The 115,343-nt window shown below is 37.6% G+C and carries 99 protein-coding genes and 1 riboswitch (1 of these 100 running past the window's edge); of the genes, 11 read left to right on the top strand and 88 right to left on the bottom strand.

Going from position 1 to position 115,343, the window contains the following annotated elements; all coding sequences use genetic code 11:
• From AA0017_RS00495 to clpP, 3 genes are all read left to right on the top strand, one after another.
• On the top strand, positions 1-847 hold the 3' end of the coding sequence (locus AA0017_RS00495) for a cache domain-containing sensor histidine kinase (RefSeq protein ID WP_413378483.1). The gene continues 968 nt to the left of window position 1, outside the view; the window shows 847 of its 1,815 coding nt (coding positions 969-1,815); the start codon falls outside the window, past its left edge; the stop codon is at positions 845-847.
• Entirely contained in the window at positions 822-2,378 is a 1,557-nt protein-coding gene (locus tag AA0017_RS00490; protein WP_413378481.1) for a response regulator transcription factor, read from the top strand. The genes AA0017_RS00495 and AA0017_RS00490 overlap by 26 nt, the downstream gene beginning before the upstream one ends.
• Before the next feature lie 989 nt (positions 2,379-3,367).
• Positions 3,368-3,949: an ATP-dependent Clp endopeptidase proteolytic subunit ClpP gene (clpP, locus tag AA0017_RS00485; protein ID WP_003321879.1), complete on the top strand. Its 582-nt coding sequence runs from the start codon at positions 3,368-3,370 to the stop codon at positions 3,947-3,949.
• Between the two features lie 591 nt (positions 3,950-4,540).
• On the opposite strand, the gene AA0017_RS00480 is transcribed toward clpP, so the two are convergent.
• The 43 genes from AA0017_RS00480 to cspD form a co-directional block, all read right to left on the bottom strand.
• A complete protein-coding gene (locus AA0017_RS00480) occupies positions 4,541-4,795 on the bottom strand; it encodes an HPr family phosphocarrier protein (protein WP_413378478.1) in 255 nt (84 codons plus the stop codon).
• A 94-nt stretch (positions 4,796-4,889) separates the two neighbouring features.
• Positions 4,890-5,849: a DNA-binding protein WhiA gene (gene whiA / locus AA0017_RS00475; protein ID WP_413378476.1), complete on the bottom strand. Its 960-nt coding sequence runs from the start codon at positions 5,847-5,849 to the stop codon at positions 4,890-4,892.
• Between the two features lie 96 nt (positions 5,850-5,945).
• Positions 5,946-6,899 carry a gluconeogenesis factor YvcK family protein gene (locus tag AA0017_RS00470; RefSeq protein ID WP_413378474.1) on the bottom strand — a complete coding sequence of 318 codons (954 nt, stop codon included), beginning with the start codon at positions 6,897-6,899 and terminating at the stop codon, positions 5,946-5,948.
• Positions 6,896-7,792 carry an RNase adapter RapZ gene (gene rapZ, locus AA0017_RS00465; protein WP_413378472.1) on the bottom strand — a complete coding sequence of 299 codons (897 nt, stop codon included), beginning with the start codon at positions 7,790-7,792 and terminating at the stop codon, positions 6,896-6,898. The genes AA0017_RS00470 and rapZ overlap by 4 nt, the downstream gene beginning before the upstream one ends.
• A gap of 194 nt (positions 7,793-7,986) precedes the next feature.
• On the bottom strand, positions 7,987-8,454 hold the full coding sequence (locus AA0017_RS00460; protein WP_413378470.1) for an 8-oxo-dGTP diphosphatase: 468 nt from the start codon (positions 8,452-8,454) through the stop codon (positions 7,987-7,989).
• Positions 8,455-9,167: 713 nt separating this feature from the next.
• Positions 9,168-10,328, bottom strand: coding sequence for an IS256 family transposase (locus tag AA0017_RS00455; protein ID WP_413374833.1), 1,161 nt, complete (start codon positions 10,326-10,328; stop codon positions 9,168-9,170).
• Between the two features lie 608 nt (positions 10,329-10,936).
• Positions 10,937-11,878, bottom strand: a complete 942-nt coding sequence (gene trxB, locus AA0017_RS00450; RefSeq protein WP_413378468.1) for a thioredoxin-disulfide reductase — start codon at positions 11,876-11,878, stop codon at positions 10,937-10,939.
• A 103-nt stretch (positions 11,879-11,981) separates the two neighbouring features.
• Positions 11,982-13,043: a tetratricopeptide repeat protein gene (locus AA0017_RS00445; protein WP_413378466.1), complete on the bottom strand. Its 1,062-nt coding sequence runs from the start codon at positions 13,041-13,043 to the stop codon at positions 11,982-11,984.
• 255 nt (positions 13,044-13,298) lie between these two features.
• Positions 13,299-13,952: a bifunctional phosphoribosyl-AMP cyclohydrolase/phosphoribosyl-ATP diphosphatase HisIE gene (hisIE, locus tag AA0017_RS00440; RefSeq protein WP_413378465.1), complete on the bottom strand. Its 654-nt coding sequence runs from the start codon at positions 13,950-13,952 to the stop codon at positions 13,299-13,301.
• On the bottom strand, positions 13,949-14,707 hold the full coding sequence (gene hisF / locus AA0017_RS00435; protein WP_413378463.1) for an imidazole glycerol phosphate synthase subunit HisF: 759 nt from the start codon (positions 14,705-14,707) through the stop codon (positions 13,949-13,951). Before hisF ends, hisIE begins: the two co-directional genes overlap by 4 nt.
• A 3-nt stretch (positions 14,708-14,710) precedes the next feature.
• Entirely contained in the window at positions 14,711-15,448 is a 738-nt protein-coding gene (gene hisA / locus AA0017_RS00430; protein WP_413378461.1) for a 1-(5-phosphoribosyl)-5-[(5-phosphoribosylamino)methylideneamino]imidazole-4-carboxamide isomerase, read from the bottom strand.
• Positions 15,441-16,082, bottom strand: a complete 642-nt coding sequence (gene hisH / locus AA0017_RS00425; RefSeq protein ID WP_413378459.1) for an imidazole glycerol phosphate synthase subunit HisH — start codon at positions 16,080-16,082, stop codon at positions 15,441-15,443. Before hisH ends, hisA begins: the two co-directional genes overlap by 8 nt.
• Complete coding sequence (gene hisB, locus AA0017_RS00420; RefSeq protein WP_413378457.1) at positions 16,083-16,673, bottom strand: imidazoleglycerol-phosphate dehydratase HisB; 591 nt, start codon at positions 16,671-16,673, stop codon at positions 16,083-16,085.
• On the bottom strand, positions 16,673-17,944 hold the full coding sequence (gene hisD / locus AA0017_RS00415) for a histidinol dehydrogenase (protein ID WP_413378455.1): 1,272 nt from the start codon (positions 17,942-17,944) through the stop codon (positions 16,673-16,675). Before hisD ends, hisB begins: the two co-directional genes overlap by 1 nt.
• Positions 17,941-18,579 carry an ATP phosphoribosyltransferase gene (hisG, locus tag AA0017_RS00410; protein WP_413378453.1) on the bottom strand — a complete coding sequence of 213 codons (639 nt, stop codon included), beginning with the start codon at positions 18,577-18,579 and terminating at the stop codon, positions 17,941-17,943. The genes hisD and hisG overlap by 4 nt, the downstream gene beginning before the upstream one ends.
• Positions 18,576-19,763, bottom strand: a complete 1,188-nt coding sequence (locus tag AA0017_RS00405; RefSeq protein ID WP_413378451.1) for an ATP phosphoribosyltransferase regulatory subunit — start codon at positions 19,761-19,763, stop codon at positions 18,576-18,578. Before AA0017_RS00405 ends, hisG begins: the two co-directional genes overlap by 4 nt.
• Before the next feature lie 318 nt (positions 19,764-20,081).
• A complete protein-coding gene (locus AA0017_RS00400; protein ID WP_413378449.1) occupies positions 20,082-20,612 on the bottom strand; it encodes an acyltransferase in 531 nt (176 codons plus the stop codon).
• Entirely contained in the window at positions 20,609-21,256 is a 648-nt protein-coding gene (gene ppaX, locus AA0017_RS00395; protein ID WP_413378447.1) for a pyrophosphatase PpaX, read from the bottom strand. The genes AA0017_RS00400 and ppaX overlap by 4 nt, the downstream gene beginning before the upstream one ends.
• Positions 21,246-22,208: a nucleoside recognition domain-containing protein gene (locus AA0017_RS00390; protein ID WP_413378445.1), complete on the bottom strand. Its 963-nt coding sequence runs from the start codon at positions 22,206-22,208 to the stop codon at positions 21,246-21,248. Before AA0017_RS00390 ends, ppaX begins: the two co-directional genes overlap by 11 nt.
• Positions 22,209-22,256: 48 nt before the next feature.
• Entirely contained in the window at positions 22,257-23,120 is an 864-nt protein-coding gene (gene lgt, locus AA0017_RS00385) for a prolipoprotein diacylglyceryl transferase (protein WP_413378443.1), read from the bottom strand.
• Positions 23,121-23,183: 63 nt separating this feature from the next.
• Positions 23,184-24,119, bottom strand: a complete 936-nt coding sequence (hprK, locus tag AA0017_RS00380; protein ID WP_413378441.1) for an HPr(Ser) kinase/phosphatase — start codon at positions 24,117-24,119, stop codon at positions 23,184-23,186.
• 455 nt (positions 24,120-24,574) lie between these two features.
• Positions 24,575-25,435, bottom strand: coding sequence for an N-acetylmuramoyl-L-alanine amidase (locus AA0017_RS00375; protein WP_413378440.1), 861 nt, complete (start codon positions 25,433-25,435; stop codon positions 24,575-24,577).
• Positions 25,436-25,735: 300 nt separating this feature from the next.
• Positions 25,736-26,080, bottom strand: a complete 345-nt coding sequence (locus AA0017_RS00370; RefSeq protein ID WP_413378438.1) for a phage holin family protein — start codon at positions 26,078-26,080, stop codon at positions 25,736-25,738.
• A gap of 1 nt (position 26,081) precedes the next feature.
• Positions 26,082-26,276, bottom strand: coding sequence for a PspC domain-containing protein (locus tag AA0017_RS00365; RefSeq protein ID WP_003323110.1), 195 nt, complete (start codon positions 26,274-26,276; stop codon positions 26,082-26,084).
• 69 nt (positions 26,277-26,345) lie between these two features.
• A complete protein-coding gene (locus AA0017_RS00360; protein WP_413378436.1) occupies positions 26,346-27,467 on the bottom strand; it encodes a DUF4097 family beta strand repeat-containing protein in 1,122 nt (373 codons plus the stop codon).
• 90 nt (positions 27,468-27,557) lie between these two features.
• Positions 27,558-30,425: an excinuclease ABC subunit UvrA gene (uvrA, locus tag AA0017_RS00355; protein WP_413378434.1), complete on the bottom strand. Its 2,868-nt coding sequence runs from the start codon at positions 30,423-30,425 to the stop codon at positions 27,558-27,560.
• 6 nt (positions 30,426-30,431) lie between these two features.
• Positions 30,432-32,411, bottom strand: coding sequence for an excinuclease ABC subunit UvrB (gene uvrB, locus AA0017_RS00350; protein WP_413378432.1), 1,980 nt, complete (start codon positions 32,409-32,411; stop codon positions 30,432-30,434).
• 187 nt (positions 32,412-32,598) lie between these two features.
• A complete protein-coding gene (locus AA0017_RS00345) occupies positions 32,599-32,820 on the bottom strand; it encodes a DUF2198 family protein (protein ID WP_413378430.1) in 222 nt (73 codons plus the stop codon).
• Positions 32,821-32,876: 56 nt separating this feature from the next.
• Positions 32,877-34,064: a PDZ domain-containing protein gene (locus AA0017_RS00340; protein WP_413378428.1), complete on the bottom strand. Its 1,188-nt coding sequence runs from the start codon at positions 34,062-34,064 to the stop codon at positions 32,877-32,879.
• A gap of 481 nt (positions 34,065-34,545) precedes the next feature.
• A complete protein-coding gene (locus AA0017_RS00335; RefSeq protein ID WP_413378426.1) occupies positions 34,546-36,009 on the bottom strand; it encodes a S41 family peptidase in 1,464 nt (487 codons plus the stop codon).
• Between the two features lie 295 nt (positions 36,010-36,304).
• Positions 36,305-37,726: a murein hydrolase activator EnvC family protein gene (locus AA0017_RS00330; RefSeq protein ID WP_413378424.1), complete on the bottom strand. Its 1,422-nt coding sequence runs from the start codon at positions 37,724-37,726 to the stop codon at positions 36,305-36,307.
• A gap of 66 nt (positions 37,727-37,792) precedes the next feature.
• Positions 37,793-38,683 (bottom strand): permease-like cell division protein FtsX, encoded by an 891-nt coding sequence (ftsX, locus tag AA0017_RS00325; RefSeq protein WP_413378422.1) that lies wholly within the window; start codon positions 38,681-38,683, stop codon positions 37,793-37,795.
• Positions 38,673-39,359: a cell division ATP-binding protein FtsE gene (gene ftsE, locus AA0017_RS00320; RefSeq protein WP_413382793.1), complete on the bottom strand. Its 687-nt coding sequence runs from the start codon at positions 39,357-39,359 to the stop codon at positions 38,673-38,675. Before ftsE ends, ftsX begins: the two co-directional genes overlap by 11 nt.
• A 753-nt stretch (positions 39,360-40,112) precedes the next feature.
• Positions 40,113-40,475 carry a c-type cytochrome gene (locus AA0017_RS00315; protein ID WP_413378421.1) on the bottom strand — a complete coding sequence of 121 codons (363 nt, stop codon included), beginning with the start codon at positions 40,473-40,475 and terminating at the stop codon, positions 40,113-40,115.
• A gap of 52 nt (positions 40,476-40,527) precedes the next feature.
• Complete coding sequence (locus tag AA0017_RS00310; RefSeq protein WP_413378419.1) at positions 40,528-41,400, bottom strand: YitT family protein; 873 nt, start codon at positions 41,398-41,400, stop codon at positions 40,528-40,530.
• A gap of 1,398 nt (positions 41,401-42,798) precedes the next feature.
• Positions 42,799-43,903, bottom strand: a protein-coding gene (gene prfB, locus AA0017_RS00305; RefSeq protein WP_413378417.1) for a peptide chain release factor 2 whose coding sequence is annotated in 2 segments (ribosomal slippage) — positions 42,799-43,830 and positions 43,832-43,903 — 1,104 coding nt in all. Because the reading frame shifts where the segments join, the coding sequence is not laid out codon by codon here.
• 92 nt (positions 43,904-43,995) lie between these two features.
• Positions 43,996-46,515: a preprotein translocase subunit SecA gene (secA, locus tag AA0017_RS00300; protein WP_413378415.1), complete on the bottom strand. Its 2,520-nt coding sequence runs from the start codon at positions 46,513-46,515 to the stop codon at positions 43,996-43,998.
• A gap of 1,182 nt (positions 46,516-47,697) precedes the next feature.
• Positions 47,698-48,252 (bottom strand): ribosome hibernation-promoting factor, HPF/YfiA family, encoded by a 555-nt coding sequence (gene hpf, locus AA0017_RS00295; RefSeq protein WP_413378413.1) that lies wholly within the window; start codon positions 48,250-48,252, stop codon positions 47,698-47,700.
• A 376-nt stretch (positions 48,253-48,628) separates the two neighbouring features.
• Entirely contained in the window at positions 48,629-49,594 is a 966-nt protein-coding gene (locus AA0017_RS00290; protein ID WP_413378411.1) for a biotin-dependent carboxyltransferase family protein, read from the bottom strand.
• A complete protein-coding gene (locus AA0017_RS00285) occupies positions 49,594-50,355 on the bottom strand; it encodes a LamB/YcsF family protein (protein WP_413378409.1) in 762 nt (253 codons plus the stop codon). Before AA0017_RS00285 ends, AA0017_RS00290 begins: the two co-directional genes overlap by 1 nt.
• The gene (gene pxpB, locus AA0017_RS00280; protein ID WP_413378407.1) at positions 50,349-51,104 is read right to left on the bottom strand and encodes a 5-oxoprolinase subunit PxpB; all 756 of its coding nucleotides are present in this window, start codon (positions 51,102-51,104) and stop codon (positions 50,349-50,351) included. Before pxpB ends, AA0017_RS00285 begins: the two co-directional genes overlap by 7 nt.
• Before the next feature lie 18 nt (positions 51,105-51,122).
• The gene (gene rbsK / locus AA0017_RS00275; protein WP_413378405.1) at positions 51,123-52,034 is read right to left on the bottom strand and encodes a ribokinase; all 912 of its coding nucleotides are present in this window, start codon (positions 52,032-52,034) and stop codon (positions 51,123-51,125) included.
• A gap of 247 nt (positions 52,035-52,281) precedes the next feature.
• Positions 52,282-52,479, bottom strand: a complete 198-nt coding sequence (gene cspD / locus AA0017_RS00270; protein ID WP_034634086.1) for a cold-shock protein CspD — start codon at positions 52,477-52,479, stop codon at positions 52,282-52,284.
• A gap of 560 nt (positions 52,480-53,039) precedes the next feature.
• Here cspD and AA0017_RS00265 point away from each other — a divergent pair.
• Entirely contained in the window at positions 53,040-53,984 is a 945-nt protein-coding gene (locus tag AA0017_RS00265; RefSeq protein ID WP_413378402.1) for a DUF6612 family protein, read from the top strand.
• A gap of 195 nt (positions 53,985-54,179) precedes the next feature.
• On the opposite strand, the gene AA0017_RS00260 is transcribed toward AA0017_RS00265, so the two are convergent.
• The 22 genes from AA0017_RS00260 to AA0017_RS00155 all read right to left on the bottom strand — a co-directional run bounded on the left by AA0017_RS00260 (position 54,180) and on the right by AA0017_RS00155 (position 74,615).
• Positions 54,180-54,539, bottom strand: coding sequence for a hypothetical protein (locus AA0017_RS00260; protein ID WP_413378400.1), 360 nt, complete (start codon positions 54,537-54,539; stop codon positions 54,180-54,182).
• On the bottom strand, positions 54,539-54,943 hold the full coding sequence (fliS, locus tag AA0017_RS00255) for a flagellar export chaperone FliS (protein WP_413378398.1): 405 nt from the start codon (positions 54,941-54,943) through the stop codon (positions 54,539-54,541). The genes AA0017_RS00260 and fliS overlap by 1 nt, the downstream gene beginning before the upstream one ends.
• 81 nt (positions 54,944-55,024) lie before the next feature.
• Entirely contained in the window at positions 55,025-56,548 is a 1,524-nt protein-coding gene (locus AA0017_RS00250) for a flagellar hook-associated protein 2 (RefSeq protein WP_413378396.1), read from the bottom strand.
• Between the two features lie 135 nt (positions 56,549-56,683).
• Entirely contained in the window at positions 56,684-57,058 is a 375-nt protein-coding gene (locus tag AA0017_RS00245; RefSeq protein WP_413378393.1) for a flagellar protein FlaG, read from the bottom strand.
• A gap of 119 nt (positions 57,059-57,177) precedes the next feature.
• The gene (locus AA0017_RS00240; protein ID WP_413378391.1) at positions 57,178-57,489 is read right to left on the bottom strand and encodes a YjfB family protein; all 312 of its coding nucleotides are present in this window, start codon (positions 57,487-57,489) and stop codon (positions 57,178-57,180) included.
• Positions 57,490-57,531: 42 nt separating this feature from the next.
• Positions 57,532-57,903: a PilZ domain-containing protein gene (locus tag AA0017_RS00235; protein WP_413378389.1), complete on the bottom strand. Its 372-nt coding sequence runs from the start codon at positions 57,901-57,903 to the stop codon at positions 57,532-57,534.
• A 34-nt stretch (positions 57,904-57,937) separates the two neighbouring features.
• The gene (locus AA0017_RS00230) at positions 57,938-60,022 is read right to left on the bottom strand and encodes an EAL domain-containing protein (RefSeq protein ID WP_413378387.1); all 2,085 of its coding nucleotides are present in this window, start codon (positions 60,020-60,022) and stop codon (positions 57,938-57,940) included.
• Between the two features lie 122 nt (positions 60,023-60,144).
• Positions 60,145-60,228: riboswitch (cyclic di-GMP riboswitch) on the bottom strand.
• Between the two features lie 335 nt (positions 60,229-60,563).
• Positions 60,564-60,803 carry a hypothetical protein gene (locus AA0017_RS00225; RefSeq protein ID WP_413378385.1) on the bottom strand — a complete coding sequence of 80 codons (240 nt, stop codon included), beginning with the start codon at positions 60,801-60,803 and terminating at the stop codon, positions 60,564-60,566.
• Between the two features lie 264 nt (positions 60,804-61,067).
• Positions 61,068-62,132, bottom strand: coding sequence for a hypothetical protein (locus AA0017_RS00220; protein ID WP_413378383.1), 1,065 nt, complete (start codon positions 62,130-62,132; stop codon positions 61,068-61,070).
• Between the two features lie 79 nt (positions 62,133-62,211).
• The gene (locus tag AA0017_RS00215; RefSeq protein ID WP_413378381.1) at positions 62,212-63,849 is read right to left on the bottom strand and encodes a flagellin; all 1,638 of its coding nucleotides are present in this window, start codon (positions 63,847-63,849) and stop codon (positions 62,212-62,214) included.
• Positions 63,850-64,228: 379 nt separating this feature from the next.
• Positions 64,229-64,849 carry a response regulator transcription factor gene (locus AA0017_RS00210; RefSeq protein ID WP_413378379.1) on the bottom strand — a complete coding sequence of 207 codons (621 nt, stop codon included), beginning with the start codon at positions 64,847-64,849 and terminating at the stop codon, positions 64,229-64,231.
• Positions 64,850-65,613: 764 nt separating this feature from the next.
• Positions 65,614-65,838, bottom strand: a complete 225-nt coding sequence (csrA, locus tag AA0017_RS00205; protein WP_413378377.1) for a carbon storage regulator CsrA — start codon at positions 65,836-65,838, stop codon at positions 65,614-65,616.
• Between the two features lies 1 nt (position 65,839).
• Complete coding sequence (fliW, locus tag AA0017_RS00200; protein ID WP_413378375.1) at positions 65,840-66,286, bottom strand: flagellar assembly protein FliW; 447 nt, start codon at positions 66,284-66,286, stop codon at positions 65,840-65,842.
• Between the two features lie 285 nt (positions 66,287-66,571).
• On the bottom strand, positions 66,572-67,156 hold the full coding sequence (locus AA0017_RS00195; RefSeq protein WP_413378373.1) for a DUF6470 family protein: 585 nt from the start codon (positions 67,154-67,156) through the stop codon (positions 66,572-66,574).
• A 46-nt stretch (positions 67,157-67,202) separates the two neighbouring features.
• Positions 67,203-68,381 (bottom strand): flagellar hook-associated protein FlgL, encoded by a 1,179-nt coding sequence (gene flgL, locus AA0017_RS00190; RefSeq protein ID WP_413378371.1) that lies wholly within the window; start codon positions 68,379-68,381, stop codon positions 67,203-67,205.
• A 12-nt stretch (positions 68,382-68,393) separates the two neighbouring features.
• On the bottom strand, positions 68,394-70,061 hold the full coding sequence (flgK, locus tag AA0017_RS00185) for a flagellar hook-associated protein FlgK (protein ID WP_413378370.1): 1,668 nt from the start codon (positions 70,059-70,061) through the stop codon (positions 68,394-68,396).
• Between the two features lie 20 nt (positions 70,062-70,081).
• The gene (locus AA0017_RS00180; RefSeq protein WP_413378368.1) at positions 70,082-70,576 is read right to left on the bottom strand and encodes a flagellar protein FlgN; all 495 of its coding nucleotides are present in this window, start codon (positions 70,574-70,576) and stop codon (positions 70,082-70,084) included.
• 15 nt (positions 70,577-70,591) lie between these two features.
• The gene (gene flgM, locus AA0017_RS00175; RefSeq protein ID WP_413378366.1) at positions 70,592-70,858 is read right to left on the bottom strand and encodes a flagellar biosynthesis anti-sigma factor FlgM; all 267 of its coding nucleotides are present in this window, start codon (positions 70,856-70,858) and stop codon (positions 70,592-70,594) included.
• Between the two features lie 72 nt (positions 70,859-70,930).
• On the bottom strand, positions 70,931-71,356 hold the full coding sequence (locus tag AA0017_RS00170) for a TIGR03826 family flagellar region protein (RefSeq protein WP_413378364.1): 426 nt from the start codon (positions 71,354-71,356) through the stop codon (positions 70,931-70,933).
• An 82-nt stretch (positions 71,357-71,438) separates the two neighbouring features.
• On the bottom strand, positions 71,439-72,149 hold the full coding sequence (locus AA0017_RS00165) for a ComF family protein (RefSeq protein WP_413378362.1): 711 nt from the start codon (positions 72,147-72,149) through the stop codon (positions 71,439-71,441).
• Positions 72,146-73,642, bottom strand: a complete 1,497-nt coding sequence (locus tag AA0017_RS00160; protein ID WP_413378360.1) for a DEAD/DEAH box helicase — start codon at positions 73,640-73,642, stop codon at positions 72,146-72,148. Before AA0017_RS00160 ends, AA0017_RS00165 begins: the two co-directional genes overlap by 4 nt.
• A gap of 118 nt (positions 73,643-73,760) precedes the next feature.
• Positions 73,761-74,615, bottom strand: a complete 855-nt coding sequence (locus AA0017_RS00155) for a DegV family protein (protein ID WP_413378358.1) — start codon at positions 74,613-74,615, stop codon at positions 73,761-73,763.
• A 438-nt stretch (positions 74,616-75,053) separates the two neighbouring features.
• Here AA0017_RS00155 and AA0017_RS00150 point away from each other — a divergent pair, with 438 nt between their 5' ends.
• On the top strand, positions 75,054-75,971 hold the full coding sequence (locus tag AA0017_RS00150) for a nuclease-related domain-containing protein (RefSeq protein WP_413378356.1): 918 nt from the start codon (positions 75,054-75,056) through the stop codon (positions 75,969-75,971).
• Positions 75,972-77,557: 1,586 nt separating this feature from the next.
• Here AA0017_RS00150 and AA0017_RS00145 read toward each other — a convergent pair.
• Together AA0017_RS00145 and AA0017_RS00140 are read right to left on the bottom strand one after the other, a co-directional pair.
• Positions 77,558-78,265 carry a response regulator gene (locus tag AA0017_RS00145; RefSeq protein WP_413378354.1) on the bottom strand — a complete coding sequence of 236 codons (708 nt, stop codon included), beginning with the start codon at positions 78,263-78,265 and terminating at the stop codon, positions 77,558-77,560.
• Positions 78,266-78,384: 119 nt separating this feature from the next.
• Entirely contained in the window at positions 78,385-79,521 is a 1,137-nt protein-coding gene (locus tag AA0017_RS00140) for a sensor histidine kinase (protein WP_413378352.1), read from the bottom strand.
• Positions 79,522-80,028: 507 nt separating this feature from the next.
• On the opposite strand from AA0017_RS00140, the gene AA0017_RS00135 reads away from it, so the two are divergent.
• Positions 80,029-80,667: a YigZ family protein gene (locus tag AA0017_RS00135; protein ID WP_413378350.1), complete on the top strand. Its 639-nt coding sequence runs from the start codon at positions 80,029-80,031 to the stop codon at positions 80,665-80,667.
• A gap of 387 nt (positions 80,668-81,054) precedes the next feature.
• Here the strand turns inward: AA0017_RS00135 and opp4A are convergent, their stop codons facing one another.
• From opp4A to AA0017_RS00105, 6 genes are read right to left on the bottom strand one after another with little or no spacing between them, the layout of a single operon-like run.
• Positions 81,055-82,899: an oligopeptide ABC transporter substrate-binding protein gene (gene opp4A, locus AA0017_RS00130; protein WP_413378348.1), complete on the bottom strand. Its 1,845-nt coding sequence runs from the start codon at positions 82,897-82,899 to the stop codon at positions 81,055-81,057.
• A 17-nt stretch (positions 82,900-82,916) separates the two neighbouring features.
• Positions 82,917-83,816: an ABC transporter permease gene (locus AA0017_RS00125; protein WP_413378347.1), complete on the bottom strand. Its 900-nt coding sequence runs from the start codon at positions 83,814-83,816 to the stop codon at positions 82,917-82,919.
• 17 nt (positions 83,817-83,833) lie between these two features.
• Complete coding sequence (gene opp4B, locus AA0017_RS00120) at positions 83,834-84,796, bottom strand: oligopeptide ABC transporter permease (protein ID WP_413378345.1); 963 nt, start codon at positions 84,794-84,796, stop codon at positions 83,834-83,836.
• Between the two features lie 3 nt (positions 84,797-84,799).
• Complete coding sequence (locus tag AA0017_RS00115) at positions 84,800-85,732, bottom strand: ABC transporter ATP-binding protein (protein ID WP_413378343.1); 933 nt, start codon at positions 85,730-85,732, stop codon at positions 84,800-84,802.
• On the bottom strand, positions 85,719-86,738 hold the full coding sequence (locus AA0017_RS00110; protein ID WP_413378341.1) for an ABC transporter ATP-binding protein: 1,020 nt from the start codon (positions 86,736-86,738) through the stop codon (positions 85,719-85,721). Before AA0017_RS00110 ends, AA0017_RS00115 begins: the two co-directional genes overlap by 14 nt.
• Before the next feature lie 12 nt (positions 86,739-86,750).
• Complete coding sequence (locus AA0017_RS00105) at positions 86,751-87,239, bottom strand: Lrp/AsnC family transcriptional regulator (RefSeq protein ID WP_413378339.1); 489 nt, start codon at positions 87,237-87,239, stop codon at positions 86,751-86,753.
• A gap of 837 nt (positions 87,240-88,076) precedes the next feature.
• Between AA0017_RS00105 and AA0017_RS00100 the strand changes: the two genes are divergently transcribed.
• A complete protein-coding gene (locus AA0017_RS00100; RefSeq protein ID WP_413378337.1) occupies positions 88,077-89,111 on the top strand; it encodes an LCP family protein in 1,035 nt (344 codons plus the stop codon).
• Between the two features lie 300 nt (positions 89,112-89,411).
• On the top strand, positions 89,412-90,884 hold the full coding sequence (locus AA0017_RS00095) for an SH3 domain-containing protein (RefSeq protein ID WP_413378335.1): 1,473 nt from the start codon (positions 89,412-89,414) through the stop codon (positions 90,882-90,884).
• A 421-nt stretch (positions 90,885-91,305) separates the two neighbouring features.
• Here AA0017_RS00095 and AA0017_RS00090 read toward each other — a convergent pair whose 3' ends face one another.
• The 11 genes from AA0017_RS00090 to AA0017_RS00040 all read right to left on the bottom strand — a co-directional run bounded on the left by AA0017_RS00090 (position 91,306) and on the right by AA0017_RS00040 (position 106,965).
• Entirely contained in the window at positions 91,306-92,697 is a 1,392-nt protein-coding gene (locus tag AA0017_RS00090) for a sugar transferase (RefSeq protein WP_413378333.1), read from the bottom strand.
• 153 nt (positions 92,698-92,850) lie between these two features.
• Positions 92,851-93,246, bottom strand: coding sequence for a glycerol-3-phosphate cytidylyltransferase (tagD, locus tag AA0017_RS00085; protein ID WP_413378331.1), 396 nt, complete (start codon positions 93,244-93,246; stop codon positions 92,851-92,853).
• A 153-nt stretch (positions 93,247-93,399) separates the two neighbouring features.
• The gene (locus tag AA0017_RS00080) at positions 93,400-94,155 is read right to left on the bottom strand and encodes a CDP-alcohol phosphatidyltransferase family protein (RefSeq protein WP_413378329.1); all 756 of its coding nucleotides are present in this window, start codon (positions 94,153-94,155) and stop codon (positions 93,400-93,402) included.
• 37 nt (positions 94,156-94,192) lie between these two features.
• Entirely contained in the window at positions 94,193-95,452 is a 1,260-nt protein-coding gene (locus tag AA0017_RS00075; RefSeq protein WP_413378327.1) for a CDP-glycerol glycerophosphotransferase family protein, read from the bottom strand.
• Between the two features lie 6 nt (positions 95,453-95,458).
• Positions 95,459-96,862, bottom strand: a complete 1,404-nt coding sequence (locus AA0017_RS00070) for a CDP-glycerol glycerophosphotransferase family protein (RefSeq protein WP_413378325.1) — start codon at positions 96,860-96,862, stop codon at positions 95,459-95,461.
• A 294-nt stretch (positions 96,863-97,156) separates the two neighbouring features.
• Complete coding sequence (locus tag AA0017_RS00065; RefSeq protein ID WP_413378323.1) at positions 97,157-100,282, bottom strand: CDP-glycerol glycerophosphotransferase family protein; 3,126 nt, start codon at positions 100,280-100,282, stop codon at positions 97,157-97,159.
• Between the two features lie 9 nt (positions 100,283-100,291).
• Positions 100,292-103,051 (bottom strand): CDP-glycerol glycerophosphotransferase family protein, encoded by a 2,760-nt coding sequence (locus tag AA0017_RS00060; RefSeq protein WP_413378321.1) that lies wholly within the window; start codon positions 103,049-103,051, stop codon positions 100,292-100,294.
• A gap of 339 nt (positions 103,052-103,390) precedes the next feature.
• Entirely contained in the window at positions 103,391-104,275 is an 885-nt protein-coding gene (galU, locus tag AA0017_RS00055; RefSeq protein WP_413378319.1) for a UTP--glucose-1-phosphate uridylyltransferase GalU, read from the bottom strand.
• 127 nt (positions 104,276-104,402) lie between these two features.
• A complete protein-coding gene (locus tag AA0017_RS00050) occupies positions 104,403-105,122 on the bottom strand; it encodes an ABC transporter ATP-binding protein (protein WP_413378318.1) in 720 nt (239 codons plus the stop codon).
• A 1-nt stretch (position 105,123) separates the two neighbouring features.
• Positions 105,124-105,897: an ABC transporter permease gene (locus AA0017_RS00045; RefSeq protein WP_413378316.1), complete on the bottom strand. Its 774-nt coding sequence runs from the start codon at positions 105,895-105,897 to the stop codon at positions 105,124-105,126.
• Between the two features lie 33 nt (positions 105,898-105,930).
• Entirely contained in the window at positions 105,931-106,965 is a 1,035-nt protein-coding gene (locus AA0017_RS00040; RefSeq protein WP_413378314.1) for a glycosyltransferase, read from the bottom strand.
• A gap of 272 nt (positions 106,966-107,237) precedes the next feature.
• Between AA0017_RS00040 and AA0017_RS00035 the strand changes: the two genes are divergently transcribed.
• Positions 107,238-108,104, top strand: coding sequence for an MATH domain-containing protein (locus AA0017_RS00035; RefSeq protein WP_413378312.1), 867 nt, complete (start codon positions 107,238-107,240; stop codon positions 108,102-108,104).
• 77 nt (positions 108,105-108,181) lie between these two features.
• Here the strand turns inward: AA0017_RS00035 and AA0017_RS00030 are convergent, their stop codons facing one another.
• Positions 108,182-110,743: an SH3 domain-containing protein gene (locus AA0017_RS00030; RefSeq protein WP_413378310.1), complete on the bottom strand. Its 2,562-nt coding sequence runs from the start codon at positions 110,741-110,743 to the stop codon at positions 108,182-108,184.
• 657 nt (positions 110,744-111,400) lie between these two features.
• On the opposite strand from AA0017_RS00030, the gene AA0017_RS00025 reads away from it, so the two are divergent.
• Positions 111,401-112,387, top strand: a complete 987-nt coding sequence (locus AA0017_RS00025; RefSeq protein ID WP_413378308.1) for a YqiA/YcfP family alpha/beta fold hydrolase — start codon at positions 111,401-111,403, stop codon at positions 112,385-112,387.
• A 22-nt stretch (positions 112,388-112,409) separates the two neighbouring features.
• Entirely contained in the window at positions 112,410-112,925 is a 516-nt protein-coding gene (locus AA0017_RS00020) for a hypothetical protein (RefSeq protein WP_413378306.1), read from the top strand.
• A 37-nt stretch (positions 112,926-112,962) separates the two neighbouring features.
• Here AA0017_RS00020 and tnpC read toward each other — a convergent pair whose 3' ends face one another.
• The 3 genes from tnpC to tnpA are packed head-to-tail and all read right to left on the bottom strand — an operon-like array spanning position 112,963 to position 115,261.
• The gene (gene tnpC, locus AA0017_RS00015; protein ID WP_413382470.1) at positions 112,963-114,543 is read right to left on the bottom strand and encodes an IS66 family transposase; all 1,581 of its coding nucleotides are present in this window, start codon (positions 114,541-114,543) and stop codon (positions 112,963-112,965) included.
• A 47-nt stretch (positions 114,544-114,590) separates the two neighbouring features.
• Positions 114,591-114,947, bottom strand: a complete 357-nt coding sequence (gene tnpB / locus AA0017_RS00010; RefSeq protein ID WP_413378286.1) for an IS66 family insertion sequence element accessory protein TnpB — start codon at positions 114,945-114,947, stop codon at positions 114,591-114,593.
• Positions 114,944-115,261: an IS66 family insertion sequence element accessory protein TnpA gene (tnpA, locus tag AA0017_RS00005; RefSeq protein ID WP_413378284.1), complete on the bottom strand. Its 318-nt coding sequence runs from the start codon at positions 115,259-115,261 to the stop codon at positions 114,944-114,946. Before tnpA ends, tnpB begins: the two co-directional genes overlap by 4 nt.
• Positions 115,262-115,343: the final 82 nt, after the last annotated feature.

Here is a 115,343-nt window from a genome sequence, read left to right as displayed (position 1 = left end):
TACAAACCCTTTAACCGTCCTAGTCAAAAATATAAATGAAGTCAAAAAAGGCAATATGAAAGTCCAATTCCACTCGCTTGGTAATGATGAAATCGGTGAACTTGGAGATAGTTTTAAATCAATGGTGAAAAAGATGGATCAGCTCATTAACCGTGAATATAAATTAGAAATCGAAAATAAAACGAATCAACTGAAAGTTTTACAGTCGCAAATTAATCCGCACTTCCTTTATAATGCCCTACAATCAATCGGGACACTGGCGTTAAAAAGTGATGCTCCTAAGGTTTATACACTCATTACCGATTTATCGAAAATCATGCGCTACAGCATTAATACATCTGAATCAATGGTGACCTTATCACAAGAGCTCGATTATCTTTCTTCTTATCTGCTTTTACAAAAACAACGCTTTGAAGATAAATTAGATTACTCGATTATTATTAAAAATGACGTCAAAGAGGTATATGTCCCGAAAATGATTTTACAACCACTCGTGGAAAACTACTTTAACCATGGCTTTGATAGCCACGAAGTCGTTGGAATCGTTTCTGTTACTTGTAATAAGCACAAAGATAAAATCGTGATCGAAATTCAAGATAATGGTCTTGGAGTTTCCGAAGAAAGATTAGAAATGATTAACACACAGCTGGCGACTAATCAAAATATGGTTAGCAATAGTGGAACAGGCATTGGCTTACAAAATGTGTATCGCCGTTTAAAGCTCTATTATGGCGAGCATACCGAGATGTCTTTAGAAAACATTCAAACTGGTGGATTTAACGTTCGAATCACATTACCAATCAAGATGGAGGGTGAGATTCTTGAAGGCGATCATAGTAGACGATGAGAGGCATGTTCGAGAAGGTTTGTTACTCCTAGCCAATTGGTCACGTTTTAAGATTGATACGATCTTACAAGCAGAAAATGGAGACGAAGCTCGTCAAATCATTACCACAGAAAAACCAGATATTATCTTTACGGATATGAGAATGCCAAAAACAAATGGTGTTGAGCTTCTTAAGTGGCTTAATCAATCTCATTTAAATGCGAAAACAATCGTAATAAGTGGTTATGATGACTTTGAATATATGAAAAATGCGATTAAATTTGGGAGCTTTGACTATTTATTAAAACCGATCGACCCAACTGAATTAAACGAGGTCTTGGCTCGAGCAGTCGATGAAGTTTTACAGCAGAAAAAGGCAAAAGAATTAGAGCAAGAAAAAGAAAAAGTCGTCAGCGAAATTCATCCTATTTATTGTGACAAATGGTTAACAAAGCTTGTAACGACAACAGAATGGACTCAAAGTGAACTCGATTTTTTTCAACGAGAATTTCAGCTCGACATCGAGTCCCAGCCATTAACCGTCGCGATTTTTTCGATGACGATGTTAAAATCTTTTATTTTTGAAGGGCATGGAGAGCTTGCGGTTACTGAACTTCTAGCAATCGCAAAACCGATTATGGACCGAGAACAAGCTGGGTACGTTTTTTCCCATTTAGAAAATGAGGAAGAACTTGTGTTTATTAGTCATTCTTCTCGGCAGCTAGAGTCCGCACTGACTCAAGTGAAAAGAGCGTTATGGAGTCGTTATCAAATAAAGCCACATTATGTAATTGGCCCAGCTCATACTCACCCAAAGGAAAGCTACCTTAAAGCCTCGACCAAATTAGCTTCCGATAATTTGATTAATAAAGAAATGGACTCACCGACAGCTCCTCATAAAAGAAAATGGCTTTTATTAGATTATAAAGATGAATTGAAGTGGACAATCGAAAGTGGGCATAAACAACAACTCGACCTTTTGCTTCATTCCATTTTTGAATCGATTGAAAAAAATCACAATATTACCTTACGTTTTCTGAAAAACTGGGAAAACCACTTTGATATTTTACGCTCTCACTGGCTACAAAAAGAAGAACTGCCCACACAACGTCAACTTTATTGGACCGGGGATGGGCGATTTTCCTTTCATCACTTTAAGCGCGAAAAAAGAGAGGACTTTTTCCAACTACTTGATTTAGTCGCAACACTTGGCGAGCAAGCACAAACGAATATGGGAAAGGTTGCTTCTTATATTGAGAGTCACTACCATTATGAAATTAGTTTGCAAGAAATCTCAGAGCATTTTTACCTAAGTAGAGAATACATTTCACGGAAGTTCAAACAGGAATTTAACCAAACGATTACCGATTATTTAATGAATTTCCGTATAAAAAAAGCGAAAGAGCTCTTAGCAAATCCAAACCTTAAAGTGTACGAAGTAGCCGAAGCAGTAGGTTATCAACATGATAAATACTTCGCAAAGGTCTTTAAACGTATCGTCGGTGTCACACCAAGTGATTACCGCCAAACCTATTATCAGAAACGAAGCTAAGGGTCCTATCGGTGATACGAGCCGCTATGGTTCCTTTGAGGCTTTGATTCAGGTGCTTTTGGAATCATTGGAGCTCTTTGGTTCCCTTTGCAGCTCTGATTCGCTTGCTTTTGGCTTCATTGAGGTCCTTTGATTCCCTTTGCGGCTCTGATTCGATTGCTTTGGGCTTCATTGACGCTCTTTGGTTCCCTTTGTGGATTCGATTCAATTGCTTTTGGCTTCATTGAGGTCCTTTGATTCCCTTTGCGGCTTTGATTCGATTGCTTTTGGCTTCATTGAGGTCCTTTGATTCCCTTTGCGGCTCTGATTCGCTCGCTTTTGGCATCATTGACGCTCTTGGATTCCCTTTGTGGCTTTGATTCGATTGCTTTTGGCTTCATTGAGGTCCTTTGATTCCCTTTGCGGCTCTTTTTCAATCGCTTTGGGCTTCATTGACGCTCTTGGATTCCCTTTGCGGCTCTGATTCGCTCACTTTTGGAATCAGTGACGCCCTTTGGTTCCCTTTGCGGCTCTGATTCGATCGCTTTTGGCATCATTGACCCCCTTTGATTCCCTTTGCGGCTTTGATTCGATTCCTTTTGGCATCAGTGACGCCCTTTGGTTCCCTTTGCAGCTCTGATTCGATCGCTTCGGGCTTCATTGGCGGCCTTTGATTCCCTTTGCGGCTTTTATTCGATCGCTTCGGGACTCATTGGCGGCCTTTGATTCCCTTTGCGGCTCGGCCAAAGCTCTCTTCTCTTTTGGCTTCATTCGGCTTCTATGATTCCTATTTCCCTTAGTTTTCTATCAAAAATGAAATTATGCTCGCTTTTTGGTTTCATTTTTTCTAAATTCGGCTATGCTGTAAGAAGGGATTTTAAAGAGTAATCATGAATAGTTATGATAAGGAGAGGTAAAACATTTGACCTTCTTTGACCTTTTAGGTATGATGTACATAAATCACCTCTACCAAATGAAACAGTTATTCAAATTTAAAGGAGGCTTTTCTTATGAATTTAATTCCTACAGTTATCGAACAAACAAATCGTGGTGAACGTGCCTATGACATTTATTCACGCCTTTTAAAAGATCGTATTATTATGTTAGGTTCCGCGATTGATGACAATGTCGCAAACTCAATCGTAGCACAGTTGCTATTCTTAAACGCTGAGGATCCAGACAAGGATATCTCACTTTATATTAATAGCCCTGGTGGTTCTATCACAGCTGGTATGGCCATTTACGATACAATGAATTTTATTAAACCAAAAGTTTCAACGATTTGTATCGGTATGGCTGCCTCAATGGGTGCATTCCTTCTTTCAGCAGGTGAAAAAGGCAAACGTTATGCTCTTCCAAACAGTGAAGTGATGATTCACCAACCATTAGGTGGAACACGTGGTCAAGCAACTGACATTGAAATCCATACTCGTCGTATTTTAGAAATGCGTCAAACATTAAACGAAATCTTAGCTGAACGAACTGGCCAGCCTTTAGAAGTAATCGAGCGTGATACAGATCGTGATAACTTCATGACAGCTGAAAAAGCAAAAGAATACGGCCTCATCGACGATATTATTAAATCAAGCTAATTGCTAGATAAAACTCTAGTTAATAAAAAACTTGTTTGATAAACAGCTACCAAACACTATCGTAAATGAACACCTTTTATTTAATAAAACGATTACTCACTCTTAAAGTGCGTAGTCGTTTTTTCATTTCTTGAAGATTCGTTTGCTTTCATTAGCTTTATTTGCTGCACATATCAAGATATCAAGCGTAGTCAAATAGGGATTGGCGGCGTTTCTCGGTCTTATTTACACATCACCCTCGGCCAAATGCGGATGGATGGCGTTTCTCACTCTAAATTACACACCACCCCCGACTTCCATCAGTGATTCGCAAATTATCCACAATAAAAACTCCTTTTTATAAAATTCTGCTCTTATTTGACTAAAACTTATACACAATCACTATAATATTCTGATAATTCTTATAATTATCCACATGTTTATGCACATTACCCCCAGTTTTTGTTTAAAATAGCTATGCGTCTTTATACTTATCCACACTCATAATAAAAAACACAGTCTACTGAATCAAGTCAGTAGCTGTGCTTTTTAAAACATAAGGTTCATACAAGTTGTCCAAATCTCTTAAAAATAAAATGATAAAATTAAATGCTATTCGCTTTCAACAAAATCGACTAAAGCTTCTAACGCTTCTTGTTCGTCATGTCCTTCACAAATTAAAGTCATTTCTGTTTTATGTCCAAGAGCTAAACTCATCAACCCCATAATACTTTTGGCATTAACCTTTTTATGTTCTTTTTCGATAAAAACATCAGCTGCAAAACGGTTAGCCTCCTGTACAAAGCGGGCCGCTGGACGGGCTTGTAATCCTGATTTCAATTGAACGATCACATTTTTTTGTACCATTCAACATCTCCTCCTTTATTAAAATAAAAATTAGGTGTTAACGGGCAGCTATTGTTTCCTCACTGCCCAGTCATACGAGTTAATAAAAAACGATTTATATTTTTTTAAATTCTACCTTATTTCCATTACGGATTTTATCAGCAATATCATCAATTTTTCTTAATCGATGGTTGACTCCTGACTTGCTGACCGTGCCACCATCAACCATTTCACCTAGTTCTTTCAGTGTAACATCTTGATGATTCATCCGTAAGATCGCCATTTCCCTTAATTTAGGTGGCAGATTTTCTAATCCATATTCTCGGTCAACTAAACGAATGTTTTCCACTTGACGAAGAGCTGCACCTACTGTTTTATTGAGGTTGGCAGTTTCACAGTTCACTAAGCGATTAACTGAGTTTCTCATATCCTTCATAATGCGGACATCCTCGAAATAAAGGAGCGCTTGATGGGCACCAATTATATTCAAAAACTCGGTAATTTTTTCACTTTCTTTCATATACGTAATGAACCCCTTCTTACGTTCCAATGTTTTGGCATTTAGATGATATTCGTTCATTAATTCACATAACGAATCATTATGTTCTTGATGAAACGAAAAGATTTCTAAATGATAAGAAGATGTTTCTGGGTGATTAATCGACCCACCCGCTAGAAAAGCTCCACGTAAATAAGCTCTTTTACAACATTCTTTTTTCAAAAGCTTTGAAGAAACCGCTCGATTAAAGGTCATTCCCTCACCAATAATATCAAGTACTTCTAATAATGCACGTGCCTGTTTAGATATCCGAACGAGGTAGACGTTGTTTTTCTTTAACCTCATTTTTTTTCGGACGAGTAGTTCTAAATATATATCAGGGTTTTGCCTTTTGATTAGTGTATAAATTCTTCTCGCAATTGCTGCATTTTCCGTTGTAATATCTAAACTAAATTGTTGATTACTAAAGGAAAGTGTACCATTCATACGAATTAAGGCAGCAAGTTCTGCTTGCACACAGCAATCATCACTTTCTAATTGGGTTAATTCTTTTTTTGTTGTGGCTGCGAAGGACATTATAATCACTCCTTTCAGCCGTGTAGACAATCGATATTCCTTTGCATGCAAGCAACGTTCTGCTTACAAAATTAAATGGAAGCACCCCACACGGATTTAATTATTTTCTCTTATTATATTTAACAACGCCTTTGATACTTTGACAGCATCATGGCGTAACACATCCTCATTCTCGATCACAAAATGATCACGAATCACTTTCACACCGCTTTGTTTTAATTTAAGCTCATCTACTTCAACAGGTGCTGCGTCTTCTAAAGCATACTTCTTTTTAACGCTTTCAGAAACAGGCGTACCATGGACAAGGATATGATCGACAACATTTTCACCACAATGACTTAAAATTCCCACTAGATGATCAGCCGCTGTGTAATGGTCTGTCTCCCCTTTTTGGGTCATAACATTTGAAATGTATACTTTTGGAGCGTTCGATTTCACAATCGTTTCAACAATACCTGGTACGAGTAAATTAGGCAAAACGCTCGTATAAAGACTACCTGGCCCTAAAACAATTAAATCTGCTCGTTTTAATTCTCGTAAACATTCAGATAATGCATATATTTTTTCAGGTGTGAGAAACACTCGCTTAATTCTTTTTCCAGATTTCGGAATGGTTGATTCTCCCGTTACAATTGAACCATCCTCCATTTCAGCATGGAGCACGACACTACGATTAGCAGCTGGTAATACTTTTCCTCTTACATTTAGTACTTTACTAATTTCTGAGATTCCATTGGCAAAATCACCTGTAATAGATGTCATACCAGCCAATAACAAGTTTCCTAAGGAATGACCAGAAAGTCCTTTTCCATTTTCAAAGCGATGTTGAAATAACTGTTCCACAAGCGGTTCTACTTCTGCTAGTGCTACAAGGACATTTCGAATATCACCAGGAGGAGGGACATCTAATTCTTTCCTTAAACGACCTGAACTTCCACCATCGTCAGCAACTGTCACGATCGCTGTAATATCGACTGGGAAAGTCTTTAAACCACGAAGCAAAACAGATAAACCAGTTCCACCACCAATGACCACTATTTTCTTATTCACTTAAGACGTCCCTTCCCCTTCTCGATATCTCGATGGCTAATTCGTGTGTCATATTCCTTGCTAAAATGTTTGCCAAAATACTCCGCTAATGTAACCGAACGGTGCTTCCCTCCTGTACAGCCAATTCCAATGACGACCTGACTTTTACCTTCTCTTTTATATTGAGGCAACATAAAATCAAGCAAGTCCTTTAATTTCTCAATTAATTGCTGGGTTTCACTCCACTTTAACACGTAGGATGAAACCTCTTCCTCTAAACCGGTTTTAGGTCTCATATGGTCTATATAATGAGGATTTGGTAAAAACCTGACATCGAATGTTAAATCAGAGTCAATCGGAATCCCATACTTAAATCCAAATGATACTACATTTACGACAAATGAAGAAGAATGCTCGGAAGAAAAGCTTTCAATGATTTTTTCACGAAGCTCAACTGGTTTTAAATCCGTCGTATCAATAATCTGCTGGGCTCGACCTTTCATTTCCTCTAATAGCTCTCGTTCCTCAGTAATTCCATTAAGTGGAAGTCCACCCTTAGAAAGTGGATGCGAACGTCTTGTTTCCTTATAACGTTGGACAAGCTTAGCATCCTTAGCATCTAAAAAGAGGATTTTCACATGTAAATTAACACTTGCTGATTGACTAATCGTATCAATTGTTTCAAATAATTGTTCAAAAAAAGCTTGGCTCCGTAAATCAATCACCAAAGCTACTTTCTCCATCTTTCCGTTTGCCCCTTCAATTAAATCAACAAACTTTGGTAACAAGGCAGGTGGAAGATTATCCACACAGAAATAGCCTAAGTCCTCAAAACTTTGAACAGCAACAGTTTTCCCCGCACCTGACATCCCTGTGATAATGACAATTTCGATCTCTTTTTTTTCAACCGTCATTTTAGCCCACCTTCTCTTTATCTTAGATTTTTTTCTAAAAATTTCGGAAAATAGGCAAAGCTGTTCTCTTTTTAACCTATTCTTCTTTCTGATATAAAAGTCTATAAAATGGCTCACCCTAAGAAAATCGTCTGGAAAACTCGATGAGCCCATGTTCCGAAAAGAATCGGTAAGACGACTTATTCTGATTTATTTTAGTTCGGATCAAGTCGATAAGATAGCAATTTAAAATCAGGTGTATAATGGAAGGTTGCATAAAGTACACCCTCTTTATTTAAAACATGGTCAATCACATATTGATCACCTGCTGCCATCGGTAAATCCTTAATAGTATTCTTCTGTGTCCATTGCAATTTCCCTTCTGGAGATTGCTTTAGCTGTTGTCCGTGATAACTAGAAGCAACGAAAGTAAACATCATCCATTCTGAAGTGATTCGATCGTTCTCAACTATCACCATGGAACTAACGGCCTTTAATTCCGCAGCTTCTACATGTAAGCCGGTTTCTTCACGGTATTCTCGCACGGCTGATTCTTTAATCGTTTCTCCAGCTTCCATCTTACCTCCTGGAGCTACCCACCAACCTCGCCTCGGCTTTTGTAGCAATAATACTTCTTCTTCGTTGACTAAGACGCAATTCGTTACCCTTTGCAATTGCTTCACCTCACGTTTCCATACTCTTTCATTATACATTCATTTTCAGTTCGTCACAATTGTTAGAGACCGATTCTCATTCGCCAAAAAATGTATAAATGTTAAAACCATGTAGGTATGGAATGGAAGGACCCATTTTATAAAGTTGTTTCTATAAAATTATCGCCGTTTGACTTGCTTGTGACACGGTTTTCCGCTCTTTTGGGACATGTGTGTGGAGCTTTTTTTACACTTTGTGCGTCGCTTCCGTTCATTTGCGACACTGATCCGGAGCTTTCTTACACACTTCACGTCGCTTCCGTTCATTTGCGACACGGTACCAGAGTTTTTTACACACTTCACGTCGCTTCCACTCTTTTACGACACGGCTCCATAGCTTTTTTACACACTTCACGTCGCTTCCACTCTTTTACGACACGGCTCCATAGCTTTTTTACACACTTCACGTCACTTCCACTCTTTTACGACACGGCTCCGTCGCTTTTTTACACACTTCACGTCGCTTCCTCTCTTTTACGACACGGCTCCAGAGTTTTCTTACACACTCCGCGTCGCTTCCGCTCTTTTACGACACGGCTCCAGTCCATTCTAGTCAAGTCCTTCATTCTGTGTAAATTATGGTTAGTAATGTTTTATGGTTTTTCTGAAGGAAGGGGGTACCCCCTTCCTTCAGAAAAACCTGTCGATTCTATTTTCGGTTCTTTTCACTTCTGTTTTCTCAATTAAGATAGGATGTTCTTTTGTGATTTACGCTCATCTAATTCTATAAGTAAAGCACCAATTAATCGGAATGCCGAGTTGTCATTTGGAAAGATTCGTATCACTTTTTCACGACGTCGTATTTCTTGATTTAAGCGTTCAAGTGAATTAGTTGAGCGAATATGACGTTGCCATTTAATCGGTTCGTTCAGGAATTGGATGGCATCTTCAAAACCTTCTTCGAGTTTCGTTAAGGTTTTTTGTAACTTACGACTTTCCTTATAGGTTACCAGAAATTTCTCTAATTTTTCTCTTGCCATCTCAGCGTCCAGTGAGTTAAATATATCTTTGATAATGGCTTTTTCGATTTCCATTCCTTTCTTTGGTAATTCACTAAATAAATTTCGTTTGAAATGAACGGTGCATCTTTGCCATGGAGTCCCTACAAACACAGTACTTATCGCTTTTTTGAGACCTTGGTGTGCATCTGAAATCATGAGTTTAGGTGACGCTAGCCCTCTTTGTTTCAAACTCTGCAGAAACTCTTTCCATGCTTCATAACTCTCTTGATGACTAACCATGAACCCGATGATTTCTTTCTTGTTTCGGTTCGTAAAACCTTGGGCAATATAAACAGCCTTAGACACGACCTTTTGGTGCTCTCTTACTTTTATATACATCGCATCCACAGATACATAAGGGTAATACACCACGTTCAATGGGCGGGTTGACCATTCCCTGACAACGGGATCTAACTTTTCCGTCATCGATGATACAAAGGACTTTGATACGTTTTGACCACAAAGTTGTTCGACGATATGCGTTACTTTACGTGTAGAGACCCCTTGAATGACCATCTCCATCATGCTTAATACCAAGCTTTGTTCAACCCTTGAATACCGCTCAAATAGGCTTGGAGAAAATTCTCCACTACGTGTCCTCGGAACTTTTAGAGTAATTTTCCCTGAACTTAAAATTAACTCACGCTCATAATATCCATTTCTATAATCGACTCGACTTTCTATCCGCTCATAGGATGAGGCTCTTAAATAATCATCCTGCTCTTTCTTCATAATTTCATTAAAAACTAATACAATAGCTGCTTTTGTAATTTCATCTAGATTCGAATGATTGATTTTCCCTGTTAAACTTTCCAAATTTAGGTTAAACTGTACTTGGGTCATCTTTTTCCTCCTGGTTTTGTTTTTTAGCGGTAAAAAACATTCTAACCAAAGGGAATTAAGATGAACCCTTTTTCTTTTTACACAATTATACGGACTTAATCTCCATTCTTACACACTTCACGTCGCTTCCTCTCACTTACGACACGGCTCCAGTCCATTCTTACACAATTCATGTCGTTTCCACTCACTTACGACGCCATTTCGACACTTTTTCCACATTCCCTGTCCCTATCTGTCTTGAACTTGCCACAACAGCCCTACTCGGTTTCAACATTCTATAAACCAAGTAAGGCTAAAGACAAAAAACCCGTCAATTGACGAGTGAAAGGCGATTGTTTATCCACCTGGAGCATTTTAAATTTTAAACCCTAAATCAGCTTCATCCGTCCCCTTTTTATTACTCTATATACTCTTTTAAAACAAAAAAAGGCACGGGACCGTTGCCCGTGCAAAAATTATATAAAAAAGGGGGTCAATTACTTATTTATATATTAACCGTTTATTATTTCATGACTGTTACAGAAGCATTAAGACCGAATTACGGTTTGAAAAGATTTCACTTTTCCTGTAGGCCCTTTTTTATAAAAATATCCTAGAAATTAATTATATTATTTCACTTTCTCCTCTAATGTTTCTAAATAGTGCTGAACTTGTTGGGCAGCTATACTTCCGTCTCCCGTTGCTGTCACAATTTGACGAAGGCTTTTTTCACGAACATCCCCAGCAGCAAAAATACCTGGCACTTCTGTTTCCATATCTTCATTTGTCACGATATAACCTTCTTCATTTAAAACGCCAAGGTTTTTCACGCTTTTGTTTAAAGGTAACATGCCGATATAAACAAATACTCCATCTGTTTTGAAGTCTTTTACTTCGCCTGTTTTTGTGTTTTCAATCGTTACACTTGAGACTTTTCCATTTTCACCGTTCACTTCATTCACAACATGATCCCAAATGAATTCAATTTTGTCATTGTTAAACGCACGATCTTGTAAAATCTTTTGAGCACGTAATTGGTCACGACGGTGAATAATGGTTACTTTTGAAGCGAACCTAGTTAAATAAACCGCTTCTTCTACTGCTGAATCGCCACCACCGATAACGACTAATTCACGTTGTTTAAAAAAGGCCCCGTCACAGACGGCACAATAAGAAACACCTCGACCACTGTACTCTTTTTCACCTGGAATTCCTAATTTTTTATATTCTGCTCCAGTCGTCACGATGACGGCACGAGTTCTATATTCTTTGCTTCCAGCTTTCACTAGCTTAACATCGCCTTCATCAACGATTTCTTGAATATCGCCATAAGCATATTCGGCACCGAACTTTTTCGCATGCTCGAACATTTTAGTTGAAAGCTCTGGTCCAAGAATATGGTCAAAACCAGGATAGTTTTCAACCTCTTCCGTATTCGCCATTTGACCACCTGGAACACCACGTTCAATCATAACAGTACTTAAGTTAGCACGCGACGTATATACAGCAGCCGTCATTCCAGCTGGACCAGCACCTGCAATAATCACATCATAAATTTTTTCTTCACTCATTCGATCACTCCCTATTTCCTTAACCTCATTATATCTAAATTCATCGTATCGAAATGGCCTTCAAAAGTCTATTATCCTGCTCATATTAACCATTGCCGAATCATTAATAGGATTCCCAAGGGTGATAAACCCAATCATTGACTGAGAGTTCTTCTTTTTTTAGATTTGCTAACATCATTGTGGCTTGCTCATGCCCTAACGAAGCCGATTTTTTTAAATATCGAATCGCTTTTGTCCGTTCATCTGTGTTGGCTAATGCGACCGCATAACAAAATAACCATTGCGGACTATCATTATAAAAACTATCCGCCATCCTCTCAAATCTTTCTTTCACATCATCATATTCACCTGCTGCACATAACACTTCCGCAACAAATAAATAATTCTCATAATCAATCGGATACACAATTCGGATCGGTTGTAAGAAAGGTTCCGCCTGCTCTTTTTCGCCTCTTTGAAGAAAAAATAAAGCCAAATTCGCACGTACAAATAAATTACTTTCATCCTCTTTTAAAACATGGGAAGAAATTTGAAAAGCTCTTTCATCACCCGTTCGGAAAAAAGCCTCTGCTAAATGGTTAAAAGCCGCCCAATGAGATGGGTGCTTCTTTGTAATTTCTTCTAAAACCGGAATGGCTGCCTGGAAATTACCATTTTTTAAATCATTACGAGCTTTTTCATGCTCGATCAGAAAGTCATCATTTGCCTCATAATCGATATCATTCTCATTCCATAAAGAAATATCCTCATACTCGACTTCTAATAAATCCAATAGATCTTTTGCATCCTGAAAAAACTGTCCGTCAGGATTAAATTGTATATATCGTTCCGCCGCTCCTTGTGCCTTATCAAACAGACCTAAATAAGCGTAGTTATTAGCCATAAAAAAATAACAGTCACTTTGGCCGTCTTCACCATGCTCCGCTAAAACGTTTCGCAAGATTTCATTCGACTCTTCATAATGACCCATTTCTGATAAGACAGCCGCTAACTGAACGTGAAAAACAGGCTCCTGATTCGTCAGCTTTACTGCCCGCTGAAAAAGTTTAACAGCCCGTTGTAAATGTTTTTTTCGATAGGCAATTAGGCCTCTTTGAAAGAAATAATCACCATTTCTTATAAAAGGTATGACCTTTTTTCCTTCATTCTGAGGAGTTAATTCCATGAAGCACTTGACCTCCAGTGTTGATTCATTGCTCCAATTATACTATATCACCGGAGCTTTCGACACATTTTTTCAGGAATTATAAAAATGGATATTTATACAGTTTGAATGGGGCTTTTTCAGTGGTAAAAGTGGTGGTTGACGGGGGTACTCAGCTTAATTTACATATCATCCACGCCCAAATACCGTAAACAAATCAACTTCCAACTCCAAATAAAAAAACACTACCTAAGTAGTGTTTCTTTGCTCTGCACTCTAACTCCCGCTATGTCGTTCTTCTAATACAGATAACACTTCATCAATTGGTAATTTTTGTTCGCGCAATAGAACGAGCAAGTGGTATAACAAGTCCGCTACTTCCCATTTCAATTCTTCTGGATCACGGTTTTTAGCGGCGATGATAACTTCGCCTGCCTCTTCACCGACTTTTTTCAAAATTTTGTCGACACCTTTTTCGAAAAGATAGGTCGTATAAGCTCCTTCTGGCATTTCAGCTTCCCGGGTGGCAATGACCGATTCTAGTTCATTCAAAATTGCATATCGTTCAGCACGTCGCTCAGTTGACTCTTGCCCAACATTGCTACCTTGTGCTTCAACTAACGAATCCAAAAAACAAGTATAACTACCTGTGTGGCATGCTGGTCCTGCTGGTTTGACTAAAACAAGTAAAGCGTCTGCATCACAGTCAAAGCGGATATCAACGATCGTTTGCGTATTACCTGAAGTTGCTCCTTTATGCCAAAGCTCCTGGCGGGAACGACTGTAAAACCATGTTTCTTTTGTCTCCAATGATTTCCTTATTGATTCTTTATTCATATAAGCTAATGTTAATACTTCTTTCGAAACGGCATCCTGGACGATCGCGGATACGAGGCCCTTTTCATCAAAACGAACTTTTTCTATATTCATCGAACAGGCACACCTTTCTCTTTTAAATACTCTTTTACTTCGGCAACAGACGTTTCTTTATAATGAAAAATCGAAGCTGCTAACGCTGCGTCTGCTTTCGCCTGCCCAAACACTTCATCAAAATCAGCCGCGGCCCCAGCTCCACCAGAGGCAATAACAGGAACCGAGACAGCCTCACTTACAGCTTTTGTCAGAGCAAGATCAAAGCCTTTTTTCTCTCCATCTTGGTCCATGCTCGTTAATAAAAATTCCCCGGCACCTAAGCGGACCGCTTCCTTAGCCCAAGTGATGACTTCCCAATTCGTTGCTTGACGGCCACCATGGGTATAAATTCTCCAAGAACCGAGCTCCTCATCGTATTTGGCATCAATCGCAACGACAATACATTGTGAACCAAAAAAATCGGCTCCTTCTTTGATTAATTCCGGTCTTTTTACCGCGGCCGTATTAAGGGAGACTTTATCAGCTCCCGCACGAAGGACCCGTTTCATATCCTCCAATGTATTAATGCCCCCGCCGACCGTAAAGGGAATCGCTAATTTGGCGGCTACTTCCTCGACGACATCAATCATCGTCTCACGCCCTTCATGCGAAGCAGAAATATCGAGAAACACCAATTCATCGGCTCCCTGCTCATCATAAAATGCGGCAAGTTCTACCGGATCACCAGCGTCACGAAGGTCAACAAACTGCACGCCTTTGACAACACGCCCTTCTTTTACATCTAAACAAGGAATGATTCTTTTCGTTAACATCACCTATTCCTCCTTCCCACTAAGTGCCTCGGCTAAAGTGAATTGATTCGTATATAAAGCTTTACCCACAATGGCTCCGGCGACTCCATCAGCACTACTCGCTCGCAGTTCCTGTAGATCCTTTAAATTACTTACCCCACCGGATGCAATCACTTCTTTTCCCGTCGCTTTGGCTAGGGCGACAATCGCTTCCGTATTTGGTCCACTCAACATCCCATCCCGTGAAATATCCGTAAAAATAAATACTTCTGCTCCATATCGAGCCAACTCTTGTCCGAGTTCTTCCGCCTTCACACTCGAAGTTTCAAGCCAGCCTTCTGTCGCCACATAACCATCACGGGCATCTATTCCGATCACAATTTTATCGCCGCCGTACTTGGCCAACATTTCTTTTGTAAATGAAGGATTTTGGACAGCCACACTACCAAGAATAACTCGATCGACTCCCGCCTCAAGATAAAAAGCAACATCTTCAGCTGTTCGGATTCCTCCACCTATTTGGACGGAAACATCAAGCTCTTCGGCGACACGAATGACAAATTCATGATTGACTCGCTTTTTGGCCTTCGCACCGTCTAAATCGACCATATGTATCCATTTTGCTCCAGCTTCTGCAAATGATTTCGCCATTTCAAAAGGAGAATCTCCATAAATCGTTTCTTTATTGTAATCCCCCTGCACAAGGCGAACGCATTTGCCATCGCGCATATCGATTGCCGGATAAATAATAAAATCACTCACGCTCTGCTTCCTCCTCGACCATTTTTCCGAAATTCTTTAAGATCTGCATCCCGACCTCACTGCTTTTTTCTGGATGAAATTGTGTGGCCATCACAGAACCACGGGCAACTACTGCGGGAACAGGACCATCATATTCAGCCGTTGCCACCAATACAGACGTATCTTCAGTTTTTACGACATAAGAGTGAACAAAATAAACATGACCCTCCTCAACATTTTCAAGCAGTGGATGCTCGCGATTAATGAATTGAAGCAAGTTCCAGCCCATATGTGGCACTTTATAAGTTTTTCCTTCAGATGTTATACCTGAAAAACGTTCCACCCGACCTGGTAATAAACCAATGCCCTTCGTCTCGCCATGTTCGGCACTTTCTTGAAACAAGAGCTGCATCCCGAGGCAAATACCGAGTAACGGCTTTTTGGCGTAAGTCCAATCCTGTAAAAAGGCGGCCAAACCAGTTTCTTGCAAGATTTCCATCGCATCAGGAAATGCTCCAACACCAGGCAAGATGAGTCCATCCATTTCGACTAGCTCTTCAATTTTTTCACTAATGATATATTCATACCCTAAACGCTCTAAGGCTTTGCTAACACTGTGCAAATTGCCCATTCCGTAATCGACAATTCCAATCATTTATAACATCCCTTTCGTTGAGGGGATGCCCTTCACACGACTATCGATTGTCGTCGCCTCATCTAGTGCTCGTGCTAATGCTTTAAAAATCCCTTCAATGATGTGATGCGTATTTTGGCCATAATGAACGATGACATGTAAATTCATCCGAGCTTCAAGAGCCAGCTTCCACAAAAATTCATGGACAAGCTCCGTATCAAAGGTGCCGACTTTTTCGCTCGGTAGTTCGGCTCGAAACTCTAAGTGTGGACGATTGCTCAAATCAACAACGACTTGGGCTAACGCTTCATCCATTGGAACGAACGCACTTCCATAACGCTTAATCCCTTTTTTATCGCCTAAAGCTTCTTTTAAAGCATATCCAAGGCAAATGCCAATATCCTCAGTCGTATGATGATCATCGACCTCAGTATCCCCAGAAGCATCGACCGTTAAATTAAAGTGGCCATGTTTTGTAAATAAATCAAGCATATGGCTCATAAAAGGTACGCCTGTTTTTAAATCCGAAATCCCTTCTCCATCTACTGTAAAATCTAATTTAATTTGTGTTTCCCCTGTGTTTCGTTCAATAAATGCACGTCTTGATTCCATCATTTTTCCTCCAATCGTATTTCAATCGCTCGAGCATGAGCTTCCAACCCTTCTAAGCGGGCAATCGTGGCAATTTTTGAGCCATTTTCAACAAGAGCTTTTTCGCTATAAGAGATAATACTCGTTTTTTTCGTAAAATCATCCACACTTAACGGACTAGAAAATCGAGCCGTTCCATTCGTTGGTAAAATATGATTGGTGCCAGCAAAATAATCACCCACTGGTTCAGAGCTATACTCTCCAAGAAAAATCGCCCCCGCATGACGGATTTTCCCCACGATATTTAATGGCTCTTTTGTCAAAATTTCTAAATGCTCCGGCGCTAGTTCATTGACAACCGTTATCGCTTCTTCTAAATCAGTCGTTACGATAATCTGTCCATATTGCTCAAGGGAAGCTTGGGCGATTTCCTTTCTTGGCAATGTCTCGAGTTGCTTTTGAACTTCTTTTGCGACCGCTTCGGCTAACACTTGAGATTCAGTCACAAGCACAGAGGAAGCAAGCTCATCATGCTCAGCTTGAGACAATAAATCCGCGGCAATATAAGCAATATTCGCTTGGTCATCAGCTAACACTACGATTTCACTCGGTCCGGCAATCATATCAATATCGACTTCACCAAAAACCGCTCTTTTGGCAAGAGCGACAAAAATATTGCCCGGCCCCGTAATTTTATCTACTTTTGGGATCGTTTCCGTACCATAGGCTAAAGCCGCAATCGCCTGAGCCCCGCCCACTTTATAAATTTCCTCTACTCCCAGTTCATGAGCGGTGACAAGGACAACTGGCTCAAGATTTCCATTCGGTTGAGGAGGAGAAACCATCACAATACGCTCGACTCCAGCCACTTGAGCCGGAATCACATTCATCATAATCGAAGACGGATAAGCCGCTTTTCCCCCCGGCACATACAGTCCTGCTGAATCAAGTGGTGTAATTTTCTGTCCTAACATCGTCCCGTCTGCTTTCGTCGTAAACCATGATTGAGTGGTTTGCCTTTGATGAAAATCGCGAATGTTTTCAATCGCCATTCTTAAAGCATTCAATGTTTCTTCATCAATTTCTGTATAAGCCTGTTTGACTTCCTCTTCTTGTACTCTTAAACCATCTAATACAGCTCGATCAAATTTTTCCGTAAAATAAGCTAACGCCGCATCTCCTTCTTGTCGAACTTTTCCAATAATTTCAGCGACAACTTTCCTTTGCTCCTCTGTTCCTGAGTCCAGGTCGCGTTTAATGCTTATATCGGCATCATATTGAACAATTTTCACCGTAACTCCTCCTCTACAACGACCGATAAACGCTCGACCATTTCCTCAATTCGTTCATCTTTTAAACGATAACTGACTGGATTCACAATAATTCGCGAGGTTATCGGTACGATCGTTTCCAATTCGACTAAGCCATTTTCCTTTAATGTTTGCCCAGTGGAAACAATATCGACAATTCGATCCGCTAACCCAATTAATGGCGCCAGTTCAATCGAACCATTCAGTTTAATGATTTCCACTTGTTCGCCCTGTTCTTTAAAATATTGAGTCGCTAAATTCGGGTACTTCGAGGCAACCTTAGGATTAATGTCTTTTTTAGCATAACCGGGTAAACCTGCGACGGCTAAGTAACAAGCACTAATTTTTAAATCAAGCACCTCATAAACATCACGCTCTTCTTCAATCATAACATCCTTACCTGCCACCCCGATATCAGCCACCCCATGCTCAACATAAGTAGGAACATCCATCGGTTTTGCTAAAATAAACCTCATGTTCTCTTCTGGTACATCAATAATCAACTTCCGCGAGTTTTCGAATTCATCAGGAAGGTCATAACCAGCTTTCCTTAAAAGCTCAACCGCCTCCTCAAAAATTCTTCCTTTAGGCATCGCTACGGTTAATAAATCGCTCATGTTAAGATGCCTCCTTTAGGCTGTTTGCCAATAAAATAAAGCACATCATCATATTGTTCGGTCATTAAATCTAGATCCTGAATCCCCGCTAAATCCTGCATCACAACTGTCAAACCTTCTTGTCTTTTTTCCGTCGCTACTTCAATCGCTTCCGCCCGGCGTTCTCGACTAAAAATGATGCAGACAAGATCAGGTAAGTCCCTCATTTCACCTAATGCTTCCACTAATAAATCCAATCGAATCCCAAAACCCGTCGCCTGTGCCGGTCGATTAAATTTTTCTAAAAGTTCATCATAACGACCACCACTCGAGACAGGAACTCCTAATTTATCCCCATATCCTTCAAAAACAACGCCTGTATAGTAACTCATATGTAAAACAAGATTTAAATCAAATTTTACATAGGCAGTTAATTGATATGCCTCTAACACCGACCATAGCTCCTGTAACTCTTGGATCGCCGCTTTCCCTGCTTCTGTTTGAATGATTTCACTAGCCTCATCTAAAACTTCTTGACTACCACGTAATTTTAAAAGCTTTAGTAAACGAGATTTATCAATGGAAGACAACGACAAACTTTTAACATGCTCCTTAAACCCAACATAATTTTTTTCATATAAAAAGCGGATAAGTGCATCAGCACGTTCAGCATTGCCGACAACATCAAGCAATAACGCCTGCAAAAAGCCAATATGACCAACAGCAACAGTAAAATGTTTCAAGCCCGTCTGCTTTAACGAAGAAATCATTAAGGCAATCACTTCTCCGTCCGCACTAATCGTCCCATCTCCGATCAATTCGACCCCAATCTGTTCAAACTCAGCTGGCTTTCCGGCTTCATGCTGTTGGGCTCTGTACACATTCGACTGATAACTTAAACGCAATGGGTAAGCTGCATCCTTTAAGCTCGAAGCAACAAGCCTCGCGATTGGAGCTGTCATATCCGGACGCAAAACTAATGTACGTCCTTGTTGGTCTAAGAGTTTAAAAAGTTGTTGATCCAAAATCGCCGAAGCAACTCCAACAGTATCGTAGTATTCCAAAGTCGGCGTTTCAATAAAATGATAACCCCAACTCTTCATTTCTGCTGAAACTTTATCTCTAACTTCCCTTTTCGTCTCATATAACTTTGGCAATGTATCTCGCATACCTAACGGCTTCTCAAACATAAACGGCTTCGTCACTCTACTCACCTCAATAACATTCTATTTATCTATTATATAAATTCAGAATACTTTAGTTCACTAATATACTAATAAGATAAAGTATAATAAGTATTTTACCCTTACAAGTTAGGAGCGTCAAGGAAAAACAAACGACACTTTTATAATATAAGGGCCAATCATTCCTTTCATATAGATGATTCGCACCTTAATTTATTGCAGCATGCATTTTCATTACTTATCCCACTTTATTCGCACCCTAATTTGGCACAGCACGGCTTTTCATTACCAATCAAAACTCGCGGTCTTCCCATAATAAAAAAGCCTGACCATAAGAATTTACCCCTTATGCTCAAGCTCTGTTTGGACTGTTTCTTTTTTTTCTAATCCTTCTTTAATCGTGACCATCGGATTGCCACCAACAAAGGCTCCGGCTGGTACATCTCGGTGAACGAGCGTCCCGGCGGAAACGACAGCACCGTCACCAATCCTGACACCAGGTAAAATCGTCGTATTCGCTCCAATCATCACTTCATCGCCAATTTTCACATCACCGAGACGATACTCTTTAATTAAATATTCATGAGAAAGAATCGTGGTATTATAACCAATGATGCTATTTCTCCCAATTGAAATTTTTTCAGGAAACATAATATCCATCATGACCATTAACGCAACTGCGGTCTCCTCGCCAACCTTCATCCGCAAAAAAGTACGATAAATCCAATTTTTCACCTTTAAAAAAGGCGTGTAACGTGCCATTTGAATAAAGACAAAATTTTTCATGACCTTCCAAAAAGGGACGGTTTTATAAATTTGCCAAAGTGAATTCGATTCCGTTACAGGGTATCGCTCCGTTTTTCGGCTCATTTTTGGGTAACTCCGACAATATCAAGTAGGTCACGCATATCCTCTAACATAAAGTCTGGATTATAAGAACGAAGAACATCTTCCCCTTTAATCGACCAAGCGACTGCCGCGGTTTTCATATTCGCATTTTTTCCTGCTAGAATATCAAAATCGCTATCGCCAACCATGATCGCTTCTTCCCTTGTAGAGTCAAGCTGCTCTAAAGCTAAATCGATTGGCTCTGGATCTGGTTTGCTTTTTTTGACATGATCGAGGGCAACCACAACATCAAAGAACTTGTCTAATCCGGTTAATTTTAACCCCATATGGGCGGTTTGACTAATTTTTGATGTGACAACGGCGAGCTTGAAACCTTGTTTATGTAAAGTTTCAATCGCTTCATAAACTCCCTCGTACTCGGTCACTAGCTCATCATGTTTTGCATGATTAAACGTGCGGTATACACCAATCATTTCTTCCGTTTTTTCTCGGTCGACCTGTTGAAAACTATCAACAAGTGGAGGGCCGATAAATGGGATGACATCCTCACGTTTATAACGACCAGGTTGATACTGCTCCAACGTATGCAAAAATGAAGCAATAATTAAATCATTTGTATTAATCAACGTTCCATCTAAATCAAATAATAGTGTTTTAATGCTCATATGTGGCTTCCTTTCCTTGATGAGTTCTTTTTTGTTCAATTCGATTCCAAACGAAAGCAATAATCATCGTTAACACAATCGCCGTGACAAGACGAATGATGAGGAGTGGCAGAACCGGTATACCTAGTGGGATAAAGACAACCGTATCCTCCACCACAGCATGACAGGCAACAAGGAAAATAAAGACTAAATATAAATCTTTCTTTTTCACTCCATCCTCCTTCACTGCTTGGGTCATCACTCCTGCACCGTAAGCTAAACCAATCGTTAAACCAGAAGCAAGTGTAGTCGATGTATTTTCACGAATCCCCAACAACCTAGTGAATGGCGACATCGCCTTCGCAATCAGCCTCAACCAATTTTTCTCACGCATAATTTGGATGATCACCATTAACGGAATGACAATTAAGGCTAATTGAAACGAACCGTATAAAGCACTTTCTATTCCTGACCACGCAATCGCAAACCAGCCCGTTACTGGCTCTGCTGCGGCTGAATCCGAAGTTCCAATAAAGCCATATTGTGCCGTTTCTTGTCCACCCTGCCAAAGAATATTCACTAAAAACGCTGCAACTAAAGCAAGCCCAATTCGAACGGCTAATACTACTGAAACTCTTAAACCGACCTTTTTTGCCACAGCCGATTCGATAATTAAATTATGCGAAAACGAGAGCATTAACGCTAAAATAAACACTTCTTTAACCGTTAATTCAAGTGATAAAATCGCCCCAATTCCTGCGTATAAGTTCAAGAAATTCCCCACAACTAGTGGAATCGCTGCTTCTCCAGGCAATCCTATTACCCCTAAAAAAGGAGCAAGTAAATGAGCTACCCAACCTAAAACAGGCGTATGCCCTAAAATCGTAACAATCAATGTAATTGGAAAAATAATTTTTGCTAATGACCAAGTTGTTTGTAAGCCTACGAGTAACCCTCGTTTTAACATCCCCATTGGACCACTCCTCATCACCATTTCTCTCTTGTGTCTTTCTTCTTATCTCTATTTTTTCTTTTTCTTCTTGTTTGAATTCTTTTTATTTGCTTTATGTTTTTGCAAACTAGCTGGCAAATCTAAATACCTTGGTGTATCTGGTTGTAGCCTACGGTAAATGAACGTAATAATCGCCCAAATCACCAAAATAATCGAAATAACTTGAGCCGTCTTCAACAGATTACCTATTAATAAATAATCTAAACGAATTCCCTCGATAAAGAAACGACCGACTGAATACCAAACAACATAGGTTAAGAAAATTTCCCCTTGGCGCAGGTTCAGACGACGTAAATATAATAAAATCGCAACTCCGATTATACTCCAAATCGACTCATATAAGAACGTCGGATGGTAATAGGTACCATTAATATACATTTGATTAATAATAAATTCTGGTAAAAAAAGTCCTTCGAGAAACTCTCTCATTACTTCGCCCCCGTAAACTTCCTGGTTCATGAAGTTTCCCCAGCGGCCTATCGCCTGTCCGAGCAAAATACTTGGGGCCGCAATATCCGTAATTTGCCAAAAAGACAATTCTTTTCTTTTCGTAAAGAAATACGCGGTTAACACACTTCCGATAAGCGCCCCATGAATCGCGATACCGCCTTCCCATATGTATAAGGCACTAATCGGATTATCAGCAAATTGATCCCAGCGAAAGATCACATAATACAGGCGAGCTGAGATAATCGCAATCGGCACCGCAAATAACAATAGATCAGCAAACGTATCCTTTGGTAATCCAAGACGTTTCGTTTCCTTCGTTGCGATTAAATAGCCAACAAAAACACCAAACATGATAATGAGCCCATACCAGTAAATGGTCAATGGTCCTATTTCTAAAAAAACTCGATTTAATGGTTCATTCATATTTCCACCTCTAATGGTTTCTAGTCGTTTTTCTTTCTAGATTAAACAAACTTCGCTAGCGGTTTAATACTCTTCACTATCACTATCTTCAATAAGCTCGGTTAATTTTGCCGAAAAATCTTGCGCAGCATTAAAACCTAACTTTTTCAAACGATGATTCATCGCGGCCACTTCAATTAACACAGCAAGATTTCGACCAGGTCGAACAGGAATCGTTAATTTCGGAACTTCCGTATCCATAATTTTAATCATTTCTTCCTCAAGCCCTAATCGGTCATAGGCTTTCTTTTGATCCCAAAGCTCTAAATGAATACAGAGCACAATTCGTTTATGTGGACGAACCGCCCCCGCGCCAAATAATGTCATGGCGTTAATAATCCCTAACCCACGAATCTCGAGCAAATGCTGAAGCAACTCGGGTGGTTTTCCAATCAACGTATTACCATGCTCTTGACGAATTTCAACTGAATCATCAGCGACCAATCGATGTCCACGACGAATCAGATCAAGAGCGGTCTCACTTTTACCGACTCCACTACTTCCGGTAATCAGAACCCCAATTCCGTAAATATCCACTAGTACCCCATGAACCGCCGTCATCGGTGCAAGCTCACTCTCGAGATAATCAGTAATCCGACCACTTAAACGAGTCGTCGTCATAGGTGATCTCAGTAACGGCACCCCATTTTCCTCAGCCGCCTCGACCAATTCTGGAGGAACATCGAACCCACGTGACAAAATGATTGCCGGTGTATCATATGTACATAAATTTAACATCCGTTCCTTCTTTTCCTCTGTCGCTAAGCGCTCAAAAAAGGAGAGCTCTGTTTTTCCAATTAACTGAATTCTTTTTGCTGGATAATACGTAAAAAAACCAGCCATCTCAATCCCTGGCCGTGAAATATCACTCGTCGTAATCGGACGATAAATTCCCTCTTCCCCAGCAAGCAATTCAAATTGAAACCTCTCGATTAAATCATTCGCATTTAGTTTACCCACAAAAGCCCCCACCTTACTTCATAATCTACACTCTTAGGATGATGATTCACTTACCTGTTCTTGCCTCTATGCTGACACTTAACCACAATTCGAACATCTTTTCTTTCATTCGCTCTGCTAAAAATAAACCTATTCAGTCTTAATCAAACATAGATCGAACAAAATTTATTTAATTCATAAATGATCAGTACTAAACTATGCCTTCCATTTTATCATGTTTTCAAATAAAACTCTCATTTTCTTGATTCCATTTATCGAACTCCACCTGCGAAGCCGTGTTGAAGCGAAATGTGGGCATCAGTCGCTTTGCTTATGACTTGCTCCACTAACGATCAAAAAAAGCTGGCACATAAGTTCAAATGACTTCAGTGCCAACTCGTTCAAAGCTTGTTAACATTTTACTTTCTATTTATTACCGCTATAACCCTTTTAATCTCTTATTAAAATCTATTAAACTAATAACCTTTAATCGCATATACAATGGCATTGGCTAATTGCTCTTTATGACTTTCTGTTTGTAACAAATAAAGGTCATGATCATTGGTTAGATATCCTATTTCTAAAAGAACCGATAACATATTGGTGTTTCTTAGCACATAGAATGGACTCTCAAATAACCCTCGATCGTTCGTATTTACAGTATTAACAATTGTCGTTTGTAATAATTGAGCAAATGAGGCTGAATCACCGATATAATGTGTTTCGACTCCATTAACAGAGCTGTCGTCCGCGATATTCGCATGTATGCTTAAAAATAAGTCAGCATTATGGTCGTTAGCGACACTTACACGGCTTTCCAAAGAAATATACGTATCCGTTTCTCTCGTCATGATCACTTCATAACCATCATAAAGCAGTTTATCTTTTACCCTTTTGACTACATCGAGCACAATCGCTTTTTCTTCCACATCAACCGTATGCCCTCCTGGATCTCTCCCTCCATGACCAGGATCAATGACAATTTGACGGATTTCTTGTTGACTTGAGTTGTTTTCAGAAGTGGCATTCGTTGGAACGTACACTGTTTGTTCACTACTGTTAGACATATAATCTAAATTTATATATCCAACTCTTCCGTTATACGTTATTTTTCCCCACCCACCATTAACCGCGACATACTCTACTAGTTGTCCTACTTTTAAGTGACCAATAATTTCTGAATCTACATTGGGGAGGTCTCGAACATTTAACGAACCACCTGTCTGAGTTTGCACTTTCCCTAATCGAGTATTGGTTTCGGCCGCTCCATTTGAATTCCATAAAACAACGATTAAAAACAGGGATAGCACTACTGCTAATTTTATGATCTTTTTCAATCTACTTCCTCCCTTTTGTGAATTTTCTATAGATTTTAACATATTTTTTGTGGGCCTTTTCAATAGGTTTTAGCTGAGTCAATCCGACTAGATTCGAAATTTTCTGTAATTAAAAACTCAATAATGTCCTCTATTGATAGAAAAGGTAGCTCATATTCACCAAACCTCTACAGTTTTCTACATATGCCACACATAGTTTAATCCCTATACGAACTTCTACCCTTATTTCCCCAAAAACAAACCACAAAAAAAGCCATACCGCACAAAGGCGGCAGGCTCATTCATTTTTTATCGTTACTATTAGGCATTTTTGACGGGTTTAATCACAAAAGTTTGCACAATTGAAATGATAAGGGCCGCTAAAACAGCGAGACCAAATCCTTCGATTGTAAAATAACTTCCCATAATAAACGCCGTCAATAATAAAGTCACAGCATTAATGACTAAGAGGAATAATCCTAAAGTTAAAATCGTAATTGGAAAAGTAAAAAAGAGTAAGATAGGCTTCACAGTCAGGTTAATAACCGATAAGACTAAACTAGCGATTATGGCGGCAATAAACCCACTAATATAAAACCCTTCAAATACTTGTGCTAATAGCATTAATAATCCTGCATTTAAAAGAAGTCCAATTAACCATCTCATCTTAGTAATCTCCTTCATTCGGAATGATAAAAGCACCAATGATGTATGCGAAGAGGACCGGGAATCCACCTGTCATAAAAAATACGGCAACGGTAATAATTCTTACAAGTGTTGGATCGATATTAAAATATTTAGCAACACCAGCACAAATTCCCGCTAGTTTTCGATCATCTTGGTCTCTATACAAACGTTTCATCCATTTCACCTCACTTAGAGATTACCCTCTTGTTCTTTATTTAAAACTTTTACATTTATACGAACTCAGTTACTCACGCTCTTTGACATTAATCGAACCTGTATTTGTGATCGCATAAACTTTTAAACGTGGAGAAGCCTCTTGGTTAGCAACAAAAGAAATATTCTTTTGAGCAAATTCCTTTTTCTCCTCAATCACTTCATATTCAGGTAAATGAACAGAATAGCCTCCAACATTTGTTTTTAATTTCGCCTCGACACGAACGTCATCAGGGAAACTTAAATGAATACTTCCTGTCGCTGCTTTCACATCCAAATAGCTAGGATCACTGAAAGGATCAAGATTATAGGTAATCGTCCCGTTCACCGTCTCTAAATCAGCGTCATGATATTTTCCGTCGATTGTGATTGTGCCATTGACCGTCTTGGCATCAATTAATTCAGCACTAGAAGACTTTAATTCAATCGCACCATTTACGGTCTCTGCATTCACTTTTTTCGCTTTTAAGTTCGAAAATTGAATCGGACCATTTAACGTATTCGCTTCAAATGAAGTCGTCGAAATCTTCTCACCTGATATTTGTCCGTTAAACGTATAAAACTTCACATGTTCAAATAATGTTTTCGGTACATAGACGATCGCTTTTACTTTCATCGTCTTTACTTTCGTATGGAATAAAAGCTTATTATCATCGACTAAAAAAGTCGTTTCTTGAAGAAGGACTTTTCTTGCTTCATCCGTATCTCGCACACGATAAATCTTCGCTTCACATTCAACACGCACATCAGGTTCATCCCACGGTCTCACATCTACCGTTCCATTCTCCAAAGATATATCCAGTGAATGCGGGGAAACATCACGATGTTGAAAAACATGGTTAATCACGGTCGAGGAACCAAAATTAAAATCTAAATCAAAGTCTTTAATCTTTTGGATCGCCGTATCAAAAAAGTCAGCTAGTTTATTATTGGACGAGCTTGATTGGGTTTGACGATGACGCTCACGATACTCTTCTCCAGCATCCCAATTCACATCTGTTGATAAAAATTGTCCTTTCGCTTCTGTTTTTGAGCTCGTTTCACTTAAACGTTCTGTCCCTTTCTGCTCCATCGCTTCTAATAAACGAATTCCTTCTTCAGCAGTAATTTTCCCATCTTCAATCATCTTTAAAATCATTTTTCTTTCTTCCATTTTTTACACTCCTTCGTTTTTTCGTACCCTTCGGTGAAAAATAGGCTATTAATAAGTGTTACGAAATGAGAAATCAAAATGTTTCATGATTTATACATTTTGCCATTCTTTTTTTTGTTCCTTCATTCTTTCTTGGTCGCGAATTAAAATCGGTTTTAAGTATTTCCCTGTATAAGAGCCTTCCACTTCCGCTACTTGTTCCGGTGTTCCTTCCGCAACTAGAGTTCCCCCTTTATCGCCACCTTCAGGACCAAGGTCAACGATATGATCGACCGTTTTAATAACATCTAAATTATGTTCAATGACGAGAACGGTATCGCCATTATCAACAAGACGATGAAGAACTTGGAGCAAACGGGAAATATCATCGACATGCAAACCAGTCGTTGGCTCATCTAAAATATAGATCGTTTTTCCTGTGGAACGCTTATGAAGCTGAGAAGCAAGCTTCACCCGTTGAGCTTCACCGCCTGAAAGGGTTGTCGCCGGCTGACCGAGACGAACATATCCAAGTCCGACATCTACTAATGTTTGGATTTTACGATTGATTTTAGGAATGTTGGCAAAAAAGTCAAGACCTTCTTCCACCGTCATTTCGAGCACATCAGCAATGGTCTTTCCTTTATAGGTTATTTCTAATGTTTCACGATTATATCTTTTTCCTTCACAAATTTCACATGGTACGTACACATCCGGTAAAAAATGCATTTCAATCTTAATGATACCGTCGCCTCGACAAGCTTCACAACGACCACCTTTCACATTAAAACTAAAGCGCCCCTTCTTATAACCACGAATTTTTGCTTCATTTGTGATCGCAAAAACGTCGCGAATATCATCAAAGACTCCCGTATAGGTCGCCGGGTTTGAACGTGGCGTCCGCCCGATTGGCGATTGATCAATCTCAATCACTTTATCAATATGACCTAATCCTTCTATTTCTTTATGCTGACCTGGTTTCGTTTTGGCACGATTTAACTTCTGAGCCAATGCTTTATACACAATTTCATTAATTAAAGTACTTTTTCCTGAACCTGAAACACCTGTTACCGCAATAAATTGACCAAGTGGAAAGTCGACCGACACATTTTGTAAGTTGTTTTCAGTCGCCTTTTTAACCTTTAAGTAACGGCCATCATGCTCTCGACGATTTTCAGGCAGCGGGATAAACTTCTTCCCGGATAAATATTGCCCTGTTAAGGAATTTTCATCATTCATAATTTCTTCAGGTGTTCCTTCAGCAATGATAAAACCACCATGAACCCCAGCACCAGGTCCAATATCAATAATATAGTCTGCCGCAAGCATTGTATCTTCATCATGCTCAACCACAATCAACGTATTCCCTAAGTTTCGCATGTATTCAAGTGTTTCAATTAAACGATCATTGTCTCGTTGATGTAAGCCAATTGAAGGCTCATCCAAAATATATAAAACGCCCATTAAAGAAGAACCAATTTGGGTGGCCAACCGAATCCGTTGAGCTTCTCCACCAGACAAGGAACCGGCCGAACGGCTTAATGACAAATAATCAAGCCCGACATTGTTTAAAAACCCTAAACGGTCCTCAATTTCTTTTAAAATTAACCTTGCAATCGCCTGATCTTTATCACTTAACTCTAAACCTTTAAAAAACCGTAACGCGTCCTTAACAGATAGAGAAGTAACTTGACCGATATGCTTCTCACCAACAAAAACAGCTAACATTTCTTTCTTTAAACGATACCCTTTACATGTAGGACAAGCTTTTTCCGCCATGTATCCTTCCATTTGTTCACGAACATAATCAGAGCTCGTATCATGATAACGTCTAGAAACATTGTTCACAACACCTTCAAATAAAATCTGATTTTCGCGTATTTGACCAAACTCATTTTCATAGCGGAAATAGATTTTTTCTTTGCCGCTACCGTACAATATTTTATCTAGCTGATGTTCAGGTAAATCATTAACCGGAGTATCCATATCAATGCCATAATGCTCACAAACTGATGCTAGTAGTTGTGGATAATACTGTGAACTAATCGATTCCCAAGGTGCAATTGCATTCTCATTTAAGGAACGAGAACGATCTGGGAGCACGAGTTCCAAATCGACCTCCAACTTTACCCCAAGTCCATCACATTTTGGGCATGCTCCAAACGGACTGTTAAAGGAAAACATTCTCGGTTCTAATTCTGGAATCGAAAAACCACACTCTGGGCATGCATGATGCTGGCTAAACAGCAATTCCTCCCCATCAATTACATCGACTAAAACCCGTCCATCAGCTAAACCGAGAGCCGTCTCTAGTGAATCTGCTAATCGAGATTCAATTCCTTCTTTTATGACAATCCGATCAATGACGACTTCAATCGTATGTTTTTTATTCTTTTCTAATTCAATGTCCTCCGCGACTTCACGCATTTCTCCATTGACTCGAACGCGAACATAACCTTGCTTTTTAATATCTTCAAAAATTTTGACATGTGTTCCTTTTCGTCCTGAAACAAGCGGAGCTAATATTTGCATCTTTGTCCGCTCAGGAAACTCTTTTAAACGGTCAACCATTTGCTGAATCGTTTGGGAAGATATCTCAACCCCATGCTTAGGACAAACAGGGTGTCCAATCCGGGCAAATAATAAGCGTAAATAATCAAAGACTTCCGTTACTGTACCGACCGTTGAACGTGGATTTTTGGACGTTGTTTTTTGATCAATAGAAATTGCAGGCGATAACCCCTCAATCGTATCAACATCCGGCTTATCCATCTGCCCAAGAAACTGCCTAGCATAGGCCGATAAGGATTCGACATATCGCCTTTGCCCCTCGGCATAAATCGTATCAAACGCTAACGACGATTTTCCTGAACCCGACAACCCTGTCAAAACGACTAATTTATCGCGCGGAATCGTCACATCGATATTTTTTAAATTATGAGAACGTGCCCCTTTTACCACTATGTTTTCTAATGCCATCGAATGTCACCCTTCCGCCTTCAATTCTAATATTAAATCCCGTAATTCAGCCGCTCGCTCAAACTGCAACGACTTCGCTGCTTCTTTCATTTCCTTTTCAAGGTTTGCGAGCATTTTTTCTTTATCTTTTTTACTTAATTTTATTTTTGGAGCATGGTCTTTATAGCTCTCTTCATCTTCTGCTACATGGGTTGCTTTAATAAGGTCTGGAATTTTCTTCTGAATCGTTGCCGGTGTTATACCATGCTTTTGATTAAATTCCTCTTGAATCGTACGTCTTCGTTTCGTTTCATCAAGGGCAATTTTCATTGAGTTAGTAATCTTATCGGCATACATAATAACACGACCATCGGCATTTCTTGCTGCTCGGCCAATCGTTTGAATTAACGAACGTTCCGATCGTAAAAAACCTTCCTTATCTGCATCTAAAATCGCCACTAGTGACACTTCTGGTATATCTAAACCTTCTCTTAATAAATTAATTCCAATTAAAACATCATAGGTTCCAAGGCGGAGCTGACGAATAATCTCAATTCGTTCCAATGTTTTCACTTCTGAATGAAGATAATTGACCTTTATTCCGAGCTCTTTCAAATAATCGGTTAAATCCTCAGACATCTTTTTCGTCAACGTCGTCACAAGCACCCGTTCATTTCGTTCCGTTCGTAAACGAATTTCTCCAATTAAATCATCAATTTGCCCTTGAATTGGGCGCACATCAATAATCGGATCCAATAATCCGGTTGGACGAATAATTTGCTCGACCATTTTCGGTGTATGCTCCATTTCATAAGGACCTGGAGTCGCTGAAACGTAAACAACTTGATTCATTTTCTTTTCAAATTCCTCAAATTTTAAAGGACGATTATCAAGGGCAGACGGAAGACGGAAACCATGATTAACGAGTACTTCTTTTCGAGCCCGGTCCCCGTTATACATTCCACGAACTTGTGGCACCGATACGTGAGATTCATCCATAATGATTAAAAAATCTTCTGGGAAAAAGTCGATCAATGTATAAGGTGTGACACCTGCTTCTCTTAAGGTTAAATGTCTTGAATAATTCTCAATTCCTGAGCAAAAACCCATTTCAGCCATCATTTCAATATCATATCTTGTCCGTTGTTCTATTCGTTGTGCTTCTAAAAGTTTTCCTTCCTCATGAAGTACTTTCAGACGTTCTTCCAGCTCTTTCTCGATATTAACAATCGCTTTTTTTAATTTTTCTTCACGGGTAACGAAGTGAGAAGCTGGAAAAATAGCGATATGATCTCGGTCGCCTTTGATTTCTCCTGTTAGAGCATCGACTTCGGTGATCCGATCAATTTCATCGCCAAAAAACTCGATACGAACGCATTGTTCATCTCTAGAAGCTGGAAAAATTTCAACCACATCTCCACGAACACGGAACGTCCCACGAGTGAAATTCAAATCATTTCGGTTATATTGAATATCAACTAAATTTCGCAATAACTCATTTCGTTCTATTTCTTGGCCTGTTCGTAAAGAAACAACCATTTCACGATATTCCTCAGGAGAACCTAAACCGTAAATACACGAGACACTGGCAATAATAATGACGTCATTTCTTTCTAATAATGCACTTGTTGCGGCGTGACGTAGTTTATCAATCTCATCATTAATACTCGCATCTTTCTCAATGTATGTATCAGAGGAAGGTACATACGCTTCTGGCTGATAATAATCATAATAACTGACAAAGTATTCGACTGCATTATTAGGAAAAAATTCTTTGAACTCACTATAAAGTTGACCCGCTAACGTTTTATTGTGGGCCATCACTAAGGTCGGTTTATTCACTTCTTGAATAACATTCGACATCGTGAATGTTTTCCCCGTTCCGGTAGCTCCCAATAATGTTTGATGTTTCTCTCCATTTTTAATCCCGTTCACGATAGTCTTTATCGCCTCAGGTTGATCCCCGTTAGGTTGATAAGCGGATATTAATTCGAATTTATTATCCAACGAAACTCCTCCTTTACGAACAAACGCTCTTACTATCAGTATACCATAATTTTCAATCATGTTCCTACTTTTAACGAACATATGTTGTCACATAATTTGTCTCTTTTCTTTATTCTTCCCTTTTTTACTTTGCTCAAACGAATTCCTTGTGAAGGAATAAGAAAAAGAGCCGTACTATGCGACTCTTCTACATTCCAGGCTTCTTTCTTAACACTTTTTGTGACAGCGATAACCCAACGATATATGAAACGATACTTAGCAATATAAGATACCACGGCATTTCGTGTACCTTCATCGCAAAAATTAAAATCATCCACGTAACAATGGTCGCTCCAACAAGACTAAAACTTACTCTTGTCAAAATGACCATTAATAGTAGTGGAGCAATTAAAACGAAACCCCATTCCATTATAAAAAACGAGCTCCTTTATTTTTGAATTTATAGTCGACAGGAGCAAAAATTGGTCAAATGACTGAATCCTGCAAAGTTTGTTCCGTTTTAACTAACAAAACGCCAAGTTGATGATGCTCTCCAACATAAAGAGCTCCTTGTGCAAAACGTACTTCTCCAGCATAATCAAGCACCTCTAATTTACAAAAGGCCGAGTTGGCTTGCAACGCTTTATAAAACTGATCTTGATTTTGGATCGGTCGTCCATTCACTTTTGAAATCGTTTCTCCGATCTGTAAGTCCATTTTCTCAGCAGGGCTTCCTGGTAACACACCTAAAATAAGACAACCTTCTTTAAGTTCCGTAAAATACTTTGAATGTTTATCTTCCTTTGATTGTAGAGAAGCAGTCAGCCATTCACGAGTTACCATCAAAAGAACAGCTGCGATAACGGCAACAATCGGAAAAAAATAACCAATAACGACAAAGATTATACTTCCCGTCGCTAAAAGGAGCGTTCTTCTCCCAATTAATTTAATCGCCAATTCCGGCAATGCCGACTTAATCACATATTGCAGCCCAAATAAGAATGGAACGATAACAGGTTGCAGCATCATTTCACCCACGGTAAGCACTGGCCAAAACTCGAACGTAGGTATAAGTCCATTTGGTATAAATAAAACGACCGGTACAATCCAAAGACGCTTTTGCTTATGGATCCCAATCCATTTTCCACGCTTACTTTTCTCTAACCGAGGGGACGTATATTTTCCACCATTTCTTAAAATTAAAAAACCTTCAACAAATAATAGTAGACTAAGTAGGGCAAAAACAGATGCAATCGACACGCCTGAAACCATTTCGTACATATCCGTTAAACTACTTGGCCCACTAACTAAAGGCTCTACAGCTAAAATAATAATCGTTAAGGCTAACACATTCACCGGGGTAATCCAGCGAATTTTTGTCGTAAGCGCCAAAAGGACATACAGCCCAGCTATAAGTACTAAAAAGGGTATGTTTACAATGATTCCAAGTGTGATTGTCACAAGCGAAATCAAAAGTCCCGCTAAAATGCTCGGCCAAAACGGAAGCACAAAATCTGCCATTCGACTATATACTCTCGTATGAAAGGACTGTCTCTCTTTTGATATTCTGTCATTTGCTACTAATAAAATAATGATTAAACCAATATACAAAAGTGGATTACTAAAAAAACTACCAAAGGCAATTCCAATCGTTTTTAGTATGTCGATAACCATAAATTCACGCCTCCAACTCTCATCTCTCTTTAAACATACCACAAACTTACAAATGAAAACAGATAATAGATAATAGAATTGAAAAAACGATAAAATATGACTGAATTTCTATTTTTATAAGTGATTATTTCCCGAAAAATAATAGATAAGGTCGAAGGGGAATTTCATTGAGTGGGCTTGATTAACTAGTCTGAGGTTATTCGTACTGTAGTTTGGTTAACTCGTGGATTTCATTACTTATTAACCTTTTTTCGCACCCTAATTCACCCAGCTCGGCTTTTCATTACCTATCCACACTATTTCGAACCCTAATCCCACCATTTCCATTTTTTCATTACTTATCCACACGGCGATTCACACTGCAAAAAAAAGACCGCTCAAAAGATCTAATAACCTTTTAAGACAGTCTCATTTACTTTTCTTTAGCTTATATAAACCATCTTCTGCTACATTCATTGTCAATCATAACTTTGATTAATGGTTATTTTTCTTCAATAATCAACTCGATTGCTTTTTGCAGTTGTTGATCGTTTTCTCTGTCACGGATTTGTTCGATGATTTGGCTTTGGATTTCCGCTGCTGTTTCTTCATCAATTTCTCCTGTGCTCTCAATTCCATTATCTTGTTGGAAAACTCTCACTGCCGCCTCGGTTTCTTCATCATAAAACCCGTCATCACGTGAAATATCGAAACCTAATCCCGTTAACATAATTTGTGCACTGCGAATTTGTTCATTTAACATTTCAAGCTTCAATGTTTCTTGTGCTGTTACTGGAGGAACGTAAAAATAGTCTGGCTGCATCACTTTCACCGTAGGCTCTACACCTTCTCCGTGAATGTCATTACCTGCCGATGTTAACCAACGGAATAAAGAAAGTTTTAATTGACTTCCATCTCCCATCGGAATCGTTTGCTGTACTGTTCCTTTTCCAAATGTTGTATCTCCCACAACGTCATAATCTCCCGCTTCAATTAAGGCACCCGCCAAAATTTCAGAGGCAGAAGCACTTGCTCCATCCGTTACCCCAACAATTGGATAAGGTTTTATTTCATTTAAAGAAGAAATATGACGTTCTTTTTGTCCTTGACGATTTTCAATTTGGACAATCGGTTCACCACCTGGGATAATCAAATCACCAATGTCTTCTACTGATTTTAAATATCCTCCAGGATTCCCACGTACATCAATTACTAAACCATCGATTCCATTAGCTTCTAATTCATTTAAAGCTTCTTCAAAACGTTCCGCTGTATCTACCGAAAAAGAGGATATGATGATGTAACCGATGTTTTTCCCATCTTGTTCAATCATCTCTCCAACAACCGTTTCAATCGGGATTTCATCACGGACGATTTTGAATTCAATTGGGTCATTAACACCCGGTCGCTCTACGGTCAAAGTAACCGTTGTTCCTTTTTCACCACGTATTTGTAAAACAGCTTCATTTAAAGAAAGACCTTCTATACTTTCGCCTTCAATTTGAACGATCTGATCATTTGGTTGCAATCCAGCTCTTTCTGCCGGTGAGTCTCGAATTGGTGCTACGATGGTTACTTTTCCATCAACCATGCTCACCTCTGCCCCAATTCCTTCAAAATGTGAATCTAGGGACTCTTCAAATTGGCGAGCCGTGTCTTGATCCATATAGTCCGAATAAGGGTCCTCTAAAGTTTCTAGCATCCCTTTAATGGCCCCTTCAACAAGTTCCGTTTGGTCCACTTCATCAATATATTGATCCTCAATAATTTGTAAAGCCAAGGCAAATTTCTCTAATAACTCTTGATCCGATAATTCAACTACTTCCTGCGTCCCGCCGCTACTATCCACTGTACTAGCGACTTCTTTCGTATTATTTAATTGAGGTGAATCAAGCGTAAAAAAGCTAACCGCCCCAATTGCTAACACAATACCTATAAGTAAATAAAACCAGCGCTTGTTGCCCACATGACCACTCCTAATTTATAATCAACAAATGAAATTACAACGACTTATAGCCGATTCTTTACACCTAAGTTTGTCCTATATTAACAGTTTATCATATGTAATCGCCCACGATAATATGTTGTTTTCCTTTCCCACCATTTTAGACAAAGCCATAAGTGAAGTCAAAAAGAATTCCATCAAAATCTTCGGGGAAAATCTTCCTGCTATATACATTCCCCTTACGCTTGAAAACCTAATTTTATATAAAAAAGCGAAAAAACCTCACAGCCAAAGGCTATAAGGTTTTAGAATCTACTTATCTGGGAATATAATTTAAAGGATTCACTGCGTTCGATTTGGCTTGATTCCAGCCACCTTCATGCACTTCAAAGTGAAGGTGAGGTCCTGTTGAATTCCCTGTGTTCCCCATCAAACCAATTTGCTGTCCACGTGAGACTGTGCTCCCTACACTAACATCCATACGCTCTAAGTGTGCGTAAAGAGTCGTGATTTGACGCCCATCGACAATATGGCTAATCATAATATAGTTTCCGTAACTATTTGAATACTGAGCCGTTATGACTTGTCCTGCTTCCGCCGCTACAATTGGAACATCTCCAGTACGACCATTTTTCCCAATATCAATGCCGTAATGCATACTTCCTCCAAAAGAACCACCAGGACCAAATGAACCACGGTATCCATATGTAGATGTTAGCGTCCCTGTTGCAGGTCTCATAAAGATTGTCCCTGATTCTGCCGGTGGAGGGCTTACCGTATTGGAGCCACCACCTGAACCGCCACCAGAATTTCCGCTGGAGCCCTGGCTACCACCTGAGCTTGGTGTTGAACTTGGTGTTGAGTTCGCCGCTGCAGTTTGTTCAGCTTCTCTCTTTTTACGTTCTTCCTCGGCTTTACGAGCTTCTTCTGCTTTACGGGCTTCCTCAGCCTTCCGAGCTTGTTCAGCTTCCCACTCTTGTAACTGTTGCTTAAGTGCAGCTTCTTGAGCTTTTAAAATTTGTTCTTCTTCTTCAAGATCAAGTAAATGATTATGTACATCGTCATGTTTGTTTTCCATTTGACCTAATAAACGATCTTTTTCGGCACGTTGTTCAGCTAGCTCTGCTTTTAAAGCTTCCAGTTCACTTAAATGACCTTCTAATGTCTTTAAGTTTTCTTCAACAGCTGCTTTTGATCTTTCAAGAGCTTCTTGGTCAGCGATATGAGCATCTAAAATATTACGATCTTGTTGAGCAACTAAAGTTAAAGCGGTCATTCGATCTAACAGGTCCCCAAAACTATTGGCTCCTAAAACCACCTCAAGGATATTAACATCCCCTCTTTGGTACATCGTTTTTGCTCTTTCTTTTAATAGCTCATCGCGCTCAGCAATACGCTCTTCTAATATTTGAATCTCTTCTTTTAAAGCTGCAATTTCAGCCTCAACTTCAAAGATTTCATTTTGCTTGTCACTTATTTTTTTGTTTGTATTAGCCGTTTTTTTATCAATTTCTTCCAGTTCATCGTTTAAACCGCTAATTTCTGCTTCTATTTCTTTTAATTCAGCTTCTTTTTCAGATGCCTCATTTTGTCTTTTATTTCTTTCCTCTTCCACTTCAGAAATTTGACTTTTGATCTCTTCATTTGCCTTGGCAGAAGGAGCAAAATAAGCTTGTCCTGCCAGAGCAGAGACGGCTACAACTGATGCAACCGTCAAATTTAAAAGCTTTCTTTTCATTCAACCGTTCCTCCTAAATATTCATTCTCTTTATACACGAGGCCCTTTCGTTTTACCGAGTCAGCTTTATACTTTTAAGAACTTACGCACAGACATTAAACTTCCCCATACTCCGACAACCGCTCCGACCCCGATAATGAGCACAGCAATTTGCCAAAGGAAGGCTGATGGTTCTAATAAGGAGAAATTCATCACTTGGAAAGTCGCATCATAATTTTGGAAAATGTAATTGTATCCAAAACCAATCACCAATACAGGAATTAATGATCCGATGACACCAAGTAACAACCCTTCCACAAAGAATGGCCATCTAATAAAACCGTTGGTAGCCCCAACTAGTTTCATAATTTTGATTTCTCGTTTTCTCGCAACAATTGTTAGTTTAATAGTATTAGCGATCAAGAAAATCGCTGTAAATAACATACCAACTACAAGAACAGCACCGATCACACGAATAAAATTAGTCACCGTAAATAGGTTCTCAATAATATCTTCACCGTAATTAACACTTTCAACATGAGTTAAACCTTCAATTTGAAGAGCTACTGGCTCCGTCAATTGAGGGGTTTCCGCTCTCACGACAAACACATCATTTAAAGGATTTTCTTCACGTAACGATTCAAATACGGCTCCGCTATCCATACTATCAATCAATTGATTAAGCCCTTCTTCTCTATCCACAAATGTTACGGACTCAACATGATTCAATGACTCTATTTCTTCTTTTAATTCGTTCTGATTTTCCTCCGTTGCCGTTAATTCAATATGGACACGGACTTCAACATTATCCTCAACAGAAGAAGTAATATGGTTAATGTTTAAAATCATTAAGAAAAACACACCGACGACAAATAACATAATCGTAACAGCACTAACCGATGCAAAAGTCATCCATCCATTACGAGCTAAGTTCTTTGTCCCTTCTTTTGCATGCCTTCCGAGGGTTCTAAGTTTCATAACCGTAGTTCCCCCTTACTTCATCACGAACAATACGACCAGACTCAATCGCAATTACACGTTTTTTAATCGTATTTACGATATCCTTATTGTGGGTCGCCATAATAATCGTTGTTCCTCGATGATTAATATCGTCTAATATATCCATGATTTCCCATGCGGTATCTGGATCTAAGTTTCCTGTTGGTTCATCAGCAATTAATAATTCAGGACTATTTACAATCGCACGTGCAATTGCCACCCGTTGCTGCTCTCCACCAGACAATTCTGATGGAAAAGAACGTGCTTTATTTTTTAATTGAACAATATCAAGGACATCCATCACTTTTCTTTTAATGACATCCCCGCTTTCTTCAATTACTTCTAGTGCATAAGCAATATTTTCATATACTGTTAACTGCTGTAATAGACGAAAGTCCTGGAAAACTACTCCTATTTTCCTTCTTATATATGGGACTTGTCTCTCTTTTATTTTTCCAATATTCGTATCTTCAATGAAAATTTCCCCTTTTGAAGGTTTTTCTTCGCGATACATCATTTTTATAAAAGTCGACTTACCTGCCCCACTTGGTCCGACTACATATACAAATTCACCTTTATCTATAGAAATGTTAATACCGTTGATGGCTTTAACATTATTTGGATAAGTTTTCCAAACGTCTTTCATTTTAATCATTGGCATATTATCACTTCCTTGCGCCCTAATTCCTTTTTAATTAACTCGCCTTTTAGACTGCGAACGCTTATTTTACTTCATTTTCCCACTATTTTCGAATGTTGAATTATGTAAAAATCACAACCTTTTTGAGATCATTTGTCATACTGCTTATCCATTATAACACTATTTAAAAACTCATGACTTAGGATTTTTATTACAATTTCATTTCAATACTCATCGTGAAAACGGATACAATTCAGTCGCCACTTACTCTCAAAATGTTCGCGAAAAAATCAGTATACTTATAAAAAATGCTCCCAATTGAGCAGTTTTAGCAAGACATCGTTAGGTCAAAATGAACATAGAACGGTCAAGTATTCCCATTTCTACCGGTCATTTAATTAAGGACTAACAGACTATTCTAGTTAAAAAGTCACACCGATTCCCCGTTATATGTATAGGTCTTTTCTATAGACGATATATGGCGAATAAGTGACACTCAAACAGAACGGATCATCGTTTAAAGTTAAGCCGCGAACTAAGGGTAGAAAAAATGAGGAAGTTTATTAAAGGACAAAATGAAACGAAGATATTCCAAGCTGATTTGGAAGCATAACCGTTACTTGGGAAATGTCAGAAACTAGTTGGCTTTTTGGGTCATTTTGCTTTGGACTTTCCTTCTTTCTAAAAAGCAATCCATTCACATCACAAAAAAACCGCTTCACCTCTACTTAAATATAGAAGGAAACGGTCTTATCTAATCATTACTCATTATTGTTCTGAAATCCAAATCGCTAAGTTTTCAGCTTCGTTGTCCGGGATGTTCGGGAATGCTGGCATGCTTCCTTTACCTTCCTGGATGATCGTTAGAATTTCATCAGGTGAATAACCTGTCCCAACTAAACCAGGGCCTGCACCACCTGCTAAGTCGCCACCATGACACCCAATACAGCTTTGCTCATAAGTTCCTCTTGCTGCATCTGCATCCACAGTGCCACCTGCTCCACTATCTACTTCTTCATCAGCTGGAGCTTCTGTTCCTGCATCTTCCTCAGGAGCTACATTCTCATCAGTTGCACCACCACAGGCAGTCAATGCAACAACTAGCCCGAGAGCTATTAGAAATTTTTTCATTTTTAAATCCTCCTTTACTATAAGATGTTTTTAGTATAGCTCAATCTCTCAATTAATTCGTGCGATTGAATCCTTCACCAAGCACCTCGGTTGCGTTCGTAACTATAACAAACGCGTTTGGATCAATGGTTTTGACTATTTGTTTCAATTTTGTGACCTCACCCTGATTGACTACACACATCAAGACGTCTCTTTCCTGATTCGTGTATCCACCATGTCCGCTCAGCTTCGTCACACCTCTATCCACATCTTTCAAAATACCATCTTTCACTTCGTCTTGATGGTCTGAGATAATTAAAGCTATCTTTGCATATCCTACCCCCATTTGCACAATATCAATCGTCTTTCCAGTAACAAATAATGAAATTAAGGCATAAAGGGCTAATTCCAGTCCAAAAGCTACAGCTGAAGTGATAACAATTAAGCCATCCATCAGAAAAACGGCTGTTCCCATACTAATCCCCGTAAACTTTTGAATGATTTGTGCCGCTAAATCGGTTCCTCCTGTACTAGCATTTGCTCGGAAAACAATTCCTAACCCTAAACCAACACCAATTCCACCAAATAACGCCCCAAGTAGCGGATCCTCAAAACCAACCGACCAATCTCGTGTTAATAAAACCACAAACGGTAAAAAGACTGTTCCCACTATTGTCTTCGCACCATATTTAAGTCCACCTAATAAAATAAGCCCTAAAATAAATAAAGGTATATTAAAGGCCCACTGTGTATAAGCCGGCTCAAATCCAAAAACATAATTTAAAATCGTACTTAACCCACTAACACCACCAGAAGCAATCTTATTCGGCAGCAAAAATAAATTAAATGAAATCGCTACAATCGCCGAACCAAGCAATATATGACCATAAACAAAGAAAAAATCCCAAACCTTCCCTCTTTGTCTTCCTTCTCTCCTCTTACTCATCTCCAAAAAAGCCTCCCTTACGCCATTCTTCTACTGTTAGTATGTCTATTTTCAATAGAATCCTTGCGTAGTATACACCCCGACCTCATTATTGTAAATAAGAGTCGATTAACGTAGTAAAGCGTCAGATAAACGGCATCATAGGGTTTGTGTGATTCTCTCTGTGGCTCTTGGCTTCGTTGACGGGCTTTGATTCCCTTTGCGGCTTTTATTCATGTGCTTTGGGATTCATTGGAGCTCTTTGATTCCTTTTGCGGCTTTTATTCATATGCTTTGGGCTTCATTGGGGGGCTTTGATTCCCTTTGCGGCTCTGATTCGATCGCTTTTGGCTTCATTGGAGGGCTTTGATTCCCTTTGCGGCTTTTATTCGATAGCTCTTGGAATCATTGGGGGGCTTTGATTCCCTTTGCGGCTTTTATTCGATGGCTTTGGGATTCATTGGGGGCTTTGATTCCCTTTGCGGCTCTGATTCGATGGCTTTGGGCTTCATTGGGGGGCTTTGATTCCCTTTGTGGCTTTTATTCGATAGCTCTTGGAATCATTGGAGCTCTTTGATTCCCTTTGCGGCTCTGATTCGATGGCTTTGGGCTTCATTGGGGGGCTTTGATTCCCTTTGTGGCTTTTATTCGATAGCTCTTGGAATCATTGGAGCTCTTTGATTCCCTTTGTGGCTTTAATTCGATGGCTCTTGGAATCATTGGAGCTCTTTGATTTCCTTTGTGGCTTTAATTCAATTGCTTTTGGCTTCATTGACGCCCTTTGATTCCCTTTGCGGCTTTTATTCAATTGCTTTTGGCTTCATTGCCCCTCTTTGATTCCCTTTGCCGCTCTGCTTCAATTGCTTCCGCCTTCATTGACCCCCTTTGATTCCCTTTGCCGCTCTGATTCAATTGCTTTTGGCTTCATTGCCCCTCTTTGATTCCCTTTGCCGCTCTGCTTCAATTGCTTCCGCCTTCATTGCCCCTCTTTGATTCCCTTTGCCGCTCTGATTCAATTGCTTCCGCCTTCATTGCCCCTCTTTGATTCCCTTTGCCGCTCTGATTCAATCGCTTTCGGCTTCATTGCCCCTCTTTGATTCCCTTTGCAGCTCTGATTCAATCGCTTTCGGCTTCATTGCCCCTCTTTGATTCCCTTTGCAGCTCTGATTCAATCGCTTTCGGCTTCATTGCCCCTCTTTGATTCCCTTTGCAGCTCTGATTCAATTGCTTCCGCCTTCATTGCCCCCCTTTGATTCCTCACATTCACTCACTTCAGCTTCATTACTATTCAAATATCCACTAATCCACATGCACCCTCTTTCACACAAACACCAAAAAAGCTGAAATCCTCCAAAAGGACCTCAGCTCAACCTAACTCCAACGTTTTTATTAAACTAAATTGCCTACCTTTAAATAAAATTACACCTTCAAAAACGAGCGCAAATACGCATCGATAAAGCCGTCGAGTTCTCCGTCCATAACGGCATTCGTGTTCCCACTTTCATGGTTCGTACGGTGGTCTTTGACAAGGCTGTACGGATGGAAGACGTAGGAGCGGATTTGGCTTCCCCAGCCAATTTCCTTTTGCTCGCCACGAATTTCATCAAGCTCCCGTTGTTGCTCTTCAATTCTTAGTTGATAGAGCTTGGCTTTCATCATTTTCATCGCTTGCTCCCTATTTTTAATTTGGGAACGTTCACTTTGGCAAGTGACGACTGTATTTGATGGAAGGTGAGTAATCCGAACGGCTGAATCAGTCGTATTAATATGCTGACCACCTGCTCCACTTGCTCGGTACGTATCAATTTTTAAATCTTCGGTATTAATTTCAATTTCAACCGTGTCATCGAGTTCAGGCATGACCTCACATGAAACAAATGACGTATGGCGACGACCAGAGGAATCAAAAGGTGAAATACGAACCAAACGATGCACGCCTTTTTCCGCTTTCAAATATCCATAAGCATTATGGCCTTTAATTAACAAAGTGACACTCTTGACGCCCGCTTCATCACCAGGTAAGTAGTCCATTGTCTCCACTTTAAAGCCTTTTGAATCAGCCCAACGATTGTACATTCGTAAAAGCATGGAAGCCCAGTCTTGTGACTCGGTCCCACCAGCTCCCGGATGAAGCTCTAGGATCGCATTGTTTTTATCATAAGGTTCACTTAATAATAGCTGCAGTTCAAAAGCATTCATTTGATCCGTTAATGATTTAACACCTGAGAAAAGCTCGGCCGCTAAATCATCATCGTCTTCTTCTTTCACAAGCTCATACGAAACTTCTAAATCCTCAAACTCCGCTTCAAGCTTTAAAAACGTATTTACTTGTTCCTTTAAAGCATTGGATTCATTAATAACCGTTTGGGCTCTTTCTTGATTATTCCAAAAGTCAGGGTCGGTCATTAATTCATCGAGCTCGGCCATACGCTCTTGCTTTTGTTCTAAGTCAAAGAGACCCCCTAAAGTCGTTTAATCGTTTCGAAATGATCGCAAGTTCTTGTTTTACTTCTACTAAATCCATTTCTATTCCACCTCATTCATTAATTGTCCCCTCAACATCATATGCGAGGGGACCCATTTCATTTCTTGCTATTATTAACCTTGGTGAGCGAATTACTCATTCCCACCATGGCAATTTTTGTACTTTTTGCCGCTACCACAAGGGCACTGTTCATTACGTCCAACCGTTTCTCCTTTACGAATCGGTTTACGTTTTTGTTTTTCTTTACCATTCGTCGACTGTTGGACGGCTTTCCCTTCAGCGACTTTTTGACGTTCAAGATTTTGTTGGACTTGAGCTTTCATGATATACATCGACACTTCTTCTTCAATAGAGGCAATCATTTGCTCAAACATTTCATATCCTTCAAATCGATATTCACGTAATGGATCATTTTGTCCATAAGCTCGTAAATGAATCCCTTGGCGCAATTGATCCATTTGGTCGATATGATTCATCCATTTACGGTCTACCGTACGAAGCATAATTACTTTTTCGAATTCACGCATATGATCGGCTGTAAATTGTTCTTCCTTCGCATTATAAGCCGTAATCACTTTACCATAAACGAGATCAATGATTTCTTCTGGATCAAGACCTTTGATTTCTTTCTCCGTCAAATCATCTTCCGTTAAAAGTTGGGCCGTCATATAGTTGACAATCGCTTGTAAATCCCAATCCTCAGGCACTTCGCTTTCCGGAGTATGCAGACGAATATTCGTCTCAACCACAGACTTCATCATGTTCTCCACGATTTTACGAAGATTATCCGATTCAAGAACTTCATCACGTTGTTTATAAATGATTTCTCGCTGTTCTCTCATCACATCATCATATTGAAGAATTTGTTTACGAGAATCAAAGTTATTGCCTTCCACTCGTTTTTGGGCACCTTCTACACGTTTAGACAACATCTTGCTTTCTAAGCGGTCATCTTCATCCATACCGATTTTATCAAGCAAGTTTTTCATATTGTCGCCACCGAACCGGCGTAACAATTCATCATCTAATGATAAATAAAATTGAGAAGAACCTGGATCCCCTTGACGTCCTGCACGTCCACGGAGCTGATTATCAATACGTCTACTTTCATGACGCTCTGTCCCTAAAACATGGAGCCCACCTAATTCACGAACCCCTTCGCCAAGTTTAATATCGGTACCACGACCAGCCATGTTTGTCGCAATCGTCACCGAGCCTTTATGACCTGCTTTTTCAATAATTTCCGCTTCACGCTCATGGTTTTTCGCATTTAATACATGATGTGGAATTTTACGCTTATTTAAAAGTTTTGAGACAAGTTCTGATGTCTCGACACTAACTGTACCAACAAGAACAGGCTGCCCCTTTTGATAAAGTTCAACAATTTCCTCAACAACTGCTTTGAACTTTGACTCTAACGTTTTATAAATCAAATCCGGTTTATCCAGACGAGCAACTGGTTTATTCGTCGCAATTTGGAGAACGTCCATTCCATAAATATTACGGAATTCTTCTTCCTCTGTTTTGGCCGTACCCGTCATTCCCGCTAACTTTTGATACATCCGGAAATAGTTTTGGAACGTAATCGAAGCAAGGGTCATACTTTCACGTTGCACTTGAAGCCCTTCTTTCGCCTCAATTGCTTGGTGTAAGCCATCACTATAACGACGACCTTTCATTAGACGACCTGTAAATTGGTCAACGATCACCACTTCGCCTTCCTCGACAACATAATCGCCGTCACGAAGCATGACAACATGAGCCTTTAACGCTTGAGTCAGGTGATGGTTTAACTGAACATGATTTTGGTCATATAAATTCTCAATTCCAAAGGCACGCTCGGCTTTATTAACCCCTTCTTCTGTTAACTGAACATTTTTCGTCTTTTCATCTAACACATAATCTTCTTCTTTTTTTAATACACGCACAAAAGAATTCGTTTGCTGATATAGCTGTGTTGAACGCTCAACCGAACCAGAAATAATTAATGGTGTACGAGCTTCATCAATTAAAATCGAGTCAACTTCATCAATTAAAGCAAAATGAAGAGGACGTTGAACTTTTTGCTCTTTATAAAGCACCATATTATCACGGAGATAATCGAAACCAAGTTCATTATTTGTGCTATATGTAACATCAGCATTATAAGCTTTTTGTTTTTCCTCTTTCGAAAGACCCGTCTCATTTAATCCAACCGTTAATCCAAGGAATTCAAAAATTCGACCATAGTTGCCCATATCACGACTCGCTAAGTAGTTATTAACCGTGACAATATGAACCCCTTTTCCAGCTAGGGCATTTAAATAAACGGCAAGAGTTCCCACTAAGGTTTTCCCTTCCCCTGTTTTCATCTCAGAAATATTCCCTTGATGAAGAGCAATAGCCCCTAATAATTGGACTCGGTACGGAAACTCATTGACGACACGGCCAGCTGCCTCACGTGCGACCGCAAAAGCTTCCGGTAAAAGCTTGTCTAAATCCTCGCCCTTTTCATAGCGTTCTTTAAATTGTGCTGTTTTCTCTTTTAATTGCTCATCACTTAATAACTTAATATCATCAGCAAGTGCTTCAATTTCATCTGCAATTTTTTCATTCTTTTTTAACTGACGTGTTATTTGATAATTCCCGACTTTCTTTAACAAACCTAGCATTAAATTCGTCCTTTCTTTTATTGAGCTTAATGTATTTACGAATTTATTCACTACAAGATTCCAAGCCATTAGATAAAAATTCAAAGATAAAAAATCAGGCTCAGATTCGTTTTTCAACCTGCTTTTGTATTAAAGGTGGAAGTTAACCCAATTCGAATTCGGTATTCGTTGTGATTAAAGTCACATTCACTTAGTCACATCATCAACAATCCGTTGTGAAAAAACGAACATACTCAACCAAGCCACTACCCAAATAAATGGACTCCCCACATATAAAAATGAACCTTCTATTTGATCAATTTTAACAGTTTCAGACATGGCTTACAAGCAGACTTCACATCGATTCCTATTTTTGAAATAACGAAAATTATGGAGGGATCTTCGTTTAAGAAAGTGTAGCGTTAATTTATTAATAAAGTACCATTCAAAATCGGGAGGATTATGGGGGCCTTTTTCGACTTCACTGGGGCTCTTTGATTCCCTTTACGGCTCTGATTCATGTGCTTCGGGATTCATTGACGGCCTTTGATTCCCTTTCTGGCTTTGATTCACGTACTTCGGGATTCATTGGGGCTCTTTGATTCCCTTTACGGCTTTGATTCATGTGCTTTGGGATTCATTGACGGCCTTTGATTCCCTTTGCGGCTCGGATTCATGTGCTTCGGGATTCATTGGGGCTCTTTGATTCCCTTTGCGGCTTTGATTCACGTACTTCGGGATTCATTGGGGCTCTTTGATTCCCTTTACGGCTCTGATTCATGTGCTTTCGGATTCATTGACGGCCTTTGATTCCCTTTGCGGCTCTGATTCATGTGCTTCGGGATTCATTGGGGCTCTTTGATTCCCTTTACGGCTCTGATTCATATGCTTCGGGATTCATTGACGGCCTTTGATTCCCTTTGCGGCTCTGATTCATGTGCTTCGGGATTCATTGACGGCCTTTGATTCCCTTTGCGGCTTTGATTCATGTGCTTCGGGATTCATTGACGGCCTTTGATTCCTTTTGCGGCTTTGATTCATGTGCTTCCGGATTCATTGGGGCTCTTTGATTCCCTTCGCTGCTCTTATTCCATCGCTTCCGGCTTCAATTCCGCCTTTTTTCGACAATTGACAGGCACTTGTCGAAACAAAAAAAGAAACACAGCCTCAGCCGTGTTTCTTTCGTTTTCCTATATTCATCTATTAAGCTTCTGGCTCGATTAGGCCGTATCTTCCGTCTTTACGTTTGTAGACGACGTTGGTGTCGCCGTTTACAGCGTTGGAGAAGACGAAGAAACTGTGCCCGAGCAAATCCATTTGTAAAATCGCTTCTTCAGCATCCATTGGTTTTAAGTTAAATCGCTTCGTACGAACGACCTCTAGCTCGTCCTCATCGACTAATACTTCTTGCTCAAGTGGCTCTAGCTCATTCTTAAACATATATTTTAAGCTGCCTTCTTGGCGGAATTTTCGGTTAACTTTCGTTTTATGCTTGCGGATTTGACGTTCTAATTTTTCAATCACGACATCAATCGCTGCATACATATCGGTATGAACTTCTTCCCCTCTAAGTAATAACTGTGGAAGCGGAATCGTAATTTCAATAATATGCTGAGTGTTAAGCACTTGCATTTTTACATTCACATCTGCCACAGGAGTTGTGTCAAAATAGCGCTCAAGCTTGCCTACCTTTTTCTCAACATATTCTCTTAAAGCTGGAGTTACTTCGATGTTTTCACCACGAATATTATATTGCATTTAAGAACTCCTCCTTTTCTAAGTACCTTACTCTTCTACATACCCTATCTAAAACCCTTCTTAAACGCCTGTTTTGAGACAAGCTTTTAAGTCGACCAACAAAGATGTACCACCCTTTTAAAAAGGATCCATCCATTCATTGCGACAACCCTATCACCACCGATGCATAAATGAATCACCATTTTGGTAAAAGGTACGTTTCAATTAGTTGGCTTACTTCTATTATAATAGACAATAGGGAACTTATCCAAATGAATTTTACAAAGTACATAAAAAGTCATAAAAATTCGTCTTTTTTGTTAATTTTGTAAAATTCGACACTGAAAAATACAAAAAATGGGTATAGCAGAACAGTTATTTACGCTCCAGCACCCCTTTACCTATGTCTCTGCACAAAACATTCAAGCGTTTTAACAAATTGCCGGTATTCTTTCCAAAGCTGCTGTGCCTCTTCTACTGATACGGCTTCAAAGACAAAGCGATCACCTGGGCGTGCTTGAGCCACTTTAGGCAAGTCAACCGAAATGACATGACCAATCCGTGGATACCCACCCGTCGTCTGACGATCAGCCATCAAAATAATCGGTTTTCCTGAAGCTGGAACTTGGATCGTCCCAAATGTGACCGCCTCTGATAAAATATCCGTTTTCCCGTTTAGGTGCGAAAGCGAGTCCCCCTCTAACCGAACGCCCATCCGATCTGATTGATTAGAAACGGTAAAAGGTTTACTTATAAAATCAGATAACGCTTCTTCTGTAAAACAAGCCTCGTCTGGTCCTAAAACAACACGAATTATTTCGGAATCGTGATAAGTAGGAATCGCACCTCGTCCTAAACCAAAGCCACTCCTTACTATTTCGCCATCATCTTTCAAACGATATAAGACATCGTCACGTTGTAGTGCTCGGCCTTCATATCCACCGATGTTCGCTCGTAAATAAGTGGAATAACTACCAAAAAGGTAGCTAGCAGCAAAACCACCACGTACAGCTAAATAAGCTCGCATCCCTTTTTTGGCAACAGAAAAAGTGAGTCGTTGCCCTTTTTTAACCGTAACCACTTTCCAGCAACTAATTTGCTTATCATCAATTTTAGCCTCTAAATCAGCACCTGTGATGCAAATTTGGCAAGTGGATAACGCTTTTAAGGTCGGCCCAACAATTGTCAATTCTAACGCAGGAGCATTTTTTTCATTACCAAGGAGAAGATTACCGATTTGAAAGGCAAAAAAATCAATCGCACCTGATGGACTCATGCCATCACGAAGGAAATCGTATCTTCCTTGATCTTGAATCGTCGACAATAGACCTGGTTTCTCGACGGTAAAAAGAGCGGACTCCATTAATGAGCACCTACTTCTTTTAGCGTCATTCCTTCCGCTTGTAAACGTTCATGAAGCTTTTTTACAAACAATAAGGCCTCCACATGATCGCCATGAACACAAATCGTATCAGCTTTTAATTGGATTTCTTCTCCCGTATGACAAAGAATCGTTCCCGTTTTGACTAATTGAATAATACGATTAGCGGCTACCTCTGGATTATGAATCAAGGCATTTAAATCCGTTCTCGGTGTTAAAGTGCCATTCTTTTGATACGTTCGATCAGCAAAAACTTCATGTGCGACCCGTAAACCAGAACGCTCCCCTACTTTAACCAATTCACTACCGGATAATCCATATAAAATCAACTGAGGATTAACGTCAAAAGTTGCATCAACAATGGCTTGAGCAACGGATGTGTTCACCGCCGCCACATTATAAAGAGCTCCGTGTGGCTTCACATGTTTCATATCTGTTCCATATGCTTTACACATCGCTTGCAGGGCCCCGAGCTGATAAATGACCGCTTGATAAATCTCTTCATTTTTCATCGGAATGAACCTGCGACCAAACCCTTGTAAATCTGGATAACCTGGATGAGCCCCAATTGCCACCCCATTCGCTGCAGCAAGTTGAACGGTTTTAGCCATGACCGCATGATCACCCGCGTGATAGCCACAAGCAATATTGACCGAAGTGACATATGGAATGATAGCCTCGTCTTGACCAACTTTAAAAGCTCCATAACTTTCCCCAATATCACTATTTAAATCAATTAGCAATAAAAGCCCTCCCCATCTCTTTTTCCTTGATAATGTTCAATCTGCCACTCAAATCGGTTTTCTGTGACTAAATGAGCTAATCGACGGAATTCCCCATCATCAATTGGAATAAATTTAAGGAAAGAACCAGCCTCTAAAATAGACGGGTGCTCCTTCTCTTTTTGAAAAAGTGGGGCGGGAGTACGACCAATGATTTGCCAACCGCCTGGGGTTTGAATTGGATAAACCCCTGTTTGCTTTCCACCGATTCCAACTGATCCCGCCTTCACTTGCTCTCGCGGCTGTTCTAAACGCGGGGTTTGCAATTGATCGTTTAGCCCTCCTAAATAAGGAAAACCAGGGGAAAATCCAATCATATAAATTGGATAAATCGGCTCACTGTGCAAATCAATCACTTCTCTTTCCGTCAACTGGTGATAGTTGGCGACATACGTTAAGTCCGGACCATAATTTCCACCGTAACAGACCGGAATCGTAATTAACCGACCATGATTAATCGTTGTTTTGGGAACATCCTTTAAGTGCTCCACCAACAGATCCTTTACTTGAGAATAGGACTGAATCAAAGGGTCATACAGCACAGTTAAAGCCGTATAGCCCGGAATCCAATGTTCGACACTATCTAAGTTAGCTTCTTCTAATACCTTAGCGGCAACCGCTACTTTCTGCTGAGTTTGTAGCGTAATTTCCTCTCCAAACCCAATTCGAATTGCCCGATCTCCTAGTGGCTGAACATCCAGATCCTTCATGGCAAACACAGCTCCTTTCTATTCCTTAAAAAACTCCAAAATCTCTTCACGCGTCGGCATCCCAGACTGTGCTCCTGTCTTTGTCACACTGAACGCCGCTGCCAATACCGCCAGATCAATCGCTTCAACTAGTGATTTCCCTTCACTTAAATGAACGGCTAACGCTCCGTTGAACGTATCTCCTGCACCCGTTGTATCAACTACTTCTACTTTTTGAGAAGCCGAGTGTTTTAGTACTTGTTCTTTTTCATTCCAAAAGCTCACACCGTTTTCACCACGAGTGACGACGAGTTGCCCTAACCCTTTCTCTTTTAATTGTAAAAACGTATCTTCTGTAAATAATTCCTCTGAACAACCAACTAAATGGGTAAATTCCGATTCATTCGGAGTTAAATAATCAACTTTTTTTAAAAGCTCTACTGACAACTTTTGGATGGGAGCTGGGTTTAAAATGGTCGATATTTGATGGGCATTGGCAAATTCAATCACATATCGGACCGCATCCAACGGAATTTCCAACTGTAACAGAATCATATCAGCTTCCTTCATTAAATGTTCCTGCTTTTGAATCCAATCGATCGATAAAGCTGCATTCGCACCAGGGACAACGACGATTGAATTATTGTCGTTCGCCACCGTAATCTGGGCGATTCCTGTCTGCACATCATCAACTTCCAAAACTCCTGTGCAATCAATCTTTTCGTTCATTAGGTTTTCCTTTACACGCTCTCCAAAAATATCCTTCCCAATACAGCCAATCATCATGACTTCTGCCCCTAGCCTTGCTGCCGCAACCGCTTGATTAGCCCCTTTACCACCTGGAAACTCATAAAAAGCCTGACCAAGAATGGTTTCACCACTTAACGGAAAGCGCTCTGCCTCTGTCACCAAATCGATATTCAGACTGCCGACCACAACAATTTTCCCCATCCCTACTTACCATCCTTTACCCGCTTTTGACAAAAATTAAAATTGAATACATATATTATAACGCTTTTTACAACAAAACTGTGACGAACGGGATTAAAATCTGAAAAATTAGATATACACAAGTTATTCTTTTTATACCTGTTGATAAGATTCAAATCGGTCCTAAAAAACGAAAAAACCCACCTCATAAAAGAGATGGGTTTGAATGGTTATTAGCTATGATTCATTTCCTACCCAGGAATGTGAATTAAAGCTTAACTACGTTCGCAGCTTGAGGACCACGAGCACCTTCTACGATTTCAAATTCTACGTCTTGACCTTCATCTAAAGATTTGAAACCATCAGAATTGATAGCTGAGAAGTGTACGAATACGTCATCTCCGTCTTCGCGCTCGATGAAACCAAAACCTTTTTCTGCGTTAAACCATTTTACTTTTCCTTGCATGTTTTCACATTCCCTTCGTTACTAAAATTACTGTGGATAATTTCCACAGTTTTACTATATCAGCGCCTGTAAATATTGTCAAACGCTTTTGTAGCGGGTTTTTTGTCGTTGAATGTTGGAATTTAGCGAAATTACGTGAATAAATGGTATCGCTTTCTTTTTATTAAAAAATTAGTTCAAAAGTCACATTTTTTCATTTAACTAAAATTTATCAGATTATTCAATAATATGGAAAAGCTGCTTATTTCTTTTTTTAAATCAAATAGGAAACAACGGGTACATCCGTCTATTTTTTCAACTTTTTCCCTCTTTTTCCTTATAAGTGTCACAAATTTACTGCACATGGCTCTGTACTTAACCGTCTCCATTTTCCTCTTTTTCTTTCTTTTGTCTGTTTCAACCATTCCCTCTAACCTAATCGACACGTCATTCTTTAGCCTTATTTTTATATGAGTCTCATTTCTTCACTTTTATTTTCCAATGGTTTTTCCTGTTCAACTCCCCTAATTTCTAGTAAAATAACAAACGTTCACAAATATAGAGAGAAGGAGTACGAATACATGAAAAAATTCTGGTTAAGTATATTTTTATCAGGTGCTTTAGTTCTTGGCGCTTGTAGTAACGAGGAATCAGATGCGACTCCAGCGGATGAAACAACCGATGCTGATAATAACACAGAAGAAGTTGTAGATGAGGAAAATGGAACAGAGGAAGAAACACCAGCAGGCGAACTATCTGCTGAAGATATTTTGACTAAAAGTATGGAAGCTATGAACGAGATTAATAGCTTCTCATCTGAAATGGTCATTAGCCAAGAGGTAGATATGGGCGAAGTCGACCCAGAATTAGGCGGCAGTACAATGACGACTGATATTAATATGAACATGGATGTCGTAATGGAACCATTTGCAATGTATCAAGTCATGGATTTTACGATTGCTGAATTTGGCGAATCCTTCTCATCTGAATCGTATTTAACCGAAGAGGGTATGTTCGAATATGAGCCAACGGAAGATGTATGGTATAAGTACCCAGAGGAATTCTACTCTGAAATCATCGAACTAGGTACATTAGAAGTCACTCCTGAAGAGCAACTTGAAATGCTACAAGATTTCGGTGGGGAAATTGAGGTTGCTGAAGAAGGCGATTATTATGTCTTAACCGTTAGTGGTGCTGATGCGAGCATAGAAGCATTAGCAGACGAAGTAATGGGTATGACCGGAGCAGGTGAAGAAATAGCGATGTTGATGGAGATGATGAGCATCTCTGACTTATCATACTCACTTTATATCAACAAAGAAACATTCCTACAAGAATCCATCGACATGACGATGACAATGGATTTAAACATGGAAGAAGAAGGCATCTCGATGACAATGAAACAAACAACATCAGGAACATTCTCAAATTATGACGGTGTTGACGAGATCACAATTCCAGAAGACATCCTCGATTCAGCCATTGAACTCGACGAAGACATGTTAGGCGGATTCGAATTCGAATAATAATGAATGAAGAAACCTTCGCAGCTAAGTCTGCGGAGGTTTTTATGTTAATGTCATTGGAAAATAGGAAGGGGTAAACAACCTATTTAGATGTTATTCGCACCCTAATTTCTCCAAAACACGACTTTCATTACTTATCCACCTTTCCATCAAAAAAATACCCCAAGCAATAATCTGCTTAGAGTATTTCCGCCGTTATTCCCGTTTGTCGAAAAATATTCCTTCGGGAGTTGGGCCAGCATATGGATTTTCGTATTTACGAAAGTTTTGTTTTTTATTTTTTAACTGGCGGATATCGGCTTGAATAAAGCCTTTAACCTCAGCTAGACGTCTATTAATTTGTTTGTCTAGCTCCACTAATTCTTTTGCCGCCTGTTCTTCTTCTACTTTCATTTCATAACCAGACAACGCCTCAAGCAATTGCTCACGTTCACTTAATCTTTTTTCTACATTCAAAATAAAAACAGCTCTCTTGTCATCTTGCTCTGGAAATGATTCGTTGATTTCTGTTAAAAAAAGTTCAGCTTGTTCCTTTAATTCAACGACCTTCGACATTAAGCTTGTCCACCGGTCGTACCAAATCGTTGCTTGCGATCAAGTTGAATCACTTCTTTCCATGTATCGCGAAACTGGACGACAATATCCTCAGCTTCTTTTAATGCTTGTAGGTCATTTTTTACGTTTGCATCAATGAGACGATTCAAAGTAAAATCATACATTCTCATCATATTCATCCCGAGTTCTGAATCGGTTTTTAACGTAACCATTAGTTCCCGAATGATATTTTGTGCTTTCGTAATCGCCGTGTTCCGAGCTTCCGTTTGCTCTGCTACCATGGCTTTTTCAGCTTGTTTCATAAACTTCAGACAGCCATTATATAACATCAGAGTCAGCTCACCAGGACTCGCTGTTTTTAAAGCATTTTGTTTATACGTTGCTTGCATTTGAGCTGTAGCCATACGACACATCCTTTTCTCATCTTTCTTTTATTATAATATATCCTTATCGATTAAGGGACTTTTTTCCTAACAATTCACCAATTATCCTTGATTAAATAGCTGAGCATAAATAAAGTCAGCTTGAGAATTCATTTGGTGAATCGCCTTCTCCATCGCGGTAAATTGCGACCAATAGCGCTGTTCTCTTTGCTCAAGACGTCTTTCAAAGTTCGATATTCTCGTATTTAAATCTTCTAAGTTTTTTCCTAGTGTAAATTGATGATTCGCGACTTTTCCGCGCAACCCTCCAGCGCGTTCAGCAACTTGGGTAATCGCATTATCAAGTGAATCACGAAGTCGTCTTGCCAGACCTTTCTCGGCAAACGTATCCCCATCAGCCGCAAATAAGTTAAAGACACCTTCTGCATCCTCTTCAATCGCCGCTCTTAACTTATCTTCATCAATTTCTAGTTTCCCGCGTTCCATATAGTCAGCAGATGTTGTAATCCCAATCGCTGACAGATGCTTAAAGACTGTATCCATACCCGTATTAATCGGAGTATATAAATCACTACGTAACCGGTCCATCTGATTACGTAAAATCGGGTCATTTTTCAAAAGGCCTTGTCGAGCTAAGTCTTCCCATTTCTCCGCTTCTCGGTCCGATAAAGCTTCTCTTTCCTCATCAGTTAAAGGTTGATAATCGCGGTTTCTGTCCTCAGTTAACACACCATTCACATGGGCAAGCAATTCATTATATTCATCAACAAAAGCTTTAATCGTATCAAACACTTCGTCTGTGTTAGTCGATGGCGATAAAGTGACTTCGTTGTCGAAGGTTTCTTTTAAGGTGATCGTCATACCAGAGATCGTGAACGTATTCGTAGGTCGTTGTGTTTTTAGTCCATTAATGGTGAAGATAGCATTTTGACCGCCCGTTTCCTCAGCTTCTTCCATTTTTAACCCTTTTAAAAAGAAATCTCCTGCAAATTCGATTTCTTTTCCATTCGTTACATCATTAAACTTCCCTGTTTCCGTACGAGAAAAACTCACCATTTTTGATACATCATCATAAAAAGCCGTGACCCCAGCATTTGAAGAATTAATCTGTTGTAAAATTTGATTTAATGATTGCTCCTTTGAAAATTCAAATGTCGTTGTCTCAGGACCATTGGGGCCATGAGTTGTGATGGTTAATTCATCATCTTCATCAAAGTTCGCAAACCCAGACTGCTCTCCTATCGGCTTATTAGGATCAAAATCTGCCCCCTCCGAAATGATGCTTCCACTACTCGCTACAGATGCAGCCGATGCAAGCTGTTTCACTTCTGACAACCGCATCGTCGTATTACCGACAGTCGAATTTCCTGTCGCTGTCACCAAATTCGAGTTCGAACTCGTGACTGTTTTCGCTAACATTTTCGAAGCACGCATGACGTTATCAAAAATATTATTTCGGAATGTATTAAATTTTGTATTAATTTCGCGATAACTTTCCATTTTCCAGTTGATTGTTTGTTGCTCGCGTAGCATTTTATTCATCGGCATTCTTTCAGCCGTCATTAAATTATTGACTATCTCCTGGATATCCATCCCAGAAGCCATACCAGCCATTCTAATTCCCATTTTCCCACTCCTCTACCTGTTTCCTCTTACTTACTATATCGGTATTTGTCGACTGTTTGTTTACGTTTCTTCCTAATTCTCTTACAAAAAAAAGAACTGAATTGAATCAGTTCCTAGTTTCTTCTATATAATAGATTAAACTCGTTCATCTACAATTAATCCGACATTGCGTAACATGGAGGCGACCATATCGAGAAAAACTTCTGGGGGAATTTCTTTGACAACTTCGTCTGTATGCGTGCTTATAAGTTGAATGTAAACACGGTCTAAATCGTCATGGACGTTGAATTTCACTGAAGTTTGATTTGACTTTAAGAGCTCATTCATACTATCGACTTTCTTCATTAATACTTCTGCAGGAATAGCCCCTTGGTAGTTTTTCTTAAATTCCGTTTCTCCTTTAGTCACAATAGAAGTTGGAGTTTCAAAGTTAAATTTAAATTGGGCATCATCACTGGCAGGTTTGGCTTTAAATAAAGCATAGGCATCAGTTGTTGGCTTAATCTCCATTTTTGTATCCTCCACGTCTCATTTTTACTTATATCGGACATAAATTTGATAAATAAAGAGGAACAAAGGCCTATTATAGTCACAAAAAAGAAAAAAGCTCCCACGAAGGAAACTCTTTCCTATAATTTAATATCAATTGAATGACCTAAATGTGGCTGAGCCGCTCTTTCAACCGCATTTACATCGGCTGAGCTCATCAATTTTTGGATCGCTTGACCTTGCTGCTCAGCTTGCCCTAAGTTTTGTTTTAATAAAGAAACTCCTACTTGTTGCTGAACCTTGCCTTGATTTAGAGCGATTGATAATAGTGGAATATCGATTTTAGAACCCTCCCATTTGATTGTAAAACAAAAATGGCTGAATGATCTTACCCGCTGAAAACGCAGACGAATGGAATCCAATCGCCCTTCTTTATTTGGTAAATTATACATAAAAAACAGCATTCCGTCTAGATAAAGGTCCTCTTCTACAACCTACTTATTCACCACTACATATTTTTTTAAGGCATCTAATAACTCTTTTTCCGAATAAGAATGTGGCTCAAACTCGACCCCGTACATACAGCTTTGCTGACGATCCTTCCTCCAAATGAGCTCACCCCTTAGACGAAACGGTTGATCAAGAATCATAAACTTCAGCAAAATTTCCGTTGCAACAGGAAGCTGAAGTTCTGAAATGATTTTCATCCCTTTTAAACTCATATCGATGATTTGAATCGCTCCTGTATTACTTTCCACCCCTATACCTTGAATACTCTTAATACTCATCGTTCCAACGAGCGGCTCTTTAAAAAGCAATCGAAACCCTTCATTCCGTTTAAAAATCCCATCGGCTGGATATTTCATTCCTCACACCCCTTATGTAAATATTTCTTTTCAACTAATTTAGTTGGGCATTCAAATAGTCTTCAAATTCATTGTTTGATAAAGGGTGGCTAAATAAAAATCCTTGCCCTTGGCTACAGCCTTGTTCACTTAAACTAATCAACTGTTCTTGGCTTTCAATTCCTTCTGCGATGACATTCATATTTAATGCTTGGGCAATATCAACAATTCCTTTAACAATCGCCAAGCTTTCTTTATTTACATGAATGTCACGTATAAAGGACGCATCGATTTTTAACGTATCGACAGGAAGATGTTTAATATAACTAAACGAGCTATAGCCAGTCCCAAAATCATCAATTGAAATATGAACACCTAAATCGCGAATTTCTTGAAGCGTCTGGACCGTATTATCTAAATCAATCATAATACTTTCTGTCACTTCTAATTCCAACCATTTTGCATCTAATTCGGTCTCATCAAGGATCATTTTAATCTTCTCAGCTAAATTCGGTTGCGAGAATTGGCGGGTCGACAAATTGACCGATAATGTTAAAGGTGAGTGCCCTTGGTTTTGCCACTTTTTATTTTGCTTGCAACCCTCTCTAAGGACCCATTCACCAAGTGGGATTATTAAACCAGTTTCTTCTGCAATCGGAATAAACTTATTCGGGGCAATCCTGCCTAATTCTGGGTGCTCCCAACGGACAAGGGCTTCCATCCCAATTAAAGCTCCTGTCTCGATATTTTTTTTAGGCTGATACTCTATATAAAACTGCTCTTGCTGAATCGCCTTCCGTAGCTCATTTTCGATCAAAATTCGTTCCAATGAGCGTTCTTCCATATCGGAATGAAAGAAAAGAAAGTTATTTCCTCCTTGTGCTTTGACCGTATAAAGGGAAATATCCGCTCTTTTTAACAATTCATCGACACTATTTCCGTCAGAAGGAAAGAGGGAAATCCCAACACTACACGAAAGTTCAACCATTCTTTCTCCAATTTCAACAGGGTCTCGAAAGCTCTCAATAATTCGTTGTGAAACGACCTCTACTTCTTTTTTGCTAGATAAACTAGTAAGTAAAATTGTAAATTCGTCTCCGCCAATTCGGGCGACGATATCAGAAGAACGCAGGCATTGCCTAATCCGCTTAGCTACTTCAATTAAGGCTAAGTCACCGACCTCATGCCCGTATGAATCATTGATGTATTTATATTTATCAACATCGATATATAAAACCGCCAATTGGAGGTGGGAGTGCTTCAGGTTTTGTATTTCTTTCCGTAAGCGGTCAATAAAAAAACGACGATTTGGCAATTCTGTCAATGTATCGTGATAGGCCAATTGATAGATTAAGCGTTCATTCTTTTTCCGCGCGGTCACATCACGAATCACTAATAAAAAATACTCACTTTTTTCCTGCTCATTATAAATCGGATTTAACTTCGCTTCCGCATCAATATACTGTCCTGATTTTCGTTGAATCCGAAATTCTAATTCAGTAGATGTCCATTCCGCCCCACTCATTCGGGACATTCCCTCACTAAAATGTTTGCGGTCTTCTATATGAATCCAATCGAGTAAATTCGTCTTGGCTTCTCCTTCTAGACGCTCCCCTAAAAACGGAATCGATGAAGGCGAACAATAAAGCACATTCATGTTTGAATCGAGCGTCACAATTAGATCAGAGGAATTCTCGGTAATCAAGCGATATTTCTCTTCACTTTTGCGAATATCTTCTTCCATCTGTTTTTGGATCGTGATATCGTTTCGAATAGAAACATACTGATAAGGTTTTCCTTGTTCATTTAAAAAAGGGACAATCGTCGTATCGACCCAATAATAAGAACCATCCTTCGCCCGATTTCGTATTTCCCCTTTCCACGTGTCTCCCCTTGCAATCGTTTTCCACATTTCTTTAAAAAAAGTAGCAGTATGATAACCTGAATTTAAAATACGGTGATTTTGACCAAGTAGTTCCTCCAATGAATACTGAGAAATTTTACAAAACTGCTCATTGGCATAAAGAATCACACCACGCTGATCCGTCAATGCCACAATCGAGGATTGGTCCAACGCATATTTGACATCTCTTAATTCCCTTAAAACCTCTTCCTTTAAACTTACTTGTTGCTCCACCATTTGAATTCCCCCATATGTTCTTTCTAAGAAAGCTCCCCAAGTAATCATCTTTGTAAAATAAAAGCAATGACAAAAGCAAATTGCCCTCTTGTTTCTGTTTGTTTAAATAAAAAAAAGACCCTCAACTTGACGGTCGGTTGCACTACTCGCTCCCAGCTATTTAAGTGCCCACATACAAATAGCCATTCCTCGCTCCCAAATCTATGTATATTTTACTAGATCCTCTAATATCCTTAACTCTATTACAGGACTAAAAAACTAAAGATCAATTGATATTCAGTGAACATTTTTTGATAAGTTTGAGAATACTAAAAAGCGAGAAAAGGTGGAGTTGGTTTACTCCGCCAGCTACATGCCCTACGCGTTCCGCGGGTGAGTCGGGAGCCTCCTCGCTCATCGCTGTGGGGTCTCCCGTCCTTCACTATTCCCACAGGAGTCTCCAGGCATTCCGCTGGCTCCGTTTTGGTAGACCCAATAAGTGACTTCACTTAGTAGGCCTTTGAGGTTGTTGCTAATAATGAGATAGTTATAGCTTCCAGTTCTAATGGACAATAGGCTGTAATTGTTTCTCTAGTAGAGATACTTCTTCTTTTAATTCGTTTAATCGGGTGTTTAGTTTGTTTTTTTCATTTATGGATAGCTGAAAATCACGGGCGAATTCGGCTATTCCTTTCATTTTATGGAGTTTTTCTTCTATTTTGGCTAAGATTTGGTCTTGTTGCTTTGCGTATTGTAGTTGAGATTCTAGGGATTTTTTATGTTCTTGGGTTTCTTTGTTCATTTATATGTCCTCCTAGAGTGGCTAGCTGCGGAATTTATGATTTATTCTATTATAGATCGGTAAAAACAATAGAATAATTAATAAAGGTTCACAATAAGATTTTACCACTTTCAATTGTACTAGCAAAAAATTGCTCACTTGCTCAAAAAGAAACAAAGTAACCTCACTTGGCCACTCTAAGTATTACTCATCCATATTCTACTGTTCTTTTCTTATCAAAAAACCTTCTGAAAGTGGCTGGAGCTTCATCCCAAAGCAGTCAATCTAATTATATTTAATTATTGTCCCATCTCTAAATAACTCATATTCTTTTCCTGAGAACGGTTTTAAATTAAATAATTCCTTCCGCTCATTGTCTTCAAACCCTTTGCCATTAAAAAGAAAATCCCAAATGTTTTTACTCAAACCAAATTGAATATTTATTCTTTTAGATTCACACGCAAATAGACAATTTAGATAATTACTTACCGTAGATGTCTTATCAAATAAAACAAATTCTATTCCATTAATCTGTTCCTGAGTTAGTTTAATATTTTTAATATCATTAGAATTAAGCCACTTAAGTTCTTTTAAATTAACTGCAATAGTATTCAATCCAATAAAATAAAACCAAGTAGAATAGTGTAATAAAGTAATCTCAGGTTTCTTATTAACTTTATCATTGTATTTTGGGTCAACATAAATAAGTTCCGACTGTTTATTAATATCATCTTTTAAACGAACTACAGAAGTGTAAACCTTAGAGACCATTAAGAACTTGAGTTTATCTTCTAACCACATATTCCCCTTTTGACATTGTTCCAACCCTTTTTTAATTGTACTTTTAAGGTTCGTTCTTTGATGATTAATCCAACTTCCTTTTGATTCAAGAATGACATATTGCCCCAATGAAGTCATCATAATAAAATCAGGAGAACCTTTAGGCTTAGCATTTGTATGGTTTTTTATAAACTCATAGTAATCTATTATTTCTATATAGTTTAGTCTCTCTTGAAAAAATATATAGTTTATTCCTTGTGCAATTTCCCCTATTCTACCAGTGAGAGAGAAATCTCTCAAATATTGTTTTGCTTCATCCATTAATAATAACTTTGTATTTGAATCCAAAACTAATGCTTTAAGTAAATATAATGCACTAAGCGTAATATACCTTTGATTAGAACAATTAATATTTTGTGAAATTATAGTACGTCCTATCCCTGTTGCTAACTTACCAACACTTAATGAGAATTGTTCTTTTGGAATTTCAGTAATTCTATCACCCATAATACATTCATAACACAATTCTTTAACTGCTAAAGTCTTTGTATCTGTTAATTTTAAAACCAAATATCCTTCAACTCCAATTAAAATTTATTAAAAAGAGACCCTAGCATAACTAGAGTCTCCCTTAAGTTAAATATTAAAATTATCCAAGTAACTGTAATACAGCTTGTGGAGCTTGGTTCGCTTGTGCAAGCATTGCTTGAGAAGCTTGAGAAAGAATGTTGTTCTTTGTCATCTCCATAACTTCTTTCGCCATATCTACGTCACGAATACGAGATTCCGCAGCTTGTAAGTTTTCAGCTGAGTTGTTTAAGTTAGAGATTGTATGCTCTAAACGGTTTTGAACTGCACCTAGAGAAGAGCGTTGCTTAGATACAGACTCAATCGCACTATTGATGCTAGTAATTGCTGATTCTGCACCTTCACGAGTTGAAAGATCAACATCAGCTACTCCAAGAGCGTCTGCACGCATATCTTCAATTGTTAACTTAATATTTTGCCCTTGGTTAGCACCAATTTGGAAGCTAACTCCGCCACCTTGTGCAGTACTGCTCTGCCCAGCAAGACCTAATAATTGAGAAGCATCACTATTATCAAATTTCACACTACTACTAGCTTCTTCAGACCCACTTTGTACAACAAAAGCGCCATCTTTGACAGTTACAGACACATCTGATAATTGCTTATCGTTTGGAACAGTTTGATTATAAGCGGCAATTGCATTATTAATATCATCTTGCATTGCTGTTGCCGTATCAGTCATTAAATCCCCTGTATCAGGATCGGCACCACCAGTTTCAGCCCAAGTAACACTAATTTCCGTTCCATCAATAGTTACAGTAGAAGTGTCACCTGTCCCAACTGCACCTACTCCAGCCGCTCCTTGAACACTAAATAAACCTTCAGTACCAGACTCTGATGCAACTGGGTTTACAGCATCATTTGCAATCACATTAAGTGTATCAAATAATCCATTTTCAATACCTGCTTCTACAGTAATTGTAGATGCTGATCCTTGAGATCCAGAAGTAACTGTAAATTCATCATTATCAAACCCTACAGCCACACGCTGAATATCTGTACCGTTTGCTGTGTTATAGGCATCAATTGCTGCATTAATATCATTTTGTAATTGAGATGCTAATCCCTCTCCATCTTCTTCAAGAGCTGCATAAGTAGCCGCATCAAATTCAATGTCTAGTCTTGCACCATCAACTGTAATTGTTTCCGTGCTAGTGACTAAAGTATCTAAAGCATCTGCACCTGGAGTAAATGAAGCTGCTATTTCAGCAGCTGAGCGATTACCTAATTGCGAACTTTGTACAGCTGCATTGTCAACGCCCGGAATCGCTTTTTGTGCAAGAGAACCATCAACTAACTTCTGTGTATTGAACTCAGTCGTATTACCGATACGATCAATCTCTTCTTTTAATTGGCTGATCTCATCTTGGATTGCTTGACGGTCCACTTCTACGTTTGTATCGTTTGAAGCTTGTGTAGCAAGCTCACGCATACGTTGTAAAATGTTGTGTGTTTCTTGAAGGGCACCTTCAGCTGTTTGGATCATTGAGATACCATCTTGTGCATTACGAGAAGCTTGGTCTAAACCACGAACTTGAGCACGCATTTTTTCTGAAATTGAAAGACCTGCTGCATCGTCACCCGCACGGTTGATACGAAGACCTGAAGCTAATTTTTCCATTGAGTTTTGTCCAGCTGCTTGGTTTGTACCCATCTGACGGTACGTATTCATTGCTGGAATATTATTGTTAATAATCATTTAAATTTCCTCCTTGAGTTTGCTCCGCCCACTTCCTTGTGGTTGGATGTTGTTTTTTTGTTTGAAACGAATCAGTTGAAATGCCGGCCACATTTCTTCTGTTTGTCTCTACATTACTTATATCGACAGGATTTTTGGGATGTTTAGTGATTTTTTAACTTTTTTCATGATTTTTATCATAGATTTTTTATAGGTCTTAAGTTCCACACTTTTCTTGTCGAACGTGAAATGATGCACGTTTTTATGAGTCTTTTTATAATTTCGTTACGCTGTCAAATTCTGCTTTTTTCTATATATTGAAAAAAAAGACACTAAGAGATTCCCCCCCTCAATGTCTAGATTACGTTTCAATCTATTTATTCGATTTTATCGGTTAAACTTAGCCTCTGTTGACATAACCATTTTTGAACATTCGATTAATTAATTGGAGTTTGCTTGATACTTTTAATTTTCGTTTTATCGCTTCTACATACCCTGTTACGGTGTAAGGAGATAGGTAAATCTTTTCAGCGATTTCTTTAATGGAACAACCTTCAATCATTAAACTAAGCACGATGCTTTCCGTCTCTGTAAACACTTCTTTTGCCTTTGCTGTTAGGCTGAATAACTCTGTGTCTATTTCTGAGCCTGAGTGCTGTTGGACCGTTTTTAAGACTTCCTGCTGATACGCTTGGTCAATGTATTGCTGGCAAGACATTGCGGCGTGGAGTTTCTGAATGAGTTTGCAGAAGTTAATGGAATACTCGAAAATGTGGACTTTTGAAAACTTCAGTAATAGTTTTTGAACATACTTCACTTGGTCTTCAAATAAGATGACGTACAGTTGCTCATTATCTTTTATGCTTACATTCTCAATGATTGTCTCTAATTCCCTATGGCAAATAATCTGGACTGACCCGCTGGATTCATTAATAAATTCTGTATATAGCTTCGTTTTTAAGCTTCTATCGCTACATAATATACTAACTTGTCGTTCTCGCAGTGATTGTACTGAATCCACTAGCCTTCTCCTCCTTGTTATCCTAATATATATTTTCGAAAAAGTTAAAACACTATCGCGATTATGGCTCCAACTACTCCCTAAGTCTCATTCTTACCATCACACTTTAATATAATGAATGTACTACTAACAGAAGTACGTGTGAATAGGTCTTTTTCATAGATAGATAGACCCAACTTGTTCATTATTTAGAACAAAAAGCAAAATTACAAGTATTAATCACCCCTAAAATACCATTATTTGTAACAAAATCATCCAATTAGTTGCGCTTTATTAATACTCTAATATTTTATTAGAAAAGTATTAATCTATTTATACTCTTCCAAACAAAAAATAAGCCTTTTCTTTAACTGTTCTGATCTAATAACGAAAAGGACTTTATACCTAATCATTCTTTGGAGAGAACAAAAAAGATCGAAAATTGTTGTTTGTTGTCACTCTGATTGGATAAAACGGGTGAAAAATCAAACGAAAATGGGGCGAAATGGAAATCAAATGAATAGCCTCTCAACATGAAATGAGATAAGTGCGACGAAAATTACTGTATACGAAATGTCAGAAATTAGTGGGATTAAGTGTCATTTAATTGAAACTTATTTGATTTGCATTACATATTGTTCATAATTTAATCTTATTAAACTTCTAGCCGCTTGTAAATTGGTATTTGTACCGATTATTTTTTCAAAAAAGGAGATTATTTTCCCAAAAATGTTACCTTTGTGCCAAACAAAACAGACTACATCTTTTGTAGCCTGCTTATATGCCTACTTGTTGTGAATAAAGGATTTTAAGCTCTCTAAAGAGACTGTTTTGACCGCTTCATGATTTTCGGTTTGGATCGCTAAATAAATTTCCTTACGATGAATTTCAATATGTTTTGGGGCTTGAATACCTAGTTTGACTTGTTCCCCTTCGACCGCAAGAATTGTAATTTCAATATCGTCGCCTATTTGAATCGCTTCATTTTTTTTCCTAGAAAGCACGAGCATTTTAGTGGTCCCCTTTCACAGCAGGCTGCTGAAAAATAGGCTGCTTCGTTCTATAAGTGGAATCACTCATCATAAATTGTTTCCCTTGTTTCGTCACACTGTTTAAGATGACCGGTGCCTGTAAATTAGCGGTCGTCTCATGAAAAGGCTCTTGAATCGTCAAAAAGACAAAAATCACGACATCCTCTTCTTTTTCTATTTTTAATGAATCAACGAGCGAATCTGGTAATTTCACCTTATAGTCATGGACATATGGAAAAGGATCTACACATATGAAGGCAATCTCAGCCGTTTTCGTAGATTGTAAGACAAAAAATGGCGTTCCTTCTTCTAATGGAATGAGAGCAAATTTTTTTTCCTCTTCAAAAGCCGGAATCCCCTTGTCAAAATGGAACAGCTGATTAGAATCGACTTTGACTTCTCCGCTATATTTTGTTCGTATGTACATGACAACACATCCTTATATAATATCTTGATCACTGGTTCGTTTCATTTGAATAAAATCATTGTAGCATATCCTCTTTTAATCAGTATGGACCTAAATTTGGGAAAATGTAAAAAGATTGGAGTGACTATGTAAAAGAATGAGAGGAAAACTGGATGGTAAAGCAAATAGTCTCTATTTAGAGAAAGGACGAGTAGGAGGCTGGTAGTTTTTGTAGGTTGAGCTAAATTGATTTATAAAGTAAGGCATTTATTGTCGAAGGATCTGGAGTAATACATTGCTCCTACTCTATATCCCCCGATCAACATGTCCACCGACCACATCAAATGAGATCTGATTCTTCTGCTTTAAATAAACATCTGACTGCCATTTCGAAAATTTAATAATCGGATCGTTTTTTTGCACATGAATATCAATATGTCCATTTGGCACGTCATAATGAACGGTACTAGGTTGATAGGAAAACCTCACGCGGTCTAAACTTTTTGGCATATAAGCTATTTGGCTACTTGGAGCAGTAGACGTGGTTGTTTGTCTCGCAATATTAGCGATCGCATTTTGGCCTGTGTGAATCGCAGCTAACTGCTTACCTTCCCCTACTTTTTTCGCAATATAAGAATAAACCGAACTGATCATTTTCCCATGAAATTCAGAAGAAAACCTTAAAGGGTCTTTAAGATTAGCATCGGCAAATGCTTCCGTTTGGTCGATGTGAAGACGACTAGGGGTTGTATGGATTTGAATGATTTCATTGATTTTTTGGTCAATATGCATGTCCGCTTGGCGTTGCTTGATTTGCACAGGGGGTTCGTTTTTTCGGATTGCGATTTGAGCATGGACTTGGTTAATACTTATACTCGGCATATGCATCATCAAAACTTCCCCTCTGTACGTATTCAAAAAAGCTTACATATCAATCTTATCTTAAAAAGTCTAATAAAGATGGTTGCATAATTCTCGCACCTGCTGCTAAGGCAGCGTTATGAATATTTTCTTGGATGACTAGATTCATAATAACTTCTTCCATATCCACATCTTCGTTATCAGACATCATTTTTTTCGCACTAATTTCTTGATCGAGAATTCGGTTCTCAATCATTTCGACACGATTTGTTCTTGCCCCAAGCTCTGCTCGTTGAGAAACAAAATGGTCGATATGGGCAAAAAATTCATCAATATAGCCAGTCAGTTCTTCACCCGTTAAAGAGCCATCTTCTAGTGCTTGCTCAAGACGAATAATATCGCCAAATAATTGGTTACTGAACACATCATTTGGATTAATATTCACTTGGACTTTCACACCATTTAAAAGCTCAATTTCAACCGGCTGTGAATTGGCTGAAACAGCGTCCTTGCTCGTAATGACTAAATCATTGGTACGAACTTTACTCGTTGCCGCTTCACCTGTTTCACGATTCGGCTGTGAAAACGTGATTTCTCCGTCTTCCGCCACTTTTAACTGAAAAGCTCTTTCTTCAAAACCTTCCTCGCCATAAGCCGGGTTTCCAATTTGCTTCACGTCTTGAAAGATTAATTGACCAGACTCTTCATCTTCCCCTACTACTTCAAAGGTTCGGCCACCATGAATCAATTGAAAACCTTCGAGATTTGTCTCCCCCTCAAATAATGAAGAGATTGGCAAGTTCATATTATCTGAATTAATGACAGGTGGAGACATTGTATCTGTCCCATTAAAAATATACTTAGTACCTGATTTTGTATTGGCAATCGACTCTAAATGGAGACGCAACTGCTCAATTTCCTTAGCGATATTCGCTCGCTCACTCGCATCATAGGAATCATTGGATGCTTGAGTCGCTAAGTCACGAATTCTTTTTAACGTTTCGGTCGCTTCATCGAGTGCTGAATCAGCTGTATCCATCCAATGATACACTTCGCTTAAATTCCGTTTAAATTGGGTCACTTCAGCGACTTGTGAACGATAGAGCATTCCTTTCATCGCAATCACAGGGTCTTGCGAAGCACGGGTAATTTTTTTCTGAGTCGCCATTTGATCAGATAACATCCCAAGTTTCTGATAACTTTGATTAATATGACGAAGTGTATTATGTGAAATCATCGTTGGTGTTACACGCATTTATTGTTCCTCCTATCTACCGACAAGGCCCATTCTATTAATAATTGTATCTAGCATCTCATCAACCATTGTAATATTTCGTGCCGCAGCACTATAGGCATGCTGATATTGGATCATTAACGTTAACTCTTCATCCAAAGAAACGTTACTAACAGATTGACGGTTGTAGTCAACACTTGAGAGAAGGTTGGCTGAGTTCGCGAGCATTCGCCCAGCTTCTTTTGTATCAACCGCCATTTCCCCTATCAAACTTTGATAAAAACCACCAATCGTCGCGATTTTCGAGTCAAAAGTAAGCTTCATATTTTTCGCATCAGCTAACAAGGCTGCATTAGAAGCATCACCAGGATACGCTTTAGGTACGCCCGCTTTAAAGTTCTCCTCATTTCCTAAAAACTGAATAAGCTCTTCAAAATTACCAGTTTCTAATGCTTGTTTATACAGCTGTTCATATTCATCTTTATCAACTAAAGCTTCCTTATTGACACCAGCCGCTGCAATATGATCAATACTATCATTAAGGTTTTCAGCTACAATTAACCTCGAAGCGGCTCCTTTTTTCGGATCGGTTTCATTAGGATCACCAGGTTTAAAGTCGAAAAATAATCCACCTTGATGTACTTCCCCATTAATATCTGGCAAAGTGAAACCAATTTGATGAATTTGGTTAATTCTCTCCGCAAATACCCAAGCCATTTCATCTAGCTCAGCAAGCATGTCTGGATACGTCCCTTTTAACTCTCCGCTGTCCGTCACATAGCCTAGTGCCTCGATAATTCCTTTTAATGACCCATTAGACATGTCGTCAAATGAAATAGATTGCGTGCCAAAATTCATCGAAATAAAATGGCCATCCTCATCACTCTCGATTTCTAACTGCTGAAGGTCATTCTGATTTGTGCCATTCACGAGCTGATGTTTTGTTCCATTCGCATCGACAAAATAAAGAGTCACTGCCCCTTCTGCTGCCGGGTTCGGTTGACCTTTACTTTCCACTCGTTCTGTTGAAATATTAATATAACCAGAGATTTCATCTAATAAACGGTCTTGTTCATCATATAAATCATTCGTAACATATCCATGTGGCTCAACATCACGGATTTGTTTATTGATATTGTTTAATTGCGATAATAGAGAATTTAAATCTTTTGTATTTACTTCTAGCTCATTTTGATAATCGCTTTGAATTTGTGTAAGCGAATCAGATAAATAATTAAACGTCTCCGTTAATGCTTTGGCCGTTTCCCTAATAACCGAGCGTTCTCCCGATTCAGCAGGGTTCATTACTAAATCTTGAAAGGCAGACCACAAAGATTCGATTTGTGCTGACAATCCATCTGTTGACGGCTCATTTAAAACCGACTCCATCTTTTCAAACGCTAAATAACGCGAGTTCCAATAACCTGTCTTATTGCTTTCATTACGAAATTGGACGTCTAAAAACTGATCTCTTACCCTTTGAATCGAGCCTGCTTTAACCCCTGTTCCCATCGAACCAGGGATGGCCGGGCTATTCATACCGGCAGAAGGATAAGCTTCTGTTGATTGAAAATTAACACGCTGCCTCGAATATCCGGGCGTATTCGCATTCGCGACATTGTGTCCTAACGTATAAAGGGCTTGCTGCTGCGTCATTAATGCACGACGAGCCGTTTCTAATCCTGTAAATGTCGATAGCATCGCTACCCGCTCCTTCGCTTTTACGCTCTTGAATCAAAAAGGGAATGCTCCCCATTTTCGTATCCATTTCCATTTTGTGGTTTTCGTTGATACTGCATGTCAGACAACTGAGGTGAGAGAACATCAAGCGACAAATGGACAAACTTCATCGACTCTTGAATCAGCTCCTCATTATGATCGTTCACCTTTTTTAATTCTAAGATTTGATCAAGAAGTAGCTGTTGCAAGTGCAGAAGTTCCCCTCGCTCTTTTGGCTCCACTTCTTCAATTAAATCCGTCATCGTCGGTTCAAGAAATGGTTTGTTTCTTGTTTCAAAAAAGTTCTTCACTTCTTTAACCCTGACCATTTCCGTCACTCTAAGTTTCTGAATCGCTTTTGCCTCTTCTCTCACTAATAACTCCAAACCTTTTATTCGATTCTCTTTAATTAATTCCGTTTTATTCACAGCCATCTCTAGCAACTGTTGCTGCACCTCAACGAGTTGGCTTAATGCTTGTTTGATTTTCTCTATCATGATTTGATCCCTCTTTTAGAATTTATCATTCCAATAATCATAAAAAGCTTGAGCGACTTTTTCTGGATTGACTTTATATTCGCCACTCTCTACTTGTTTTTTAAGTTCATTGACACGCACTTGACGTTCCGTAACGAGAGGGTTTGTTTGCTGCAATTTCAAAGCCTCTGTGGAGATTTGTAATTGGTCACGTTTCAACGCCTTTTTTGGAAGTGCCTCCATTTTCTCTGCTTGTTTTTGATACATATGATTTCCGACACGACGATATGGATTAATTTCCAAACTGAACACCTTCTTTCTACCTACACATTCTCTTATTTCTTTTATCGGATAATTATCGTTAATCTTTATGATTTAATCGCGCTCAATTTCCATTGAACGATAGGTCTGATAAGCACTTTTTTCCTCTTCTTTTAACTTTTGCTTTAATTGCTCTTCACGCTCGATTTGATCAAGTCCCTTTGTGATTTGACTCCGACAATCGCTACAAATTCTTCCTTCATTAATGGAGTCGCCACATGATTCACATGGATAACCTAGGTTTGGAAACTGTGTCGTCACCAATCGACCTTCACGAATAAACTGATGTATCATTTCATAAGAAACACTCGTATACTCATGCACCTCTTGTACGGTTGCCATTCGATTTTCTTTTTTGTTCATATATGTTTTCACTTTCATAAAGCACTCTTCCTGCACTTTAAAGCAAGGATTACAAATTGGCCGCAGTGCCTTTACAAACAAGGTCCCACATTTCGGACAATTGGTCAGATCTCTCATCTTCCCTACCCCTCTCAAACGGATGTATCTCTTAGTTTTTATTTAGTCAACGGCTCGGCTTTCATCGAATCCATTGTTTACCTTATCTAGCAATCGTTAGCGAAACAACTTGTTCGACTCCTGCTTGTTTTAATGTCTTAGCAGCTTGTCTTAATGTTGTCCCCGTAGTATAAATATCGTCCACTAGGACAATTTTGTTTAGCTTTTCGTCTAAGAAGATGTTGGTATCCAAATAAAATGGGTTATCCAAAAACGAACGAATCCGGTTTTGACGTGATTTTTTGCTTTGTTTCTCACGGTTTTTCCTCTTCAAATGAAGACAAATACAGTCTTGTGGCCAATCCTGAAGCAGTAATTCCGTTTGATTAAAGGTTCGCTCTAGCAATCGTTCCTGACTTAAAGGAATTGGCATCACTTGAAATCCTCGAAACTTTTTTTCATAAAGGGTGAGTAATTTTGGAGCAAAAAACGTGGCAAGAGCCGCATCTCCTCGATATTTATACGTCGCCAAAAGCTCTTTCATAAATCCATTATAATGGTAGAGAGAGTGATTTTCCTTTAATAAAAGCCTTGTTGCCGACTGCTGTTCCCAGCGGTAACAATCAAAACAAACATTACTAAAGCGGTTCGTCTCCATTAATTGCCGTGAACAGATTTGACAACGAATCCCTTCCACCCATTTTAACTGTGATAAACACCGCTCACAAACCGGTTCTCTTTTTTTGTTCAGAAGGACCGAAAACCAACTTGGGACGTCTTTATAAGCATTTCGACAAAATAAACATTCGCTCATAATGCCCCACCTTCCTGATTCATACTTTTGATTTGTTGGATCGCCCGTTTCATCGCTAACGACTTCCCATAATGAAAAAAACAAACATCACCACTCGGGAAATTTGGATTACGTCCTACTCTACCCGCGATTTGTACAAGAGCTGCTTCATCAAAAACACCTTTTTCCGCCCCTAATACCGCGACCGCGACATTCGAAATCGTCACGCCCCGTTCTAAAATAGTCGTCGTCACAAGCAATGGAATCTCTCCTAAACGAAACGCTTTGACGGCCTGGTGCCGCGTTTTCGCACTCGCATGAACCGCCCCGTGTACTAATCCTTGTTTTGTCAAAATCGCCGAGACTTTCTCAAGAGCAAAGATGGTTGGGACAAACAAAAGAATCGGTTGATGTTGATGGCCCTTTAACCATTTTTTAAGTGGAGTTGGCAATTTACCTTTTTTCATCTTCTTTTGCCAATCTCCTCCCCAAACCATCGTTGGAACGGGTAAAGGATAACCATGAAATCGTTTCGGGATTTTGGTGATTTCGAGTGATTTTTGCCTCAATAGCTCTCGACTAGGAGTGGCACTTAAATAAACGAGCGGGGAGTTCTCTTTACGTGCACGCCGAACGGCAAACTGCAAACTCTTATCATAAGAATACGGAAATGCATCAACTTCATCGACAATAATAAAATCAAAAGACCGCTCATAACGCAAAATTTGATGGGTCGTTGCAATCACAAACTCAGCATACTCATCCTGGTCCTCACTCCCACCATATAGCGCCGCGATTTTTAGCGAAGGAAAAGCACTTTTGAACCTCGGCACAAGCTCCTTGACTACATCCGTCCTCGGTGTCGCCAGCAACGCTCGTCCCCCTTTTTCGAAGACCAATTCCAACCCTTTAAAGACAATTTCAGTTTTCCCTGCCCCACAAACAGCCCAAGTAAGACCTCGCTTCTGGTGTCGAATCCACTCACAAATCGCTTCCGATGCCCTTTCTTGCCCTAATGATAAACGTCCTTCCCATTTTAGAGTGCCTGGCTTCTGTTGTTGCTGCGGGATCGCTCCAATCCAGCGGTACAGCTTCTGACAACTTTGCACCTTCCCTAAAGAAAGACAATGACGACAATACAAACACAACTGCCCACACAGTGCACAAGGATGCTGACCAAATTCACTTTTCTTTTGATTATTGCAACGCACGCATACCACTGTACCTCCCTTTTTAATCATGGCAGGAATGGCTTCGATGTTCTTTTGCTCAATTAAAAGGTGAAGGTTTTTTTCAGAAAGGGGGAGTTCTCGTTTTAATAACAGTTTTCCATAGAGGTAGGGATCACTTTTAGAGGTTGATAGTGATGTTAATATCGGTTCAGTGTCTAACGTGGAAATTGAGGGTAGAACGGTGTCAGAATTAGGAGGGTGTTCATGCTCATTGACGTTATCGACATACAAACTTTGTACTTTATCTTTTTTTGGAGAGTCCGATGGTGGAAGAACTTTCATTGATTCACCTCAATCAGGGGATTTTTGATACAGGAGGAAGGTAAATAGGAAAAGACTGCATGTCCGGTTTCTGGGTGCATACAGTCTTCTTAGAATAATAAAGTTTAAATAATATTAATTAGTTCACTGTTTGTGACCAAGTAACGCCGATACTTCCTTGCCCTAAATGTGTACCGATAACGGGTCCAAAATAACTTAATTCAAAATCAACTGTTGGGAAACTCACCTTGAAGTCTTCCAATAATTTTGTGGCTTCTTCTTCACAATTAGCATGAATGATCGTCACCTGGAATTGCCCACCTTCAGACACTTCCTGCTCAAGCATCGTTTTAATTTTCGCGAATGCTTTTTTCTCTGTTCTCACCTTTTCAAAAGGAACAATCTTCCCATCAACAAAATGAAGGATTGGCTTAATTTTTAAAAGGTTACCGACAAACAACTGAGCTGTATTCAAACGACCGCCACGATGTAAGTGATTCAAATCATCAACCACGAAATAAGCACGAATCGTTTCTCTTACTTTATTTAAATGCTCGATAATTTCTTCCGCATTTTTACCCTCGTCCGCTAAACGAACCGCTTCTAATACAACGCGCGCCTGCGGTGAACAACTAATCGCCGAATCAAAACCAATGACCTCAATCGATTCGACCATATCACCAGCAGCAACAGCCGATTGATAAGTTCCACTAATTTTGCTAGATAAATGAATCGAAACCACTTGCTCATATCCTTCTTTCGCAAGCTCTTCAAATAACTCAACAAATTGCCCAATCGCAGGTTGTGAAGTAGTTGGTAATTCCTTAATTTGTTCCATCTTAGAATAAAATTCTTCTGTTGTAATGTCTAATTCCTCTTGAAAAGACTCTTGTCCAAACACAACATTAAGTGGAACCATGTGAATACCGAGCTGATCTCGTAGATCTTTTGGAAGATAAGCTGTACTATCTGTCACTATCGCTACTTTTCTCATCTTTATAGTCCTCACTTTTTCTCTCATATTTTCTTACTGTTTTCTCTTCCCGTTTCCGAAAGCTGTAAATCTATCTCATCTAAATGTACCTTGAATCACGACTACTTTCAAGAGTTCTTTTATTTTTTTGAAGAGCCATACACTAAGTGCCGCACATCGTTGGTTTCATTAGCTATTTCGGGTTTTTCACACCTTAATTTGGACTGGTTGGATACTTTATTACTTATCTTTGGTTTTTCGTACCCTAATTTCGGGTGGCTGGCTTTTTCATTACTTATCAGCGGCTTTTCGCACCCTAATCTCCGCAATCCAAACATTTCATTACCAATTCTCCACAAACTAAAATTCATGTGATATTTTCCAACATAAATAACCCCTCACCTACTAAAACTTCGTATAATTAAATTATTATTACTGTTTGGAGGTGCCATTTAATAAATGATTCTTAAACAACGAAAGGAGCCTTCTGAGTTACTGCTCCAAAGAGTGCTCAGCTTGAGGCTAAAATCTTTTAGTTCAAAAGATCGTAGGCGTTTATTTAAATTAGAAAAGGTGTTTTCCGGGGAACAAGCTTTTGATCACTGGGCCGTTCAGCTCCCTAAAGATTGGATTCAAATTCATGACCTTTGGTTACAAAAAGATGATTCCCCTTTTCAAATTGACTCTCTTATCATTTCATCCACATACCTTTTTCTTTTTGAAGTTAAAAATTACGAAGGTGACTATGAATACAAAGATCACCGTTTTTATTCACTCAATAGCTCCGAGATTAAAAACCCTCTTAATCAACTGGAAAGAAATGAGTCCTTATTAAGACAATGGTTTCAACTTCACAAAATCCAACATCCGCAAATTACCTCTTTTATTATTTTCATTAACCCTAATTTTTATTTATTTTTACCACGACCGAAATCACCTACTTTTGTATTCCCCAACCAACTCAACCGATTTCTCGAAAAACTTACCCAACAAACTGGCTCTATCAATCAGTCACATAAAAATATAGCAAGTCAGTTGATTTCCTCTCAACTTTCAGAGTCTCCCTTTTTTAAACAGCCCTCTTTTAAAGAAAGAGAATACAAAAGTGGCCTTTATTGCAAGTATTGCTTTTCCTTTAACCTTTCCCCTCTCGGTCGAACCACCAAATGTAGAAATTGTTTCAAAACCGAGAAGCTCCACCAATCAATCACAAGAAGCATACAGGACTATCAAATTCTGTTTCCTAATTCCTTTATAACTACAAATAAAATATATGATTGGTGCGGTATCCCTACTATTAATAAAAGAAGTATTGGTAGAATTTTAACAAACAACTACAAACGAATTGGACAAACTAAAGGAGCTTATTATATATAAACTTTCAAACTCTATTTTATAAATGCCAACTATAAATAAATGACGATTATTCCATTTTCATTCACCCTCAAAGAGTGTTCCTATTATTAAATAGCCTCTCTATTTGAGGGTCTTTTTTATTTGTACTTTAATTTTAACTAACTGAATTTTTCATTACTTATTCTGAGTTATTCGTACCCTAATTCCAGCTTCCGACTTCATTGACTGGCTTTGATTCCCTTTGCGGCTTTTATTCAATAGCTTCCGGCTTCATTGACTGACTTTGATTCCCTTTGCGGCTTTGATTCAATGGCTTCCGGCTTCATTGACTCCCTTTGATTCCCTTTGCGGCTCTGATTCAATGGCTTCCGGCTTCATTGCGGCTCTTTGATTCCCTTTGCCGCTTTTATTCAATGGCTTCCGGCTTCATTGACTCCCTTTGATTCCCTTTGCGGCTTTTATTCAATGGCTTCCGGCTTCTTTGACTCCCTTTGATTCCCTTTGCGGCTTTTATTCAATAGCTTCCGACTTCTTTGACCGGCTTTGATTCCCTTTGCGGCTCTGATTCACCACCTTCCGACTTCATTGACTCCCTTTGATTCCCTTTGCGGCTTTTATCCAATAGCTTCCGGCTTCATTGACTGGCTTTGATTCCCTTTGCGGCTTTTATTCAATAGCTTCCGGCTTCATTGCGGCTCTTTGATTCCCTTTGCGGCTTTTATTCAATAGCTTCCGGCTTCATTGCGGCTCTTTGATTCCCTTTGCGGCTTTTATTCAATGGCTTCCGGCTTCATTGCGGCTCTTTGATTCCCTTTGCGGCTTTTATTGGATGGCTTTCGGCTTCATTGACTGACTTTGATTCCCTTTGCGGCTCTGATTCACCAGCTTCCGGCTTCATTGGCTCCCTTTGATTCCCTTTGCGGCTTTTATTCAATAGCTTCCGACTTCATTGACCTCCTTTGATTCCCTTTGCCGCTTTTATTCAATGGCTTCCGGCTTCATTGGCTCCCTTTGATTCCCTTTGCGGCTTTTATTCGATGGCTTCCGGCTTCATTGCGGCTCTTTGATTCCCTTTGCGGCTTTTATTCAATAGCTTCCGACTTCATTGACCTCCTTTGATTCCCTTTGCCGCTTTTATTCAATGGCTTCCGGCTTCATTGCGGCTCTTTGATTCCCTTTGCGGCTCTGATTCACCAGCTTCCGGCTTCACTGACGCCCTTTGATTCCCTTTGCGGCTCTGATTCACCACCTTCCGACTTCATTGACCTCCTTTGATTCCCTTTGCGGCTCTGATTCACCAGCTTCCGGCTTCACTGACGCCCTTTGATTCCCTTTGCGGCTCTGATTCACCAGCTTCCGGCTTCATTGAACTCCTTTGATTCCCTTTGCGGCTCTGATTCACCAGCTTCCGACTTCATTGACCTCCTTCACTCCCCTTTTTCGACAAGTCACAGGCTCTTACTTCTCGCTCGAATCCTCTACAGCACAAATTTTCATTACTTATCCTCCTCTTTTCACACCCTAATCCCAGCAAAAGAACGCAAAAAACCTCCACCTGCATCTCGGCTGGTGGAGGGTTCCATTCCCCAATCATAAATTCACATCATTTATCTAACAACTACATATCCACTCTTAATGGCTTCAACAACTGCTTGGGTACGATCGTTTACGCTCATTTTTTGAAGAATGTTACTTACGTGGTTTTTGACGGTTTTTTCGCTAATGAATAACGTTTCACCGATGGCACGGTTGCTTTGACCGTCTGTCATTAATTGCAGAACCTCACACTCACGACGTGTTAAAATATGCAATGGCTTACGGTATTCGACTTCGCGGTAGCCGATTGACTCTTCGTGCTCGTCGTCTTCTGTTGCTAAACGACGGTATTCCTTAATTAAGTTATGTGTCACTTTCGGGTGAATATAAGCACCACCTGAAGCGACTACTTTGACCGCTTCAATCAATGCATCCGCGTCCATTTCTTTTAATAAATAACCAGCAGCACCTGTTTTTAATACATGAGTGACATAAGACTCATCGTCATGAATCGATAAAATTAAGACTTTAATATTTGGGTAGCGTTCGATTAATGATTTTGTGGCTTCGACTCCGTTTACATTCGGCATATTAATATCCATTAAAATGACGTCTGGTTGATACTTTTCGACAAGATCCAACGCTTGAGAGCCGTCTTCACCATCAGCAACTATTTCAAAATCATGTTCCATTGCTAAAATACGTTTGACACCTTCTCGAAATAGTTGATGGTCATCGATTAATACGATACGAATGTTCTTTTTTTCGGTTTCAGTCATATTCAGTCACCTCTCCGTGTAGCTGTTAATTTTAATTAAATGTTTTCGTTGCTGAATTCACTTCTTTGATATAGTGCGATCACTGTAGTCTTTTTCCCCACACTAGAATGCATCTTCAATTAACTTTCATCTGTCATCAAAGGAATTTGGATAAGTAAAGTTGTCCCCACGTTAAGATGCGATTGAATATTTAAATCCCCTTTTAGCATATTAACTCTTTCTTTCATTCCCATGAGTCCAAAAGAACCCTCTTTAACGGTTGAAGGATCAAAACCTTTGCCATTATCCTTAATGACTAATATCACCTTCGTTTTATGGAATTCTATTTTCACTTGAATTTGTGTCGGCTCGGCATGTTTACAAGCATTTTGTACACCTTCTTGCACCAAACGGAACATGGCTACCTCAAACTCTTGTGATAGCCTTTGTTCTTTCCCTAGTGCTGCAAAGGATACAATGACTTGATGATGTTCCTCGAAATTCTTCAGATACTTCGATAATGTTGGCATTAAACCTAAATCATCGAGAGCCATTGGTCGCAAGTCATAAATAATCCTTCTTACTTCTGCCAAAGAAGAACGAACCATTTCTTTTAAAGAGCGAATCTCCTTTAAAGCCTCATCAATTCCCTCTTCTTTATGAATACGTTCAATCAACTCTGAACGGAGCATAACGTTCGCCATCATTTGAGCTGGTCCATCGTGTATTTCCCGTGAAAGTCTTTTTCTTTCCGCTTCTTGTGCTTCAATGATTTTCAGACCGAATGCTTGTTTTTCCTTTGCACTCTGAATGACCTCACCGACATTTTTTAAATCCTGCGCTAAGAAATTATAAACAACTGACATTTGTCCAGCCAATTGTTCTGCTCTTTCTACAGTATCACCAAGATCAACAATACGACGTTCAATCGTATCTCGCCGATCTCTTAATTGAAGTTCCTCGTGCCTTAAAACAGCTAATTCTACTTGATAATTATTCGCCTGTTCATAAACCGCTTGTACTTCTTTTGTGCTATACTGTTCAAAATTTTTACTAACTTCAGCTAAACGATTACGAGCATATCTTGCATATAGTTCTGTTTTGTCCGTATTTTCAATGACACGTGTTACCTTCAGCCGAATTTCTAATAGTTCCTTTTGTAAGGATACATACTCTTGCCTCGACTTCTCGCTAATTTCGAAAATTTGCTCACGACTTTGCCCTACAGTATGTATCGTCTTTTCTATAATATCTTCAAGTACTGTTTGTCCACTCAAGCCTTTTCACCCACTTTTCTATACGAAAACCAATCAAAGGTCACGGATGAATGCCCTTAGAAGTGTAACCAATTGCCTCATTTAAGACTTTCCGCTATCCTTATATTACAACAAAAAATAAGAAAATCCTATCTAGATTCAAACATAATTCGATATAAATATGCTAATATGATGATTACTTTCAATTTTAAAATCCGTTGAAATCGAAATATCACCCTTACGCTCGTACACGTTAACACACCTTATTTATATCCAAGTAATTTGAGTGCCTATAAATTGTACCAACCTTACAATTTGGTATACTATTAGGGACATAGTGCTAACCCTTTTTTCATTTTCATTCAACAAATGTTTCTGAATCAATTATTTCTCGCTAACCATTGAAGCAAAAAATGTTCTAACGCTTTAATCTGTAAACATGTTTCCGACAAGCCTATCCTAACAAACATTTGTTACATCTTGATTTCGGATTCTTGTAAAACTATGAAAAAAGCAGGTGATTTTTTAATGTTAGAAGAATACAAAACGGTCAAAGGTTATGGTGAACATGAACTAGTGATCCAAAAATCACGATTTATTTCCCATTTCGAAAGAGTGACAAGTGATGACGAAGCACAAACATTTATTGAAAAAATTAAAAAGAAACATTGGAACGCAACACATAACTGTTCGGCGTATTTAATTGGTGAAAACGATCTGATTCAAAAAGCAAATGACGATGGCGAACCGAGTGGGACAGCCGGAGTTCCCATGCTAGAAGTTCTAAAAAAGCGGCAACTAAAAGATACCGTCGTTGTCGTCACTAGATACTTTGGGGGAATTAAATTAGGTGCAGGTGGACTCATTCGGGCTTACGGAAGTTCTGTGAGCGAGGGCTTAAATGATGTCGGAATTGTCAAACGAAGTCTCATGCAAGTCGCTTATTGTTCCATGGATTACCATTGGTTAGGAAAAGTCGAAAATGAATTAAGACAATCAACATACGAACTAAAAGAAATCTCCTATTTAGAAGATGTCACCGTTCAAGTCTATGTCAAAAACTCCAATCTCGAACCTTTTAAAAAATGGATGGAAGAGCTGACTAATGGACAAATAGAGGTGAAATTAGGAGAGCCGGTTTATTTAGAATCACTAATCGATTCCTAACGACTTGTCAAATCTATCTATCTGAGCAGAAAAACTAGTTTCTTCTATTATATAAGAGAGCATAATAGAAGGTGTATATTTTTAAGGGATACCTTGTTTAAACGTTTATGGCGTTTGAATGAGGTTTTTATTATGGAGAAAATCCATTTATTTACATAGGTTGAGGTCTATGTGTGCTTAAGTCTGAACCCAACTACAATCTTCTTGCCCTTGCTTATGACGACTTCCCTCCTTCAAGCCTGAAACCTGATACCCTGTCGGCATTCGCTTCCTTCTCCTTCTAACCTCTTAATCTCCCATCCGCACCAAAAAAGTCACTAAGAGCATAGTGCTCTCAGTGACTTTTCCTTTTTGATCTAACGTCAGAAATACTAAGTAGCTAAGAGATTAATTAGCTGATTCAGCAACTTCTTCAGTTACACCAACTTGGTATCTGTAATAGCCAGTTCCATCACCAACTGCATAGCCAGTTACACGGTTATTAACCGGTACTAAAGCGGCACGGTAAAGAGTTGGGAATACAGGAACTTCTTCAACCATATATTCTTGCCATTCGTTGTAAACATCAACACGGTAGTCAACATCAAATGCTTCTTCAGAAATACCATCAGCGATTAACGCATTGTTTTCATCACTTACATAACGAGAGTAGTTATACGATGCTTCAACACCATATAATCCACTTGGGTTAACGTCAATACCGACACCCCAAGCCGCTTGGTAAATATCAATATCTGCATCATCTGCTTCTACACGATCGTAGAATGAGTTAAACTCATGTAAACGACCATCTAAAAGTTCTACATTTAATCCAACTGCTGCCCAAGCTTGAATGTAGTAGTTTGCTAATGGCTCAGCAATTTCATCTCCACTCATAGAAGCAAAGTTAATGACTAACTCGTTGCCCTCTGGATCTTCACGGAAACCATCTCCGTCAACATCAACATAACCAGCTTCATCAAGAAGCTCATTAGCTCTATCAGGGTCAAAAGAACGACCTGGGTTCGTTTCATCATGGAATTCTGGGTGTGATGGTGGAATTAACGTCGTACCAGACCATCTTAAACCGTGATAGAAACGCTCACCAACTGTGTCATTATCAACCGCGTGCCACATTGCTTGACGTAAATTTTTGTTACCCATTTTAGAGTTTTCTGGATCATATACATTCACATTATTTTCTTCATCCCAATGACCTAACTTGAAACCGATATAAGTGTATGCACGATCAATATTACCTAACCAAGTTACATTCGACATATCAGCATTGTCAGGGAATTGTGTAACAGGGAAAGAACTTACCATATCTACTCCGCCATTTCTTAATTCCTCGACAACAACTGAAGGATTAATAACACGTAATGTTACTTTATCTAGAGCAGGCTCACCTCTCCAGTAGTCTTCGAATTTAGAGAACGATACAGACTCACCAGGAACGATTGAATCTACAACATATGGACCAAAACCGACTGGGTTCTGACGAGTTGCTGCATGTGATGACATCTCTTCAACCGGAATATCACCATAAATATGTTTTGCTAATGGATATGTCCACACTCCACCTGTAATTAAAGAAGGTGTCGCTTGTTTGTACGTAATACGAATTGTTTTTTCATCTAATACTTCAATACCAGAAATCGTATCTGCTTCTCCGTTATGGTATTCAACGATTCCTTCAATATTTTGTAATGATGCATTAAAACGAACACCATCATACTCTGGGTCAGCAATTACATAATGAGCAAATTCCCAGTCTTCTGCAGTTACAGGAGTACCATCATGCCAGTTAACATTATCACGAATTGTTAAAGTCCAAATACGGTTGTCATCTTCATCAATTTCATATGTTGCTGCACCGTCTTGAGTGTAAACATAGTTTTCATCCCAAGTTAATAACGGCTCATCAAACCATAAAAGTACTTGTGAATCTGGGTTACCAGAATAGAAGTTCCAGTTTAATGTACCTTCAAAAGGAGTATCAGAAGCTAAACCAAACACTAGCTCTCCTCCATCAATTGTTGTTCCATCGTCTTTAATATGATCGAAATCATCGATAGAGTAAAGGCCATCTGTTTCTTCTTCTTCTTCTTCCGGAGCTTCTTCTTCTGTTTCTGGATCGTCTGAAGGTGTTTCTTCTGGATCCGTTGATGCACCGTCATTACTACAAGCTGCCATAAAGACAACAAAACTTGCTAGTAATACTAGTAATAACAAACGTAACTTGTTATTCATTCTAATTCCTCCCTTTTTTAACCTCTTCTTTGTTTAGCGTCTGTCGCACGTTTTAACGCTTGACCGACGTTATTTATACTCAACATCATTATTAAAATCAATAACGATGCGGGTAACCAAATCCACCAGCGAAACTCTAACGTTTGCGGGTTCCTTGCATAACTAATTAAAGTACCTAAACTAGGAGTACTCTCTGGAAAACCAAATCCTAAGAAGGATAAGCCAGATTCAATCCCAATATTGGCTGCCAAACTTAAAGTCATCGTAACAATGATTAACGAACTAATATTTGGCAGGACTTGTGTAAAAATAATTTTAAAATGTGAGCTTCCAAGTGTCTTTGAAGCATTAACATAATCAAGCTCCTTTTCCTGCAGAGCTTTTGAACGTATCAGCCTCGCGATCCCCATCCATAAGAAAATCGCCATAATGACCGCAAAGCTCCAAACCGAATATCTAGGAACGATAACAACGAATACGATAATAATCATTAACGTCGGTAAAATCATAAAGAAATCTAAAATACGCATTAATACGTTATCAATCATGCCACCGAAATAACCGGAAACAACCCCTAATGTTATACCGATAAACCCACTTAGTAACGTTACGAGTATTCCTATTGTTAAAGAGTTACGCGTCCCTATAATTAATTGACCAAATACATCACGACCACCGTAATCGGTTCCTAACCAAAAATCGGACGATGGTGGTTGATGGATCGCAAATGGGTCCACTGTAACAATCGTTTTCAAATCTAAAAAGAAAGAGAGTCCATATACAAAAACACAAATGACTATCATTAATATAAGAGAGAACAGAGCCATTTTGTCGCGAACGATTTCTCGCCAGATTACATTTAAACCGGACGGACTTCTTAATGGTTGTTGGTTGTCAATTTGTCGTAAATCAGCCATGTCTTTTCACCTCCACGTTATTTAATCCGAATTCTTGGGTCAACAATACTTAGTATGATGTCTGAAAGTAATGCTCCTAGAATCGAAGCAATTCCAAACAATAGCACAAGTGCTGCAACAACACTCGTATCCCGTTGCATAATAGATGAAATAAAGAGTTCACCCATTCCAGGATAACTAAATATGTTCTCAATGAAGATTGCCCCACCAATTAAGCCGGTAATTTCATAGCCGAAAAACGCCGCAATTGGTAGTAAAGAGTTTCGGAAAATATGGCTGTTATAGACACGTGATTCTGACGCCCCTTTTGAACGAGCTGTTAAAATAAACTCTTTATGCTTAATATCAATGATCTCACTTCTTAAATACTGAACCGTTGATACGGTTGTAATTAAGGCCATTGATAAAGCAGGTAACATCAAGTGATAGAGCTTGCTTAAGAAATAATCAAAGGTTCCTGGTGTTAAGCCTGGTGTTACACTTCCCCCTGTTGGGAACCATTGAAGTTTAAACCCGAATACAAATAACATTACTAGGGCAAAAATGAATAACGGTGCGGCAAACCCTATGTATGTATAAGTCGTAATCGTACGGTCTGCAATCGTATCGTTATAACGACCGCTGATGATACCTAATGGAATCGCAATCAGGTACGTAAGAATTAACGTAACGACCGATAACCAAAATGAATTCCACATTCTTTGCTCAATTAATTCAGTAACAGGCAATTTAAAGCGGAAGGATTGTCCTAAATTCCCTTGCAAAGCTTTTGTTATCCAATCATAGTACTGAACATACCAAGGATTATTTAATCCTAAGCGTTCACGTTGTCTTTCTAATGCTTCTGGTCCGATATTAGGGTCAATCAAACCTGTTAAAGCATCCCCAGGCATCATCTTAGCCAAGAAGAAAATGACGACACTTAAAACAAAAAGCTGTGGAATCATAATTAAAATTCGTCTAATTGTAAAAGTCCACATGTTTTATTGTCCCTCCTTTGGCAATGCAACAAAATGAGTGTCTGAGATTTGTCTTAAATCGAAAGCTAAGCCATCTTTATCGAAATAATAATCTTTAGAATTTTCAAATTCCAATTTAACTTCTTCACGAAAGATTGACTGTTTTTCACGATTTTTTGGGTCAATGTCCGGAATCGCTGAGATGAGGCGTTTAGTATAAATGTGCTGTGGATTTGTGTAAATGTCCTCAGCCGATCCTTCTTCAACAAGTCGTCCCTTATACATAATGCCAATTCTGTCACACATATGACGAATAATTCCCAAATCATGACTAATTAATAGATAGGTCAAATTCAGTTCTTTTTGAATATCCTTCATAAAGTTTAAGACTTGAGCTTGTACCGAAACGTCTAAGGCCGATACAGGTTCATCAGCAATAATTAATTTCGGATTAAGAGCAATGGCACGAGCGATCCCAATTCTTTGTCTTTGACCACCGGAAAATTCATGTGGATATTTAAAAATACTTTCTTTACTTAAACCAACTTGTTCAAGCAATTCTTCCACTCTTGCTCTAATTTGTTCTTTTGAAAATTTTTCATAGTTTCGAATTGGTTCAGCAACAATATCAAGAATACGTTTCTTTGGATTTAATGAAGAATAGGGATCTTGAAAAATCATTTGAATCTCACGTCGGTCTGCACCGGAACGCTTTTTTCGAGCTAGATTATCCCCTTCAAAAAAGACATCCCCCGACGTAATCTCGTTTAAGCCAATAATTGCACGTCCAGTTGTTGTTTTACCGGAACCAGACTCTCCAACTAAACCGTATGTTTGTCCTTTTTCTAACCGAAGTGATACACCGTTAACCGCCTTCACATGGTCAACAACTCTTTTTAAAACTCCTCCACGAACGGGAAAGTGAACATTTAAATCATCAACTTTAAGAAACTCCATTATTCTTATCCCCTTTCTGTTCGTCTTGGAAGTGGAAAGTCTTATAACAAGTGCAACGGACAAAGTGTCCCGGTTTAATTTCATGCAATTCTGGATTTTCCTCATGAGCTTCTTCTGGAATCCAAGGAATTCTTGCTTTAAAACGGCAGCCTACACGTGGCAAGCTTGGTAGTGGTGGAACGATCCCTTGAATGACATGAAGTCGTTCATCCTTTTTATCTGTGGATGGAACAGATTGTAATAACGAACGTGTATAAGGATGCTTCGGGTTGGCGAACAACTCTTCAACCGGTGCTAATTCAACAATTTGTCCCGCATACATAACCGCAACACGGTCAGCCATTTCAGCTACGACTCCTAGGTCATGAGTGATTAAGATAACCCCTGCGTCCATCTTTTCTTTTAATTCCTTCATTAAATCAAGAATCTGTGCTTGAATGGTTACGTCTAATGCCGTTGTTGGCTCATCGGCGACAAGGAACGCTGGATTATTGGCAATCGCAATCGCAATGACAACACGTTGACGCATCCCCCCAGAAAGTTCATGTGGGTATTGATTAAACGTCCGTTGTGGGTTTGGAATCCCAACAGAATCAAGCAGTTCTATTACTCTAGCTTTACGCTGTTCCTTATTCATTTTAGTATGTAAGATCAATGTTTCTTCTATTTGAACTCCAACAACCATTAAAGGATTTAAAGCCGTTAGTGGATCTTGGAAAATCATCCCCATTTCAGAACCACGAAGCTTATTTAATTTTGCCGTAGAAATATTCGCTAAATCATGATCTTTGTAATAAATATGCCCTTCAATTTTCGAACGTTTCGGATCATGAAATCCCATTATCGAGAACGCGAGAGCGCTTTTTCCACAGCCTGATTCTCCTACAATTGCGACGATTTCATTTTTATTCACTTCCAAAGTGACTCCGTCAACAGCCGCATGATAATCATCTTTTATCCGGAAGGAAGTTTGTAAATTCTGAATTTTGAGTAGTTGATTCGTCATTTTCTCACTCCATTAACTATTTTCTTCAACATGTTCATGGTGTTCTTCTCCATTCACAATATAAGAGAAAGAATCCTTATATTGCTTAAGTTCAATGCTGACATCAACTGTGTCTATACCTTCTAATTGTGCAAGCTCTTCATTCACAAAATCGACGAGTGCCTCATTGTTTTTGAAATAGGCTTGTAAAATTAGATCATGCCTTCCGGAAAAAACACCAACAAACCGAACTTCTTTACATTGATTCAAACGATTTGCAACTTGTTCTTGATAACCAAGCTTCGTTGCAATTCCAATGATTGCTTGGACTTGAAGCCCTATTTTATTCGGATCCATATGGATGATAAACTCAAAAATCTTATCATTTAACATTCGATTGACCCTTGTCCGAATCGTTCCTTCGCTTACCTCAAGCATCTTGGCCATCTCCGTATAGGATCTCTTACCATTTTCCTGAAGCAACTTAAGAATCGATGTGTCCAGTGAATCAATTTTCGTCATAGCATTCACTCATTTCTAACTATCTATTAGACTTCTTTTATTAGAATGACTAATAAAAATTAATACTTAAATATGAACTCACTTATATTTCTTTTAAAAAATAAAAACATTCATGAAAAATTCTGTTAATTGTTACAAAAATTTTCGAATGTGTTTTTTTCTCAAAGAATGGATAAAGATATTGTAAAATAATCGACAGAATTTTTCAATATTAAAATAATAAAATCTTTGTAAAATTTTCTGACTGATTGATTTTTCTCATAATTAACACTATTGAATCATTAATAAAATTTTAAAATCACTACGATTTTTTTAAAAGAGAAAGTTTTTTTCTACGAAATTGGCATTCAGCCCCTCCCCTCTTACTTTACCCCTTTCACGCTTTTAAACTTTACTGAAATAAAATTTCGTTATACTCTTTCATCTATTTCTCTTGTCATCATTTTGTAAATAAAATGAAACAATTACTATTTAACTTACCTCATGTCCGAATAAATGTAAACGCTTTAATTAGCTTTCAAGCTACTATTCTAGTTAATCTTACAAAATTCTCCCAATACTTTACATCCGCACTTTTATGTGTTTTTGCTTTACTAAAATTCATTTATTCGATAAAATTGGATAGATATCGTCTATTTTATACATTTATCCCGGACTAACATAGGTAAGAAGTAGGAATAGTCTGTCCGCAAGTACCGTTTGGTTCAACAACCATCGGTAGAGGAATATGATCATTGATAGAAGATTCAATCTAACTATTAAAAGAACATGAAGCTTTATAGATGAATAATATTGTTAAGGGGTTTAATACCTTAATAAAGAAAGCGAGGTATGATAGTGGAGCAGTCTAGAACACGACAAAGAAAAAAACGTAGTAAACGTAAAATACTCAAATCGATTTTAACTTTATTCTTACTTACATTTGTAGTTATTGGAGGGGCAATCTTCTACTCAGCATGGAAAATTAACTCAACCATAACAGGTGCCGCTGAGCCAGAGTTGGAGCGTGGTGTTAAATCAGAAATGCGTACTGAAGCTGTTAATCCAAGTAAAGATAATTTTTCTGTCTTACTCTTAGGTGATGACTCACGCCCTGGTGAAACAAGAGCACGAACAGATGCGATGATTGTTGCTACATTTAATAAGGATGAAAAAAGCATCATCTTAACAAGCATCCCACGTGACTCACGCGTTGAAATGGTCGGTTTAGGGTTTATGGACAAAATCAATCATGCCAATTCCCGCGGTGGTCTTAATATGACCATTAATACTGTTGAAAACTTTTTAGATATTCCGATTGACTATTATGGGTATGTTCGATTTGACGGGCTCGTTGATGTCGTCGACGCCTTAGGTGGAATTGAAGTAGATGTCCCATTTGACTTTACCTTTAATGAAAAAAGCACAAACAGTTTTAATTTACAATTCACTGAAGGTCCTCAGCACCTAGATGGAAAAGAAGCTTTAGCATACTCTCGAATGAGAAAACAAGATCCACTCGGTGATATAGGGCGCGGCCAACGCCAACAACAAGTGATTGAAGGAATTATCAAACAAGCTGCAAGTTTTTCGACCATTACTAATTTTAATGGGTTAATGGATGCCATTGGTGATAACTTAGGAACGAACTTTTCATTCGCTAACTTAGTGGCCCTTCATTCATATGCCGGTTCATTAAAAGATATTGAAAATCATCAAATTCAAGGAAGCAACGCCACGATTAATGGTGTCTATTATTTAGAAGTTGACCAAGAACATCTAATTGATTTACAAACAAGACTAAAACAACACTTAGAGATTGACGGACATAGTCTAAAAGACCTAAATCCATTTGAAGAAGAAGAAATAGAAGAAGTCGAAACGAGCTACTAAGCTTATTAGGTTACTCTATATAAACAATAAAAATAAAGTTATATTTTTTAACCTCCGTTTTATGAACGGGGGTTTTTTTTATCGCCATTATGTCTTATATTAAATCATATCTATGGCTCTTTTCCCCACTTGCCTTTTAAACAAAACTACGAATTAGTTCTTTTCTATCTTTCTTTCATTTCACCAAACTTTTACAAACAAATCTATTAACATTCTAGTAAAATTATTAGATAATAAAATAGTATAATAGAGTCTTTACTCACATTAAAAAAGAACTATACAGGAGGGACTACAAAACAAATGTGGACTAAAAAAATCGGTGCATTCATTATTGGTCTAATAATGGTGACATTTCTTTTTACGGGTGTTCAACAAGCTAGTGCTCATTCATTTACGACAACAGAAGTTAATACGGTATTTAAGGATGCCCTAGAAAGACAAATCGCACTAAAAGGCCAAACAGATAAAAAATATGATATGTACATAAGAGCAGATGCTTTAAATGTATCTGGTTCAACAGGAACGATAAAACAAGGAACTAATGGCCAGTCCACACGCTGGAACCTACGTGGTGGTCCAGGTACGACCTTTTGGATTATTGGGCAAGTAACTTCAGGAGAAAAAGTAAACATAACGAACACTGTCCAAGGAAACGATGGATTCACCTGGTATAAGATTCAATTAAATAAAATGTGGGTAAATGCCAGTCCAGAGGATATTGAGTATTACTTAAACCCAAATAACTTCTCTAATGACTCCTCTCATTTTTATCAATTTTTAGACTTATCGACAGGAGCGGGCGTTCAAGCATCTGAGTTAAATAAAACCGTCCTCGCTAGCAAAGGAATTTTGACTGGTCAAGGACAAGCGTTTATAGAAGCAAGCAAAACACACTCTATTAATGAAATCTATCTAATCTCACACGCATTGTTAGAGACTGGGAACGGTCATTCAGAACTTGCACGTGGAATTAATTATAACGGCCAAACGGTCTATAATATGTACGGCATTGGTGCTTTTGATGGCTGCGCAAAGTCATGCGGGGCAAAATATGCATACGACCAAGGCTGGTTCACACCTGAAAAGGCGATTATAGATGGCGCCAAATTTGTTGCCCGAAATTATATTCATAATGGACAAGACTCTCTTTACAAAATGAGATGGAATCCGGCTAATCCAGGGCATAATCAATACGCAACAGATATCGCGTGGGCTATTAAACAAACGGGAAGAATTGCTAATTTATATTCCTCCATTTCAGGTCATACGTTAAGTTACAACATTCCCGTTTATAAAGAGCAACCTGGAACACCACCTGAATATGTGCATACAGGCAACCCAGAACCAACCGAAATCACTCGTTATCCAGAAGGTATTATTGGCACAACTACTACTCGTGTCAATTTTAGAAATGAACCAAATACAACCGCCCAATCCTTCATTCGCACTTTAGACACTCAGACAAGAGTTCAGGTGCTCGGTATAAATTTTAATGGCTGGTATGAAGTTAAAATCGGCCGTGCAACAGGTTGGGTATCTGGTGAATATGTTAGTCTGCAAAACCTATACCAAATTTCGACCTCTTCAACTAGCCTAAATGTCCGTGCTCAACCAAATGGTGAAATTATCGACAGTGTCAAAAAAGATGAATATATTACAGGCGTCCTACAAAAAAACGGTCAAGTTCATACAAACAATTCATGGACACAAGTCGATTATAACAAGCGCACGAGTTGGGTAAGTAGCGACTTCTTAAAAAAGGTTGGTCAATAGCTTCAGTCAGCTATCAAATAAATCATGAAATCAACACGCAGGACATTCCGGCAGATTAAATCGTTTTAAGTTTAATTGCAACAGCTGGTATTTCCTGCGTGTTTTTATTACCTGAGTGATTAATAATGAAATTTGCATTTATATCGATTTAGAGTAAGTATTATTATGAAAACGCGAGCTTTGGCGGATTAAGGTGCTTATAATCTCAGATTGTTATGGAATCTCAAATTCCTCTCATTTACGGTACTTATTAAACCGAATTAGGAATGCAAATCCACACTCCTTCCAATAACGTTATGAATAAGGTACAATCCGTATTTAATATTGTTTATACTCTCCAAAAACACTGTAAAAATTCAACAAAAAACCGTTCCCTAACTCACCTAAAACGAATGTGAGCTTGGAAACGGCTATTAATCTTTTATTTCATTTTCATAAATCCATATTTTCTTTTGCCAATATTGCTCTGACTATTCTTCTCCACACTGCCTTCTGCTTGTGATTTATTTAAGACGACAATCACTGTTTTGAGGAGAAGCATGATATCTAACCAGATCGAATAATGACGAATATAATATAAATCGAATTTTAGCTTACGCTCTGGACTTGTTGTGTAATTACCAAGCACTTGTGCATACCCAGTAATACCAGGCTTTACAGAATTACGGTAGTTAAACCATTTGTTTTCCTTTTGAAATTGTTTAGCAAAAAAAGCTCGTTCTGGTCTTGGCCCAACTAAAGACATATCGCCGCGGAAAACGTTAATTAATTGTGGCAATTCATCAATTCGAGTTTTGCGCATAAAAGCTCCGATCTTTGTGATCCGATTGTCCTTACTCTTTGCTAAGACAGGACCTGTTTTCGCTTCGGCATCGACAATCATCGAACGGAATTTCAAGACATTAAATGATTTTTCATCTTTTCCAACTCGCTCCTGTTTGAAGAAAATGGGACCACGGTCTTCTAATTTGATCAAAATTGCCGCAATCAGCATCAAAGGCAATGTGACTAAAATCATAACGGCTGAGACAGATAAATCGAGCAGCCTCTTAATGATTTCTTGACCATTTGTTAAGTTAAAAGGTTTCACTTGAATAACCATCGAATCCCCGAGTGTTGTCACAGATGATTTCATCACAAATAAATCATTCATATTCGGAATAACATACGCTAATTTATTTTGCTTCATTGCATAATAAAGAATTTCGTTTTTTCTTTTTTCCGTGACAGCCGAACCGACAAAAATATGGCTGTACGGAGCTAATTGTTGTCCTAAATCCTTCAATGATGCGAGGCTGTGAATTCTCACTAAACCTTTTTTGCTTGTTGTTAATTTTGACGCAACAAGATTATCGGTCATGAGCTCATACTCATCCTCATCACCAATAAAAACAGCTCGATCCTTAAATTTCTTACTTGTCATCTTCACATAAATCATTTTCCAGCCTAACATTAACCAGAAAGCAAAGAAGTGTGACATAAGAATAACGGAACGTGGTAAAGCAAATTCACGGAATAAGAATGATGCAGCTGTCGTAAAAATAAACATAAAACCAACTGTAACAATTAGTTTACGGACAACATCGTATTTATCCTTTAAAACGAGACGATCCAATTCAAACGTATATATTAAAAAGACCCCAATCAACAAAACCCAAGGAAACAAACTAATAAAAGCATCAATATTTCTCTCTTGGATAACACGATAATTAGAGGCAATCACAAATGAAATCGTATATGAAAATAAAATAATTAATATATCAACTAGAACTACAGAAAAACGCGATGTTTTTTCTGGAAATATATTTGGCATATAAAAACCCCTAGCATATATAGAATATATAGTCTAGGAGTATTTTAACATAAAAATATAGTGATAAGACAAAAACTTTTAAATTTCGTTACTTTTACAAGTTAACCAGAAAAATCCATAGGTCTTTTTTAAACTATTACACTCATAAATTTATTATTGATTAATAGCCTTTAAGCCATCTTTAATTTTCGTTGTTGAGATTCCAGCTGTACGTGGTAAATAGACAACCTCACATTGCTCTTTTAAGAAGTCAAATTTGCCTTCCCAATCGTCTCCCATAACAAAGATATCGACATTATGGTCTTTTACATCATGAACTTTTTGCTCCCAATTATCTTCGGCAATCACTTCATCGACATAACGGATAGCTTCTAAAATCATTTTACGATTTTCAAAGCTGTGGAAAGACTTTTTATTTTTAATCGCATTGAATTCGTCACTCGAAATCGCCACAATTAAATAGTCACCTAAGTCTTTTGCACGACGTAGTAAGTTTATATGTCCCCAATGCAATAAGTCAAATGTTCCGTAAGTGATAACTTTTTTCATTTTCGCATCCTCCTATTACCATACATATATTCATCTATATTATTAAGAAATTATTTTAATTGTTAACGAAATGTTAACTTCCTAATTTAAGATTATAGCATAGATAATATATATGGAACAGATTTTGCGACAAATTCCCTAAAAATAACAGAATTATATAGAGTTTAACGTTATATATAGCCTAGCAATGACTTTCATCATTAAAATAATTAAAAAGAACAATATATATATTGGGATTAAAGATAAACCTGTTATCCATTCAAAAAGAACGAGAATTAATAACGTTGCATAAAAACCTGGTAAACCAAGTAAAAAGCCTACAATGGTAAAGAAAAAAGATTTTGCCCTGATTTTATTTACAGGGTCTTGCTCCATACCCTCGTTTATAGTGATTTGATATGAAAGTGGAATCAGCAAGGACATAATGGAGACAACAATTAATACATAGAGTAAAATACTTTCCAGTACACTTAAATGTAAATAGCCCCTTAAAACAAGCAAGGACATAACAAATGATATAAACACAGGTATTGTCGCTGCTTGTATTAACATATCAATAAAAAAGCCCTTTTTTGAAGTATTTCCAGTTAGTCTTGCAATTTCTCCATCTACACAGTCAAATAAATAGCCTAAATTATACGACACAAAAGCGATGATGAAGGCAAGTGGAGTTGAAATTAGCATAAAGAATCCAGAGAAAATGATTCCTAAAAAACTCAGCCAACTCACCACATTTGGGGTCAGCTTTAGTTTAATAAACAAAAGGGTCACATAAATCGAAAGGCGCCTGAGCACAAACCATGACCACAAATCCTCTTTTGCACTATAAGTTTGTGATTTCTCACGGTAGGAAATAATTTTCTTTGTATCAAAAAAAGTAGTAGGCAGCTTGCCCATTTGCGATTTCATGTGAACACCTCAATGGTTATACTTTTCAATAAATAATTCACTGTTTCGTTTCTCCAAATAACTGATGAACCACTCTTTTACTCACTTGTCCGTTATCTAGATAACAAAAACGATTAAAAAAGGCTTGAAATTTCTGTTCGTACTCGGCCTTCTCGCCAACTTCTCTGTAAACTTTCTTGGAGTTATGATCTTCATTTTCATTAAAGCTTTTATTCAATAATAACTTATTAATCCAAAGTGCCACTTCATCGGTTGTATCCACAACGGGACCTGGAGCTTCTTGCTTTAGATCAAAATAAAATCCACGTAATTTATCCTTGTATAACTCCATATCATATGTGTAAAAGATCATTGGTCGCCTTAAATTGGCATAATCAAAAAAGACAGATGAATAATCCGTTATTAAGAGATCCGATACTAAATACAAATCGTTAATGTCCTTATAATTTGATAGATCATAAACAAAATGTTCATATCCAGTTAACTCTATAGCATTGGATATAAAATAATGTAGCCTCAATAATATGATACAATCTTCACCAAATTGGGCTTGTAATTTATCCAACTCTAATTTCAATGTAAATTTATAGCTTCCTTCTGCGAAAAATTCATTATCACGCCAAGTCGGAGCGTATAAGATGATTTTTTTATCAGTTGGTAAACCAATTTTAACTTTTAAAGACTCAATATAGGCTTCATCATTTTTATTAACTAAATTGTCATTTCGAGGATATCCTTCTTCGATAACTGTTTTGTCAAAATTGAAGGCCCTCTTAAAGATTTCCGTCGAATACCGATTTGGTGAGAGTAAATAATCCCAATGGCTCGATTCTTGATGGAAGCTTTTAATATAACCTTCCCTTGTGTTGCCTGCCATATGTACCTCTTCCATATCGGCAACTAACCTTTTTAATGGCGTACCATGCCATGTTTGAATGTAAGTTGACTTTTTAGGCTTAGGTACCCATGATGGCATGCGACTGTTTGTAACCCAATACCCAGCACGGGCCGCTATCCAAAACCAGGTTAAGGATAATCTTCTAACATACGGAATTCCTTCCTTTTGAAAGTCGCTTGCCACATTTCCATTTACACTCCAAATAAGTTCATATGGATATTTATTATCTCTCATATACTCATAAATTGCTCTTGGGTTACAGCTATACTGTTTACCAGAGAAGCTTTCAAAAAGAATAACATTTCGTTTAACTGGTAAACAGGAAATCAGCCGAAAAAGAACAGTAGAAATCAATCTAGCAAATTTACTTTTTTTTAATTTAGCTAGCAAAGTGTTCATTGCTCCTTATTTTGAATTGTCTTTAAAGACTCGATCAATTATTTGTTCTGAAGCAGTTCCGTTTTCTAATGAACAAAACTTGTCATAAAACGATTCAAACTTCTCCTGATACTCTTCTTCATAAGAATCAAGATTTTCAAAAGCTGAGATTAGTTCATGCGACTCCTTTAAAAATGGGCCTGGAGCAATTTCTTCAAAATCAAAATAAAAGCCCCTAAGATTGTCACGGTACTTCTCAATATCATAAGTAAAAAAGAGGATTGGTCTACGCAAGTTTGCATAATCAAAGAAAACAGATGAGTAATCTGTCACTAACACATCCGATACTAAATAAAGTTCGGCGATATCATCATAAGAAGAGAGATTGTAAACAAAATCTTCTGCACCTTCAATATTTATTGAATCAGCAATTAAATAGTGCATTCGTAAAATCAATACATACTCATCTGATAAACGTTGCTTCATCTCTCTTAAATTCAATTTCAAATTAAACTTATACTTGCCTTTACCGTAAAATTCATCATCTCGCCAGGTTGGAGCATAAAGAATGACTTTTTTATTTGCTGGTAAACCAATTTTATTTTTAAGTTGTTGGATGTCCTCTTCATTATTTTTCTTATATAAAATATCATTCCTTGGATACCCAACATCTAATATCTCTTTATCAAACTTAAAAGCCCTCCGGAAAATTTCTGTTGAATAATCATTCGGTGAAACTAAATAATCCCACTTTTGAGCTTCATTATAAAAATTGCGTTTGTATTTTTCTGTTGTTGTACCCGGCATTCGAACTTCCTTCATATCAGCAGCAAGCTTCTTTAAAGGCGTTCCATGCCACGTTTGTAAATAAACAGTTTCTTCTCTTTTCTTAATCGCATTCGGCATTCTCGCATTCAATACCCAATACTTTGAAGTTGCTAAATAATAATAGTAAGATAAACTACCTCGCTTGACCTTTTTAGCTGAACCAGGAATTGGCTTTTCCGTATCATTTAAAATCCATATATATTCATAAGGTAAATCCTGATTTATCATTTCCTCATAAAGTGCTCTAGGATTATCCGAATAAGCTTTTCCACTAAAACTTTCAAAAATTATTTGATTTTGTTTTAAGTTTCTATTTAAAAAAAACTTACGGTATAGTTGAAGATATAGTGTACCAATTTTATTATTTATCTTTTTTCGCAATTTCTTTGACCTATCCTTTAAAGCTGCTCTTAAATTGGCTTTTAAAATTAGCAGACTCTTTTGGATTTGCATTTCACCTAAATTTGATACAAATTGTTGTAGCTGTGGATATAACCCCTCTAATAATTCAAGTCGACTCATGATTTTTACTTTTATTCGTTTTATCTTAAAATTAACTTTTTCAGGACTAAGCACAGTTAAGACCGAACTGTTTTTTCCCATTTGAGCAAACCACCCTTAATTACTTGCAGTTACTACTTTTAGTTATTCTAATCAATTAACTCGTTAAATTCTCCAATCACTCGTACTTCTCCTCTTTATAAAACCATTGCTCATTCACTTATTTTTGTAATGGTTTTTAACTGTAAGAGACAATGACAATGGTCTTACACCCTTTCCATTTGATAGAAAGAGGATCTCATAAGTACGAGGAGCTTTGAATTTGTGCTTTATTTGACGCTTACCACACTTTTATTTTCTCTTTTTATGAAACAATAGCGTTACAAGCACTATGATTTATTTTAGAATGCTATTTTTTATCTTTAACAACTTCTTTTTCACACTAAAAGGAAGGAGTTGTCTAAATTTAAATTTGGGCAATTCAAGTGGTTTAATTAACCAATCTTCATTCTCTTGGATTGCTTGATAAATACGCTCTGAATTCCGATTATCCATAAAGGTAAAGTATTCATTTCTTAATTCAGCAAATTTATCTCTTTCCTCAAATCCATTATTTATATAGTGCTCTACTGTTTTCAATAACTCGCTTGTATCATAGGCAACATCGCCGAACAAGTCATTATTAAGATCCATATAAGTTCCTTCATACTCTACATACTTATCTTTATCAAAATGAAAGAACACACAAGGTTTCTTAAGATAAAACATTTCCCAAATAACACTAGAGTAATCAGATATCATTAAGGAACTTTGCATAATCATTTCATCCATTGGTACTTCTAAAAAACCAAACTTCTCAATATTAGGGGAATCAGTTTCAAACAAATCAATGTACTCGCGAAACTTTGGATGTAAGAAAAACTTTAATTTAATATTATGTTCTTCTAATAATGCATGCAATTTTTTTGAAGAAAGAAATTCATTATACTTCTGATAATATTCACTATCCTTGAACTTTGATTTCTCCATTCCATCCATCCATGTTCTCCAAGTTGGCATTAGGAATATTTGTTTATATTCAATTTCCTTCGTTTTGTCTTTCAGTCCATCCCATCTTGCTAGTCCTGTGGCGGCAACTTCAGACTCATCATAACCCCAATCATTAATTATCATCTGTTTCTCAAATTCAGAAGGAGCTATTACCAAATCGAACACGCCTCTATTTTTATGGAAGTCCCTAACTTTCTTCAAACCATTTACGCCATGTTGTAGGTAAACAAGCTTTTTATGAGTTAATATTTTGGCTAATCTGCTTTTCTTTAGTTTAAGATTATAACTGTTACGTTTCGTATCAGATGAGATTAACAGTTGGGACGCGAACATATAAACAAAATACTTAAAAGACATAAAGTAGATCACTTTATCTTTCTTATCTTTTAAATTTTTCATTTCAGGTGAATCTTTCCGAATAATGTAATAAAATTCATCGTGCTTCTTATTCTTATAAACATAGTCAAAGAAGTAATAGCCACTGTCATGAGCAGATAGTGATAACTTTTCAAACGCTAACCAGATATTCCTCTTCTCATAATGCTTAGAAAACAGCTTAACAAAAAAATATGCTAAGTTCTCCTTCAACAAATAGTATCGGTTCTCGTAATATTCTTTCTCTCTATAAGTAAACGAAAGAGCATTTGAAAGGGTAATATACGGGTAGATAATATCCTTATCATTTACATTAAATTGATATTTTGAAATCGTTACGTTAACATCCTTGATTATTCTCTTCACGACAGAATTGATCTTCACAAAATGCTCTTTGTTACTCTCGATTACACCAATATATAAATCCCAATATAATGGATATAAATCAGATTGAACAAGATCTACACTAGTTCTTATGACTGTTTTTCCGTTAAATTCACTTACTACCTCTGTTGCAAAGCTTCTTTTATCAATAGTATCTTTATTTCTTTGAATTAAATAGAAAGAGCCAATTTGAAAGTTATTCATGTACGGTGAAATGACTCTAATATCTAGCTCTACTTTATTTCTCTTCATATTAAAGTTAATAACACTCAATTTAATATTAAATTTTTCTGTGACTAAATTAGAAACATTATTTTTCACCAATGCCAGCTCATTATTCTGAGTTATATAGACTCTAGAACGCTGTTTATACGTAGAATTATTAGTAAACTCTTGCTCAAATGGTTGAAAGAATCGAAATGGTCCCTCTAAAGAATTATCTTCAAAATAATGAAGATGATAACTTATCGTATTTTTATAATCATTAATCAGATAAAAATCACATCTTGCTGTATTATCATTTTCTAATACATCTAACAAAGAGCTGAAATCAAAGACGAAATGTTCCCCCTCTCTTCTCCCCCTAGTGTAATAAACTTGTGCTTTTTTTCTAAATTTCAGGAGTAGAAAGGGGGAATGACTTGGTAAACTGTTTATATCTTCTTGATTTATATGAAAGCTTAATTTAGTGCCATTCACTTGTATATTTTTCACAGACAACTTCTCTTTATTCGCCAGATAACCAACATGAAAATTGTAAGCCGTCTCATCTATATAATCATATACAAGTGCACTGTCTTTAAGAGCCCCTTCTTTAAGGTTTTCTACAACAACCTGTTCCTCCGTTGTTAATAATAGAACTGCTCTTTTTACATTATTGATAGACACATTATGAAAGAGCACTTGTCCTGTTCTGCCGTTGATTTCACCTATCTCATAGCTGTTATCTGTTAATAACTTTACGAGCTTGATTCCATCTAAATTATCCAATTGTAATATTAAGCAATCGCCTTCGTATGAGTCTAAGCTAAGCATGTATCTATCATTCGAAACCAATTGTTTCGATTGATTTATTAATGCGATGTATCGATCTTTATTTGTAGTAAATGATACACGAAAGACATGGTCATTCTTTACAATAATTAATTCAATTTCAAATAGACCCGTTGTGTATTGATTTGAAATCATTAACTCACTGTCATTATTTTTTATTGGAATCAATTGTTGAATTTTCGTTTCTTTCTGCGTAGCAATTATTAGAGCATTTCTCCAATCACCAATATTTACTTTAGGTAAGGAAATACTCGTGTAGGCTCCTTGTTCACGAATTATTTTATTATCCTCATAAATAATAGGAGCGTGAGCCAAGCTCTCAAAAAGTTCATTCACGTGTATGAACTTAACATACATACGCTCGTTATCCAATAATATGATCCCAGGTAAAGAACCCGTAAAAGGAACTATGGCCTCTTCTTGAACTTCATATGAAATAATCTTATCATCCCCGTTCAATAAGATAATTTCATAAAAAATATTAGTTGGAAAATTCCCTTGAATATCGAGAATAAATGCTACTCTGTCATTTTCTATTTCTCTTTTTGTAAAAGGTACTTCTTTTTCTGCCACTTGGATAAATTTCACATCTGACGCTATTTCCTTAGATAACAAAAATACACACTGTCTGCGTTGAGAATCCACTTCGACAAAATTCATTTCCTCACCCTACTTTAGTCTTTTAATAACATCGAATATTCTCTTTGAATTATTATGATCAACGTATTGAAAATACTCGTTATGAAGTTGCTCATACGCTGGCTTCATTTGAAAATCATTATCTGCATACTCATTAATTAATCGAATCAAAGTGTCAATGTCTAATGCACGGTCTCCAAATAATTCTTCTTCCATTTTAATATAACTACCTTCATATTCATTATATTTCTCATAATCAAATTGGAAAAATGCTACTGGTTTTTTTAAATAAAACATATCCCATGTAACAGAAGAATAATCACTTATCATCATGGAAGCTTCCATGATTTCTTCGTTTACTTTTATATTTTGGAATTCCTTTAATTGAACATGCTCATTCCCCAATTTAAATTCAACTATATATTCTTTGAACTTAGGATGAAGGAAGAACACTAATTCCAACTTATAACGAATTAAAATCTCCTTTAGTTCCTCGGAATTCAAAAAGTTGATATAGTTAAGGTAATAATCTGTTTTGATAAATTCCTCTTTTGGCATTCCTTCTATCCATGTTCTCCAAGTTGGCATTACAAAAATCTTCCTTCGTTCTTGACTCAAGGATTTATCAAATAATTTATCCCATCTAGAAAAACCTGTAACAGCAATCTCATTCAGTTCATATTTCCAATTTTGATGAATGATCTCCTTTTCTATCTCTGATGTAGCAATAACCAAACTAAAATTCCCTCTTCTTTTTGCCTTTTTAAATACATTTGATTTCTTCAATGCAGTAACACCATGTTGTAAAAATACACTACGTTTGTTCGCGATCTTTTTTGGTACTAAGCCTGATCTAACTCTTAAATTATATACATGTCGTTTATTCTCTGATGAAACTAACAAATTACTGGCAAACAGTAGAACTAAATATTTGAATGACATGAATGGCACAACTCTGTTACTTTCTCTACGCGCCTCTTCATAATCAGAAGAGCTTTTGTCCAATATATAATAAAAATGATCATGTAGCTTATTCTTATCTACATATTGAAAGAATGCATACCCGTTATCCTGTGCAGTGGAAGAAAATTTTTCAAACCCTATCCAAATATCTTTATTTCTAAAATAAATTGGCTTTAAAGCAATATATGTGAGGTAAGCTACTTTTTCTTTTAACTTGGTTAGTTTGTTCTCATATACTTCTTTATCTCGCATCATAAATGCAATTTCATTTTTTAATGTTATATAAGGGTACATGATCTTATGATCTGTAAATACTGCATAGCTAATATAATTTTTGTTTATTTTTCGCTTTAACTTGTTCGTGGCACTAGTCACTTTAATTAAATCGGTATTATTATCCTCATCTATACATGTAACAAATACATCCCAATATAACGGAAAAAAATCTTTATCCCAGTCGACATCATAGGAAGCACTAACTATACAAGTTTCCTCATTTTGCATTTGAATATTGGGCTTATCTAGTATAATTAATTTTGAAACATCTTGGGACCGAAGTTTTATTGTGATATTCTCAATAGTTAGAGCCGATTTTGTTGTTACTTCAATAGCTATAGTAAAGCCATTATTTCCGTTTTTCCTCAAATTGACCATTTTCGTCTTTACTTGATTCTTCTCTTTAAATACTGTAAAGCCTGTCGATTTGAACAAAGACATAAAGTTATTCATAGTTGTGTAAACAATCATAGAATCTTCATCAATTTGTTTAAACATATGTATTTGCTTTTCAGAACTTTCTCTACATAATTTCAACTTTGCTCGAATTGAGTTGTCATTTGTAAGAAATTCCGCCCAAATATCCCATCTACCTCTTTTTAACTCCTTTACCCAATCTTGATCCATTTCAATACCAATTCTCGTGCCTCTAATTTGAAAAGAAATAGCTATTCTTTCTTTGTTTTTTCTTGAAATAAGAACAATTTCTGTTAATTCACTTACAGTTAACTGATTGTCTAATAAGTTAAACCATAGTGTATCTTCATGTTCTTGGTCTTTGAATAAATTTCCAATCAATATTTCCCTTTTCTCATTGAAAGGCACAGATTCAAGGAACTCTTTTTTAGGCGAATTAAATAAACATAAGTTATTCCCTTCAAAAAATACACCTATATAACTATCTGTATTATGATTAATGTTCCCCAATAAATAAGTCTGATTCAGTTTTGTTGGGTTACCTTGAATGAAACTGTCTATTAAAAGATAGTTTTGAAAAGTATGTCTGACTTTAAGGTGCCATTTCCCATTCTTAACAGCGTTTAAAAGTTCAATATTAATAACATTATTTACACAATGAAAAGACAGTCTTTTAATTTCTGCATTCTCTTCATTGACAGCATAAATTTCCATATCCGTCGAGATACTTACATGCCCTTGTGCAACTTCTAATAATAGTTGTTCACCTTCTATTTTGGCATTCGTGATCCCTATTTGACCAACTAATGGGTTAACAGAAGGGGAAACTTTACTTTTATTAAGAAAAACAATTTGCTCATGACTACTTTCTATCCTTAGCTGTTCATTACTGAACAAATAATGGCTGGTGCTACTTAACTTAACATCATTCATATATAACGAATAAAAACGATTTTCTTCTAATTGTTTTATCGGATTAATAATAATAACTTCTTCTATTTTATCTTTGAAGCTAAGCTTTATTTCATTATTCAAATCATCAATAAGTTGGATACTATTCACAACGACATCAGCTAACTTTTTAACTTTTATTTGCTCTGAATCCACTGATAATACTTTTATTTTTTGTCCCAATTCCCAGTACCTCCAATAGGGGTTTATCTCTTCCATATCTTCAAAATCCGTATAATCTATCGTCATTTTTCACTTATGTTAATATACCATAAAGCCATCAAAACATGCACTCCATATCATAATGAAACAACCTTACCATCTTTAAAATGAGTAAAGGACTGCCCTCTTAAGGCAATGTTAATGCCCTTAGGAGAGTAGTCCTTTTAGTTATAGTATATTACAATAAGACGATAGAAGTATGCCGGAAGAATGACCAATCGAATATTATTCGCCGCCAATACCAGGTAATGGTATTTCGGCCGCTAAGTCAACATACTCTACTAGTTTTATTACTCTCAACTATCTCACAAATTGATTAGCAATTAAATGTTCTAAATAATTTACTACGTCATCTTTTAAATCTTCTCTTTGTAAAGCGAAGTCGATAGTAGCTTTAATAAAACCAAATTTATCTCCTACGTCATATCTATTGCCTATAAAATTATGTGCATAAATAGGTTGAATTTCACCTAAACGTTTAATTGCATCTGTTAATTGGATTTCCCCACCTGCACCAGGTTCTTGATTTTCTAGGATAGAAAAAATCTCAGGCGTAAGAATATACCTTCCCATAATTGCATAATTGGATGGAGCCTTTTCTTTCTTAGGTTTCTCAACTAAATCCGAAATTTTCATTGTATTCGAAGCTGTTCCCTCTAGGATTGGAGCTACAATACCATATTTTGAAACTTCATTGTCGTTTACAGCCTGTACACCGACTACAGATGATTCAAATTCGTCAAACACTTCAATTAATTGTTTTAAGCATGGCTTGTCAGATTGAACAATATCATCACCTAGCAATACAGCAAATGGTTCATTACCAATAAAACTTTTTGCACACGATATCGCATGCCCTAATCCATTTGGTTCTTTTTGTCTTATATAATGGATATTAACCATATTAGAAATTTGCTGAATCTCTTCAAGCATCTCTAATTTACCTTTTTTCAATAAAGTTTCTTCTAATTCATATGATTTATCAAAATGATCCTCTATCGCTCTTTTCCCTCGACCACTTACAATCATAATATCCGTAATTCCTGATGCAATAGCCTCTTCTACAATATACTGGATAGTCGGTTTATCAACGATCGGCAACATTTCTTTTGGTTGTGCCTTTGTTGCTGGTAAGAACCTTGTACCCAATCCCGCTGCAGGAATAATCGCTTTACGAACTTTCATTGCATAACACACTCCTCACCAAATAACTAAGTATTTCTTAACTTTGCCCAATATAGTCTTCTTTATTAAAACCGTTACCACAAGACTAATTTTTCCATCTATTATTTTGGACGATCTATTTCGAATTCTATATGTTGTTATAAAAGTCAATCATTTCATTAATTTCACCTATACGTAACACTTCACCCTTCTTTAGTACCATCGCTCTATCACAGATTTTTTTTAAAGGCTTCAACTGATGAGATACGATAATGATCGTTTTGCCTTTTGCTTTTAGCTTTAATATTCTTTCATAACACTTCTCTCTAAATTCTTTGTCCCCCACTGCCAGGACTTCATCAATAAGGATAATATCTGTCTCAATATGGACAGCGATCGAGAATCCTAATCGTGCTTTCATCCCTGACGAATAAAACTTTACAGGCGTATCAATAAATTCTTCTAGTTCAGCAAATTCAATAATATGAGGAAGGATCTCGGCAATCTGCTTATTATTTAACCCATATATGGCACAATTCAATTTTATATTTTCCCTACCCGATAAATCTCTACTTAAGCCTGCACTTAACTCAATTAAAGGCATAATCGTTCCGTTCAGTTTGATTTCACCTTTATCAGGAAAAATAACACCTGATATGACTTTAAATAAAGTACTTTTTCCCGCACCATTTTTCCCTATAATCGCATAGGCTTCTCCTTTTTTAACCGAGAAGCTAACATCCTTTAATGCCATATATTGTTCTAATTTTTTTTCTTTCTTTATATTTGATATGAAAACACCTTTCATCGTCTTATCATATGCTTTTTTGAAAACTTTATATACACCATGGACTTCTACTGCATTCATATTAAATCACTTCTCCCATCCTTTTACTCATTCGATCGAATAGTTTCCAACTAATGAGTAGAAGAACTACTATAAAAATAATTGTATATCCAATCCATTGGATAGACACCATTTCTATTCCCTCTCCGCCATAAAATACATTATGGTAAATCGTAATAATCGTGGCCATCGGATTTAGCATATAAAGATTGTGATATTGTCCTGGAATAATATGAAGTGGATAAATAATTGGCGATAAGTACATCCAACCTCTTATTCCTAAACTACTTACAAACTCAACATCTCGGTAATATACACTTATTGCCGATAATAATAAAACGACACCTAACACTAAGAAAAATTGTAACACAATAGCAAGAGGCAAAATTAAAACGGAAGTGAAGTGAAATGCCCCTACAAATAATGAAAACACCGTAATTAATGCTAGGGAGATAAGAAGATTTACCAAATTTGTTGAAACAACTGTCAATGGAAATAATTGCCTTGGGAAATAAACCTTTTTAATTAAAGTAGCATTTAAGGCTAAGATTTTTGTTCCCCTTACAACCGAGTGATTGACAAACATCCACGGTATTAATCCTGAAATAAGAAATAATGGATAATTATCCATATCAAACTTTGCTATAAAGGAAAAAACTATGGAATAAATAATCATTAACCCGATTGGTTCTAATAATGACCAAAAATAACCTAAAAGTGTGTTTCTATATTTTACCCTTAATTCCTTTCTCACTAAAAAAGCAAGTAAGTATCTATATTTTATAATTTCAAACATTTTACCTCAACCTAACTAAATAGTTTAAAAAGCTCAGTAATCCCTAATTGTCCAGAATTTACGATGAAAGAAAGCCAAAAAAGACCCTAGCCCTCTAAAGAAATGTAAACAAAAAAACGTGAGCATACTAAGCCCTAAATATTTAAAGCCTTTTTCGATAGATAATTGTATACTAACAACAAAAGTTAATAATATATATAATATAAACAGTCCACCAAGAATATATAAATACATCATGTTAAAAAAACTAAGTACAATTAATAAAACTCCTAATAAAAAGGCAAACAACGGTAACAATTTCAGTTTGCTAAGTGACCCAGGTGTTACTCGGTTCGCAACCATTGACCATAAACCATCATTAAAAGACTTTTCGATCAGACCTTTCATTGAATCACGTACAAAATAAGTAGAACGAATGTTTGTAGACAAGAAAAAACGACCTCCCGCCTTTTGAATCCTTTTATGAAATTCAATATCTTCGTTTCTCTTTAAATCTTCATTAAAGTAACCTACTTCTTCAAAGATCTCACGTTTATAGGCCCCATACGGAACGGTATCCACATACCCTTGCCAATCTTTTTTTAATGTTCTAAACTTAGATTTTCCTACTCCAAAAGGGTGCGAATAAACATATTCATTAACTTCTCCTTGAAAGCCCTTGCCTTTAGATTCGATAATACCACCCACACAAGTCGCGTTTGGTTCTTTCTTAATCATCTCTTCGTACTTAATTAAAAAGCCTTCATCGACTTCCGTATGCCCATCAATACGTAGAATATAACGACCTTTAGCTTCTTTTATACCGATATTCCATCCAGGAGGTAATGTTTTTTTCTCATTGATAAATACATCTACACGTGGCGAACTTTCCTTTTTATATCGTTTAGCAATTTGTAGTGTGTTATCTGATGACATGCCATCAACAATAAGAATCTCATAATTATCATTCGGGAAATCTTGGTTCACAAGTCTTTCTAACAATCGTTCGATGTAGTTCTCTTCATTTCTTGTTACAACTAGTACTGTAAATAATGGTCTTTTTAAAGGTTCTATTGAAGATTGACTCATCACTTTCACCACACTCTTTTTTTAAACTAATCTTAGATATTTTCATAAAGCTTCATATATAGTAACCTATTCTATATATGATGTAAATAGAGTGATAAATTATACACACTTGTCCAAACTTTCCCGATTTTATCTTAAAAATAATGGTTCACAAAGACAGAGCTTAAGTATAAAATCGCAAAAGGTAGATAATTTAATTAAAGAACAATCCTCTTCATATAATAGGCTTCATTTTCAGAACGAAATTTGACCCAAATAAGGAGTAAATAGTTATGCAAAAAAAGAAAAACTTGTTTCTTAAAGATATTGTTGAAATTTCGCCAAATATTACAATGAGCGAAAAGCATTCGACCTTCCATATAAATGGACAGCTAAATTTAAATGAAAAGATATCAACCGAAATTTCCTTTTCCCTTATGAATCATAAAACAAACCATGAATACAGCATGAAAAGTCAACTGACTAAATCTGATAGTAATAGTAGCACTTACAACTTCGAAGCTTTTCTTAACCTTGATGAACTGTCCTTTGAAACTCAAGATGATTATTTTTCTATCATCGTTCATGTGGAAGAAGTATATTATCATCATTCACAGATGGTTGCATTTCAAACAAACAAGCGATTTAATGTACTGAACGATGATACCATTATATATTTTGAAGAAGTTGGTTTAAGCAAAACCTTTCAATTACTAAACACCCAAACTTTCTTTTCTAAATATGAGCATGAAGCTGAAATTCATGATGTAACCCTAGACAAAAGCACGCACCATATTTTAATAAAAGGGCCAAAAAAAACAGGAATCGTCCGTCAAATCCCCTATTCATTAGTGTTAAAAAAGAGAAAAGCCGAGGACGAATACGTCCACACCGTGCCGGATGAATCCATTCACGCCCAATGGGAAACCTCTCTTTCTTTCAAAAATTCAGACCACTTTCTAACTGAAGGGATTTGGGATTTTTATTTAGAAGCAAAAATCTTAGAAGCTCATAAAAGAGAACGACTTTCTTATCCATTAGAACAATCAACATTACCAAAGCCTTTTTTAACTGAACTCAACCATAAACTTTATGCGATTGAGTTCTATCAAACCATTAAAGGAAACCTTTCGATTAAAGTAACAGAGAGAAAAGCGTAATAGCCCTGTGGATTTTTTAGGTTATATTAGCAAAGAGAGACACCCTTTTAGGAGTGTCTCTCTTTAAACAATAATTTTTATTGATATTTAGGTACATCAAAATACATAGTGTAATTATCCATTTGGTTGTAAAGTTGATCCATAAGACTAACTTGTTTTACAGCCCAACCAATATCAGTAGCATATTGGTGAGTTGCAGGATTTCCAGGATTCCATCTCATTTTATATAGTGTATCTTGTTTATGCGTAGGGTGATTTATATAGGATTGACCTATGAATCTAGCACCGCCAATAATCGCTTTTTCTGGAGTATCCCAGCCAGCGTTATATGCATACTCAGCTCCCGCTCTTTCAGCCACTCCATCAAATGCACCAATCCCAAACATATTATAGACTACCTTTGGTTCAACTGCTTTTCCGCCAACTTCAGTTACACGAACACCTTTAGCTAATGTCGATTGACCGTGTCCTGTTTCAAGTAAGGCATGTGCAATTAAATATATTTCATTAATACTATGAGTCTCACTTGCACTTTTAAAAGCAGCACCAGTGCCTGCTAATACACCTTTACCAGTTAAAGCTTTATTAAGTTCAGTTGCTGACGTTCCAGCACTTCTTGATAATTGTAAAAACTGTAAATAATCTCGTGAATTTTTATCGAAATTATTCGGATCAATATATCTTCTAACATCCTCTCGTTTAGCACTTCTCCAAGCACCAAAGCGGATCTCGTACCAATTACCGGTTTGTCCTACTAAGTTTACGTTGTTTCCATTTGATAACGTTCCAAAAATCCAACTATTTGTATTAGCTTGTTCTCGAACATTTAACGTACTAGCAGTAACTCGACCAGTCTTTGGAAAACTACCACTACCTGTACTAATATAATCTTGGCTAACAAAAGCATTTTGATTTCTATATAAATCAGTTTGAGGATTTACTCTCATTTGTCTATCTAACATCTCATTTAAACTATAATTATAAGAAGTAGTATTATAGATTTTAATAGGACCAACTGATACATCGGCAGATCTCACAAATCCAATTCGATCAGCCACTATTACTCTATACCAATTTGTTCCGTACTCATTCACAAACGGATATGCTTCTCCATTATTAATAGTTGCAAAAGGTACTAAACTTCCTGATGTGTTGTCATAGACGGCTACATTTTTATTCGTATTAAACGTCCTATCTGAGTTTCTAAATGTGGTGTTCTGGTTTTTGACAGAGCTTCCAGTGCTAGGAATTGTATCTGACTTTCGAATATAACCATACTCATCACCGTACTGAATTCGATGCCAGTTTCCATAATCACTTACTCTTGGATAATGCTCTCCTGCATTTAATGTCCCTTTTGCTACTAGTGAACCTGTACTATTATCGTATATCGTTGTATTTCTTATAACTTCAAAATACTTATCACTAGTTTTAAATTCTTTTGTGATTGTTTTAACATCACTTTGTCTAATAAACCCAACTCTTCCCCCTAAATCTACTCTATACCAATTAGGCCCATATTCATTAATAATTGGATACGAAACCCCTTTTAGTATAGACCCAAAAGGCACTAAACTTCCTGTACTGTTATCATAAACACTAATGTTTTGATTGGGGATAACAGAGATTGCAGTTGAATTATTAAAACCATTATTTTCATTTCGCACTGAATTTCCATTATCAGGAGACGTATCGATCTTTCTCACATAACCATAACCATCTCCAAAAGAAATTCGGTGCCAATTCCCGTAATCACTTATAATAGGGAAAACCTGACCACCTCTTAAAGTTCCCACTTGAACGAGAGTTCCGCCACTATTATCATAAACTGCCACATTTCTATCTGCTTTAAAATATTTATTAAAGCTTGAAGCTATAGCCATTGTATTACTAAATGTAGCGACCGATAAACCTTTAGAAAACTCTTCTTCAGTCAATTCTTCTTCAGTTAACTCTTCTTCAGTCAACTCTTCTTCAGTCAATTCTTCTTCAGTCAACTCTTCTTCAGTCAACTCTTCTTCAGTCAATTCTTCTTCAGTCAACTCTTCTTCAGTCAACTCTTCTTCAGTCAACTCTTCTTCAGTCAATTCTTCTTCAGTCAACTCTTCTTCAGTCAACTCTTCTTCAGCCGACTCTTCTTCTATCTGCTCAGTAAATGCTTCTCCTGAAACGGTTTTCTCTAATAATAGTAACCGCTCTCCTAAAGTTACCTCAAAATAACCTTCAATTTCTCCGATTATCTCAATAATATTTTCTTTTTTAATAGTAGCGACACTTTCTAAGCTAATCGGATCATATAAATCAACATCTTCATTTACATCTATTAAATTTTCAATATGTACTTCTTCTTTGACAAATTTAATATCTTTCTCGCCATTTTCAATTACAGTAACGTTCTCATTATCTACTGTAACAAAATCACTATTCCATTTAATATAAACCGTTCCATCAACAATGTTTGCTTTAAACTCACTATCTTCTCTTACATATCCAACTAGTTCATGATTTTCATCATGGATTTCCGTTTCTGCCGATACTACTATTAAACTATTTTCTTTAGTAACTGATTTATCAACTTCAGCGATAGCAGTTAACGGTATATAAAAGTTTGATATTATTAACATCAAAGTCAGAAACACAACTAAAGACCTTGTTTTCAACACTATTTAACCCCCTATTAATAATTCATAATACATATTATACAATTTTACTATAAGACTTTAAAGATTTTTTGTAGAATTTTGTATATAAAACGAGGAATATGTTAAAAGAACCTAAAAATCCCCCTTTATTATAGAAAAAGAGGGATCAATCTCGATTTTACTAGTTCAAAACACCCAATTATTGAATACCTAAATTCCAATAATTAGAATAGTAATTATACTACTGAATAGCTTATATATCATAAAATTATGAATGCTTATACTATTTTTTCTAGAATATATAAATCTACAATTTATTGCACAAAATTATCAGTTTCAAAAAAGGTGATATGAGCTATTCCACAAATAATATAAAACGACTTACACCCATTTTGGAAGAGAATTTAGTACTATTTGATGAATTATAGTTTAATTTAGATTGATATTACCCTAATTATGATTTATATTTTAGTAAAATGTAATCAGGGAAAGGTACATTTTTAATAAGGATAAATTATCAATTAAAAGTAATGCACTTAAACGACATATGAAAGAGCTAAAACAACAAATCCCCAGCCAAGATGATGAAATCTTTGAATTATCATCTTTAACTTTTCCTAAGGATTCAAATGTAACGAAGTGGAGGATATGATGATGAAATTTAAAGATGAAAAGATATTCAAAGGTGAAAAAGAAATTAAATACCTATTTAAGAAATCATATAGAAAAACAAATGATTTAGTTATTATTTTTTCCGCATTTCCTGCAATTGGTAAAGAACCAGCATATAATTACGTTAGGACATTGGATGAATTTGATTGTAATAAGTTATATATTTTAGACGATTTTGGAGTACGAGCAACCTATTATTTATGTAAAAATAAAGACTTTAATATTGAGAGAAGTGTAATCACTCTCATTAATCAAATTGTTGAAGAAAATGGTATTAAAAATATTATGGCTTGTGGTTCCAGTAAAGGTGGATATGCAGCTCTGTATTATGGGATTAAATATGGATTTAAAGATATAGTTATTGCTTCTCCTCAGTACTTTTTAGGCGATTATCTATTAACGCAAACAAATTCACAATTAGTAGTTGAATTTATGGCTGGTAACACCACAGAAAAAGATCATAAATTCTTAAATAATATACTAAAAGATATTATTAGAAAATCTGAATATAAGCCTAATATTTTTATTCACGTTGGTAAAGGCGAATACCATTATCCAAGACATATTATACCGCTTCTGAAAGAATTAGAAAGTAATGAAAAATCATATGAGTTAGATTTAGGTGATTATGATAACCACAACCAAGTGATAAAATATTATCCAACGATTCTTAAAAATAAAGTAAGACAAATTCTAGACTATCCCCATTTAGAATTATTAATGGATTCAACTGAATATAGATTAGGTAATACAATAACAATCAAAGCAAACACGCTTAGTAAAAATGACTCTATCGCTTGGTATATCTATAAAGACAATGTGAAAATTCAAGATATTAAGTATTCTGAAAATCAAAAGCAAATTGACCTTAAACTAGATAAAATAGGCTCTTATAAAGTTAAAGTATTCGCAATCAATAAAAAGAAAAATAAAGTACAATTATCCTCAGAATTGATTGAAGTAAAATAGTATCTTAAAGAAGGTGTAGTAGTTGGATGGTTTTGAATCATCAGTTCTTAATTTCTCTGAAATAGAAAATCTAATAATCAAAAAAGAAACAAGAATAAAACTGACGGTAAAAAAAGAAGGAGTATTATTCGAGTTCTTATTGTATCGTAGAAATAATAGCAATAAAGCGATAGTATTTGGTTCTGGTGCGATTAATCGTACTAAATTACAACCACCATTATTTAACCGTTTTTCATGGATAGATAAGTTCGATGAGAATTGCATTTATTATAATGACCCAACCTTATATTTGTCTGACGATTTGAATATTGGTTGGGGTTATGGTGAAAAGGATAGACATTACCTAAGTGAAGTTGGGGAGATTTTGATCCATCTTTATAAAAAAATGAAAATCCATCCAAAAAATGCTTTATATTACGGATCTTCAGCTGGAGGATTTCAAAGCTTAATACTTGCATCCAAGTTGAAGGGTATAGCAGTAGTTAACAACCCACAAACTAAGATAGAAAATTATTATCAAGAAGTAAGCGTCAAATAGTCCCCACCTATTAAAGAGATGGGGACTAACTTATAATCTACTTATCATGTTGAATACGACAGTGAGCCGGAAGACTGTTTGACCAAGGAAGCAATTGATCAATGGCGTTTTCATCACTCACATCAATATTGGGAAGCTCCTCAAATAAGTGCATTAAGTATTGATAAGGATTGAGGCCATTTTCTTTGGCTGTTTCTACAATACTATAAGTGACAGCACTTGCCTTTGCTCCTTTCGGAGTGTTGGCAAAAATCCAGTTCTTTCTGCCGATTACAAACGGCTTAATGGATCTCTCACTTCTATTATTATCAATCTCTAGTCTACCATCCTCTAAGAAAGCCTCTAGCTTATCCCATTGATTACGGCAGTATTTGATCGCTATTCCGAGTGCACTCTTTGGTAACACTTTTGGCGTTTGCATGCGAAGCCATGCTGAAAAAGCGTCAAGAAGTGGTCGACTTTTTTCTAGACGTACTTGATGGCGGTCAGAGAATGATAAACCTTTGATTTCTCGTTCAATCGCAAAGAGTTGGTTACAGAATTTCAAGCCTTCTTTGGCTGTGACATCTTTCGACTGTTGTTCTTTAGGCAAGGCCTTTAAAGCTTCATCAAATTTTCGACGAGCGTGTGCCCAACAACCAACTAACGTTACGTTTGGAATTCCATTGTATCCAGCATATCCATCTACATGTAAGTACCCTCGGAAAGGGGATAAAAACTTTCTAGGATGTTTACTTGCTCGTGTTTGCTGGTAGTCAAACAATACAATTGGGGGACCTTCCTGTCCCGAACGATACAACCATAAAAAAGAAGTTGCCGTTGATGGTCGATCTGGCTCTCGTAGCACTTGCAGCGTCGTTTCATCCGCATGAACAATATCAAGCTTCATCAGAAATTGATACATTCGATCATAGATGAGGTTTAACCATGTATTAGCACCATAAAGAACCCAATTAGCTAATGTTTGGCGTGACAAAGAGACACCTAAACGAGCGAATTGTTGTTCTTGACGATACAATGGAAGTCCTTCTACATATTTTTGATTTAAGATGTAGGCCATCGCAGATGGCGAAGCTAGACTTTTAGGGAATACTGATTTAGGCATGGAAGCTTTAACAATAGGAGTCTCTGTACTTTCGCGTTCACAATGGCGACACGCATAGACATGTTGAACATGTTCAATGACCTTCACTTCCGCTGGAATAACTTTTAATTCACGACGTACCTCCGTCGACATTTCGTGTAGATTTCCATTGCAGCACAAACAAACCTGATCTTCTTCAGGTAATCGATACTCAATAACTTCCTTCGGAAGGTTCTCAAGTTTACTATCACGTTGACCTTTGGTTTTTTTACGTTCGTACGTAATGGTTTCAACCGTAGGTTCTTCAATCGATGGGTCAGCCGTAATTTCTACCTCATTAAAAAGAGGCAATTCTAACTGATCAGCATTTGTCTTCTCACTTGAAGTACCAAATTGGCGTTGCTTACTGAGACGGAATTGTTCTTCATACCATTTAATTTTTGCCGTCAGCTCTGCGTTTTGTTCCTCAAGTGATGAGACACGTTTTTCTAAATCTTCAGTTGTAGGTTGAGAGGTGGTTTCTGTTGTTTTCATAGCTTCATTATACATTACCTCTCATCCATTTGCTTATCATTTATTCATTAAATGACACGTTGTGCAGTAACTTTTGGATGTGCTGATTTTTGATCAATTGAAAGGCCGTCAAGTAACCAACGGAACTGACGATGGCTAATCATTTGCGGAGAAGAAGATGAATCTTCTGGCCAAGGGAACGTACCTTTTTCTAAACGGCGATAATAGAGCCAAAATCCATTATGTTCCCAGTGAAGGATTTTGATCTTATCTCGTTGTCTATTACAGAAAACAAATAAACACGGGGAAAATGGATCTAATTGAAAATTTTCTTGTACGATAGCCGCGAGGCCATCAATGGATTTTCGTAAGTCTGTATTTCCTTTTGCAAGGTAGACTTTATCAATGGAGCGTTGATTGATCATCCATGTCTCAGCACGCGTAGTACACGAGATAAATGGTCTTCACTCACATTTTCAGGAATATAGACAGACAGGTCATCTATTCTCACTTCAATGGATGTGGTGGGGAAGGTAGGGACATCAAAAGATGTCCAAATCTGGCTTGCCTCATCACTTGAATCTGAGTTTACTTCTGCCTTGATCTTCTTTCGCCAATAGTGGAATTGATATTCTGTAATGTCATCTTGTTTAGATACCCATTCTTGTATCGTCTCCCCGCTGTCTTCGTATGCCTCCATGCGTTTTTTCCACAAATCGTGTTTTTCTTTACGCTTCATAGCGACACCCTTTCATCATTATTGATTAAAGTATCGCATGGGACCAGGGTTATTGGAATGTGGGTATTATTTGACGCTTACA

The organism is Alkalihalobacillus phoenicis (genome assembly GCF_047302405.1).
Taxonomy (GTDB): Bacteria; Bacillota; Bacilli; order Bacillales; family Bacillaceae_D; genus Alkalihalobacillus.
Note: the sequence above shows the minus strand (reverse complement) of the source record. Positions and strands in the feature narration are given on the sequence as shown.

What these genes read in the sequence shown, in the direction of transcription:
- clpP (WP_003321879.1), top strand. Translation starts at nt 3,368, where the DNA reads ATGAATTTAATTCCTACAGTTATCGAACAAACAAATCGTGGTGAACGT.
- AA0017_RS00480 (WP_413378478.1), bottom strand. Translation starts at nt 4,795, where the DNA reads ATGGTACAAAAAAATGTGATCGTTCAATTGAAATCAGGATTACAAGCC.
- whiA (WP_413378476.1), bottom strand. Translation starts at nt 5,849, where the DNA reads ATGTCCTTCGCAGCCACAACAAAAAAAGAATTAACCCAATTAGAAAGT.
- rapZ (WP_413378472.1), bottom strand. Translation starts at nt 7,792, where the DNA reads ATGACGGTTGAAAAAAAAGAGATCGAAATTGTCATTATCACAGGGATG.
- AA0017_RS00455 (WP_413374833.1), bottom strand. Translation starts at nt 10,328, where the DNA reads ATGACCCAAGTACAGTTTAACCTAAATTTGGAAAGTTTAACAGGGAAA.
- trxB (WP_413378468.1), bottom strand. Translation starts at nt 11,878, where the DNA reads ATGAGTGAAGAAAAAATTTATGATGTGATTATTGCAGGTGCTGGTCCA.
- AA0017_RS00445 (WP_413378466.1), bottom strand. Translation starts at nt 13,043, where the DNA reads ATGGAATTAACTCCTCAGAATGAAGGAAAAAAGGTCATACCTTTTATA.
- hisIE (WP_413378465.1), bottom strand. Translation starts at nt 13,952, where the DNA reads ATGAATATAGAAAAAGTTCGTTTTGATGAAAAGGGCCTCGTATCCGCG.
- hisF (WP_413378463.1), bottom strand. Translation starts at nt 14,707, where the DNA reads ATGTTAACGAAAAGAATCATTCCTTGTTTAGATGTAAAAGAAGGGCGT.
- hisH (WP_413378459.1), bottom strand. Translation starts at nt 16,082, where the DNA reads ATGATTGGAATTGTCGATTACGGAATGGGCAATTTGCACAGTGTTAGC.
- hisB (WP_413378457.1), bottom strand. Translation starts at nt 16,673, where the DNA reads ATGGAATCAAGACGTGCATTTATTGAACGAAACACAGGGGAAACACAA.
- hisG (WP_413378453.1), bottom strand. Translation starts at nt 18,579, where the DNA reads ATGAGCGATTTATTAACCGTAGCGATGCCTAAAGGAAGAATTTTTGAG.
- AA0017_RS00400 (WP_413378449.1), bottom strand. Translation starts at nt 20,612, where the DNA reads ATGAGCCGAAAAACGGAGCGATACCCTGTAACGGAATCGAATTCACTT.
- ppaX (WP_413378447.1), bottom strand. Translation starts at nt 21,256, where the DNA reads ATGAGCATTAAAACACTATTATTTGATTTAGATGGAACGTTGATTAAT.
- AA0017_RS00390 (WP_413378445.1), bottom strand. Translation starts at nt 22,208, where the DNA reads ATGGGGATGTTAAAACGAGGGTTACTCGTAGGCTTACAAACAACTTGG.
- lgt (WP_413378443.1), bottom strand. Translation starts at nt 23,120, where the DNA reads ATGAATGAACCATTAAATCGAGTTTTTTTAGAAATAGGACCATTGACC.
- AA0017_RS00370 (WP_413378438.1), bottom strand. Translation starts at nt 26,080, where the DNA reads ATGAGATGGTTAATTGGACTTCTTTTAAATGCAGGATTATTAATGCTA.
- AA0017_RS00365 (WP_003323110.1), bottom strand. Translation starts at nt 26,276, where the DNA reads ATGAAACGTTTGTATAGAGACCAAGATGATCGAAAACTAGCGGGAATT.
- AA0017_RS00360 (WP_413378436.1), bottom strand. Translation starts at nt 27,467, where the DNA reads ATGGAAGAAAGAAAAATGATTTTAAAGATGATTGAAGATGGGAAAATT.
- uvrA (WP_413378434.1), bottom strand. Translation starts at nt 30,425, where the DNA reads ATGGCATTAGAAAACATAGTGGTAAAAGGGGCACGTTCTCATAATTTA.
- AA0017_RS00345 (WP_413378430.1), bottom strand. Translation starts at nt 32,820, where the DNA reads ATGGAATGGGGTTTCGTTTTAATTGCTCCACTACTATTAATGGTCATT.
- AA0017_RS00340 (WP_413378428.1), bottom strand. Translation starts at nt 34,064, where the DNA reads ATGGTTATCGACATACTAAAAACGATTGGAATTGCCTTTGGTAGTTTT.
- AA0017_RS00330 (WP_413378424.1), bottom strand. Translation starts at nt 37,726, where the DNA reads ATGAAAAGAAAGCTTTTAAATTTGACGGTTGCATCAGTTGTAGCCGTC.
- ftsX (WP_413378422.1), bottom strand. Translation starts at nt 38,683, where the DNA reads ATGAAACTTAGAACCCTCGGAAGGCATGCAAAAGAAGGGACAAAGAAC.
- ftsE (WP_413382793.1), bottom strand. Translation starts at nt 39,359, where the DNA reads ATGATTAAAATGAAAGACGTTTGGAAAACTTATCCAAATAATGTTAAA.
- AA0017_RS00315 (WP_413378421.1), bottom strand. Translation starts at nt 40,475, where the DNA reads ATGAAAAAATTTCTAATAGCTCTCGGGCTAGTTGTTGCATTGACTGCC.
- AA0017_RS00310 (WP_413378419.1), bottom strand. Translation starts at nt 41,400, where the DNA reads ATGAGTAAGAGGAGAGAAGGAAGACAAAGAGGGAAGGTTTGGGATTTT.
- secA (WP_413378415.1), bottom strand. Translation starts at nt 46,515, where the DNA reads ATGCTAGGTTTGTTAAAGAAAGTCGGGAATTATCAAATAACACGTCAG.
- hpf (WP_413378413.1), bottom strand. Translation starts at nt 48,252, where the DNA reads ATGCAATATAATATTCGTGGTGAAAACATCGAAGTAACTCCAGCTTTA.
- AA0017_RS00290 (WP_413378411.1), bottom strand. Translation starts at nt 49,594, where the DNA reads ATGGAGTCCGCTCTTTTTACCGTCGAGAAACCAGGTCTATTGTCGACG.
- pxpB (WP_413378407.1), bottom strand. Translation starts at nt 51,104, where the DNA reads ATGAAGGATCTGGATGTTCAGCCACTAGGAGATCGGGCAATTCGAATT.
- rbsK (WP_413378405.1), bottom strand. Translation starts at nt 52,034, where the DNA reads ATGGGGAAAATTGTTGTGGTCGGCAGTCTGAATATCGATTTGGTGACA.
- cspD (WP_034634086.1), bottom strand. Translation starts at nt 52,479, where the DNA reads ATGCAAGGAAAAGTAAAATGGTTTAACGCAGAAAAAGGTTTTGGTTTC.
- AA0017_RS00265 (WP_413378402.1), top strand. Translation starts at nt 53,040, where the DNA reads ATGAAAAAATTCTGGTTAAGTATATTTTTATCAGGTGCTTTAGTTCTT.
- AA0017_RS00260 (WP_413378400.1), bottom strand. Translation starts at nt 54,539, where the DNA reads ATGTCGAAGGTCGTTGAATTAAAGGAACAAGCTGAACTTTTTTTAACA.
- fliS (WP_413378398.1), bottom strand. Translation starts at nt 54,943, where the DNA reads ATGGCTACAGCTCAAATGCAAGCAACGTATAAACAAAATGCTTTAAAA.
- AA0017_RS00250 (WP_413378396.1), bottom strand. Translation starts at nt 56,548, where the DNA reads ATGGGAATTAGAATGGCTGGTATGGCTTCTGGGATGGATATCCAGGAG.
- AA0017_RS00245 (WP_413378393.1), bottom strand. Translation starts at nt 57,058, where the DNA reads ATGGAGATTAAGCCAACAACTGATGCCTATGCTTTATTTAAAGCCAAA.
- AA0017_RS00240 (WP_413378391.1), bottom strand. Translation starts at nt 57,489, where the DNA reads ATGTATAATTTACCAAATAAAGAAGGGCGATTGGATTCCATTCGTCTG.
- AA0017_RS00235 (WP_413378389.1), bottom strand. Translation starts at nt 57,903, where the DNA reads ATGAAATATCCAGCCGATGGGATTTTTAAACGGAATGAAGGGTTTCGA.
- AA0017_RS00230 (WP_413378387.1), bottom strand. Translation starts at nt 60,022, where the DNA reads ATGGTGGAGCAACAAGTAAGTTTAAAGGAAGAGGTTTTAAGGGAATTA.
- AA0017_RS00225 (WP_413378385.1), bottom strand. Translation starts at nt 60,803, where the DNA reads ATGAACAAAGAAACCCAAGAACATAAAAAATCCCTAGAATCTCAACTA.
- AA0017_RS00215 (WP_413378381.1), bottom strand. Translation starts at nt 63,849, where the DNA reads ATGATTATTAACAATAATATTCCAGCAATGAATACGTACCGTCAGATG.
- csrA (WP_413378377.1), bottom strand. Translation starts at nt 65,838, where the DNA reads ATGCTCGTGCTTTCTAGGAAAAAAAATGAAGCGATTCAAATAGGCGAC.
- fliW (WP_413378375.1), bottom strand. Translation starts at nt 66,286, where the DNA reads ATGTACATACGAACAAAATATAGCGGAGAAGTCAAAGTCGATTCTAAT.
- AA0017_RS00195 (WP_413378373.1), bottom strand. Translation starts at nt 67,156, where the DNA reads ATGATGCATATGCCGAGTATAAGTATTAACCAAGTCCATGCTCAAATC.
- flgL (WP_413378371.1), bottom strand. Translation starts at nt 68,381, where the DNA reads ATGCGTGTAACACCAACGATGATTTCACATAATACACTTCGTCATATT.
- flgK (WP_413378370.1), bottom strand. Translation starts at nt 70,061, where the DNA reads ATGCTATCGACATTTACAGGATTAGAAACGGCTCGTCGTGCATTAATG.
- AA0017_RS00180 (WP_413378368.1), bottom strand. Translation starts at nt 70,576, where the DNA reads ATGATAGAGAAAATCAAACAAGCATTAAGCCAACTCGTTGAGGTGCAG.
- AA0017_RS00170 (WP_413378364.1), bottom strand. Translation starts at nt 71,356, where the DNA reads ATGAGAGATCTGACCAATTGTCCGAAATGTGGGACCTTGTTTGTAAAG.
- AA0017_RS00165 (WP_413378362.1), bottom strand. Translation starts at nt 72,149, where the DNA reads ATGAGCGAATGTTTATTTTGTCGAAATGCTTATAAAGACGTCCCAAGT.
- AA0017_RS00160 (WP_413378360.1), bottom strand. Translation starts at nt 73,642, where the DNA reads ATGAAAGTTCTTCCACCATCGGACTCTCCAAAAAAAGATAAAGTACAA.
- AA0017_RS00155 (WP_413378358.1), bottom strand. Translation starts at nt 74,615, where the DNA reads ATGAGAAAAGTAGCGATAGTGACAGATAGTACAGCTTATCTTCCAAAA.
- AA0017_RS00150 (WP_413378356.1), top strand. Translation starts at nt 75,054, where the DNA reads ATGATTCTTAAACAACGAAAGGAGCCTTCTGAGTTACTGCTCCAAAGA.
- AA0017_RS00145 (WP_413378354.1), bottom strand. Translation starts at nt 78,265, where the DNA reads ATGACTGAAACCGAAAAAAAGAACATTCGTATCGTATTAATCGATGAC.
- AA0017_RS00135 (WP_413378350.1), top strand. Translation starts at nt 80,029, where the DNA reads ATGTTAGAAGAATACAAAACGGTCAAAGGTTATGGTGAACATGAACTA.
- opp4A (WP_413378348.1), bottom strand. Translation starts at nt 82,899, where the DNA reads ATGAATAACAAGTTACGTTTGTTATTACTAGTATTACTAGCAAGTTTT.
- AA0017_RS00125 (WP_413378347.1), bottom strand. Translation starts at nt 83,816, where the DNA reads ATGGCTGATTTACGACAAATTGACAACCAACAACCATTAAGAAGTCCG.
- opp4B (WP_413378345.1), bottom strand. Translation starts at nt 84,796, where the DNA reads ATGTGGACTTTTACAATTAGACGAATTTTAATTATGATTCCACAGCTT.
- AA0017_RS00115 (WP_413378343.1), bottom strand. Translation starts at nt 85,732, where the DNA reads ATGGAGTTTCTTAAAGTTGATGATTTAAATGTTCACTTTCCCGTTCGT.
- AA0017_RS00110 (WP_413378341.1), bottom strand. Translation starts at nt 86,738, where the DNA reads ATGACGAATCAACTACTCAAAATTCAGAATTTACAAACTTCCTTCCGG.
- AA0017_RS00105 (WP_413378339.1), bottom strand. Translation starts at nt 87,239, where the DNA reads ATGACGAAAATTGATTCACTGGACACATCGATTCTTAAGTTGCTTCAG.
- AA0017_RS00095 (WP_413378335.1), top strand. Translation starts at nt 89,412, where the DNA reads ATGTGGACTAAAAAAATCGGTGCATTCATTATTGGTCTAATAATGGTG.
- AA0017_RS00090 (WP_413378333.1), bottom strand. Translation starts at nt 92,697, where the DNA reads ATGCCAAATATATTTCCAGAAAAAACATCGCGTTTTTCTGTAGTTCTA.
- tagD (WP_413378331.1), bottom strand. Translation starts at nt 93,246, where the DNA reads ATGAAAAAAGTTATCACTTACGGAACATTTGACTTATTGCATTGGGGA.
- AA0017_RS00080 (WP_413378329.1), bottom strand. Translation starts at nt 94,155, where the DNA reads ATGAAATCGCAAATGGGCAAGCTGCCTACTACTTTTTTTGATACAAAG.
- AA0017_RS00075 (WP_413378327.1), bottom strand. Translation starts at nt 95,452, where the DNA reads ATGAACACTTTGCTAGCTAAATTAAAAAAAAGTAAATTTGCTAGATTG.
- AA0017_RS00070 (WP_413378325.1), bottom strand. Translation starts at nt 96,862, where the DNA reads ATGGGAAAAAACAGTTCGGTCTTAACTGTGCTTAGTCCTGAAAAAGTT.
- AA0017_RS00065 (WP_413378323.1), bottom strand. Translation starts at nt 100,282, where the DNA reads ATGAATTTTGTCGAAGTGGATTCTCAACGCAGACAGTGTGTATTTTTG.
- galU (WP_413378319.1), bottom strand. Translation starts at nt 104,275, where the DNA reads ATGAAAGTTCGTAAAGCGATTATTCCTGCAGCGGGATTGGGTACAAGG.
- AA0017_RS00050 (WP_413378318.1), bottom strand. Translation starts at nt 105,122, where the DNA reads ATGAATGCAGTAGAAGTCCATGGTGTATATAAAGTTTTCAAAAAAGCA.
- AA0017_RS00045 (WP_413378316.1), bottom strand. Translation starts at nt 105,897, where the DNA reads ATGTTTGAAATTATAAAATATAGATACTTACTTGCTTTTTTAGTGAGA.
- AA0017_RS00040 (WP_413378314.1), bottom strand. Translation starts at nt 106,965, where the DNA reads ATGAGTCAATCTTCAATAGAACCTTTAAAAAGACCATTATTTACAGTA.
- AA0017_RS00035 (WP_413378312.1), top strand. Translation starts at nt 107,238, where the DNA reads ATGCAAAAAAAGAAAAACTTGTTTCTTAAAGATATTGTTGAAATTTCG.
- AA0017_RS00025 (WP_413378308.1), top strand. Translation starts at nt 111,401, where the DNA reads ATGAAATTTAAAGATGAAAAGATATTCAAAGGTGAAAAAGAAATTAAA.
- tnpC (WP_413382470.1), bottom strand. Translation starts at nt 114,543, where the DNA reads ATGAAAACAACAGAAACCACCTCTCAACCTACAACTGAAGATTTAGAA.
- tnpB (WP_413378286.1), bottom strand. Translation starts at nt 114,947, where the DNA reads ATGATCAATCAACGCTCCATTGATAAAGTCTACCTTGCAAAAGGAAAT.
- tnpA (WP_413378284.1), bottom strand. Translation starts at nt 115,261, where the DNA reads ATGAAGCGTAAAGAAAAACACGATTTGTGGAAAAAACGCATGGAGGCA.